Annotated in this window: 104 protein-coding genes and 6 tRNA genes (2 of these 110 running past the window's edge); 26 read left to right on the plus strand and 84 right to left on the minus strand. The window is 70.7% G+C overall.

The window, feature by feature from the left end; all coding sequences use genetic code 11:
• From INTCA_RS09250 to INTCA_RS09275, 6 genes are all read right to left on the minus strand, one after another.
• A protein-coding gene (locus INTCA_RS09250; protein WP_013492653.1) for an MFS transporter crosses the window boundary here: on the minus strand, positions 1-214 show its beginning. The gene continues 959 nt to the left of window position 1, outside the view; only the first 214 of its 1,173 coding nucleotides appear in the window; it begins with the start codon at positions 212-214; its stop codon lies off the left edge, out of view.
• 83 nt (positions 215-297) lie between these two features.
• The gene (locus INTCA_RS09255) at positions 298-1,197 is read right to left on the minus strand and encodes a hydroxymethylglutaryl-CoA lyase (RefSeq protein WP_013492654.1); all 900 of its coding nucleotides are present in this window, start codon (positions 1,195-1,197) and stop codon (positions 298-300) included.
• On the minus strand, positions 1,194-1,814 hold the full coding sequence (locus INTCA_RS09260) for an isochorismatase family protein (RefSeq protein ID WP_013492655.1): 621 nt from the start codon (positions 1,812-1,814) through the stop codon (positions 1,194-1,196). The genes INTCA_RS09255 and INTCA_RS09260 overlap by 4 nt, the downstream gene beginning before the upstream one ends.
• Entirely contained in the window at positions 1,811-3,682 is a 1,872-nt protein-coding gene (locus INTCA_RS09265; protein WP_013492656.1) for a hydantoinase B/oxoprolinase family protein, read from the minus strand. The genes INTCA_RS09260 and INTCA_RS09265 overlap by 4 nt, the downstream gene beginning before the upstream one ends.
• 3 nt (positions 3,683-3,685) lie before the next feature.
• Entirely contained in the window at positions 3,686-5,761 is a 2,076-nt protein-coding gene (locus INTCA_RS09270) for a hydantoinase/oxoprolinase family protein (protein ID WP_013492657.1), read from the minus strand.
• 9 nt (positions 5,762-5,770) lie between these two features.
• Positions 5,771-6,973, minus strand: coding sequence for a CaiB/BaiF CoA transferase family protein (locus tag INTCA_RS09275; protein WP_013492658.1), 1,203 nt, complete (start codon positions 6,971-6,973; stop codon positions 5,771-5,773).
• Positions 6,974-7,129: 156 nt separating this feature from the next.
• Here INTCA_RS09275 and INTCA_RS09280 point away from each other — a divergent pair, with 156 nt between their 5' ends.
• The gene (locus tag INTCA_RS09280; protein ID WP_013492659.1) at positions 7,130-7,807 is read left to right on the plus strand and encodes a GntR family transcriptional regulator; all 678 of its coding nucleotides are present in this window, start codon (positions 7,130-7,132) and stop codon (positions 7,805-7,807) included.
• 491 nt (positions 7,808-8,298) lie between these two features.
• On the opposite strand, the gene INTCA_RS09285 is transcribed toward INTCA_RS09280, so the two are convergent.
• From INTCA_RS09285 to ald, 11 genes are all read right to left on the minus strand, one after another.
• Positions 8,299-8,372 (minus strand) — tRNA-Pro (locus tag INTCA_RS09285).
• 140 nt (positions 8,373-8,512) lie between these two features.
• On the minus strand, positions 8,513-9,997 hold the full coding sequence (gene der / locus INTCA_RS09290) for a ribosome biogenesis GTPase Der (protein ID WP_013492660.1): 1,485 nt from the start codon (positions 9,995-9,997) through the stop codon (positions 8,513-8,515).
• Between the two features lie 72 nt (positions 9,998-10,069).
• Positions 10,070-10,735: a lysophospholipid acyltransferase family protein gene (locus INTCA_RS09295; protein ID WP_013492661.1), complete on the minus strand. Its 666-nt coding sequence runs from the start codon at positions 10,733-10,735 to the stop codon at positions 10,070-10,072.
• Positions 10,732-11,466 carry a (d)CMP kinase gene (cmk, locus tag INTCA_RS09300; protein ID WP_013492662.1) on the minus strand — a complete coding sequence of 245 codons (735 nt, stop codon included), beginning with the start codon at positions 11,464-11,466 and terminating at the stop codon, positions 10,732-10,734. Before cmk ends, INTCA_RS09295 begins: the two co-directional genes overlap by 4 nt.
• A gap of 130 nt (positions 11,467-11,596) precedes the next feature.
• On the minus strand, positions 11,597-12,685 hold the full coding sequence (locus tag INTCA_RS09305) for a prephenate dehydrogenase (RefSeq protein ID WP_013492663.1): 1,089 nt from the start codon (positions 12,683-12,685) through the stop codon (positions 11,597-11,599).
• 4 nt (positions 12,686-12,689) lie between these two features.
• Positions 12,690-13,694 (minus strand): pseudouridine synthase, encoded by a 1,005-nt coding sequence (locus tag INTCA_RS09310; protein WP_013492664.1) that lies wholly within the window; start codon positions 13,692-13,694, stop codon positions 12,690-12,692.
• Complete coding sequence (scpB, locus tag INTCA_RS09315) at positions 13,691-14,380, minus strand: SMC-Scp complex subunit ScpB (protein ID WP_199921683.1); 690 nt, start codon at positions 14,378-14,380, stop codon at positions 13,691-13,693. The genes INTCA_RS09310 and scpB overlap by 4 nt, the downstream gene beginning before the upstream one ends.
• A complete protein-coding gene (locus tag INTCA_RS09320; RefSeq protein WP_013492666.1) occupies positions 14,373-15,344 on the minus strand; it encodes a segregation and condensation protein A in 972 nt (323 codons plus the stop codon). The genes scpB and INTCA_RS09320 overlap by 8 nt, the downstream gene beginning before the upstream one ends.
• 13 nt (positions 15,345-15,357) lie before the next feature.
• The gene (locus INTCA_RS09325) at positions 15,358-16,341 is read right to left on the minus strand and encodes a ParA family protein (RefSeq protein WP_013492667.1); all 984 of its coding nucleotides are present in this window, start codon (positions 16,339-16,341) and stop codon (positions 15,358-15,360) included.
• A gap of 75 nt (positions 16,342-16,416) precedes the next feature.
• Positions 16,417-17,352, minus strand: coding sequence for a site-specific tyrosine recombinase XerD (gene xerD, locus INTCA_RS09330; RefSeq protein ID WP_013492668.1), 936 nt, complete (start codon positions 17,350-17,352; stop codon positions 16,417-16,419).
• A gap of 74 nt (positions 17,353-17,426) precedes the next feature.
• A complete protein-coding gene (gene ald / locus INTCA_RS09335; protein ID WP_013492669.1) occupies positions 17,427-18,542 on the minus strand; it encodes an alanine dehydrogenase in 1,116 nt (371 codons plus the stop codon).
• Positions 18,543-18,701: 159 nt separating this feature from the next.
• Here ald and INTCA_RS09340 point away from each other — a divergent pair, with 159 nt between their 5' ends.
• Positions 18,702-18,998 (plus strand): hypothetical protein, encoded by a 297-nt coding sequence (locus INTCA_RS09340; protein WP_013492670.1) that lies wholly within the window; start codon positions 18,702-18,704, stop codon positions 18,996-18,998.
• An 82-nt stretch (positions 18,999-19,080) separates the two neighbouring features.
• On the plus strand, positions 19,081-19,692 hold the full coding sequence (locus tag INTCA_RS09345) for a hypothetical protein (RefSeq protein ID WP_013492671.1): 612 nt from the start codon (positions 19,081-19,083) through the stop codon (positions 19,690-19,692).
• A 20-nt stretch (positions 19,693-19,712) separates the two neighbouring features.
• On the opposite strand, the gene hisS is transcribed toward INTCA_RS09345, so the two are convergent.
• The gene (gene hisS / locus INTCA_RS09350; RefSeq protein WP_013492672.1) at positions 19,713-21,071 is read right to left on the minus strand and encodes a histidine--tRNA ligase; all 1,359 of its coding nucleotides are present in this window, start codon (positions 21,069-21,071) and stop codon (positions 19,713-19,715) included.
• Positions 21,068-21,769 carry an MBL fold metallo-hydrolase gene (locus tag INTCA_RS09355; protein WP_013492673.1) on the minus strand — a complete coding sequence of 234 codons (702 nt, stop codon included), beginning with the start codon at positions 21,767-21,769 and terminating at the stop codon, positions 21,068-21,070. The genes hisS and INTCA_RS09355 overlap by 4 nt, the downstream gene beginning before the upstream one ends.
• Positions 21,770-21,949: 180 nt before the next feature.
• On the opposite strand from INTCA_RS09355, the gene INTCA_RS09360 reads away from it, so the two are divergent.
• Both INTCA_RS09360 and INTCA_RS09365 read left to right on the plus strand, forming a co-directional pair.
• On the plus strand, positions 21,950-22,798 hold the full coding sequence (locus INTCA_RS09360) for a peptidylprolyl isomerase (RefSeq protein WP_013492674.1): 849 nt from the start codon (positions 21,950-21,952) through the stop codon (positions 22,796-22,798).
• Between the two features lie 393 nt (positions 22,799-23,191).
• On the plus strand, positions 23,192-24,421 hold the full coding sequence (locus INTCA_RS09365; RefSeq protein ID WP_244859813.1) for a DUF349 domain-containing protein: 1,230 nt from the start codon (positions 23,192-23,194) through the stop codon (positions 24,419-24,421).
• Positions 24,422-24,587: 166 nt separating this feature from the next.
• Here INTCA_RS09365 and INTCA_RS09370 read toward each other — a convergent pair whose 3' ends face one another.
• The 10 genes from INTCA_RS09370 to pdxT form a co-directional block, all read right to left on the minus strand.
• Positions 24,588-26,870: a RelA/SpoT family protein gene (locus INTCA_RS09370; RefSeq protein WP_013492677.1), complete on the minus strand. Its 2,283-nt coding sequence runs from the start codon at positions 26,868-26,870 to the stop codon at positions 24,588-24,590.
• A 26-nt stretch (positions 26,871-26,896) separates the two neighbouring features.
• Positions 26,897-27,454 (minus strand): adenine phosphoribosyltransferase, encoded by a 558-nt coding sequence (locus INTCA_RS09375; RefSeq protein WP_013492678.1) that lies wholly within the window; start codon positions 27,452-27,454, stop codon positions 26,897-26,899.
• 5 nt (positions 27,455-27,459) lie between these two features.
• The gene (gene secF / locus INTCA_RS09380; protein WP_013492679.1) at positions 27,460-28,623 is read right to left on the minus strand and encodes a protein translocase subunit SecF; all 1,164 of its coding nucleotides are present in this window, start codon (positions 28,621-28,623) and stop codon (positions 27,460-27,462) included.
• On the minus strand, positions 28,620-30,500 hold the full coding sequence (gene secD / locus INTCA_RS09385; protein WP_013492680.1) for a protein translocase subunit SecD: 1,881 nt from the start codon (positions 30,498-30,500) through the stop codon (positions 28,620-28,622). Before secD ends, secF begins: the two co-directional genes overlap by 4 nt.
• Positions 30,501-30,509: 9 nt before the next feature.
• Positions 30,510-30,833 carry a preprotein translocase subunit YajC gene (gene yajC / locus INTCA_RS09390; RefSeq protein ID WP_013492681.1) on the minus strand — a complete coding sequence of 108 codons (324 nt, stop codon included), beginning with the start codon at positions 30,831-30,833 and terminating at the stop codon, positions 30,510-30,512.
• Positions 30,834-31,042: 209 nt separating this feature from the next.
• Complete coding sequence (ruvB, locus tag INTCA_RS09395) at positions 31,043-32,146, minus strand: Holliday junction branch migration DNA helicase RuvB (protein ID WP_013492682.1); 1,104 nt, start codon at positions 32,144-32,146, stop codon at positions 31,043-31,045.
• Complete coding sequence (gene ruvA, locus INTCA_RS09400) at positions 32,143-32,748, minus strand: Holliday junction branch migration protein RuvA (RefSeq protein WP_013492683.1); 606 nt, start codon at positions 32,746-32,748, stop codon at positions 32,143-32,145. Before ruvA ends, ruvB begins: the two co-directional genes overlap by 4 nt.
• Positions 32,745-33,323 (minus strand): crossover junction endodeoxyribonuclease RuvC, encoded by a 579-nt coding sequence (gene ruvC / locus INTCA_RS09405; RefSeq protein ID WP_013492684.1) that lies wholly within the window; start codon positions 33,321-33,323, stop codon positions 32,745-32,747. The genes ruvA and ruvC overlap by 4 nt, the downstream gene beginning before the upstream one ends.
• A 164-nt stretch (positions 33,324-33,487) precedes the next feature.
• The gene (locus INTCA_RS09410) at positions 33,488-34,258 is read right to left on the minus strand and encodes a YebC/PmpR family DNA-binding transcriptional regulator (protein WP_013492685.1); all 771 of its coding nucleotides are present in this window, start codon (positions 34,256-34,258) and stop codon (positions 33,488-33,490) included.
• 46 nt (positions 34,259-34,304) lie between these two features.
• Entirely contained in the window at positions 34,305-34,904 is a 600-nt protein-coding gene (gene pdxT, locus INTCA_RS09415; protein ID WP_013492686.1) for a pyridoxal 5'-phosphate synthase glutaminase subunit PdxT, read from the minus strand.
• 171 nt (positions 34,905-35,075) lie between these two features.
• Here pdxT and INTCA_RS19980 point away from each other — a divergent pair, with 171 nt between their 5' ends.
• The 3 genes from INTCA_RS19980 to INTCA_RS09425 all read left to right on the plus strand — a co-directional run bounded on the left by INTCA_RS19980 (position 35,076) and on the right by INTCA_RS09425 (position 36,366).
• Positions 35,076-35,348, plus strand: coding sequence for a hypothetical protein (locus tag INTCA_RS19980; protein WP_052337995.1), 273 nt, complete (start codon positions 35,076-35,078; stop codon positions 35,346-35,348).
• A 33-nt stretch (positions 35,349-35,381) separates the two neighbouring features.
• Positions 35,382-35,810, plus strand: a complete 429-nt coding sequence (locus tag INTCA_RS19985; protein WP_174411513.1) for a kynureninase/PvdN C-terminal domain-containing protein — start codon at positions 35,382-35,384, stop codon at positions 35,808-35,810.
• 85 nt (positions 35,811-35,895) lie between these two features.
• Positions 35,896-36,366 carry an RsbRD N-terminal domain-containing protein gene (locus INTCA_RS09425; protein WP_013492687.1) on the plus strand — a complete coding sequence of 157 codons (471 nt, stop codon included), beginning with the start codon at positions 35,896-35,898 and terminating at the stop codon, positions 36,364-36,366.
• A gap of 172 nt (positions 36,367-36,538) precedes the next feature.
• Here INTCA_RS09425 and pdxS read toward each other — a convergent pair whose 3' ends face one another.
• The 19 genes from pdxS to INTCA_RS09520 form a co-directional block, all read right to left on the minus strand.
• Positions 36,539-37,459: a pyridoxal 5'-phosphate synthase lyase subunit PdxS gene (gene pdxS / locus INTCA_RS09430; protein WP_013492688.1), complete on the minus strand. Its 921-nt coding sequence runs from the start codon at positions 37,457-37,459 to the stop codon at positions 36,539-36,541.
• Positions 37,460-37,919: 460 nt separating this feature from the next.
• On the minus strand, positions 37,920-38,471 hold the full coding sequence (locus INTCA_RS09435) for a hypothetical protein (protein ID WP_013492689.1): 552 nt from the start codon (positions 38,469-38,471) through the stop codon (positions 37,920-37,922).
• Complete coding sequence (locus INTCA_RS09440; protein ID WP_013492690.1) at positions 38,468-39,640, minus strand: glycosyltransferase family 4 protein; 1,173 nt, start codon at positions 39,638-39,640, stop codon at positions 38,468-38,470. The genes INTCA_RS09435 and INTCA_RS09440 overlap by 4 nt, the downstream gene beginning before the upstream one ends.
• Positions 39,637-40,632 carry a phosphatidylinositol mannoside acyltransferase gene (locus INTCA_RS09445; RefSeq protein ID WP_013492691.1) on the minus strand — a complete coding sequence of 332 codons (996 nt, stop codon included), beginning with the start codon at positions 40,630-40,632 and terminating at the stop codon, positions 39,637-39,639. The genes INTCA_RS09440 and INTCA_RS09445 overlap by 4 nt, the downstream gene beginning before the upstream one ends.
• Positions 40,633-40,688: 56 nt before the next feature.
• On the minus strand, positions 40,689-41,312 hold the full coding sequence (gene pgsA / locus INTCA_RS09450) for a phosphatidylinositol phosphate synthase (protein WP_013492692.1): 624 nt from the start codon (positions 41,310-41,312) through the stop codon (positions 40,689-40,691).
• A 73-nt stretch (positions 41,313-41,385) separates the two neighbouring features.
• Positions 41,386-41,979: an HIT family protein gene (locus INTCA_RS09455; protein WP_013492693.1), complete on the minus strand. Its 594-nt coding sequence runs from the start codon at positions 41,977-41,979 to the stop codon at positions 41,386-41,388.
• A gap of 496 nt (positions 41,980-42,475) precedes the next feature.
• The gene (locus tag INTCA_RS09460) at positions 42,476-43,921 is read right to left on the minus strand and encodes an ammonia-forming cytochrome c nitrite reductase subunit c552 (RefSeq protein WP_013492694.1); all 1,446 of its coding nucleotides are present in this window, start codon (positions 43,919-43,921) and stop codon (positions 42,476-42,478) included.
• A 7-nt stretch (positions 43,922-43,928) separates the two neighbouring features.
• On the minus strand, positions 43,929-44,420 hold the full coding sequence (gene nrfH, locus INTCA_RS09465) for a cytochrome c nitrite reductase small subunit (protein WP_013492695.1): 492 nt from the start codon (positions 44,418-44,420) through the stop codon (positions 43,929-43,931).
• 183 nt (positions 44,421-44,603) lie between these two features.
• Positions 44,604-45,278, minus strand: coding sequence for a MerR family transcriptional regulator (locus INTCA_RS19845; protein ID WP_013492696.1), 675 nt, complete (start codon positions 45,276-45,278; stop codon positions 44,604-44,606).
• A 2-nt stretch (positions 45,279-45,280) separates the two neighbouring features.
• The gene (locus tag INTCA_RS09475) at positions 45,281-46,990 is read right to left on the minus strand and encodes a cytochrome c3 family protein (protein WP_013492697.1); all 1,710 of its coding nucleotides are present in this window, start codon (positions 46,988-46,990) and stop codon (positions 45,281-45,283) included.
• Complete coding sequence (locus INTCA_RS09480) at positions 46,987-47,868, minus strand: TlpA family protein disulfide reductase (RefSeq protein ID WP_013492698.1); 882 nt, start codon at positions 47,866-47,868, stop codon at positions 46,987-46,989. Before INTCA_RS09480 ends, INTCA_RS09475 begins: the two co-directional genes overlap by 4 nt.
• 72 nt (positions 47,869-47,940) lie before the next feature.
• Positions 47,941-48,879, minus strand: a complete 939-nt coding sequence (gene ccsB / locus INTCA_RS09485; RefSeq protein ID WP_013492699.1) for a c-type cytochrome biogenesis protein CcsB — start codon at positions 48,877-48,879, stop codon at positions 47,941-47,943.
• Positions 48,880-48,910: 31 nt separating this feature from the next.
• Complete coding sequence (locus INTCA_RS09490; RefSeq protein ID WP_013492700.1) at positions 48,911-50,455, minus strand: cytochrome c biogenesis ResB family protein; 1,545 nt, start codon at positions 50,453-50,455, stop codon at positions 48,911-48,913.
• A gap of 82 nt (positions 50,456-50,537) precedes the next feature.
• Complete coding sequence (locus INTCA_RS09495) at positions 50,538-51,275, minus strand: cytochrome c biogenesis CcdA family protein (protein ID WP_013492701.1); 738 nt, start codon at positions 51,273-51,275, stop codon at positions 50,538-50,540.
• 46 nt (positions 51,276-51,321) lie between these two features.
• Positions 51,322-52,191, minus strand: a complete 870-nt coding sequence (locus INTCA_RS09500) for a tetratricopeptide repeat protein (protein WP_013492702.1) — start codon at positions 52,189-52,191, stop codon at positions 51,322-51,324.
• A gap of 277 nt (positions 52,192-52,468) precedes the next feature.
• Positions 52,469-54,838: a cytochrome c3 family protein gene (locus tag INTCA_RS18680; RefSeq protein ID WP_013492703.1), complete on the minus strand. Its 2,370-nt coding sequence runs from the start codon at positions 54,836-54,838 to the stop codon at positions 52,469-52,471.
• A 130-nt stretch (positions 54,839-54,968) separates the two neighbouring features.
• Entirely contained in the window at positions 54,969-56,168 is a 1,200-nt protein-coding gene (locus INTCA_RS09510) for a cytochrome c3 family protein (RefSeq protein WP_013492704.1), read from the minus strand.
• Between the two features lie 142 nt (positions 56,169-56,310).
• Positions 56,311-57,396 carry an NHL repeat-containing protein gene (locus INTCA_RS09515; protein ID WP_013492705.1) on the minus strand — a complete coding sequence of 362 codons (1,086 nt, stop codon included), beginning with the start codon at positions 57,394-57,396 and terminating at the stop codon, positions 56,311-56,313.
• Between the two features lie 11 nt (positions 57,397-57,407).
• Positions 57,408-58,322, minus strand: coding sequence for a tetratricopeptide repeat protein (locus tag INTCA_RS09520; RefSeq protein ID WP_013492706.1), 915 nt, complete (start codon positions 58,320-58,322; stop codon positions 57,408-57,410).
• A 438-nt stretch (positions 58,323-58,760) separates the two neighbouring features.
• Between INTCA_RS09520 and INTCA_RS18685 the strand changes: the two genes are divergently transcribed.
• The 3 genes from INTCA_RS18685 to INTCA_RS09540 all read left to right on the plus strand — a co-directional run bounded on the left by INTCA_RS18685 (position 58,761) and on the right by INTCA_RS09540 (position 61,641).
• A complete protein-coding gene (locus tag INTCA_RS18685; RefSeq protein ID WP_148236550.1) occupies positions 58,761-60,491 on the plus strand; it encodes a sensor histidine kinase in 1,731 nt (576 codons plus the stop codon).
• Positions 60,488-61,174: a response regulator gene (locus INTCA_RS09535; protein ID WP_013492708.1), complete on the plus strand. Its 687-nt coding sequence runs from the start codon at positions 60,488-60,490 to the stop codon at positions 61,172-61,174. Before INTCA_RS18685 ends, INTCA_RS09535 begins: the two co-directional genes overlap by 4 nt.
• Before the next feature lie 134 nt (positions 61,175-61,308).
• The gene (locus INTCA_RS09540; RefSeq protein ID WP_013492709.1) at positions 61,309-61,641 is read left to right on the plus strand and encodes an ANTAR domain-containing protein; all 333 of its coding nucleotides are present in this window, start codon (positions 61,309-61,311) and stop codon (positions 61,639-61,641) included.
• Here the strand turns inward: INTCA_RS09540 and INTCA_RS09545 are convergent.
• Entirely contained in the window at positions 61,613-62,110 is a 498-nt protein-coding gene (locus tag INTCA_RS09545) for a hypothetical protein (protein WP_013492710.1), read from the minus strand. The genes INTCA_RS09540 and INTCA_RS09545 overlap by 29 nt on opposite strands.
• A gap of 15 nt (positions 62,111-62,125) precedes the next feature.
• The gene (gene thrS / locus INTCA_RS09550) at positions 62,126-64,120 is read right to left on the minus strand and encodes a threonine--tRNA ligase (RefSeq protein ID WP_013492711.1); all 1,995 of its coding nucleotides are present in this window, start codon (positions 64,118-64,120) and stop codon (positions 62,126-62,128) included.
• Between the two features lie 191 nt (positions 64,121-64,311).
• Here thrS and INTCA_RS09555 point away from each other — a divergent pair, with 191 nt between their 5' ends.
• The gene (locus INTCA_RS09555) at positions 64,312-65,157 is read left to right on the plus strand and encodes a GNAT family N-acetyltransferase (protein ID WP_148236552.1); all 846 of its coding nucleotides are present in this window, start codon (positions 64,312-64,314) and stop codon (positions 65,155-65,157) included.
• On the opposite strand, the gene INTCA_RS09560 is transcribed toward INTCA_RS09555, so the two are convergent.
• From INTCA_RS09560 to INTCA_RS09575, 4 genes are all read right to left on the minus strand, one after another.
• Positions 65,154-66,200 carry a zinc-dependent alcohol dehydrogenase family protein gene (locus tag INTCA_RS09560; RefSeq protein ID WP_013492713.1) on the minus strand — a complete coding sequence of 349 codons (1,047 nt, stop codon included), beginning with the start codon at positions 66,198-66,200 and terminating at the stop codon, positions 65,154-65,156. The genes INTCA_RS09555 and INTCA_RS09560 overlap by 4 nt on opposite strands.
• 369 nt (positions 66,201-66,569) lie before the next feature.
• On the minus strand, positions 66,570-67,451 hold the full coding sequence (locus tag INTCA_RS09565; protein ID WP_013492714.1) for a MaoC/PaaZ C-terminal domain-containing protein: 882 nt from the start codon (positions 67,449-67,451) through the stop codon (positions 66,570-66,572).
• Positions 67,448-68,779, minus strand: coding sequence for a 3-oxoacyl-ACP reductase (locus tag INTCA_RS09570; protein WP_013492715.1), 1,332 nt, complete (start codon positions 68,777-68,779; stop codon positions 67,448-67,450). The genes INTCA_RS09565 and INTCA_RS09570 overlap by 4 nt, the downstream gene beginning before the upstream one ends.
• 3 nt (positions 68,780-68,782) lie before the next feature.
• The gene (locus INTCA_RS09575) at positions 68,783-70,102 is read right to left on the minus strand and encodes an acetyl-CoA C-acetyltransferase (RefSeq protein WP_013492716.1); all 1,320 of its coding nucleotides are present in this window, start codon (positions 70,100-70,102) and stop codon (positions 68,783-68,785) included.
• Between the two features lie 105 nt (positions 70,103-70,207).
• On the opposite strand from INTCA_RS09575, the gene INTCA_RS09580 reads away from it, so the two are divergent.
• Positions 70,208-70,897, plus strand: a complete 690-nt coding sequence (locus INTCA_RS09580) for a TetR/AcrR family transcriptional regulator (RefSeq protein WP_013492717.1) — start codon at positions 70,208-70,210, stop codon at positions 70,895-70,897.
• Positions 70,898-70,925: 28 nt separating this feature from the next.
• Here the strand turns inward: INTCA_RS09580 and INTCA_RS09585 are convergent, their stop codons facing one another.
• From INTCA_RS09585 to ligD, 8 genes are all read right to left on the minus strand, one after another.
• Complete coding sequence (locus INTCA_RS09585; protein WP_013492718.1) at positions 70,926-71,441, minus strand: flavin reductase family protein; 516 nt, start codon at positions 71,439-71,441, stop codon at positions 70,926-70,928.
• Complete coding sequence (locus tag INTCA_RS09590) at positions 71,438-71,776, minus strand: MOSC domain-containing protein (RefSeq protein WP_148236553.1); 339 nt, start codon at positions 71,774-71,776, stop codon at positions 71,438-71,440. Before INTCA_RS09590 ends, INTCA_RS09585 begins: the two co-directional genes overlap by 4 nt.
• Before the next feature lie 190 nt (positions 71,777-71,966).
• A tRNA-Val gene (locus INTCA_RS09595) sits at positions 71,967-72,043 on the minus strand.
• A 41-nt stretch (positions 72,044-72,084) separates the two neighbouring features.
• Entirely contained in the window at positions 72,085-72,597 is a 513-nt protein-coding gene (locus tag INTCA_RS09600; protein WP_013492720.1) for a PGPGW domain-containing protein, read from the minus strand.
• On the minus strand, positions 72,594-73,439 hold the full coding sequence (locus tag INTCA_RS09605; RefSeq protein ID WP_013492721.1) for an aminotransferase class IV: 846 nt from the start codon (positions 73,437-73,439) through the stop codon (positions 72,594-72,596). The genes INTCA_RS09600 and INTCA_RS09605 overlap by 4 nt, the downstream gene beginning before the upstream one ends.
• Before the next feature lie 4 nt (positions 73,440-73,443).
• Positions 73,444-74,478 (minus strand): chorismate-binding protein, encoded by a 1,035-nt coding sequence (locus INTCA_RS09610; RefSeq protein ID WP_013492722.1) that lies wholly within the window; start codon positions 74,476-74,478, stop codon positions 73,444-73,446.
• A gap of 34 nt (positions 74,479-74,512) precedes the next feature.
• Complete coding sequence (locus INTCA_RS09615; RefSeq protein WP_013492723.1) at positions 74,513-74,995, minus strand: glutathione peroxidase; 483 nt, start codon at positions 74,993-74,995, stop codon at positions 74,513-74,515.
• 100 nt (positions 74,996-75,095) lie between these two features.
• Entirely contained in the window at positions 75,096-76,064 is a 969-nt protein-coding gene (gene ligD, locus INTCA_RS09620) for a non-homologous end-joining DNA ligase (protein ID WP_013492724.1), read from the minus strand.
• A 167-nt stretch (positions 76,065-76,231) separates the two neighbouring features.
• Here ligD and INTCA_RS09625 point away from each other — a divergent pair, with 167 nt between their 5' ends.
• Positions 76,232-76,762: a hypothetical protein gene (locus INTCA_RS09625; RefSeq protein ID WP_013492725.1), complete on the plus strand. Its 531-nt coding sequence runs from the start codon at positions 76,232-76,234 to the stop codon at positions 76,760-76,762.
• Between the two features lie 81 nt (positions 76,763-76,843).
• On the opposite strand, the gene INTCA_RS09630 is transcribed toward INTCA_RS09625, so the two are convergent.
• The 5 genes from INTCA_RS09630 to INTCA_RS09650 form a co-directional block, all read right to left on the minus strand.
• Positions 76,844-76,916, minus strand: a tRNA-Gly gene (locus tag INTCA_RS09630).
• Positions 76,917-76,976: 60 nt separating this feature from the next.
• A tRNA-Val gene (locus tag INTCA_RS09635) sits at positions 76,977-77,051 on the minus strand.
• Between the two features lie 19 nt (positions 77,052-77,070).
• Positions 77,071-77,141 (minus strand) — tRNA-Cys (locus INTCA_RS09640).
• A 27-nt stretch (positions 77,142-77,168) separates the two neighbouring features.
• Positions 77,169-77,241 (minus strand) — tRNA-Gly (locus INTCA_RS09645).
• 78 nt (positions 77,242-77,319) lie between these two features.
• On the minus strand, positions 77,320-78,423 hold the full coding sequence (locus INTCA_RS09650) for a YihY/virulence factor BrkB family protein (RefSeq protein ID WP_114609900.1): 1,104 nt from the start codon (positions 78,421-78,423) through the stop codon (positions 77,320-77,322).
• A gap of 98 nt (positions 78,424-78,521) precedes the next feature.
• Between INTCA_RS09650 and INTCA_RS09655 the strand changes: the two genes are divergently transcribed.
• Positions 78,522-80,159, plus strand: a complete 1,638-nt coding sequence (locus INTCA_RS09655; protein WP_013492727.1) for an acyl-CoA dehydrogenase family protein — start codon at positions 78,522-78,524, stop codon at positions 80,157-80,159.
• A 6-nt stretch (positions 80,160-80,165) separates the two neighbouring features.
• Here the strand turns inward: INTCA_RS09655 and INTCA_RS09660 are convergent, their stop codons facing one another.
• Entirely contained in the window at positions 80,166-81,167 is a 1,002-nt protein-coding gene (locus INTCA_RS09660; RefSeq protein WP_013492728.1) for a PPK2 family polyphosphate kinase, read from the minus strand.
• Positions 81,168-81,230: 63 nt separating this feature from the next.
• Here INTCA_RS09660 and INTCA_RS09665 point away from each other — a divergent pair, with 63 nt between their 5' ends.
• Positions 81,231-81,995 carry a dihydrofolate reductase family protein gene (locus INTCA_RS09665; RefSeq protein ID WP_013492729.1) on the plus strand — a complete coding sequence of 255 codons (765 nt, stop codon included), beginning with the start codon at positions 81,231-81,233 and terminating at the stop codon, positions 81,993-81,995.
• On the opposite strand, the gene INTCA_RS09670 is transcribed toward INTCA_RS09665, so the two are convergent.
• Complete coding sequence (locus INTCA_RS09670; protein ID WP_013492730.1) at positions 81,897-83,210, minus strand: alpha/beta hydrolase family protein; 1,314 nt, start codon at positions 83,208-83,210, stop codon at positions 81,897-81,899. The genes INTCA_RS09665 and INTCA_RS09670 overlap by 99 nt on opposite strands.
• A gap of 125 nt (positions 83,211-83,335) precedes the next feature.
• Between INTCA_RS09670 and msrB the strand changes: the two genes are divergently transcribed.
• On the plus strand, positions 83,336-83,755 hold the full coding sequence (gene msrB, locus INTCA_RS09675; RefSeq protein ID WP_013492731.1) for a peptide-methionine (R)-S-oxide reductase MsrB: 420 nt from the start codon (positions 83,336-83,338) through the stop codon (positions 83,753-83,755).
• Between the two features lie 72 nt (positions 83,756-83,827).
• Here the strand turns inward: msrB and hemQ are convergent, their stop codons facing one another.
• Both hemQ and hemG read right to left on the minus strand, forming a co-directional pair.
• The gene (hemQ, locus tag INTCA_RS09680) at positions 83,828-84,529 is read right to left on the minus strand and encodes a hydrogen peroxide-dependent heme synthase (RefSeq protein WP_041308600.1); all 702 of its coding nucleotides are present in this window, start codon (positions 84,527-84,529) and stop codon (positions 83,828-83,830) included.
• Between the two features lie 8 nt (positions 84,530-84,537).
• Positions 84,538-85,947, minus strand: coding sequence for a protoporphyrinogen oxidase (gene hemG / locus INTCA_RS09685; protein ID WP_041308601.1), 1,410 nt, complete (start codon positions 85,945-85,947; stop codon positions 84,538-84,540).
• Positions 85,948-86,062: 115 nt separating this feature from the next.
• Here hemG and INTCA_RS18690 point away from each other — a divergent pair, with 115 nt between their 5' ends.
• A complete protein-coding gene (locus INTCA_RS18690) occupies positions 86,063-87,103 on the plus strand; it encodes a DUF4349 domain-containing protein (protein WP_013492734.1) in 1,041 nt (346 codons plus the stop codon).
• 106 nt (positions 87,104-87,209) lie between these two features.
• Here INTCA_RS18690 and murJ read toward each other — a convergent pair whose 3' ends face one another.
• Together murJ and hemE are read right to left on the minus strand one after the other, a co-directional pair.
• Positions 87,210-88,877 (minus strand): murein biosynthesis integral membrane protein MurJ, encoded by a 1,668-nt coding sequence (gene murJ, locus INTCA_RS09695; RefSeq protein WP_013492735.1) that lies wholly within the window; start codon positions 88,875-88,877, stop codon positions 87,210-87,212.
• The gene (gene hemE, locus INTCA_RS09700; protein ID WP_013492736.1) at positions 88,877-89,953 is read right to left on the minus strand and encodes a uroporphyrinogen decarboxylase; all 1,077 of its coding nucleotides are present in this window, start codon (positions 89,951-89,953) and stop codon (positions 88,877-88,879) included. The genes murJ and hemE overlap by 1 nt, the downstream gene beginning before the upstream one ends.
• 92 nt (positions 89,954-90,045) lie before the next feature.
• On the opposite strand from hemE, the gene INTCA_RS09705 reads away from it, so the two are divergent.
• The 8 genes from INTCA_RS09705 to INTCA_RS09740 all read left to right on the plus strand — a co-directional run bounded on the left by INTCA_RS09705 (position 90,046) and on the right by INTCA_RS09740 (position 100,985).
• Positions 90,046-90,630 carry a DUF3000 domain-containing protein gene (locus tag INTCA_RS09705; RefSeq protein WP_041307508.1) on the plus strand — a complete coding sequence of 195 codons (585 nt, stop codon included), beginning with the start codon at positions 90,046-90,048 and terminating at the stop codon, positions 90,628-90,630.
• Entirely contained in the window at positions 90,627-91,883 is a 1,257-nt protein-coding gene (locus INTCA_RS09710) for an HRDC domain-containing protein (RefSeq protein ID WP_013492738.1), read from the plus strand. Before INTCA_RS09705 ends, INTCA_RS09710 begins: the two co-directional genes overlap by 4 nt.
• A 206-nt stretch (positions 91,884-92,089) precedes the next feature.
• The gene (locus INTCA_RS09715) at positions 92,090-93,334 is read left to right on the plus strand and encodes a thiolase family protein (protein ID WP_013492739.1); all 1,245 of its coding nucleotides are present in this window, start codon (positions 92,090-92,092) and stop codon (positions 93,332-93,334) included.
• Positions 93,331-95,466 carry a 3-hydroxyacyl-CoA dehydrogenase NAD-binding domain-containing protein gene (locus tag INTCA_RS09720; RefSeq protein WP_013492740.1) on the plus strand — a complete coding sequence of 712 codons (2,136 nt, stop codon included), beginning with the start codon at positions 93,331-93,333 and terminating at the stop codon, positions 95,464-95,466. Before INTCA_RS09715 ends, INTCA_RS09720 begins: the two co-directional genes overlap by 4 nt.
• A 176-nt stretch (positions 95,467-95,642) precedes the next feature.
• Entirely contained in the window at positions 95,643-96,569 is a 927-nt protein-coding gene (locus INTCA_RS09725) for an SDR family oxidoreductase (RefSeq protein WP_244859901.1), read from the plus strand.
• Positions 96,570-96,594: 25 nt separating this feature from the next.
• Entirely contained in the window at positions 96,595-98,124 is a 1,530-nt protein-coding gene (locus tag INTCA_RS09730; protein ID WP_013492742.1) for a helix-turn-helix domain-containing protein, read from the plus strand.
• 123 nt (positions 98,125-98,247) lie between these two features.
• Positions 98,248-99,081, plus strand: coding sequence for a 3-hydroxybutyrate dehydrogenase (locus INTCA_RS09735; protein WP_013492743.1), 834 nt, complete (start codon positions 98,248-98,250; stop codon positions 99,079-99,081).
• Between the two features lie 44 nt (positions 99,082-99,125).
• Positions 99,126-100,985 carry a helix-turn-helix domain-containing protein gene (locus tag INTCA_RS09740; protein WP_234423992.1) on the plus strand — a complete coding sequence of 620 codons (1,860 nt, stop codon included), beginning with the start codon at positions 99,126-99,128 and terminating at the stop codon, positions 100,983-100,985.
• A gap of 11 nt (positions 100,986-100,996) precedes the next feature.
• On the opposite strand, the gene INTCA_RS09745 is transcribed toward INTCA_RS09740, so the two are convergent.
• The 11 genes from INTCA_RS09745 to INTCA_RS09795 all read right to left on the minus strand — a co-directional run.
• Complete coding sequence (locus INTCA_RS09745) at positions 100,997-101,932, minus strand: alpha/beta hydrolase (RefSeq protein WP_013492745.1); 936 nt, start codon at positions 101,930-101,932, stop codon at positions 100,997-100,999.
• On the minus strand, positions 101,929-102,966 hold the full coding sequence (locus tag INTCA_RS09750; protein WP_013492746.1) for a branched-chain amino acid ABC transporter permease: 1,038 nt from the start codon (positions 102,964-102,966) through the stop codon (positions 101,929-101,931). Before INTCA_RS09750 ends, INTCA_RS09745 begins: the two co-directional genes overlap by 4 nt.
• Positions 102,963-103,847, minus strand: coding sequence for a branched-chain amino acid ABC transporter permease (locus INTCA_RS09755; RefSeq protein ID WP_013492747.1), 885 nt, complete (start codon positions 103,845-103,847; stop codon positions 102,963-102,965). Before INTCA_RS09755 ends, INTCA_RS09750 begins: the two co-directional genes overlap by 4 nt.
• Complete coding sequence (locus INTCA_RS09760) at positions 103,844-104,608, minus strand: ABC transporter ATP-binding protein (RefSeq protein WP_013492748.1); 765 nt, start codon at positions 104,606-104,608, stop codon at positions 103,844-103,846. The genes INTCA_RS09755 and INTCA_RS09760 overlap by 4 nt, the downstream gene beginning before the upstream one ends.
• Positions 104,605-105,363, minus strand: coding sequence for an ABC transporter ATP-binding protein (locus INTCA_RS09765; protein ID WP_013492749.1), 759 nt, complete (start codon positions 105,361-105,363; stop codon positions 104,605-104,607). The genes INTCA_RS09760 and INTCA_RS09765 overlap by 4 nt, the downstream gene beginning before the upstream one ends.
• On the minus strand, positions 105,360-106,580 hold the full coding sequence (locus INTCA_RS09770) for a substrate-binding domain-containing protein (RefSeq protein WP_013492750.1): 1,221 nt from the start codon (positions 106,578-106,580) through the stop codon (positions 105,360-105,362). Before INTCA_RS09770 ends, INTCA_RS09765 begins: the two co-directional genes overlap by 4 nt.
• 226 nt (positions 106,581-106,806) lie before the next feature.
• Positions 106,807-108,675 (minus strand): 1-deoxy-D-xylulose-5-phosphate synthase, encoded by a 1,869-nt coding sequence (gene dxs, locus INTCA_RS09775; RefSeq protein WP_013492751.1) that lies wholly within the window; start codon positions 108,673-108,675, stop codon positions 106,807-106,809.
• 194 nt (positions 108,676-108,869) lie between these two features.
• Positions 108,870-109,238, minus strand: a complete 369-nt coding sequence (locus tag INTCA_RS09780; RefSeq protein ID WP_052338001.1) for a hypothetical protein — start codon at positions 109,236-109,238, stop codon at positions 108,870-108,872.
• 175 nt (positions 109,239-109,413) lie between these two features.
• The gene (gene acnA / locus INTCA_RS09785; protein WP_013492753.1) at positions 109,414-112,218 is read right to left on the minus strand and encodes an aconitate hydratase AcnA; all 2,805 of its coding nucleotides are present in this window, start codon (positions 112,216-112,218) and stop codon (positions 109,414-109,416) included.
• A 197-nt stretch (positions 112,219-112,415) separates the two neighbouring features.
• Entirely contained in the window at positions 112,416-113,672 is a 1,257-nt protein-coding gene (locus tag INTCA_RS09790) for a class I SAM-dependent RNA methyltransferase (protein ID WP_013492754.1), read from the minus strand.
• Positions 113,669-114,268, minus strand: the final stretch of a protein-coding gene (locus tag INTCA_RS09795; protein ID WP_052338107.1) for an APC family permease. It continues 1,365 nt past the right edge of the window; the window shows 600 of its 1,965 coding nt (coding positions 1,366-1,965); the start codon falls outside the window, past its right edge — the gene reads right to left on this strand; the stop codon is at positions 113,669-113,671. The genes INTCA_RS09790 and INTCA_RS09795 overlap by 4 nt, the downstream gene beginning before the upstream one ends.

A 114,268-nucleotide genomic window follows, 5' to 3' on the forward strand; every position in this document is an offset into this window, starting at 1 on the left:
GAGTGGAGGCACGGGAGCTCATCCGGTCGACAAGCCCTCCACAGGTCAGGGAGACGACGGCCGCGACTCCGAAGAAGGCACCTGCCGCGAGACCGAGTCGGGCGTCGTCGACCCTGAGGTCATCCCGGATGAGAACGGCCTGCGCGCCGACCAGGAAGACCGGCAGCGTGCCCAGGGTTGCGAGCCCGCCGGCCGCGCCAGCGTTGCGCAGCATGTGCTGGGTGGCTGCGGTGTTCGGCCCAGCCGTCGACCGGTACCCAACCCTGCCGCTGCGTGCCCTCGACACGGTGACCGCAGTCAGCCCGGAAAGCTGCCGGCTCGCAGCAAGGCCCCTGGTAGTGGTCGTCCCAACCGGTGTTCCAGCCACGCAGCCGTCGCCGTGACCGAGGCCAGGTCGAGGCCATGGGTGACACCCATCCGGTCGAAGAGGTAGACCAGGTCCTCGGTGGCGACGTTGCCGGTCGCGTTGGGGGCGAACGGGCACCCGCCGGCGCCTCCGATGCTCGCGTCGAGGGTGCGGACGCCGGCCTCGACGGCGGCGACCGCGTTGGCGACGCCGGTGTGTCGGGTGTCGTGAAGGTGCAGGCGCAGCGGCATGTCCGGGCCGGCCAACCCTCGAGCGAGCCCCAGGCGAGCCTTCACGTCGGTCGGCACGGCGACCCCGATGGTGTCAGCGAGGGCCAGTTCGTCCGGTCCCGCGTCGACGACTCGCTGGACGACCTCGCGGAGTCGGTCGGTCGTCACCTCGCCCTCGAAGGGGCAGCCGAACGACGCGCCGACCGTGATCGTCGAGAAGACCCCGGCCGCGCGCGCCTCCTCCACGAGGGCGGCGGCCGTGTCGCAGGCCTCGGCCGTGCTCATCCCCTGGTTCCGTTGGCAGAAGGTGTCCGTCGCGACCACGACGACGTCGATCTCGTCGACGTTGCCGGCCAGTGCACGGTCGAGGCCACGGCGGTTCATGACGAGCCCGGCGTACTTCAGACCCTCACGACGCGGCAGTGCCGCCATCACGTCGTCCGCGTCGGCCATCTGCGGCACGCGCGACGGGTTCACGAAGCTGGTCACCTCGATCCGCCGCGCGCCGGCGCCCACGGCCCGCTCGACGAGCTCGATCTTGTCCTCGGTGGACAGAATCGTCTTCTCGTTCTGCAGGCCGTCACGGGGAGAGACCTCGAGGATCTCGACCTCGGCGTTCACCGCTCCTGCTCCAGGTAGGTCACCGCTGTCCTCTCGTCGACAACCTCGGCGTACTTCGCCTGGAGGTCGAACAGGTTCGCATCATGCGTCTCCGGCGTCCGGTCGCCGACCGCGTCTCGCACGACGAGCGGGAGGAAGCCGTGTTGCACGGCGTCCACGCCGGACGCGCGGACGCAGCCGCTGGTGCTCACGCCCACGATTACGACCGTGTCGGCACCTCGGGCGACCAGCGTCGAGGCGAGGGAGGTGCCGAAGAACGCGCTGGCGTACTGCTTGGTGACCACCAGCTCATCCTCGACGGGGGCCACCTCTGGCATCAACTCGCTCATCGGGCCGCCACCGAACAGGTGCTTGAGCGCGGGCACCTTGCGGACGAAGACGCCCCCGTCACGGCCGTCGGGGGCGTACGCCACCCGCGTGTGGATCACGGGCACGCCGTTGTTCCGGGCGGCGGCCAGCACCCGTGCCGCCGACGCGAGGCAGTCTCGCGACGGCAGGCACAGGGGGCTGGCCGGGTCGAAATACGCGCGCATGAGGTCGATCGCCAGCACCGCCGGGCGCCTTCCTGGACGGAGCGTGCCGGCGAAGCCCGCGTCGAAGTTCGGCACCTCGGTCATCGTGCGATCGGTGGCTTCGGCGCGGGCAGCCCGGTCTCCTCCTCGCACCGGGCCAGGATCTCCGCCAGCGGCGGGCCCATGTTGAAGGTCGGCAGTGGGTCGGGACGCCCGTCCTTGAGTTCGTCGCGCAGCTGCCCCGTTGCGTCGACGTCGACCTGGCCCTGCTCGTCGCACACGACGCCGTACCGGCGCGCGCCCTCGACGGTCACCAGCCCGCGTCGTACCTCCAGGCCGACGAGCTCGGGGTCACGTGCGAGCGGGTCGCCCCACCCGCCGCCGCCCCAGGTGACGAAGTGGAGCAAGTCGCCGACGTTGACCGGGAAGTCGTGGATCTTGCTGGGCAGCACATGGCTGGTGCCGTCCGCTCGCTCGACCCACTTCCTGCCCCGGGCGCCCGGCTCGCCGCCGTTGACACCCCAGGGGTAGGTGAGCCAGCGGTCGTCGTGGATCGCGATCGTGCCCGGCTCGAGGAAGCGGTAGGCGACGTCGACGCCGTTGCCGCCCCGGTGCACCCCCGCACCGCCGGTGTCCGCGACGGTCTCCCAGCGCTCGATACGCAGCGGGTAGTAGGACTCCAGGTACTCGCATGGGATGTTCACGAAGGACGGCCACAGCGAGTGCCCGTCCGGACCGTCGCCGATCGGCCGGCCGGGGATGCCGCCGAAGCCGATCGAGTACAGCTGGAACCATTCGCCCTTGCGGTCGCCGGAGCTGTAGTTGCCGGAGTACATGAAGTGCGGCGATGACGAGAAGCCCGCGGCGTTGAGCAGGTCCGGGTTGGTCTGGCCGAGCAGCCCGCCGAACAGGTCGAAGACCCTGCCGATCCCGTGGTTGCGGGCGTTGAGCGCGGCCGGGTACTTCGGCTTCCAGAACGACTCCTCGGGGATCTCCACGTCCACCAGCGGGTAGAACCCGTCGTTCCACAGGATCTGCGGGTCGGCGACGGTGATCATGTAGATCCCGAAGAACATCCGGACCAGGTTCTCGTTGATGAAGTAGTTGATCGGCCCCTGCGCCTGTGGACTGCTGCCGGTGAAGTCCAGCAGGACCTTGTCGCCGGTTCGGGTGAGACTCAGCTTGAGCTCGTAGGGGCCGTAGCCGACGCCGTCGTCGCAGATGTAGTCGGTGAACGAGAGCGTCTTGCCCTCCTCGAACACCATCGCGAGCAGCGTCTTCATCGCCCGGTAGTTGCGGTCGAGCAGCGCGTCGAGCGCCGAGGTGTAGGTGTCCACGCCGAAGCGCGCGCACATCTCCTGCACCCGTCGCGAGGCCGTGCGACATGCGGCCACGATGCCGTTGAGGTCGGCCCGGTTCCAGTCGGGCTTTCGGACCTGGTTGAGGATGATCCGCAGCGCGTCGTCGTCCAGGACACCCTTCTTGTAGAGCTTGAAGGGTGGGATGATCACGCCCTCCTCGAAGATCGTCTTCGCGTCGGTCGGCATCGAGGCGGGGCTCTTGCCGCCGACGTCGGACATGTGCCCGAACATCGACGACCAGCCGACGATGCGCCCCTCGAAGTAGATCGGCATGACGACCAGCCAGTCGTTCGCGTGGCTGATCGCCGCTCCGCACGAGTACGGGTCGGAGGTGAGGAGGACGTCCCCCTCCTCGATGTCGCCCTCGAAGTTCTCCAGGAAGTCGGGGATCGACAGGCCGAACTGGCCGACGACCATCTTTCCCTCCGGGTCCCCGATCAGCGGGAACTCGTCGTGCTGCTCGCGGATACCCGGCGACAGCGCGGTCCGGAAGAGCACCTCGTCCATCTCGTAGCGGGCGTTGCGAAGCGCGTTCTCGACCAGGTCCAACGTCACCACGTCGACGTCGACGGTGCGCAGGGGCTCGGTCGCGGTCTCGATGAGGTGTGCCATGGCTCAGTGCTCCGTGTTCGAGTCGAGGGGACGGATGAGGAGGCTGCCGCCCGGGTGCACCGTCGCGGAATGCCCGGGAAGGATCAGTGTGGTGGAGTCCATCTCCGTGACGATGGCGGGACCGCGCACGACGTTGCCGGCCTTGAGCTGGGCGCGATCGTAGACGTTGGCCTCCACCTCGCCGCCATCGACCCAGATCGGGTGCGTGGTCCGCAGCGAAGCCGCCGGGTCCTCGTCACCCTTCTCGAGCTCGATCGACGTCACGTCCGGGCGCGGGCCGTTGGCCGTGGCCCGGACCGTGACGAGCTCGTGCTCGGCGTCGAGGACGAACGAGAACAGCTGGTTGTGCTCGGCGTCGAACGCTTTGCGCAGGCTCTCGATACCGCCGCCGCTGCCGTCGAAGGCATCGATGTCGATTGTCACCGGGATCTCAAAGCCCTGGCCGTGGTAGCGCAGGTCGGCGGAGTAGACCATCCGCTGCTGGTCCTCGGGAACGCCTTCACTGGTGAGCGTCGCCTTCGCGTCGTCGGCGAGCTCGGTGAGGATCTCCTTGAGCGAGTCGTCGTCGAGCTCGCTGAACCGTCGCACCAGCGTGCGGACTGCCTCGTCACGCATCACGGTGGTGGCGTCGCCGTACGCATTGAGCACGCCGGGTGACGGCGGGATGATCACGGGCCAAGCCCCGGTGAGCTTCCCCAGCGCGTTGGCGTGCAGCGGGCCGGCGCCCCCGAACGCGACGAGTGCGAAGTCGCGCGGGTCGAAGCCCTGCTGCACCGAGACCAGGCGCAGCGCGCCAAGCATGTTCTCGTTGACGATGTCGATGATCCCGGCGGCCGCGGCCTCCACCGACTCCAGGCCCGTGGCGTCGGCGATCGACTTGACCGCCGCGTGCGCCGCGTCGCGGTCGAGGGTGATCTCGCCACCCGCGAGCTGCGTGGGCAGGTAGCCGAGGACGACGTTGGCGTCGGTGACCGTCGGCTCGGTGCCGCCCGCAGCGTACGACGCGGGTCCCGGGGCTGCACCTGCGGACTGCGGCCCGACGCGAAGCGCCTGGGTCAGCTGGGGGACGTGCGCGATCGATCCACCGCCGGCGCCGACGGTGCGCACGTCGACGGAGGTGGCCCTCACCTTGAGGTCGCCGACCGTCGTCTCCCGGCCGATCCGCGGCTTGAGGCCCTGCACCAGCGCCACGTCCGTCGACGTTCCGCCCATGTCGAAGGTGAGGAAGTCGTCGAAGCCTGCCTGTTCGGCGGCCCAGGTCGCCCCGGTCACCCCGCCGGCAGGTCCGGACATGAGCATGTTGACCGGGTGCGCGGCCGCCACGCCCGCGGAGACCAGGCCGCCGTCGCTGCGAAGGATGCACAGCTTGCCGTGGATCCCGGCGGTGGTCAGCTTGGAGTCCAAGTTGGCGACGTAGCGCGCCACGTGAGGCTGCACGGCTGCGTTGACGACGGTGGTGATCGTGCGTTCGTACTCCCGCAGCTCGGGAAGCACCGAGGATGAGAGGGACACCGGGATGTCGGGCAGCTCCTCGGCCGCGATCTCCCCGACCCGGCGCTCGTGGTCCGGGTTGGCGTAGGCGTTGATGAGGCTGATGCTCAAGGCCTCGATGCCCTGCTGCGACAGGTGACGCAGCTTGGCGCGGACGTCGTCCTCGTCGAGCTCGGTGACGACCGACCCGTCGGCGGCAATGCGTCCCCGGACCTCTACGGTGTCCTCGAGCGCGGCCAGCGGCTCGGGCTTGGGCCAGATGATCCAACCTGCGAGGCCACCCGGAACGAAGGACCGGGCGATCTGCAGCACCTGCCGGAACCCCTCGGTGGTGACGAGTCCAACGCGCGCTCCCTTGCCCTCCAGGATCGCGTTCGTGGCGACAGTCGTGCCGTGGAACACCTCGTCGATGTCCCCGAGCGTGATACCCGCGGTCTCACAGGCACGTTCGATGCCGCGCAGGACGCCGACGGACTGGTCCTCGGGTGTGGAGGAGGTCTTGGCGCGATAGGTCGCGCCGGACTCCTCGTCGATGAGCAGGATGTCGGTGAAGGTGCCACCGACGTCTACGCCCAACCGGTAAGCCATGTTTCCTCCTCAGATGACGCCGGCGGAACGCAGCGCCGACATCGCGTCGTCGTCGAGTCCCAGCAGGCCCTGGTAGATCTCTTCGTTGTGCTCACCGAGCTCGGGGCCCACATGACGGACCCGCCCCGGGGTGTCGGAGAGCTTCGGCGCCACGTTGTGCATGGCGAACTCCCCCAGATCGGGGTGGGCGAGCTTGACGATCGCCTCCCGCGCTGCGAAGTGCGGGTCGGCGAACATGTCCTTCGCGCGGAAGATCCGCCCGGCGGGGACCCCGTCGCCATGGAGCAGCTCGAGCAGGTCGTCGGCTTTGATGGTCGAGCTCCACTCGGCGATCGTGCCGTCGAGCTCCTCCATGTACTGGCCGCGCGCACTGTGGGTCGCGTAGCGCTGGTCCGTCGCCAGGTCCGGCCGCCCCATCACCTCGGCCAGGCGACGGAAGACTGTGTCCTGGTTGGCCGCGATGAGCACCATCTCCCCGTCCGCGGTCGGGTACACGTTGCTCGGCGAGACGTTCGGCAGCGTCGTGCCCGTGCGCTCGCGCTGGTAGCCGGCGATCTGCCATTCGGGCAGCAGCGACTCCATCATCGCGAGCACCGCCTCGTAGATCGCGGAGTCGACGATCTGCCCGCGGCCTGTCCGTCCGCGCTGGTGCAGCGCGACGAGGGTGCCCAGCGCGGCGAACGTGGCCGCGAGGGAGTCGCCCAGCGAGATCCCGGCCCGGGCAGGGGCCCGGTCCGGGTCTCCTGTCACGTACCGGATACCACCCATGGCCTCGCCGATCGAGCCGTAGCCGGCCCGTGAGGCGTACGGGCCGGTCTGGCCGAACCCGGTGACCCGCGTGACGATGAGGCCGGGGTTGATCTCCCAGAGCCGTGCGGGCGACAGCCCCCAACGCTCGAGGGTGCCGGGGCGGAAGTTCTCGATCAGGACGTCGGCCTGGGCGATGATGCGGCGGACCAGATCCTGGCCATCCTCGGTGCGGAGGTTGGCGGTCACCGACTTCTTGTTGCGGGCCACGACGGGCCACCACAACGACTTGCCGTAGGGCTTCTCCCTGCCCCACTGCCGCATAGGGTCACCGGTTGCGGGGTCCTCCACCTTGATCACCTCGGCACCGAAGTCGCCCAGCAGCTGTCCGCAGAAGGGTCCCGCCAGCAACTGGCCGAGCTCCACAACGCGAACGTCGTCCAACGGCAGTGGGGTGGTGTCCATGAGTTCCCTTCAACTTCGGATTTGCATACCAAATCGTGCGGTCATCGTGATCCACGCAACAGCGTTGCCGCGAACTTAGGCTTGGAAGGCGAAACTGTCAATGACTTGACCAAGGGATTGCATACAACTTTTCCTATTGCTAGGTTTGCCCACACCATGAGCGATTCGCCACCCGCGGTCGAGCACGACCCCAGCCACGCGTCGGACCACGCGTATCGGCTGATCCGCGCGCAGATCCTCTCCGGCGAGAGACAGGGTGGGGACTGGCTACGCGAGGGTGACCTGGCCGAGTCGGTCGGAGTCAGCCGCACACCGGTGCGGGAGGCACTGCGACGGCTCACCGCCGAAGGCCTGGTGAGCTACGAGCGCAACCGCGGGGTGCAGGTAGCCGCCTGGACCGCCGAGGACCTCAACGAGATCTTCAGCCTCCGCTCCCTGCTCGAGCCGTGGGCCTGCCGATTGGCGGCGACGGCGGCGACGGTGGACCTCGACGAGCTGGACCGCTTGGCGCACGACATGGACGCTGCGGCCAGGGGCTCTGTCGCGGACGTCGACCGGATCACCGAGCTGAACAACCGCTTCCACCGACTGATCCTCGAGGGCTCGAACAACCGGCGGCTCGGCAGCGTCGTCTCGTCGGTGGTGCAGGTCCCGCTCGTGTGGCAGACCTTCTCCCATTACAGCGACACAGACCTGCGCCGCAGTCTCGCGCACCACCACGAGCTCGTCTCTGCGCTCGCCGCAGCCGACGGGGACTGGGCAGAGTCCGTGATGCGAAGCCACGTCAGGGCGGCGTGGAACTCGCTGCACACCGAGGACGACTCCAAGAGCTGATCCCGCTCCTGCGTTGTTTCACCCGACCGGCCGCGACGGTCACCCGGCTTGGCGACGAGCCCTACGGCGGCGCGCTCAGCCCAGCCCGATGGGGACGCCCGCTGCGTTCGTGTACGACCTGCACGAGGACAGGCTGTGAAGGAGAGGCTCTGGCACTCCTCGGAGCAGCCGGCGTGCGTCCGTACGATCGGATCACCCTCCCGAGGGGGGAAGCGGTGATGTTGTGATGGGTGGAGCGCGAACAGGGACAGGGCAGACGGTCGTCGTTCTTGGCGGAGGCGTCGGCGGGGTGGTCGTCGCCAAAAGTCACCAGGCCGCTCGAATCGAGGCGAGGAGCGTCCGCGTCACTGTGCCCCACCACTCGGGCGGTTCCTGCGCAGTCACCGTTGCCCTTTCCCACATCAGATCGCCGTTGCTGTCACGGTTGCTGTCAACCAAGCAGAAAGGCGGCCCCGGACTTCTCCGGGACCGCCTCTGATGCGGATTCAACGTCGGGCTGACAGGATTTGAACCTGCGACCCCTTGACCCCCAGTCAAGTGCGCTACCAAGCTGCGCCACAGCCCGCTGCCCCGTGGGGCGAACGAAACCTTAGCGCACGACCGTCCTCTGGTCCGAATCGGGGTCGGAGGGTCGAGGTCTCGAGCGCGTCGTGCCCGCCAGCCCCGCGCGCCCGAACTCTGACCCGGGCGAGCTGCCGGAACGGGTCAGCGACGACGCTTCTCGCGAACCCGGACAGAGACCTCGATCGGGGTGCCCTCGAAGCCGAACTGCTCACGCAGTCGACGCTCCAGGAAGCGCCGGTAGCCGGCCTCGATGAAACCGGACGCGAAGATGACGAAACGTGGGGGTCGCGTCGCGGCCTGCGTCGCGAAGAGGATCCGGGGCTGCTTCCCACCGCGAACCGGGTGCGGGTGGCCCGCGACGACCTCGCCGAGGAAGGCGTTGAGGCGGCCCGTCGGGATGCGGGTGTCCCAAGACTCCAGCGCCTTCTCCAGCGCCGGCACGAGACGGTCGAGGTGACGGCCGGTCTTGGCGGAGATGTTGACCCGGGCCGCCCAGGGCACCTGGACGAGCTCCTTCTCGATCTCGCGCTCGAGGTAGTAGCGCCGCTCCTCGTCGAGGGTGTCCCACTTGTTGTAGGCGACGACGAGCGCCCTGCCCGCGTCGATGACCTGCTGGACGACCCGGACGTCCTGTTCGGCGATGGGCTCCTCGGCGTCGATGAGCACGACCGCGACCTCGGCCTTCTCGAGGGCGGTCTGAGTGCGCAGGGACGCGTAGAAGTCAGCGCCGCGGGTCTGGTGGACCCTCCGGCGGATGCCGGCCGTGTCGACGAAACGCCACGTCGTGCCGGCGAGCTCGATCAGCTCGTCAACCGGGTCCCGCGTCGTGCCGGCGACGCTGTCGACGACGACCCGTTCGGATCCGGCGAGCTTGTTGAGCAGGCTCGACTTGCCCACGTTGGGACGGCCGACGAGGGCCACGCGACGAGGTCCGCCCTGGGCGTACGCCCCGTGGGCGGACACCTGCGGCAGCACCTCGAGGACGGCGTCGAGGGCGTCACCGCTCCCCCGGCCGTGCAGGGCGGACACCGGCCAGGGCTGGCCGAGCCCGAGGTTCCACAGCGCCGCCGCGTCAGCCTCGCCACGCTGGTCGTCGACCTTGTTGGCGATGAGGACGACGGGCTTTCCGGACCGGCGGAGCAGCCGCACGACGGACTCGTCGTCGTCGGTGGCTCCCACCGTGGCGTCGACGACGAACATGACGACGTCGGCGAGGTCGATGGCGATCTCGGCCTGCTCGGCGACTCGGAGGTGGATCCCGGTGACGTCCGACTCCCACCCGCCGGTGTCGACGACGGTGAAGCGGCGCCCGGCCCACTCCCCCTCGTAGGACACGCGGTCTCGGGTGACCCCGGGCACGTCCTCGACGACCGCCTCGCGGCGGCGCAGGATGCGGTTGACGAGGCTCGACTTGCCGACATTGGGTCGGCCGATCACTGCGACGACCGGCAGCGGCCCGCGCTCGGCGGCACCGGCGAGCAGCTCGTCCTGGGTCTCCAGGAGGGCTTGGTCCTCGGGGCTCAGCTCGAAGTCGTCCAGGCCGGCCCGGAGCGCTCGCTCGACCGAACGGTCGTCCGCCGAGATCGGGGCGCCCTCGTCCACGGGGCGGGCGGTCTCGTCAGTCACGGTGTCCTCGAATCAGTGGTGCGGGGGTCGGTGGCGCGCCCCGAGCTCGGGCCCTGACGGGCCCCGACACGGTCAGGACGACGTCCCATTGTCCACCCGCGCGCGACGAACATGCGACGCGAGCGCCTCCTGGAGGCTGCGGCTGGCGCGACGTAGCCGCTCACGGCCCGGTACAGCGAGGTCCGGCTGCAGGGTGAACGGCTCACCGAAGTCCACTGTGAGCACAGACCGAGGTCCGGGCCAGTCGTCAGCGGTGCCGCCCCGAACCCGCGTGCCCAGCACGGCGACGGGCACGATCGGAGCTCCGGAGCGCAGGGCGATCCAGGCGGCCCCCCGGCTGACGTCGTCGACGTCCCCGGCTCGTCGGGTGCCCTCGGGAAAGATGCCGACGGCATCACCGCGTTCGAGCACGGCGAGAGCGGTCGAGAGTGCCACCCGGTCACCGGTCGTGCGGTCGATGGGGATCTGGCCGACAGTGCGCACGACGAACCCGAGAGGACCGGCGAAGGCCTCCTGCTTGACCAGGAAGGTCACGGGCCGCGGGGCGAGGGAGAAGACCAGGGGCCCGTCCAGGAAGGCGGCGTGGTTGGCGGCGAGGATGACCGGACCCGAGGCGGGCACGTTCCCCGGGTGTACGGCCACGCCGCGGTAGATCGTGCGGAAGATGACCTGGCCGACCTTGCGGCCGCCAGCCGCCCGCCGTCGGTCCGGGGCGAGAACCGCCGGCCCGGGACTCATGCGCGCGCGGCGGCGACGATGTGGAGGACGGCGCGAACCGAGCCGTCGAAGTCGAGCTCGGACGTGTCGACCGTCGTGACCCCGTCGGCCGCCACGGTGAACACCGAGACGGTCGAGTCGAGTCGGTCACGGTCGACGATCTGCGCGCGCGTCGCACTCACCGAGGTCTCGTCGGCGTCGCCGTGCAGCTCCCTTGACCGTCGCGCCAGGCGGGCTTCCTCCGAGGCCGTGAGAAGGATGCGCACCGACGCGTCCGGTGCCACCACCGTCGTGATGTCGCGTCCCTCGACGACGACCCCGCCCCGCGCCGCGCCGGCCTTCGAGATGAGCTGCCGCTGCAGGAGACGGAGCAGCTCGCGCACCGGGATCACCGTGGCGACCTTGGACACCGAGGTCGAGATGCGGGTCTCACGGATGGCTTCGGCCACGTCCGCGCCCCCGACCAGCACGTGCGGCGCGTCGGGGTCGGTGCCGATGTCGAGCGGGAAGTCCTCGGCAGCCGCAGCGACCGCTGCGGGGTCGTCCAGGTCGACGTGGCGGTCGAGGCACCACCAGGTGAGCGCCCGGTACATCGCGCCCGTGTCGAGGTAGGCATACCCGAGCGTCCTGGCCACCTGCTTCGACACGCTCGACTTGCCCGACCCCGACGGCCCGTCGATGGCGACGACGAACCCGGAGAGGGGGTGGTCGGTGGGTTCGGACACGGCGGAGCTGACCGGGGTTTGCGGCATGGGCGGCAGCCTAGTGGCCCGACGAGGTCGTCCCGCCCAGCCCGCCGACCCGGAACCCGGTCGTATGCCGCTGAGCCGGCTCAGCGGCATACGACCGGGTGGGGTGCGTGGTCGGGCAGGTGGCGACGCCTCAGTCGTGCAGCCGCCAACCGAGCCCGGTGAGGGTCTCGGCGAGCGGCTCCGCGGAGGCGGGGACGACGGAGATGTAGGCGACGCCGAACGGCTGGCCGAGTCCGTGCTCGAGGTGCATGTCCTCGAGGTTGATCCCCGCGTCCCCCATGTCGGTGAGCAGCCGAGCCAAGGATCCGGGCACGTCGGGGACGAGGACCGAGACCACGGCGTACGCGGTGGGGGCCGCCCCGTGCTTGCCGGGGATCCGCGCCTGCCCGAGGTTGCCCGCCTCGAGGAGACGGCTCAACGTGCCCAAGGCACCCTCTGCCTCACCGGCGCTGAGGGAGGCGAGCGCGTCGACGACCTCGTCGAGCTGCGCCCGGACGTTGACGAGCACCTCCCGGACCGCGGCGGCGTTGCCGGCGAGGATCTGGGTCCACAGCCGCGAGTCGCTCGCGGCGATGCGCGTCACGTCACGCAGGCCCTGCCCGGCCAGGCCGACGGCCGGCTCGGGGAGGTCGCGAAGGCACGCGGCGACGACGCTCGCGGCGACCTGCGGCACGTGGGACACGGCGGCGACCGCCTCGTCGTGCTCGCGGGCCGGCATGACCCGGACGGCTGACCCGACGACCACGGCGATCTCGCGAACCGCCCGGACCGCCTCCTCGCTGGACTGTGCGTGGGGCACGATGACCCAGGCCCGCCCGTCGAACAGGTCCCGTCGCGCTGCCGCGGCGCCGGATCGCTCCCGCCCCGCCATGGGGTGCGAGCCGACGTAGCGAGCGGCGTCGAGACCCGATGCGAGCACGGAGTCGAGGATCGTCTGTTTGACGGAGGCCACATCGGTGACAACCGCCGTCGGCCAGCGGCGGAGGGAGTCGACGACGACGGCGCCGACCACGTCCGGTGGCGCCGCGACGACGACGAGCTGGGGGTCGTCCCCCGGCGCGAGCTGCGTCGCCAACATGCCGGCGCCCAGGTCGCGCGCGAGCCGACACGCGGTCGGCGACGGGTCGTCGAGGGAGACGCGGAACCCGGCCGCGGTGAGCGCCATCCCGAGGCTCGCACCGATCAGACCGGTGCCGACGATGCGGACGTGGCTGGTCACGCCGTCACAGACCTGCAGCTTGGTAGAGCGCGCCGATCTCGGCCTTGTTGAGTCGGCGCATCCGCCCCGAGCGCAGGTCGCCCAGGCGGATCGGGCCGACCTCCGTCCGGACCAGCTCGAGCACGGGGTGCCCCACCAACTCGAGCATCCGCCGCACGACGTGCTTGCGGCCCTCGTGGAGCACGACCTCGATGAGGGCCTTGCCGGGCTGCGAGTCGACCACCTTGAAGGAGTCGACCGTCACCGGCCCGTCCTCCAGCTCGACGCCTTCGCGCAGCTGCTTGCCGACGTCCCTGCCGACCGGCCCGCGCACCGTGGCCAGGTAGGTCTTGAGCACGCCATAGGCCGGGTGCTGGAGGCGGTGGGCCAGGTCACCGTCGTTGGTCAGCAGCAGGAGCCCCTCGGTGTCGGCGTCGAGCCGCCCGACGTGGAAGAGCCGCTGCTCGCGGTTGCCCACGTAGTCGGCCAGGCTGATCCGACCGAGCTCGTCGTGCATCGTCGTGACGACGCCCTTGGGCTTGTTGAAGGCGAGGTAGACCCGTTCCTCGTCGAGGTTGACGCGCACCCCGTCGACGTGGACCACCTGGGACTGCGGGTTGATGCGAACGCCGAGCTCGGTGATGACCTGCCCGTCCACCTCGACCCGGCCCTGCTCGATGAGGTTCTCGCAGACCCTGCGTGAGCCCACCCCCGCGGCCGCCATCAGCTTCTGCAGGCGGACGCCGTCTGGATCGTGGACGTCCACCGACGGAGCGGTTTCGCGGCTGGGCAGGCGGGTGGGCTGGCTCGGTTTCGTCGAACCGGCGAAACGGGGCCCGGCAGTCCGTTTTCCGCCGCCGCTCGAGGTGCGTCCCGAGGAGCCCCCCGAGCCCTTCGGGGCAGCACCGCGCGTGCCCTTCGGGGCGCCGCCCGTGCCCTTCGCGGCGCCGCCCCGCGTGCCCTTCGGGGCGCCGCCCGGCGCCGAACCACGGTTGCGTGGTTGGCGTGGGGACCTGCTGTGCTCGCTCATGAGTGACCTTCCTCGATCAGCTCGTCGATGACATCTGCATCGGGTAGGTAGGGGGCCAGCGGCGGCAGCTCATCCAGGGAGGACAGGCCCATCCGCTGGAGGAAGTAGGTCGTCGTCCGGTAGAGGATCGCCCCGCTCTCCCCGGTGTCCTCGACCTCCTCGATCAGGCCCCGGGACAGCAGGGTGCGGACGACGCCGTCGACGTTGACCCCTCGGACCGCGCTGACCCTCGACCTCGACACCGGCTGGCGGTAGGCGATCACGGCGAGCGTCTCGAGGGACGCCTGGGTCATCTTGGCCTGTTGGCCATCGAGAATGAACTTCTCGACCACCGGAGCGTAGTCGGGCCGGCTGTACATGCGCCAGCCACCGGCGACGTTGCGCAGGGTGAACCCGCGCTGGGCGGCGGCGTAGTCCTCCTCGAGGGCAACCAGATGCCCGCGAACGTCCTCCACGGGCAGCTCGAGGGCCGACGCGAGGTCCATCTCGGTCACCGGCTCCTCCACCACCATCAGGACCGCCTCGAGGGCTGACCGGGCACCGCCCGGGAAGTCGTTGATGTCGAAGGCGATCTGCTCGTCGCCGAGGCTCGCCAGGTCCTCCCCCACGTCCGCACCCACGTCCGCACCCGCTTCCGTCTGCGTCCCCATCTGAGCAGCCGGGGCCGCTTGGTCCTGCTCACTCATCGTCCGCTCCGTCATCTCGGTTGTCAGCCCCATCCCCGCCGCTGTCCGGCACGCCGTCCGGCACGCTGTCCGGGCTGCTGTCCGGGCTGCTGCCCGCGTCGGTGTCCTCGTCGAACTCGTCGTCGATCGCCACGTCGCCCTCCTCGCTCCCCGTCCAACGGATGTCGAGCTCACCGAGTGCCTCGGCCTGCTCGAAGGCGATGACGGCCTCCTTGAAGAGCTCGAGGAGGGCGAGGAAGCGCGCGACGATCACGAGGGTGCTGTCCGCGTCAGCGACGAGGCTGCGGAAGGAGACCTGGCCGCGGGATCGGAGCCGCGACACGATGATCGACGCCTGCTCCCGGACGCTGACCTGCGGCGCGTGCAGGTGGTCGAGCCCCACCGTCGGAGGCTCCTTCGGGATCATCGCCCGCGCGGCGATCATGGCCAGCTGGTCGGGAGTCACGGTCATGATCAGCTCGGGCAGCAGACTGGCGAAGCGCGACTCGAGGCCGGCCTGCCGCGCGGTGATCCGGCCCGCCGTGGCCATCCGTTCCCGGATCGTCTGCGCGATCTGCTTGTAGGCGCGGTACTGCAGGAGGCGGGCGAAGAGCAGGTCGCGCGCCTCGATGAGTGCGAGGTCCTCGTCGTCCTGCGGACCGGACTGGGGCAGGAGACGGGCTGCCTTGAGGTCGAGCAGCGTCGCGGCGATGAGGAGGAACTCGGAGGCCTGGCTGAGGTCCCAGTCGTTGTCGATGGCCTGCGCCGCCTTGATGTGCGCGATGAACTCGTCCGTGACGGTGGCGAGGGAGACCTCGGTGATGTCGAGCTTGTGCTTGCTGATCAGTCCGAGGAGCAGGTCGAAGGGGCCGGAGAAGACGTCGAGGTGCACCTCGAACGGGGTGGCGGCGCGTCGGGTGATGATGCCGCCGGGAACGGCGTGTTCCTCGACCGGGTGGCGGTCGAGCGGGTCGGGCTCGGACATCGTCCCCGCCGGCTCAGGCGGCGCCGCCCCGGGCGATGAGCTCCCGGGCGAGCTGCCGGTAGGCGGCGGCCCCGGAGTGGTCGGAGGAGTAGGACGTGATCGGCTCCGCGGCGAGCGTGGCGTCCGGGAACTTCACGGTGCGGCTGATGACCGTGTGGAAGACCTGTTCGCCGAAGTGGTTGACGACAGACGAGACGACCTCCCTGCTGTGCAGGGTGCGTGCGTCGTACATCGTGGCCAGGATCCCGTCGACCTGCAGCCGCGGGTTGAGGCGGTCCGTGATCTTGTCGATGGTGTCGATGAGGAGCGCGACTCCGCGCATCGCGAAGTACTCGCACTCGAGGGGGATGATCACCCCGTGGGCCGCGGTGAGGGCGTTGACGGTGAGCAGCCCGAGCGAGGGCTGGCAGTCGATGAGGATGAGGTCGTAGTCGTCGAGCACGGGACGCAGGACCCGGGCGAGGACCTGCTCCCGGGCCACCTCGCCGACGAGCTGCACCTCGGCGGCCGACAGATCGATGTTGGCCGGCACGAGGTCGAGGTTGGCCGTCTGGGTGGGGAGGATGACGTCGCGCACGTCATGGCCGTGTTCGACGAGCAGGTTGTAGATCGTGACGTCGAGCTCCTGGGCGTTGACCCCGACCCCGACGGACAGGGCTCCTTGGGGGTCGAAGTCCACGACGAGGACCTTGCGGCCCAGCTCGGCGAGCGCGGCGCCCAGGTTGATGGTGGTCGTCGTCTTGCCGACGCCGCCCTTCTGGTTGCACATCGCGATGATGCGGGCCGGCCCGTGGCTGCTCAGGGACGGCGGCTCGGGGAAGTCCGGCAGCGGTCGTCCCGTGGGTCCGAGCTCCCGGCCAGCGGCGGGCGGCGCACCGGGGCGGTGGTTGGCGGAGCCGGGACCACGGTCGACTGGGACGGTGCCGTCCGAACCCCTCGTAGCTCCGGCACGGTCGACCCGCTCGTCCTGCATGGTCTCGTGTGACTCGTCGTTCACCGGGTGTTCCACTCCGCTCGGTTGTGCCCTCGGCCGCGCGCTCGGTCAGCTTCTCGCTGATCAGTTGCGACCATATCAGCGTGCACGCGGGTGAGCCCCGGCATAGACCTCCCGCAACCGGTGTGGCGAGACCAAGGTGTAGATCTGGGTCGTCGTCACCGAGGCGTGCCCGAGCAGCTCCTGGACGACGCGGACGTCCGCGCCGCCGTCTAGCAGGTGGGTGGCGAACGAGTGACGCAGCGTGTGCGGGGACACGTGCTCGGTGAGGCCGGCCCGCTCGGCGGCGCGCTGCACCACCGACCAGGCGCTCTGCCGCGACAGCCGACGACCCCGCTGGTTGAGGAACAGGGCCGGCCCACCTTGACCGCGCTGCGCCAGCGCGGGGCGGCCGCGCACGAGATAGGCGTCGACCGCCTCGACGGCGAACCGCCCGACGGGGACGATCCGCTCCTTGCTGCCCTTGCCGAGCAGGCGGACGAGTCCCACCTCCCCGGCCACTCCGGTGTCCAGGTCGTCGACATCGAGGTCGATGGCCTCGCTGATCCGGGCCCCGACACCGTAGAGCACCTCGAGCAGGGCACGGTCCCGCAGCGACTCCGGCGTGTCGCCGACGGAGGAGGCGGCCAGGAGGCGCTCCACCGCCTCGATGGGGATGGCCTTCGGCAGGCGGCTGGGCGGCGTCGGCGGGGCGACGTTGCCGGCGGGGTCCCCTGCCACCTCGCCCTCGAGCGCCAGGAAGCGGTGGAAGCCACGGACCGCCACGAGCGTCCTGGCCGCGGAGGACGCCGCCAGGCCGCGCTCGCGCAGCGAGGCCAGGAAGTCGGTGACGTCGCGCTCCGACACCGCGGCGGCACGCTCGATCCCCCGGTGGTGGAGGTGCTCGCGGTACTTGCGCAGGTCCCTCTCGTAGGACTTGAGGGTGTTGTCCGAGGCGCCCTTCTCGATCCGGACGTGGTCGAGCCAGCCGCGGACCTCCCGGTCGAGCTGGGTGGTCCGCGGCTTGGGCGCCACGGGTGACGCTCCAAGTGGCCCGGGCGGCTCAGACCCGGTGAGTTCGTCGGGCATGTCGGAGGAGGCCGACCGGGTCAGGACAGCGCCTCGTCGAGCGTGATCGAGGACATCCCGTGCGCCTCCGCGACCGGGGCGTAGGTCACGGCTCCGTCGTGCGTGTTGAGACCGAGCCCGAGGGCGTGGTCCGCGCGGAGGGCGTCCCGCCAGCCCCGGTTCGCCAGCTCGACGGCGTAGGGCAGGGTGACGTTGGTCAGCGCGTAGGTGCTCGTGTGGGGAACGGCGCCGGGCATGTTCGCGACGCAGTAGAAGACCGAGTCGTGCACCGTGTAGGTCGGGTCGTCGTGCGTCGTCGGCCTCGAGTCCTCGAAGCACCCTCCCTGGTCGATGGCGATGTCGACGAGGACCGAGCCGGGCTTCATCCGGGAGACCTGCTCGTTGGTGACCAGGCGCGGGGCCCGGGCGCCCGGGACGAGGACGGCGCCGATGACCATGTCGGCGTCGGAGATGGCCCGCTCGATCTCGTAGGCGTTGGAGGCGACCGTCTGGCAGTGGCCCTGGTAGACGAAGTCGGCGTGCCGCAGGCGGGTGATGTCCCGGTCGAGCAGGAGCACCTCGGCCTGCATCCCCAGGGCGATCGCCGCGGCGTTCATCCCGGACACGCCGGCGCCGATGACGACGACCTTGGCGGCGTAGACCCCGGACACACCTCCCATGAGCACGCCGCGCCCACCTTGGGCGCGCATCAGCGCGTGGGCGCCGACCTGTGGGGCGAGCCGTCCGGCCACCTCCGACATGGGGGCGAGCAGCGGCAGGCTGTGGTCGGGCAGCTCGACGGTCTCGTAGGCGATGCCGGTCACCTTGCGCGCGACGAGCTCCTCGGTCAGCGCCTTGTCAGCGGCGAGGTGGAGGTAGGTGAACAGGGCCTGCCCCTCCCGCATTCGCGGGTACTCCTGCGCGACGGGCTCCTTCACCTTGAGGATGAGGTCCGCCGTGCCCCAGACGTCGTCTGCCGTGTCGAGGATGGTCGCCCCGGCTGCCTCGTAGTCCTCGTTGAGGATCGACGAGCCGCGCCCGGCATCGCGCTCCACGAAGACGTCGTGGCCGTTGCGGACGAGCTCGTGCACGCCCGAGGGGGTGATGGCCACGCGGTACTCGTGGTTCTTCACCTCGCGTGGAATGCCAACCTTCATGTGGGGTCTGATCCTTCCGATCACGGGGTGGCCGCGGCCTCCTTGCCGCTGCCCAGCCGACGGGTCACATCGGCGCGTTCCCACTGTAGTCACGTGAAAGTCAGGCGAGACGCGGACCTGTCGCTCACGTGCTGCCGCGGGATGTGCCATCGTGCAGCCATGAACCCGCCAGCCCTCCCGCCGGCCCCTCACTGGCGTCCGACGACCATCGGCGCCCTGGTCGCCGGCGGGATGATCGTCCTGTCCTTCCTCGTCGGGGCGACGCTGGGGCACGGTGGCTTCCCGGCCCTGCTCGTCGTGGGCCTGCCCAGTGTGCTGGGTGCGGTCGTGGCGTTCAGCCGGCCTCCGCTGCGCCCTTACGCCGCAGGTTTCCTCGTCGCGTGGTTCGCGACCTTGGTCATCGTCGTCGTCGCCTACGTGGTCCTGGTCGCGGCCCTCTCCGAGCCGGGCGCCTGAGACACCCCATGCCGTATGCCGCTGGGCTCGCTGTCGCCCCCACGTGCAGTCCCGCTCCCCCCGCCTTCCGAGGAGGTCGTCGATGAAGCTCTATGCAGACACCACCGCCCGACGGACCCGGCAGCTCCTGTCGGACGTTCTCGCCCTCGCCTGGGTCGCGGCCTGGCTCTGGGTCGGTCGCCAGGTGCACGACACCATCCTCCAGCTCCGCGCTCCCGCGGACTCGCTGACGAGCGCCGGCGACTCGGTGCACGGTGCACTCACGGGGGCCGGCGACCAGGCTGGTCGCCTCCCCGTCGTGGGCGACGACCTCGAGACCTGGCTCGACCGGGCCGCCGGCTCGGGCACGACGTTGCGCAACGCGGGCGCCGAGATGGCCGCCACCGTCGAGAACGTCGCGAACTGGCTCGGCGTGCTCACCGCGCTCTTCCCCATCCTCACCGTGGGCGGCCTCTGGCTGTGGGTGCGAGTGCGTTTCGTCCGGCGCGCCACCACGGCTCAGCGCTTCATCGACTCGGCAGACGACCTCGACCTGTTCGCGCTCCGTGCGCTCGCCAACCAGCCGGTGACGGCCCTGGCGCGCATCACGCCCGATCCTGCGGGCGCGTGGCGTCGCCGGGACCCGGAGGCCATCCGCGCCCTGGCCGTCCTGGAGCTGCGGGACCAGGGCCTGCGCCCGCCATCCGGCCACTGATCCGGCCGGTGGCCGCGCGGTCAGTCCGCGCGTGCGACCCTTGGGACCAGGTCCTCCCCCGGCGGGAGCCACGCGTCGGCCCCGGCGGGCACCTGCTCGCCGGTGCGGATGTCCTTGACCTCGTCGCCGGACTCTCCCGCACCGGGGAACCACACGTAAGGGATCCCACGGCGCTCTGCGTAGCGGATCTGCTTGCCGAACCGCGCTGCCGCCGGGGCGACCTCGCACGACACTCCCCTCGCGCGGAGTGCGGCCGCGACCGCCACGGAGCGGTCGCGCGACTCGTCGTCGGTCAGGGCGACGAGGACTGCGGCCGGGGTGGAGCGGGAGGCCGTGACCAGCCCCTGTCCGACGAGCAGCCCGAGGATGCGCGAGACCCCGATGGAGATGCCGACCCCCGGGTACGTGTTTCGGCCATCGGAGGCCAGGGCGTCGTAGCGACCACCCGAGCAGAACGACCCCCACTCCTCGTGGCCGATGAACTGGGTCTCGTAGACCGTGCCGGTGTAGTAGTCGAGGCCGCGGGCGATCCGCAGGTCGGCCACGACCTTCCCCGGTGCGTGCGCCATGGCGGTCCGGATGACGGTGCTCAGGGACTCGAGCCCCTCGTCGAGGAGCGGGTGCGTGACGCCCAGCTCGCGGACCCGGTCGACGAAGCCGAGGTCCTCCGTGCGGATGGCGGCCAGCGCGAGACAGAGGTCGGCCTGCTGGGGCGTGGCGCCGGACTCGACGAGCAGCTCGGCAACCTTGGTCGGCCCGATCTTGTCGAGCTTGTCGACGATCCGCAGCGTCGTCGGCACGTCGGTCAGACCGATCCCCTGGTAGAAGCCGTTGGGGATCTTCCGGTTGTTGACCTGGATGACGAAGTCGCCGACGGGGAACCTGCTGAACACGTCGGCGATGACGAGGGGCATCTCCGCCTCGAAGTGCGGTGACAGCTGCCCGACGTCGACGACGTCGATGTCCGCCTGCGTGAACTCGCGGTAGCGGCCCTCCTGGGGGCGCTCCCCACGCCAGGCCTTCTGGATCTGGTAGCGGCGGAACGGGAAGGAGAGCTTTCCGGCGTTCTCGAGGACATAGCGCGCAAAGGGCACGGTCAGATCGAAGTGCAGTCCCCACTTCGCTCCCTCGGCCTCGTCGCCGGCGAGCCGGGAGACGCCGTAGATCTCCTTGTCCGTGTCTCCGCCCTTGCCGAGCAGCCGGTCGACCGGCTCGATGGCGCGCGTCTCGATGGAGGAGAAGCCGTGCAGCTCGAACGTCTCCCGGATGACGTCGAGAAAGCGCTGCTCGACGATCCGCTCGGCGGGAAGGTACTCGGGGAAGCCGCTGATCGGGGTGACCTTGGTCGCGGACGCCGTGGCGGGCTGCGGGTTGCTCACGCGGGCAAGTCTCTCAGGTAGGGGTTGGTGGCGCGTTCGTGGGCCATCGTCGTGGCGTGGTAGTGCCCAGGCAGCACGAGGGTGGTGTCCGACAGGGGCAGGACGACGTCCCGGAGGCTGCGCACCATCGCCTCGGGGTCTCCCCCGGGCAGGTCCGTCCGGCCGATCGAGCCGGCGAAGAGCACGTCACCACTCACGACCGTCCGGTCCACGTCGACCTGGTCGGTGATCCCGTCCGGCACACCGTCTGTCAGGAACATCACGGAGCCCTCGGTGTGCCCCGGGGCGTGCAGGACCTCGACGTCGAGCCCGGCGAGCCTCAGGTGCGCCCGGTCGCGGATCTCGACGACGTTGTTCGGCTCGGCCCAGGTGGCCCGCGCGCCGAACTGCTGCTCCAGCATCGCGACGAGGCCTGCGTTGCTCTGCCCCAGCGGGTCGACGAGCCGGTACCGGTCGTCGGCGTGGATGTAGGCGGCCGTGTCCGCACCACAGACTGGCGTGACCGACCACACGTGGTCGACGTGCCCGTGGGTCAGCAGTACTGCGGCCGGCCGGAGCCGATGCGTCGTCAGGACCTCCCGGAGGGTCTCCTCGACGCCGATTCCCGGGTCGACGATGACGCACTCCTCGCCGGCGGCCGGGGCGAGGACGTAGCAGTTCGTGTCGAACGCGAGCGCAGGGAAGGCGATGGTCAGCACGCTGGGAGCCTAACGGCGCCACGAAAGCCGGCCCAGCGGCATACGGCAGGAGGGGTGGGCTGTGAAAGGGTGGAGGTCGTCACGCAGTCGTGACCCGTTGAGCACGACCAGCGCGACAACGGTCCCTAAAATGACCGAACGCCCGGGGTGATCCCGGCAGATGCCGTCCGAGGAGAGTTTGTGACGAAAGAGCAGGAACGCGCCCGCGCGCGCCGCCGCCACGAAGAAGTGCAGAAGACCCAGAAGCCGGTCGTCGGTGACGCGACCCGCGACAAGCAGGTCTTCGGTGTCATTCTCGCGGTCATCGTCATTCTTGCGGCGGTTCTCGTCGTGCCCCAGCTCATCCCTGACCGGACGGACGCGAACCCGGGCGCTCAAGGGACCAACGCCGCCACGACACCGGCTGACGGCGCCACTGGTGGACTGGTCGCCGGACAGAAGCTCGCCGCCGGGTGCACCGAGCCCCCGGCCCTGCAGGCGGCACCGAAGTCCTTCACTGACCTGCCGGACCAGGCCGCTGCCGCGGGCAAGACGTGGATCGCCACCCTGGACACGACGTGCGGTGACATCACGCTCGAGCTCGACGGCACCAAGGCACCCCAGACCGTCGCCTCCTTCCTGAACCTCGCGAAGGAGGGGTACTGGGCGCCGAGCCCCTGCCACCGGATCACGACGGAGGGCATCTTCGTCCTCCAGTGCGGTGACCCGACCGGCACCGGCTCGGGAGGCCCGGGCTACACCTTCGGAATCGAGAACGCACCCGCCGACGGCACCTACCCCACAGGCTCGCTCGCCATGGCGCGCACCCAGGACCCGAACAGCAACGGCGGGCAGTTCTTCATCACGTACAAGGAGTCCCAGCTGCCCACCGAGGGTGGCGGCTACACGATCTTCGGGAAGGTCACCGAGGGTCTCGACATCGTTGAGAAGATCGCGGCGAACAAAGCGCTCGACCCGAGCCCCGCTGACGGCACCCCGGTGTCGCCGATCAGCATCCTCAGCGTGAAGGTCACGGAGAAGAAGGCATGACGGAAAGCACCCAGCCCGAGCCGACCCCGGCCGAGCCCACCCCAACTGTCGCAGAGACCGATACCACCGAGGTCGAGCCCACAGAAGTCGAGCAGACCGACGAGCCGGTCTCGACCCAGCCCGCCGAGGCCACCGAAGCTGCGGAGCCGGCCGAACCCGCTGCCGTCGACACGGGGATGGAAACGGTCGACGAGCCGGTCTCGACCCAACCCGCCGAGGCCACCGAAGCTGCGGAGCCGGCCGAACCCGCTGCGCCGACTCCGGCTTCGATTCCCAAGCCCAGCGCCATCCCCACGCCCGCTGCCCTCGCCAAGGCGGCACCGCACCCGGTTGGCTCCCCCCGCCGTTCCGGCCATCACCACCGACCACTCCGCGTCCGCGGCCTTTGGTCGCGTGGACGAGAACGGAACGGTGTTCGTGCGCACCAAGGAGGGCGAGAAGGAGGTCGGTTCCTACCCCGGTGCCACCCCGGAAGAGGCCCTGACCTACTTCGCGCGCAAGTATGACGAGCTGTTCGCCTCAGCCGTCCTCCTCGAGCAGCGTCTGTCCCAGCCGGAGGTCCCCTCCAAGGACGTCGCCGAGGCGCTCAAGGTGCTCAACGGCCAGGTGAACGAGGCTGCCGTGGTGGGCGATCTGGAGGCCCTGGCCACCAAGCTCGACGAGATCCAGTCCAACGTCGCGGCCAAGCGGACCGTCGAGCAGCAGCACCGGGCCGAGGCGCGCGTGGCGGCCACCGCGGAACGCGAGCGGCTCGTCGCCGAGGCGGAGTCCATCGCCGACCAGCCCGAGAGCCGGATCCAGTGGAAGCAGAGTGGCGCTCGGATGCGCGAGCTGCTCGACGAGTGGAAGGCGCACCAGCGCTCGGCCACCCGGCTCGACCGCGACACGGAGACGAAGCTGTGGCAGCGCTTCAGCGCCGCGCGCAACCGGTTCGACAAGGCACGGAGGACGCACTTCGCGGGTCTCGACGCGGCCCACGCCGACGCCAAGGGCGCCAAGCAGCGACTGGTCGCGGAGGCGGAGAAGCTCGCGACGAGCACCGACTGGGCTGCCACGGCCAGCGCGTTCAAGCGCCTCATGGATGACTGGCGACGGGCCGGTCGGGCCAGCCGCACCGACGACGATCAGCTGTGGGCTCGCTTCAAGGCTGCCCAGGACTCCTTCTTTGCAGCGAAGGACGCCGTGGTGGCCGCGGAGGAGGAGCAGTACCGCGGCAACCTGGCAGTCAAGGAAGAGCTTCTCGTCGAGGCCGAAGCGCTGTTGCCCGTGACCGACCTCGAGCGGGCCAAGGCGCAGCTGCGCGCGATCCAGGACAAGTGGGACGCCGCCGGCAAGGTGCCCCGGGCCGACATGGACCGGATCGAGAAGGCCATGCGACGGGTCGAGCAGACCGTCCGGGACGCCGAGGAGCGCAAGTGGCGGTCGACGAACCCCGAAGCGGCTGCCCGGGCCCAGGGCATGGTCGAGCAGCTGGAGCGTGCGGTGGCCGACCTCAGGGACGACCTGGCGAAGGCTGAGGCCACGGGCAACGCGGCCAAGGTCAGGAAGGCCAAGGATGCCCTCGAAGCCCGGCAGGCGTGGCTCGACCAGGCCCGCGCCGGCGTTCGCGAGTTCGGCGGATAGCCGATCGAAAGAGCAGTTTGTCCCCCTCTGCGCGCGGCGGACGTCGCGCGGTGGGGGGACGAACTGCTCTTTCGATCGAGAGGGGCGGGACGAACTGCTCTTTCGATCGAGAGGGGCGGGACGAACTGTTCTCTCGACTGTCCCAGCGGGAGAGCGGACGCCGCGGTCACGCCGTCGACTTGCCCCCGTTGACGCGGTAGACGTCGAAGACGCCGTCGATCCGACGGACCGCCTTGATGACGTGCTCCAGGTGGGCTGGGTCACCCATCTCGAAGGTGAACCGCGAGATCGCCACCCGGTCCCGTGAGGTCTGCACGGACGCCGACAGGATGTTGACGTGCTGGTCCGAGAGCACTCGGGTCACGTCGCTGAGCAGCCGGTTGCGGTCGAGCGCCTCGACCTGGAGCTGGACAAGGAAGACGCTGGCCGATGACGGCGCCCACTCCACGTCGATGAGCCGCTCCGGGTTGGCGGTGAGCTGCGAGGCGTTGGTGCAGTCGACCCGGTGCACGGAGACGCCGCTCCCCCGCGTGACGAACCCCAGGATCGGGTCCCCGGGGACCGGGGTGCAGCACTTGGCCAGCTTGACCCACACGTCCGCCGTGCCCACGACGACGACGCCCGGGTCGCCGCCCTGGCGCCTGCGGGAAGAGCGAGTGGGGACGGTGGCCTCGGCCAGGTCCTCGGTGGCGCCCTCGACGCCCCCCATGGACGCGACGATCTTGCCGACGACGTGTTGGGCCGAGACATGCCCCTCCCCGACCGCCGCGTAGAGCGCCTCGATGTCCTGGTAGCGCAGGTCGGTCGCGACCGCCGTCATCGACTCGTGGCTCATCAGCCGCTGGAGCGGCAGGTTCTGCTTGCGCATCGCCTTGGCAATGCTCTCCTTGCCCGCGTCGATGGCCTCCTCGCGGCGCTCCTTGGAGAACCAGGCCTTGATCTTGTTGCGGGCCCGCGCGCTCTTGACGAAGCCGAGCCAGTCCCGGCTCGGGCCGGCGCCGTCAGCCTTGGACGTGAGCACTTCGACGACGTCGCCGTTCTCGAGGGTCGACTCGAGCGGGACGAGACGACCGTTGACCCGCGCGCCGATGCAGTGGTGGCCGACCTCGGTGTGGACGGCGTAGGCGAAGTCGACCGGGGTGCCGCCCACCGGGAGTGCGACGACCGAGCCCTTCGGGGTGAAGACGTAGACCTCGCTCGACCCCATCTCGAACCGCAAGGCGTCGAGGAACTCCCCCGGGTCCTCCGTCTCCCGCTGCCAGTCGAGCAGCTGGCGCAGCCAGGCCATGTCGTTCTGCGGAATGCCGTCACCGGGCTGGGCGGCTCCGCCGACCGTCTGGTCCTTGTACTTCCAGTGCGCGGCCACGCCGTACTCGGCCCGCCGGTGCATTGTGTGCGTGCGAATCTGGATCTCGACCGGCTTGCCCTGCGGACCGATGACCGTCGTGTGCAACGACTGGTACATGTTGAACTTCGGCATCGCGATGTAGTCCTTGAAGCGGCCGGGCACCGGATTCCAGCGCGCGTGCAGCGCGCCGAGCGCCGCGTAGCAGTCGCGGACCGTGTCGACGAGGACTCGCACCGCGACGAGGTCGTAGATGTCCTCGAAGTCGCGGCCGCGGACGATCATCTTCTGGTAGACGGAGTAGTAGTGCTTGGGCCGCCCGGTGACGACCGCCTTGATCTTGGCCGCGGCGAGGTCCTCGGACACCTGCGCCCGCACTCCCGCGAGGTACTCCTCACGCGCCGGTGCGCGCTCGGCGACGAGCCGCACGATCTCGTCGTACACCTTCGGGTAGAGCGTCGCGAAGGACAGGTCCTCGAGCTCCCACTTGATGGTGTTCATCCCGAGCCGGTGCGCGAGCGGGGCGTAGATCTCGAGTGTCTCGTTCGCCTTGCGCTTGGCCGACTCGGCGCTCACGTAGCGCCAGGTCCGGGCGTTGTGGAGGCGGTCGGCGAGCTTGATGACGAGGACGCGGATGTCTCGGGCCATGGCGATGACCATCTTGCGCACCGTCTCGGCCTGGGCCGCCTCGCCATAGGTGACCTTGTCGAGCTTGGTGACCCCGTCGACGAGCATCGCGATCTCGTCACCGAAGTCCCGGCGCAGCTCGTCGAGGCCGTACGACGTGTCCTCGACGGTGTCGTGGAGCAGCGCCGCGGCCAACGTGGGGGGTGTCATCCCCAGCTCGGCGAGGATGGTGGTCACGGCGAGCGGGTGGGTGATGTACGCGTCACCGCTCTTGCGCATCTGGCCCTCGTGGGCCCTCTCTGCGACCGCGTAGGCCCGCTCGATGACCGACAGGTCAGCCTTGGGGTGGTTCTGTCGAACCGCCGTCATCAGCGGCTCGAGGACCGGGTTCCCGGAGGGCCGGCTCGCCCCGAACCGGGCAAAGCGAGCCCGCACCCGCGATGGGGCACTCAGCTCGCTCCGGACCTCCTCGCTCATGAACCGAGTCTAGGGGGCCGCGCAAATCAGACCGTGAGGATGGCGTTGACGTCCCGCCCGCCGAGACGTCGACGGCCACCCAGGAACGCCAGCTCGAGGACGACCTCGATGGCCGTCACGTGGGCGCCGGCCCGCTCGACGAGGGCTGCGGTCGCCTCCGCCGTCCCACCGGTCGCGAGGACGTCGTCGATGATGAGGACGCGTTGCCCCGGCTCGAAGGCGTCGGTGTGCACCTCGATCTCGGCGTGACCGTACTCGAGGGAGTACGACTCCTTGAGGGTCTGCCCGGGCAGCTTCCCGGCCTTGCGGATCGGCACCATGCCGAGTCCGAGCTCGTACGCCACGGCCGCCCCGAGGATGAAGCCGCGCGCCTCGATCCCGACGACGACGTCGACCCGGCCGGCGTAGCGTCCCGCGATGTCCATGACCAGCGTCTTCATCGCGGGGCCGTCGGCGATGAGGGGGGTGAAGTCCTTGAATACGACCCCCGGCGTGGGGAAGTCGGGAATGTCACGCAGGTGGGTGCGCACGACCTCCGCGACGTCGGCGCGCGAACCGTCGGTCGAGGCTTTCGCCCCCGGCACGACCGTCACCTCTTGGACTTGGGCGGGCGCCGCGGCTGGTTGCGCGGACCGGCTTGGACGTACTTGTGCACGGGACGGGCCGCGCTGGGCACCGGGCCGGGGGCCACCGGCTCGCCGACCCCGTCGGCACCGACGCTGACCGGCTCCCCGGCCGGCAGGACACCCGGTGCACTCCGCTCGTCCACGGCGCCCCGCTTGGCGGTGTGGCGGGCCACGTAGCGTTCGAGGTCGACGACGGCCGGCTCCTTCTGACGCAGCTGCACGAGCATCGGGGTGGCGATGAAGATCGAGGAGTAGGCGCCGACGCCGATGCCGATGAACAGGGCGAGCGAGAGGTCGAGCAGGGTGCCCGGGCCGAGCATGGTGAAGCCGACGAAGAGGATCGCTGCGATGGGCAGCAGTGCGACGACGGTCGTGTTGATCGAGCGGACCAGGGTCTGGTTGACGGCCAGGTTGGCGGCCTGGTTGTACGTCATCCGCTTGGTCCGGAAGGCCTCGGCGGTGTTCTCGCGGACCTTGTCGAACACGACGACGGTGTCGTACAGCGAGTAGCCGAGGATCGTCAGGAAGCCGATCATCGACGAGGGCGTGATCTCGAAGCCGAACAGCGAGTAGATGCCGACCGTGATGAGGAGGTCGTGCAGCAGTGCGGTGAGCCCCGCGAGCGCCATCTTCCAGGTCCGGAAGTAGAGCGCCATGACGAGGGTGACGAGGACGAGGAAGACGATGAGCCCGCGGAGCGCCTGCTCACTGACGGCGGCGCCCCAGCTGGGGCCGATGAGGGTGGAGCTGACCGTCTCGCGTCCGACGTCGAAGGTCTTGGCCAGGGTCGTCCGAGCCGCGTCGGTCTTGTCCTGGGCCGTCTCGGTCTGGACTCGCACCGTGTTGGCCCCGACGACGGTCGCGGTCACCGTGCCGGGGATCCCGGCCTCACCGATCGCCTCCTGTGCCTTGGCCTCGTAGTTCTGGGTGTTCGTGACGCCGAGGACGCGGAACTCCATGCCACCACGGAACTCGATGCCGAAGTTGAGCCCGTTGAGCAGGATCCCAGCGAGGGCGATGGCGATGAGCACGGCGGAGAACCCGTACCACGTCTTGCGACGCTGCACGAAGTCGATCGACCGACGCCCGGTGTAGAGGTCGTTGCCGAACTGGGCGAAGTTGATCATGAGTGGGCCTTCCCCTCGGCGAGCTGCGTCGCGCGGGTGACGGTCGGGGCGCTGGCCGGCCGGAACTGGCCGCGGCCGCGGTAGCGCGGAGACTCCTTGGCGCCGAGCCGTTCCGGGTCGAGTCCGGACCACTTGTGCCCGTTGCCGAAGAACTCGGTGCGGGCGAGCAGCTGGACCATCGGGTGGGTGAAGAGCATGACGACGGCGAGGTCGATCAACGTCGTCAGACCCAGTGTGAAGGCGAAGCCGCGCACGTTGGCGGAGGCGAGCACGTAGAGGACCACGGCCGCCAGCAGGTTGACCGCGTCGGCGGCGATGATGGTGCGGCGGGCGCGTTTCCAGCCGGTCTCGACGGCGGCGACGAGCGGCCGCCCCTCGCGCACCTCGTCTCGGATGCGTTCGAAGTAGACGATGAAGCTGTCTGCGGTCACACCGATGGCGACGATCGCGCCGGTGACGCCCGCCATGGTCAGGCGGAAGCCGTGCGTCGTGCCGAGCACGACGAGGGCCAGGTAGGTCAGGGTGGCCGCGACGACGAGCGAGATGACCGTCACCATGCCGAGGGCGCGGTACTGGAACATCGAATAGACGACGACGAGGATGAGGCCGATCAGGCCCGCGAGCAGGCCGAGGCGGAGCTGCTCCTCACCGAGCTGGGGGGTGATGGTGTCGTTGGTCTGGAGGGCGAACGACATCGGCAGGGCACCGAACTTCAGCTGCTCGGCGAGTCGTTGGGCCGAGTCGATCGTGAACGACCCGGTGATCGAGGCTCGACCGTCGCTGATGACGGCCTTGGCCTGCGGGGCGGTGATGACCCGCTTGTCGAGGACGACCGCGAACTGGTCGAGCGGCGGCTGGCCCTGCAGGCCGACGAGGCGCTTGGTCACCTCGGCGAACGTGGCGCGGCCGGAGTCCTTGAACGACAGGCGGACCTCGACGATGGAGGTCGGCTGACCGGTCGGGCCGGGCTGGTAACCGCTCGTGGCGTCGCCGATCTCGCTGCCGTCGATCTCGACGGGGCCGAGGACGTACTTGGACACGCCGTCCTCGCCGCAGGTCGCCATCGGGGCGTCCTTGAGGTCGGTCGCGCGGTCGACGGCACCCGGCTCGAGACAGTTGAGGCCGACGTACTCCTTGGCGACCTTCGCGGCGGCCTGGTCGGCTTTGGCCTGCTCCCAGCCGAGGGTCAGCAGGCCTCGGCTCGTCTGGGCGGCGATGGCAGCCTCGAGCTCGGCCCCGGTCGGGGCGGGCGGCGCCTCGGTCGAGGCGGGGGTCGTCGCCGTGCTCGCCGGCGACCCCGTGGCCGAGGTGGTGGGAGCCGTCGTGGCCGCCCGCAGCCCCTCGGGGATGACGCCGCTGGCTGCCGTGGTGCTGGCGGAGGGGGTCGGGGTGCCGGTCGTCGTGGCGGTACCCGACGAGGTGCCGGTGGTCGCGGTGCCGGACGGCGTTCCCTCGGGGGTGGCCTGGGGAGCGGCCCGCTCGAAGTCCTGGACGAAGACGGCCCGGAAGCGCAGCTGGGACGGCTTGCGGATCGCGTCGAGCTGCTCCTCGGAGGGGGTTCCCGGGATGGCGACGACGATGTTGCGGCCGCCCTGGGTGGAGATCTCGCTCTCGGCGACGCCGTTGGCGTCGATGCGCTGGCGGATGATCTCGACGGCGCGGTCGAGCTGGCCGGGGTTGACCGCGGAGCCGTCCTCGATGACCGGGGCGAGCACCATCTCCGTGCCGCCCTCGAGGTCGAGGCCGAGCCGTGGGGTCAGCTGGCCGCCGGCCCACTGGAACAGTCCCCCGGCCAGCACGGCGAGGCCGACGGTCAGGGCGAGCAGGACAGCGAGGCTCCGCAGAGCTGCCTTCTTCGTCGTGATGCTACGAGCCACGGGTGGGCCTCACTGACCGGGTTCGGAGGAGTCGTCCGACTGCGGCCGGGCGGGTTGCGGGGCGGTCACGTCGGCCTGCTTCATGGCCACCGCCCTGCGGTCGAAGCGCATGATCAGGCCGTCGGCCACCTCGAGGTGGGCGCTGATGTCGTCGAGGTGCCGGATCGTGCCGAAGATGCCCGACGAGGTGACGACCTGGTCACCCACGTTGAGGGAGGAGTTGAACTGGCGCATCTGCTTCGTGCGCCGGTTGGCACTCCAGAACATCCAGCCCAGCAGCAGCAGCGGCAGGGCCAGGATGATCAACGAGTTGGCCCCGTTGCCGTTATCCATATCAGGCTCAATCCTTCGACTTCTCGTTCCGGGCAGCACGCGGCCCAGCATGGGGTGGGCTCCACGTCAACGTCCGGAGGCACTTGATGGTGCCACGGCGACGGCGGAGGCGCCCGCAGGAGTCTACGTCCGGCGTGCGGGTTTGTCAGACCGAGATGAGGCCGTATGCCGTTGGGCTCGGTCACGTTTTGGCCGCGGTCGCGCCGTGGTCACGTCTCGAACCGTCCGTTTGTCCCCTCCTCGAGCGGCAGGGTGGCCCCCCACAGTCCCTGCGCGTCGAGCGGTGCGGTCAGCCCGAGGTGCTGCCAGGCCAGCGCGGACGCGGCCCGCCCGCGCGGGGTGCGCACCATGAAGCCCTCCCTGACGAGGAACGGCTCGGCGACGGTCTCGACCGTGTCGGGCTCCTCCCCCACGGCGACGGCCAGCGTGGACAGCCCCACCGGACCGCCGCCGAAACGTCGGCAGAGCGCGTCGAGGACGGCGCGGTCGAGCCGGTCGAGGCCTCGCTCGTCGACGTCGAAGAGCTCGAGTGCCTGGCGGGCGGCAGCCTGCGTGACCCGGTCCTCGCCGTGGACCTGCGCCCAGTCGCGCACCCGGCGGAGGAGCCGGTTCGCGATCCGGGGCGTTCCCCGCGAGCGCACGGAGATCTCGACGATGCCGTCCTCGTCCGCGTCGAGGCCGAGGAGGCGGGCGGAGCGGTGCAGGATCGTCACGAGGTCGCTCGGGTCGTAGAAGTCGAGGTGGCCGGTGAACCCGAAGCGGTCGCGCAGCGGGGCCGGCAGCAGCCCGGCCCGGGTCGTGGCGCCGACGACGGTGAAGGGCGGCAGCTCGAGCGGGATGGCCGTCGCGCCCGGGCCCTTGCCGATGATGACGTCGACGCGGAAGTCCTCCATCGCGAGGTAGAGCATCTCCTCCGCGGCGCGCGACATCCGGTGGATCTCGTCGAGGAAGAGGACCTCCCCCTCCGCGAGCGAGGAGAGGACGGAGGCGAGGTCGCCAGCGTGCTGGATCGCGGGCCCGGACGTGATCCGGATGGGCTGCTCCAGCTCGCTGGCCACGATCATCGCGAGGGTGGTCTTGCCGAGGCCCGGCGGGCCGGAGAGCAGCACGTGGTCCGGTGGCGTGCCGCGTCCCTTCGCCGCCCGAAGGACGAGCCCGAGCTGGTCGCGGACCCGGGTCTGCCCGGGAAAGTCGTCGAGTCGCCGCGGCCGGAGGGCTGCTTCGACCTGCCGGTCGTCGGGATCGCTGCGGGCGTCGACGATCCGGGCGGTCGCCTCGTAGGACTGGTCCCAGCCCTGCTCGTCGACGGTCATCGGCCCAGCTCGCGCAGCGCCGCCCGCAGCATCGCGGAGACGCTGGCCCCGTCGGCGGCCTGGGGGGCGACCCGGTCGAGGGCGTCGTCGGCCTGCCGCACCGTCCAGCCGAGGCCGACCAGGGCCTCGCGGACCTGCTCGCGCCACGGCTCGCCGTCCATGCGCTGGTGCCCGATGCTCGCGCCGTCGCTCGACCCGGCGAGCGCGCCGAGCTTGTCGCGCAGCTCGAGGACGAGCCGCTCGGCGCCCTTCTTGCCGATCCCCGGCACCTTGGTCAGGGCCGCGATGTCGCCCGAGCCCAGGGCCCGGCGCACGGACGTGGGGTCGTGCACTGCGAGCACCGCCAGGGCCAGGCGGGGCCCGACCCCGGAGACCGTCTGCACCGTCTCGAAGACGTGCTTCTCCTCCTCCGTCGCGAACCCGTAGAGCGTCAGGGAGTCCTCCCGCACCACGAGCGTCGTGGCGAGGTCGGCGGGCTGGCCGATCCGCAGCGCGGCGGCGGTGGCCGGTGTCGTGTGGACGAGCATGCCCACCCCACCCACGGCCACGACGACCGAGTCGAGGCCTGCCTTGAGGACGGTTCCGGACAGCGAGGCGATCATCTGCGGGGCGCTCCAGCGGTGGGGACGGGGTTGGGTCGGGTCGCCGTGCGGGCGGCGAGGGTCGTGGCGTGTGCCTCCGCGGCCGCGGCGAGGCGGTTCTGGGTGCCGCCGCGCCACACGTGGCAGATCGCCAGCGCGAGCGCGTCGGCGGCGTCGGCGGGGCGCGGCGCGTGGTCGAGCCCGAGCAGCCGGGTGACCATCGTCGTCACCTGGCGCTTGTCGGCCCGTCCGCTGCCGCTGACCGCTGCCTTGACCTCGGTCGGGGTGTGCAGCGTCACGGGGAGGCCGCGACGCTCGGCCAGCATCATGACGATGCCCGTGCACTGGGCTGTGCCCAGCACGGTCGAGAGGTTGGTGTCGGCGAAGACCCGCTCGATGGCGACGGCCTCGGGTCGGGTCCGCTCGAACCACTCGCGCAGCTCTTCCTCGAGGGCGACGAGCCGCTTCGGCGTGGCGTCGGTCGACGGAGTCCGGATGACGCCGACCTCGACGAGCGAGAGCCGGCGACCGGGCAGGCCGTCGATGACACCGACGCCGCACCGGGTGAGGCCCGGGTCCACCGCGAGGACGCGCACGACCCACCTCCAGACTTGATCAGCTGACCGAACACGTGTTCGGCTCCACCGTAACGGCACCCTCCCCCGGAGCGACGGAAGGCACGCCGCGCGCGGCGTGCCTTCGGCGCGGACCGAACCCAGCGGCATACGGCAGCACCGCCGCCCCGTGGCTCGGTCGGCCGTCACTCCTCGCTGTCGAGCTGCTCGAGGACGTCGTCGGGGATGTCGCCGTTGGCGTAGACGTTCTGGACGTCGTCGCTGTCCTCGAGGGCGTCGATGCAGCGGATCATCTTCTTCGCGCCGTCGAGGTCCAGCGGAACCTGGAGGTTGGGCACGAACGACGCCTCCGCCGAGTCGTAGTCGATCCCCGCCTGCTGCAGCGCGGTGCGCACCGCGACGAAGTCACTCGCCTCGGAGACGATCTCCCACGTCTCGCCGTTGTCGTTGACCTCCTCGGCGCCCGCGTCGAGGACGACCTCGAGGATCTGCTCCTCTGACAACTCGCCCGAGGTCGTGGCTTTGAGGACGATGACGACGCCCTTGCGGCTGAAGACGTAGGCGACCGAGCCGGGGTCGGCGAGCTGGCCGCCGTTGCGGGTCAAGGCGGTCCGGACCTCGGCCGCCGCTCGGTTTCGGTTGTCGGTGAGGCACTCGATCAGCAGGGCGACCCCGTTGGGGGCATAGCCCTCGTACATGATCGTCTGGTAGTCCGACCCGCCGGCCTCGGCGCCCGAGCCGCGCTTGAGGGCGCGGTCGATGTTGTCGTTGGGGACCGAGGTCTTCTTCGCCTTCTGGATCGCGTCGTAGAGCGTCGGGTTGCCTGCCGGGTCACCACCGCCCTGCCGCGCCGCCACCTCGATGTTCTTGATGAGCTTGGCGAAGAGCTTGCCGCGCTTGGCGTCCTTGGCCGCCTTCTGGTGCTTCGTGGTGGCCCATTTGGAGTGGCCGCTCATGCAGTTCCCTCGCGTTCCGTTTCTGATGCGTTCGCCCGCTGGCCGGTCAGCGGCACTGCTCGACGATCCTGACGAACTCGGCATGGATCCGGCGATCGTCACCGACTTCCGGGTGGAAGGAGGTCGCCATGAGGTTTCCCTGCCGAACCGCGACGATCCTACCGGCGGCGGCTCCGTGGCTCACGCGCGCAAGGACCTCGACCCCGTCGCCGACCGCCTCGACCCAAGGGGCGCGGATGAATACGGCGTGCACCGTCCCCGCGAGGCCCACGTAGTCGAGGTCGGTCTCGAAGGAGTCGACCTGCCGGCCGAAGGCGTTGCGCCGCACCGTCATGTCGATCCCGCCGAGCGTCTCCTGGTCGGGGCGCGCGTCGGCGATCCGGTCGGCGAGCATGATCATCCCGGCACACGACCCGTAGACCGGCATGCCGTTCGCGATCCGCTTCCGGAGGGGCTCCTGCAGCTCGAAGGCCCGGACGAGCTTGTCCATCACCGTCGACTCCCCGCCGGGGATGACGAGCGCGTCGACCGCGTCGACCTCGTGCGGCCGCCGGACCGTGACCGCAGCGACGCCGAGGTCGGTGAGGGCCGCGACGTGCTCGCGCACGTCGCCCTGGACGGCGAGGACGCCGATGGTGACTGTCACAAACCCCAGATCGTATGCCGCTGGGCTGGCTCAGCGTGAATCCGCGGTCCGAGCCCCCTGCGGCCCGAGGTACGTTCTGCGCATGCTCGACGCCGACGGCTTCCTCGACGACCTCCTCTCCCGCGCGGCCGACCTCGACGCCCACGCGCCACTGACCGGATCGGGCGCCTGGTGGGGGCAGCGGCGGGCCAGGTGGTCGTCACCGACGCGACCACGGTCAACCTGTTCAAGGCCGTCGTGGGGGCGGCGCGCCTGCGCCCGGGACGCACGGTCGTCCTGACCGACCCCGCGTCCTTCCCGACGGACCTCTACATCGCCGGGGCCGCCGCGCGGGTCGAAGGGCTTGACGTCCGCCGGGTGGCCCCGCCCGAGGCACCCCGGGCGATCGCCGAGCTCGGTGCCGCCTTCGACCAGCCACTCACGGGGTGGTTCGGTCACGCCTGACCGTTCGAGATGGCCCGGACCTACACACCTGCCGTGGGGATCGACCGGCTCCGGGTCGGCACTCCCCCGATGCTGTCCGTGCTCGCGCTGGAAGCGGCCCTCGAGGCGTTTGACGGCCTGACCATGCGGGACGTGCGCGCACAGTCGCTGTCGCTCACCTCGACCTTCCTCGACGCCTTGCACGCGCTCGCGGTTGACCTGCCCGTCGCGACGCCGCTCGCACCCGAGCGCCGCGGGTCGCAGCTGTCCCTGCGCCACCCGGACGCCTTCGCCGTGGTGCAGGCGCTCATCGCCCGCGGCGTCATCGGCGACTACCGCGAGCCCGACATCGTCCGGCTCGGGTTCGCGCCGCTGTACGTCACGCACGTCGATGCGGTCGCGGCGGCCGCGGACCTCCGGGCCGTGCTCGACGGGCACGAGTTCGAGCGGGCGGAGTTCGCGTGCCGCGGAGCCGTCACGTGACCCCGGCACACACCGTCCTGGTCACGTGGGGCCAGACTGGGGCCCGCGGGTTGAACGCCTGGACCCACCGACCAGAGGAGTACAGATGAAGCTGGAGACCGTGCTGCGGCAGTCCGAGTCGGACATACTCGACGAGGCGTTCAGCGCCCTGCAGCGCTCGCAGGTGGCCCACTACGAGAGGGCCGGAGAGACGTTCACCCGGGACCGACTGGCCAAGCTGTTCGGCCTCGTCGTCGACGCCATCGAGACGCGCAGCCTCATCCCGCTCTCCGCCTATGCGGACCGCATCGCGTCCGAGCGGTTCGAGGCTGGTTTCGACATCTCCGAGGTGCAGATGGCCTTCAACTCGCTCGAGGAGGCGATGTGGCGCCGGATCGTCAGCGCCGAGCCCCCCGACGCGCTCGCCGAGGCGATCGGACTGCTGAGCACCGTCCTCGGGTTCGGCAAGGACACCATGGCACGCAAGTACGTCTCCCTCGCCTCACGCAAGCACGTTCCGTCGCTCGACCTCACGGCGCTCTTCTCCGGGGTCGAGGAAGGCTCGCCCGAGGGCTGAGCGTGCCGTGCCGCCGACACACCCGGACAGCGCGGGTGGCCTCGCGCTGCAGGTGCGGTGAGCGCGCAGTCAGCGGGTGTGTCGCGAGGTACGAGACCCCGCCACAGGCAGACGTATGCCGCTGGGCTGAGTCAGCCCAGCGGCATACGGCGTGCTCGGGGTTGCGGCTACGTCACCAGCCGCGCTCGGCCAGCCGGTGCGGCTGGGGGATCTCGTCGACGTTGATGCCAACCATCGCCTCGCCGAGGCCACGGGAGACCTTGGCGATGACGTCGGGGTCGTCGTAGAAGGTCGTCGCCTTGACGATCGCCTCGGCGCGCTGGGCCGGGTTGCCGGACTTGAAGATGCCGGAGCCGACGAAGACACCCTCGGCGCCGAGCTGCATCATCATCGCCGCATCCGCCGGAGTGGCGATGCCGCCCGCGGTGAAGAGGACGACGGGCAGCTTGCCGGCCTTGGCGACCTCGGCGACGAGCGCGTAGGGCGCCTGCAGCTCCTTCGCGGCCACGTACAGCTCGTCCTCCGGGAGGTTGTGCAGGCGACGGAGCTCGGCGCGGATCTGGCGCATGTGCGTCGTCGCGTTGGACACGTCGCCGGTGCCGGCCTCGCCCTTGGAGCGGATCATCGCCGCGCCCTCGGTGATCCGGCGCAGGGCCTCCCCGAGGTTCGTGGCCCCGCAGACGAAGGGCACGGTGAACTGCCACTTGTCGATGTGGTTGGCGTAGTCGGCGGGGGTGAGGACCTCTGACTCGTCGATGTAGTCGACGCCCATGCTCTGGAGCACCTGGGCCTCGACGAAGTGACCGATGCGGGCCTTGGCCATGACGGGGATCGACACCGCGGAGATGATGCCGTCGATCATGTCGGGGTCGCTCATCCGGGACACGCCGCCCTGGGCGCGGATGTCGGCCGGAACGCGCTCGAGGGCCATGACCGCGACGGCGCCGGCGTCCTCCGCGATCTTGGCCTGCTCGGCGTTGACGACGTCCATGATGACGCCGCCCTTGAGCATCTCGGCCATCCCCCGCTTGACGGGTGACGTGCCGGTGGCGCTGTCGGGCTGGGGCTGAGACGGGGTCTCGGGTGTGCTCACGCTCGTCCTGCTTTCGTGCTCGGTTGTTCCACAAATCGTAGGCCCATCGCACCGATCCGCTTGACCGCCTCCGGTAGGCACGTGGCTCCGAACCGGTGGGCGGCCTGCTCGATCGCCCAGGCGACGTCGCGGACGGGGGTGGCGGGTGTCCCAGCCGCGGTAGGAGTTGAGCACGCGCGGGACGACGAGGTGGCGGTCGGGTCCTTATGGCGGAGGCATACCCGGATGCAGGTCGAGCGACTCGCGCAGTGATCCGTGTGGCGGGTCAGTGCGTGTGCGCGTTCGACCTGGATGCGTCGACCTCCCCTGGATGCGCCTCGCGGTCGGTCCTCTTGACCCGGATGCGTCGGCTTGAGGCGACGCATCCAGGTCATCGCGACCGAGGGCCGGGAGCCCCGGGGGGCACTCCGCCGCGAGCGGCCGGCGGGCCGCCAGCCCGTCCCGACGCCCGCCGACGGGGTCAGGCAGCCAGTCCCGCGGGCATCTCGTCGTCGAACTCGACGGTGCGCGGCAGGGGGGTGTGCCCGGCGAGACGGAAAAGGCGCACGGCCCACTTGCGGCGGACGCGGCGGACGTCGGTCACCGCGTCGTTGTGGAAGCGCCGGGCGAGCTGGACGCGGTTGCAGGCGGAGCGCAGCCGCCCGAGGTGGTCGACGGCGAGCGGTCCGTCGTCGCGGAGCGCCGCGCAGACCTCCCCGGTCAGCGAGACCTGGAGCGCCTCCGTGAGGTCGTTCTCGACGGCCTCTCGGATCTCGCCGTGCTCGCCCGGGTTCTCGAGGGACTCCGCCGCCGCGTTCGCGAGGATGAGTGACGTCGCTCCGTCGAGCAGACCGCTGTGGGCGAGCTCGAGCGAGGCCTCCGCACGGCGCACCAGCTGGGCGTCGAGCGCCGCCAGGGTGCCGGTGAGGCGCACGTGCAGCCGGTCGAGCCGTGCCGCGGTGTAGGTGAGGTACCAGGCGATGATGACGAGGACGAAGAGCGTCGCGAAGACCCACGACAGGACGTCGGTCATCGGGCACTCCCGCGCAGGAAGCGGTTCCACCGTGTGGAGGGCTCCGCCTGGGCAGCCAGGCTCCCCTCGATGACGGTCTCGTAGACGGCCCGGATCTGCTCGGCCACGACCGACCAGTCGAACAGGTGGGCCCGCGCCTGGCCGGCATCGGCGAGCACGCTGCGCCGCTGCGGGTCCTGCAGCAGGCCGGTCAGCTGCTCGGCGAGGTGGGCCGGGTCCTCGTTGCGGAACATCGCCCCCACGGCACCGCCATCGAGGACACGGGAGAAGGCCGCCAGGTCACTGACGAGGACGCACGCACGGGCGGCCATGGCCTCGATGAGGATGATCCCGAAGCTCTCACCGCCGGTGTTCGGAGCGACGTAGACGTCGGCCGACGCCAGGAGCGAGGCCTTGTCCGCGTCAGACACCGCGCCGAGGAACTCGGTCGCGCCACGCACCCGGTCCGGCCACCCCTCGCTTGCCTCGGCCGGGTCCCCGGGTCCGGCGACGAGCAGGCGCAGCCCGGGAACCTGGTCGAGGACAGCCGGCAGGGCAGCAGCGAGCACCGGCAGCCCCTTTCGGGACTCGTGCATCCGTCCGAGGAAGGCGACCGTGGGCCGGTCGGGGGTGCTCTGCCACTCCGGTCGCTGCGGCGCTGAGGCGAACCGCTCGACGTAGACGCCGTTGGGGATGACGACCGCGTCTCCGCCGATGTGCGTCGTCACGGTCCGCCGGGCGTCCTCGCTGACGGCGATACGGGCAGCCACCTTCTCCAGGGAGGGCCGGATGATCGGGTAGGCCGTCTGCATGGTGCGCGACCGGATCATCGAGGTGTGGAAGGTCGCGACGATCGGCCCGTCCGCCCCCATGAGGGCCAGGACGCTGACGCTCGGAGCCATCGGCTCGTGGATGTGGAGGACATCGAACCGGCCGTGGTCGAGCCAGCGGCCGACCTTGGCGGCGGTCACCGGACCGAAGCTCAGGCGGGCGACCGAGCCGTTGTAGCGCACCGCAGTGGCTCCGCCCGCGGAGACGACGTAGCCGGGCAGCGCGGTCTCGCTCTCGGCCGGCGCGAGGACCGAGACCTCCTCCCCCTCAGCGATGAAGTGCTCGGCGAGGTCGCGGACGTGGAACTGGACCCCTCCGGGCACGTCGAAGGAGTAGGGGCAGACGATCCCGATCCTCATCCGGTGCCCCGCTCCGAGTCGTGGTCAGAGTCGTGGTCAGAGTCGTGGTCTGGCCGCTGGTCGGGCCGCTGGTCGGGCGGCCGGTCCAGGTCGTCGACGAAGACCCGCTGCAGCATGTGCCAGCTCGAGGTGTGCTCGCGGATGGTCGGTGTCAGGTGGTCGGCGCACTGCTGGATGAGGTCCCGGGCCTTGGCGGCGGTGGGACCCTCCACCCGCGGCCGGAGACGCTCGCTGAACTCGACGACCGTTCGGTAGCCACCCAGCCCGGTGCCCTTCGGCGCCGGCTCGTAGTGGATCGAGGCGCAGTAGAGCGGGGCTCCGGTCAGGAGCGAGAGCACCGCCGGTCCCTTGGCCATCCGCACCGGGTGGCCGACGAGCTCGACCTCGACGCCGTTGCTCGTCAGGTCCCGGTCGCTCGCGAGCGCGATGACCCGTCCGCCGGCGCGGGCCACCCGCACCAGCGCCGTGAAGGGGTCCTCGCCCCCGGTCAACGGGATGATGTCCATGTCGATCGCGTTGCGGAAGGCGACGAACTCCTCGAAGACCGCTTCGGGCTCGAGCCGCTCGGCCACGGTGGTCACGGGCGCGAGCTGGGTTGCAGCCCAGGCAGCCCCGAGGTCGAAGTTGCCCAGGTGGCCGACGAAGACGACGACGGTCTCGCCCTTGGCGGCGAAGGCCCGCAGCTCCTCCTCGCCCCGGCTGACGACGGCCCCGTCGATCTGCGCTCGGCTGAGCGACGGCAGCCGGAAGGCCTCGCAGTAGTACCGCATGTAGGAGCGCATCCCGTCGCGGACGAGCGCGTCCAGAGCGGCGTCGTCGAGCTCGGGCCGGGCCCTTCGGTAGTTGGAACGGAGCCGCTCGATCCGCTTCCCGCCGCGGCGGACGCTGAGGTCGGCGATGCGGTCGAACAGCCCGTAGGCGACGGGCTCTGGCAGGACGCGAAGCGTCCGCCAGCCCAGCTTGAACCCGGCCACGGTCAGGCGGTCGGTCATTCGTCTGGTCAGCGGGGCGCGGGGCTCAGCGGTGGCCGACGGGCGGGGCGCGCCGGTCAATGGTTGACCTCTCCGGTGGCCAGTGCCTGCGAGCGGACCGTGAGGATGCGCTGCAGGACGGTGACCGCGCTCGCGACGGCGAGCAGGGCGAGGACGGCTCCGAGCAGGAGCGTCGAGTCGAAGAGGTCGGCGAAGAAGGCCGCAGCGAGGACCGCCACCAGCCGGTCGGCCCGTTCGGCGATCCCGACCGACGCGGTGAAGCCCAGCCCCTCGGCCCGGGCCCGGGCGTAGGAGACGACGCTGCCGAGGATGAGGCAGGCGAGGGCGAGCCCGGCCATGACGCTGTTGTCGCCCCGGGACGCGTAGTAGATGACGAGCCCGCCGAAGATGGCCGCGTCGCCGACCCGGTCGAGGGTCGAGTCGAGGTACGCGCCCCACTTGGTCGGCTGGCCGGACTGGCGGGCCATGATCCCGTCGATGGTGTCCGAGAAGACGAACGCGGTGATGACGAGGGCGCCGACCCAGAGCTCGCCGCGCGGGAAGAAGACGAGCGCCCCGGCGCTGACTCCGATGGTGCCGACGATGGTCACGACGTCAGGGCTGATGCCGAGCCGCAGGAAGAGATGGGCGACCGGACCGAGGATCTTCGTGACGACCGCACGCAGGAGTCTGTTGAGCATGGTGGCACCAGCCTACTGACCGGACCGACGAGCGCGGTCGCGCCCGGGACGACGCCGCGGTGACGATGGGATGTCAGTCGCGGGGCCAGGCGGCGACGACCCGCCGACGCGTGTCCTCGAGCAGGACCGGCAGCGCCTTGGTCTGTCCGACGATGGGAAGGAAGTTCGAGTCCCCACCCCACCGTGGCACGACGTGCTGGTGCAGATGCGCTGCGACTCCGGCGCCGGCGACCGCCCCTTGGTTCATGCCGAGGTTGAAGCCGTGGGGACCGGAGGCTGCCTCGAGCGCCCGGATCGCTGCTTTGGTCAGGCGCGTGAACTCGTCCGTCTCGTCGTCGGTGAGGTCGACGTAGAGCGACACGTGGCGGTAGGGACAGACGAGCAGGTGGCCGGGGTTGTAGGGAAAGAGGTTCAGAACGACGTAGCAGTGCGTGCCGCGGTGGACGATGAGGCCCTCGTCGTCGGCCTTGTCGGGGGCGGCGCAGAACGGGCAGCCGGCGCCGGCCTCGTCACCGGGCTTGTCGCCCACGATGTAGGCCATCCGGTGCGGCGTCCAGAGACGCTCGAACCCGTCGTCGACGTGCGCGAAGCTCGCGTGGTCCTCGAGTCCGGGGGCGCCAACCGACTGGGGTGCCTGAGCCGTCCTGTCGCCGGCCTGCTCGGTCATGGCCCGCATCCTATGTCGAGCCGGTTGCCCGTCGTCGGGCGTGTCGATTTGGGCGCAAGGGAGCGAGCCGGTTCAATGGGAGTGGCCCTGCGGTGTGTGAGATCGCAGGGCCACCATGCGTCCGGACCCGTTCAACCGTATGCCGCTGGGCTGGGTCCCAGGGTCACGGCGGGGTCATGGCGGGGTCATGGCGGGGTCATGGCGCGGCAAGGGCGGGGCAAGGGCGGGGCCCCGTGGGTGTGAGAGCCACGGGGCCGGAACCGTCCGCCTTCGAGCGGCGTCGCCTGGAAGGTGAAGGCCCGGGAAGTATGAGTTCCCGGGCCTTCGATCTTCGCCCACCGAAGTGAGGAAGATCCGATCCGCCGAAGCGGGTCGGTAGTTCCTTTCTAATCCCAACACCTGGCGTTGGCAAGGGGTTCGCGCAAAGTTTCTCGCCTGTTTCGAGGACTTCTCGGCGTGTCGCGCGGACACGCCGAGAAGTCGTCGGCCCTCGTCGTCAGGAGGTCGCGGGAGGCTGGAGGGCCGGCTTCGTCGTCGTCTCCGGCTCGACCCCGACGAGGGCGAGCTGCCCGAGCCGCGAGGCGTCGGTCGCGTCGTTGAGGACCCGCAGCGTGTACTGCGGTGCGTGGAAGCCGCGCGAGTTCTCGGACACGACGTAGTCCACGAAGAACTGCGCCTTCCGCTGGTACGACTGCGCCTTCTCGATGCGGTCCGCGGCCACACCGGTCTGGGCCGCCTTCTCGATGTCCTTGATGAGGGCGGTGAGGGCGTCGAAGGAGACGTTCTTGGCTGCCTCGTACCGGTCGTGGATCGTGTCTACCCGCGCCCGCATGTCGGCCTCGTCGGTCTTGTGGCAGGTCAGGCAGGCCTGGTTGATCGTCGCCTCGTTGGTCATCGGGCTGCGGACCTGGTGGTCGGTGATCTTCATCGCCCCTTCCCGCTTGTACGACATGTGGCAGTCCGCGCAGGTCACGCCGGCCGTGGCGTGGACGCCTTGACTGTAGGTCTCGTAGTCCGGGTGCTGGGCCTTGAGGACTCGGGCGCCGGTGAGCTTGTGGGTGAAGTCCGTGAAGCCCACCTCGTCGTAGTACTTGAGGGCGCCGTCCACGGTCAGGCCGTTCTCCCAGGGGAAGGTGAGTGTCTTCTCCTCGCCCTTGAAGTAGTACTCGACGTGGCACTGCGCACACACGAAGCTGCGCATCTCCTGGAAGCTCGCCTGCTTGTTGACGTCGTAGTTCTCGACGCCCTGTGAGGCCTTGAGCTCCTTGATGCCCTCGATGAAGGCCGGGCGGGTCACCCGCAGGGCCATGGTCTCGGGCTCGTGGCAGTCGATGCAGCCGACGGGGTGCGTGGCGAGCTTGGTCGCGTCGGTGTACGGCATCTTGTTCATCGCCGCCCAGCCGGCCGCCTCGTCACCGTTGCCGAGCGCCGTGGTGATCTCGGGGAGCGAGGCGTGGCAGTTGAGGCAGGCCCCCGGCTGCGGGCGCTCGAGCGTGCGGCGGGTGTGTCGCTGGTCGAGCAGCATGTAGGCGTGTCCCCGTGGCTCCCGGTAGTCGATCGCGAAGGCGTAGCCCTGCCACATGGTGACGAGCCGCGGGTCCTTCACGAGCTTCTGCTGCGCCACGATGGTCCGAGGGTCCTCCGGGGTGGCCGCACGCTTCTCGACGTCCTTCGGCTCCATCTCCTCGGTGGCCTGCCACCCCTCGTACTCGGCCGGGAAGTTCTGTCCCCAGACGGCGGGGTCGTAGGTCTTGTTCGTCAGCTCGGTGACCTTGACGAAGGTGGTCTTGTCCTCGGCTCGCCGCTCGATGATGTTGACGAGCAGGGCGGCGACCGCGAACGTCACGACCGCTCCCCCGACGAGGAACGCCAGGAGGAGGAACCGCCTCCGTCGACGGGGAGCGGTTGGTGCTCCGGTGGTTCTGGGTGTGTTGTCGCTCATGGCGCCCTTACCTCTCGTGACCGACTTCGCTGTGGCACTGCAGGCACGAGACCCCTTCGCCGTGCGGACGGCTCATCTCGGTCCTGCTGACGACTTCCTTGTGGCAGTAGAGGCACGCCTCCTGGACGACCTCCCGGTTCTTCTCGCGGATCTTGATGTTCTGGGGGTACGCCCCGAAGGTGAACTTCAGCGAGTGCCAGAACCCGTTGTCCGCTTCGTCCAGGGCCCACGCCACCGGGTCGTCGTGCGGCGCGTGGCAGTCCTGACAGGTGGCGACGTGGCGGTGCCCGCCGTTCGACCAGGCGGTGAACTGGTCGTTCATGGAGTGGCACTGGGCGCACGCCTGCGGGTCCTTGCCGAAGTAGGCCGACCCGTTGGCGTAGCCGAAGGTGAAGAACGACAGTCCCACGAGGACGCCGACGAGGACGCCGACGATCGGGAGGAACCATCGTCTGACCCGTCTGGCCAGTGTGGCTCGTGTGCTCAGGTTCGCGGCCATGTCCCCTTCTTCCGGCTCCTCGACTCCCCTTGATCGTTCCGAGAAACCCACCCACCCACAATGATCACAATCCCGCTTATGGTGTGAATCAGGCCACCCCGCAGAGCAATTCGCTCAAGACGACGAAAACCGCTCATCTCCGCCGACGGCGGGGATGAGCGGTTTCGCTCGTTCGGTGCCCCCTCAGGAGGAGCGGACGACGGGTCCCGGCGCAGCTGCATGTGCGTCCACCAGAGCGACGATGAGACGGTCGACGCCGTCGTTGGCCCGAGCCATCAGGCGCGTCGCGCGCGGCGTGTCCAGCCCGGCCAGGCAGGCGCGCGCGGCGAGGTCGTCCACCACGGCCCCGCGGATCCGGTGGAAGGTCTCGACCGTCTCTCCGAGGTCGCCGTGGTGGCGCGCCGCGATCCGTCCGTGCACAGCGGCGGCCTCGATGGCCGGCCGGATCGCCGCCTCGCACTCGGGGTCGGAGCGACCGTCGACGTACCCCAGCAGTCCGTGCACCATGGACCGCCCGGCCAGGCCGAGGATCTGGCGCTCGTCCGGGGTGGTCCGCTGGATCCACGACAGCACGCCGCACACCGGAGCCAGCTGCTCGTGGAGCAGCCAGGCGGCCCGGTCGACCGACTCACCCCACGCGGACCCGGACGCATCGGTCCCGGCCGCCCGACCGAGCAGCTGCCGGATCGTGGTCTCCGCGTAGCGCCGGTGCCCGCCGGGTGTGGTGAACGCCCGGACCTTGCCCGCCGCGCTCCACCTGCGGAGCGTCGCCGGGGAGACCCCGAGCATGTCGCTCGCCTCTTGGACGCCGAGCCAGACCTCGTGGTCCTCGACCACGTGATGGCGTGGAGTGCTCATCGCTACCCACTTCCCTTGCTCAGCTTGGCGTTGGACTGCACCAGGACGGGGTCCTTGTGGCACTGCGAGCAGTACGCCGGCTGGTGGCACACTGCACAGGCGTTCTTGCTCCCCGCGTCGAGGACCGACTGCGCGTGGTTGTAGAGCATCCCGTAGTGGTCCACCTTGACCGCGCCGCTGTCGTGGCAGTCCTGGCAGTACGAAGCCTCGTGGCAGGCGCCGCAGGAGCTGGCCGCGGGCTTGACTGCGCCTGCGACATTGCGGTGGCTGAAGACGAAGAGCGGGTCGGCGTGGTCGGCCGGCTCCTTGCCGATCGGCACGCTCACCGGCTCGGTCGACCCCTTGCCGATCGGCACGCTCGCCGGCGTCGAGACGCCCTGCGGGAACGTGTGGCAGGTGTTGCAGGTCGAGGGGATCGTCTCCTTGGTGACCTGCCCCTCGACGACCTTGTAGTGGGCCCCGTCGTGGCACCGGAAGCATCCGGGAGAGCTCTGGTGGCCCAGGTTGTCCGCGTAGGTGCCGCCGCGGGTGTTCATCTCGGAGGTGACGACGAGCTCATAGATCCCGGCGATGGCCTTGCTCGCCGCCGCGATCTCCTTCGCCTTGTCCTTCGCCACGGCCGGGTAGTCCGCGCTGTAGAGCTCGGCCAGGTTGCCGATGGCCGCCTCGCCGTCCTCGTCAGTGGCGTACGTGCGGTTCAGCAAGGTGATGGCGTTGCGCTTGATGTACGGCAGCGTCGGGCTGATGGCGCCGCTGGCCATGGCCTGGTCGACTGCCTTGTCCACGGACGGGATGTCGTGCCCGACGCGGTTGTGGCAGGCGAGACAGTCCATCGTCCGCGTCGACCCGGTCGCCTTGAGCCGGGCGATGTCGGCGTCCGCGTTGGCCGACTGCCGCACGGCGCCCTCGGCGATGTACTGGACGAGCTCGCCGGTCTTGGAGTCCCGGAACTCGACCGAGTCGATCGTCTGCTGGTGCTCCTCGGTCGACGTGTAGGTGACCTCTTGCAGCACGTGCCAGTGCATCGAGACCTCGTCGGCGGTGCCCGCCTGGGCCGGCCGGATGAGGACGGCCAGGTCGTTCCGGGTGTTCTTCTCGTCGCGGGAGAAGCTCGCCCGGGTGATCAGCTTGGTGGGCTGTCCGTCCTTGGCGATCTGCGAGAGCGGGTGGCACTTCTCGCAGGTCTGCTCCGTGGTCGGCAGCGCGTCGTGCTCGATGGCGGGGATCGGGGTCGGGTAGGTGTTGGTGACGAGCGCGTAGAGCTCACGCGTCCCGGCCAGCTTGGCCTTGACGAACCCCAGCACGCCTGGCTCGACGTGGCACTCCCCGCACGCGACGTCCTGGTGGACGCCGGCCTCGTAGGCCTTCTTCTGCGGCTCCATGGTGTGGCACGTCGTGCAGAAGCTCGCGCCCTCGGAGTAGTGCACGACCTCGACGCCGCCCAGCGTGCCGATCGCGCCGATGACGAGGACGCCACCGACGAGGGCGAGGACGCCGAGGGGCGTCTTGGGGACGGGGACAAGGCGCCGCAGCCTCCGCCGCCAGCGGGCCCAGAAGCCTTCCGATGGCGCAGAACCGGTCTCAGCCGAGCCCGCGTCAGCGGCCTCGGCACGGGGCGTCGGCCCCCCGGGGGTCGGCCCCCCGGGGGGGACGACCGGGTCGGGAGGCCGCGGTGGACCGGCCTGCTGCGGTCCGTCCGAGGATGGGGTCATGGTGCCACCAGTCCCTTCAAGGAGGCCTCGATGCTGGTCTCGGAGACACTCCCCTGCCAGATCTGCCTGAGGACGCCGTCCTTGTCGATGAAGAAGTGGGCCGGGATCGCCGAGACGCGGTAGGCGTCGGCGACCGCCGACTCGGGGTCGGCCGCGACGGGGAAGGTGATGCCGACCCGCTTCGCGTAGTCGCGCACCGTCGGGGTGTCCTCGGTGATGTTGACGCCGAGGATCTCCAGGCCCTTCGGCGCGAACTTCCGGTAGGCCGCCTCGATGTCCGGGACCTCGGCCTGGCACGGGGCGCACCAGCTGGCGCCGAAGACGACCCAGACCGCCTTGCCCTTGTAGTCGCTCAGGGAGACCTGGTCCCCGTCGATCGTCGTGACCGTGAAGTCGTGCGCCGGTGACCCGACCTTCGGCGGCGGGACGGTCGACTTGCCGGGGATGCTCACCGCGGTCGCCCCGTTGGGCAGGGTCTCCCCGCCCGGGCTGCGGCCGTCGACGAGCCACATCCCGCCGGCCACCAGGCCGGCGGTCACGAGGAGCACGACGAGCGTGCCGTAACGGCTCGACCGGATCCGCTCGCGAAGGCTACGGCGGCCCCCGGAACCGAGCCCAGCGGCATCCTCCTCGACTTCGGGCTCCGCCAGCCCGTCGACCGCCCCCGCGGATGGCACGGGACGGGGAGCCGGCGTGGCCACCACACTCGACGCCGGTTCCCCGTCCGCGCGGTCCTCCTCCCCGTTCAGCTCGGCCTCGAGGATGTCCTCCACGTCGAAGTCCTCGTCGTCCTGGTGGTCGACCAGGTCGACCTCGTCGAGGAACTCGTCCTCTGGGAGCCGCTTGGCGGCTGCGTCCCGGAGAGCCCGATCGGACATCTCGATCGCTTCCTTTCAGTGTTCGCTGGCTGCGATGCGCCTGGAGCGGGCGCAGCTGGGGCGGGGAGTGGGTCAGGCGTAGCTGTGCAGGCCGCCGAAGAAGGCGTTGCCGACGAACGTCAGCACGACGCTGGCGAAACCGATGACGAGCAGCCAGGCCGCGCGCTTGCCGGTCCAGCCACGGGCGACGCGGGCGTGCAGGTAGCCGCCGTAGATGAGCCACGTGACGAGCGAGGCCGTCTCCTTCGGGTCCCAGCTCCAGTAGCTGCCCCAGGCGATCTCGGCCCAGACCGCACCGAGGACGAGGACCATCGTGTCGAGCGGGAAGGCGATGACGACGGCGCGGTAGCCGAGCCGGTCCAGGACCTCCGGCTTGGGGATGAGGTGACGCCACTTCTGCGGGGTCCACAGGTCGAGGGCCGCAGCGGCGAAGCTCACCGCGAAGGCGCCGTAGGCGAAGACCGCGACGATGATGTGGAGCGTCAGGAGCAGGCTGTTCTGCAGGGCCGGGACGAGCGGGTCCACCTCGGTCGGCTGGGTGCCGGCGTAGGCGAGCGCCACGACGGCGAGCGGCATCACGAAGAGTGCCAGGGTCCGCGCGCGGTACTTCCACTCGAAGTACGCGTAGGAGACGAGGATGCCCCACGCCATCGACGTCGCGAACTCGTACTGCGTCACGAAGGGGCCGTTGCCCGTGGCGGCCATCCGCATCGCGAGGCACGCGGTGAGGAAGGCGATGGCGAGCCAGGTGAGGCGGGTGCCGATGCGGGCCAACGTGGTGGCCGACATGGTCGAGTAGGCCGGCGCAGCGGGCTCGTTCAGCGGGGCACCGGGGCCGTCGAGGTCGTCCAGGAGGTCGTCTCCGGCCTCGCCGACGAGGACTCGCTGGCGTCGGGGTGCACGCTGCGACACGGCGCGGTGTCCGGCAGCCATGGCCCAGAAGTAGGCGAAGGTCGCGAGGACGGCCGTGATGAGCGCTGCGACGAACGCGAACTGTGAGTAGGTGAGCATCTCAGTGGCTCCTTGGTGGTGGTGGGCCGACTCAGGCGTCGGACGTCTTGATGGTGGAGACGATGTTCTTGAACACCGGCTCGAAGGCGGGGTCCCGCTTGAGCGGGGCGCCGACCATGACGCGGCTCGTGCCGTCGCCGTTGGACCGGATGCGAGCCCAGATCCTGCGGTGCGCCATGAAGAACACGAGGTAGCTGCCGATGATGAGCAGGGCCGAGCCGAGCCAGACGAGCCAGGACCCCTTGTCCTGCTTCACGGTGAGGCCGGTGTACGGGCGGTTGCGCTCGAAGGTGTAGGTGAGTCCGTCGACGTCGGCGGACTTGCCCTGGTCGATGACTGGCCAGCCGAGCGGGTTCTCGACGCCGTCCTTGTGGACCTCGAACTGGGCGGTGCCGGCGGGGAGCTCCTTGAGGACCTGGCCGGAGGCGGCCTGGATGACGTAGACGCTGACGCCCTTGCCGGGGATCTCGAACTGGCCGATGCTCTGCTGGCCGTCGTTCGACTGCCACTTGAGCGGGACCATCTGGCGGAAGATCTCCTTGCCCTGCTCCTTGACGGTGACGTCGACGCCGATCCCGAAGAAGGCCTGGTGGAACCACACGCCCTCGTAGATGAGCGGGGTGTTGACGCGAACCTCTTGGCGGGCGACCTGCTTGCCGTCCTTGGTGAGGACGACGTCCGAGACGTAGTCCTTCGGCGATCCGTTCTCGTAGTAGGTGTCGGTGAACGAGAGGGCCTTGGCCGTCAGGCCGGTGCCGTGGCCGACCGGCACGTCCACCCCGACGGGCGCGATGAAGTCGGTGTCCTTGAAGCCGGTCGTCGCCGAGACGACGAAGCCGAGCATGATGACGATGATGCTGAGGTGGGCGACGACGGTGCCGAACGGGCCCCAGCGGAAGCGGTCACCGTAGACGTCCGCGCCGGTCGTCGTCGTGCCATCGATGACCCGGAAGTGCTTGCCGTGCAAGGCGTCCCGGACCTGCTGGGCTGCGGTCTCGACGTCGCCGGGCAGGTCGACCGTGGCGCGGAGCGGCGCGTGGGTGAAGAACACCTCGCGCATCGAGGTCCGCGGATGGGTTGCGACCCGCCACAGCTTGGGGGCCCGGTTGATCGAGCAGGCGAGGATGCTCATGCTGAGCAGGACGAAGAGGCCCTGGAAGTACCACGTCGAGAAGACGTGGAAGAGGCCGAGCTTGTCGAGGATGCCGACCCAGCCGCCGTAGCGCTCGGAGGGGGTGCCGGCGAGCCACTGCGCGTAGGTCTGCTCGTCCGCGCGGGCTTCGGGCGTGGCCTGCATGAGCAGGGTGCCGAAGAGGGTGAGGATGCCGAGCAGCAGGATGATCCACAGACCCGTGCGCATCGAGATGAGGAAGAGCCAGACGCGCCTGAGCGGGTGCTGGTTGCGGTGGTGCGGGTGGTTCGCGTCCTGCTTCTGGAGGCCGTCGAGGACGTCGACGCCGTGCTCGACGTGCCCGAGGTCGTCGTCGACGCTGTCGACATGGCCAGGCACGTGGGCCGTGACGCGCGTCGCGACGCGCGAGCTGGCCTCCTGGCGGTTCCTGACGCTGGTGGTCATCTCGATGCCTCTTTCAGCTGGCGGTGGTGGTGGCGGGTGCTGCTGCAGGTCGTGGTGGAGGCGGGCTCCGGGCCGAGGCGGCTCATATCGTGAACCCGGGGACGTACTGGGAGAGACGGACGAAGAGGTTGGTCATCATCAGGAAGCCGACGATGACGAGCATCGATCCGGTGACCATCGAGACGGCGGCCTCGTGGCGGACGAACCAGTTGAGGCGGTTGCCCAGGGCGCTCACCCCGAGCGCGACGAAGATGAAGGGCAGACCGAGCCCGACGGCATACGCGACGAGGAGCGCAGCTCCCTCACCGACGCTCGAGCGGAGCGAGGCGAGGCCGATGATGCCGCTGAGGATCGGGCCGACGCACGGCGTCCAGCCGGCGGCGAAGACGACCCCGAAGAGGACCGACCGGCCGACGTGCGGGCTCTGCTGCTCGACGGTGCCGTCGGCCCGGCGGCGGAGCAGGCTGCCCATGGACAGCCCGCTCTGCCGGGTGAGGAAGGGGAGGGAGATGAGGCCAGCGACGTGCAGGCCCATCAGGATGAGCACCACTCCCCCGACCTTGCGCAGCACGTCGACCTGGTCGCGGAGCAGGTAGCCGACGAGCCCGATGGAGGCCCAGAGGGCGACGAAGACGACGGTGAAGCCGATGACGAACGCCACTGCCTGCTGGAGGGTGGTGCGCCGCGTGGGCCGGACCTCCGCCCCAGTGCCGCCGACGATGTAGCTGACGTAGGCCGGCACCATCGGCAGGCAGCACGGCGAGGCGAAGGAGACGATGCCTGCCAGGAACGCCACTGCGAGGGTGATGTTGCCGGTCATGTCAGTCTGCTCCGTGGTCCGCGTCGTCCGCTGGGTGGCTGGTCGGTTACTTGGTGGTGGTGGGCTGGCCGGACGGCTTCGTGACGTCGCCGACCTGGGACTGGACGGTCTTGGCGAGCTCGCTGTTCGGGTCGATCTCGACGACCTTCTTCCACTCGGACTGCATGAGATCGGAGCGGCCGGTCGTCATGTAGAGGAAGCCGAGGTCGTAGTGCAGCTCGGCGTTGTCCGGGTGAGCGGCGACGCCGGCCTTCCAGGTCTTCTCGGCGGTGGCGTTGTCGCCGGAGTTGTAGGCGGCCGCGCCGAGGCTGATGAGCGCCTGCGCGTTCTTCGGGTCGATGTCGAGCGCCTTCTGCGAGAACGCCTTCGCGTTGGCCCAGTCGTTGGCGCCGAAGTAGAGGTCGGCGATGCCCTGGAGGGAGGCGATGTCCTTGGGGTTCGCCTCGACCTTCTTGGTCAGCTCGGCGAGCTTGGCGGGGTCGACGGCGGCGGCCGTCTGCGTCTGGCTGGTGTCCTGCGCCGTGGTCATCTCGGGGACGTCGGGCTTGCCCATCCAGTAGACGCCGAGGACGACGCCGATGGTGACGAGGACGGCGATGATGCCGACGAGCATCCGGTTGGTCCGGTTCGGCTCGGTGGTCTCGGCCGCCGCACCTGCTCCGCTCGGCCGGGCGAGGGCCCGCAGCTCGGACTCGGGTCCGGTCAGCAGGGCGAAGACGCGGTCGACCTCCTGCTGCCGGCGGTCGGCCCACCCGCGGATGTCGGTCGGGGCCCCCTCGAGGTACTCGACGATCTGGTCGTGGGTGGCCTCCACCTCCTGGTCGTCCGCCCCCGCGTCGAGCCCGAGCCGGGCCAGGAGGTCGGACTTGACGCGCGTGGGGCTCGTCGTGGTGGTGGCGCCCTTGGCTCGGGACATGGGTCTCACTCCTGGGTCAGAAGACAGTGGTCGGTGGTGAAGGTTGGTGAATCCAGTGTGCTTTTGAGCGATTTGCTGAACTATCCGCCGCAAGGCACATGTCAGATAGAGATCCGGTCCATGCCCGTCCATGCCCGTCCATGCCCCGTCCAGGTGGTCCCCCGGGTCACGGAGACCTGGCTCACATCCGGTGGCCGGCAGGCCATGTCGTATGCCGCCGGGCCCGCTTCCGGGGTCACCGACGTCGCGTGGTGGTCGGGTGCGGACGGGACGGCCATCAGTTGCTGTAGGTCGCGCCCTGGTGGTCCTTGCCGTGGCAGGTCAGGGTGCAGGTGCCGCCGGTGGCCGTCTTCTTGAAGGTCGGGACGCCTCCCATCGCCTTGCTCGGCAGGACGTTCGGCGGGAAGCCGATGAGGCGGTCCCCCGCGACCTGCTGGCCGTCGGGCAGCTGGGTCGTGCCATGGCTGCTGAAGTGGCACTCGGCGCAGCGGGCGTTGCCCTGCCCAGCGCCCGGGGTGTCGATGTCGAGCCCGCCGCTGCCCTTGGTCGTGATGCCGGAGACGTGCAGGCCGTGGAAGACGAAGTTCGTGCCCTCGGCAGCGGCCGGCCGGACGCGGTTCAGGTACGGGGTCTCCATGTGGCAGGCAAGGCACAGGGCGAAGCCCTTGGCGTCGTAGTACTGGCCGGCCTTGGACAGGACGCGGTTCTCGTAGGGCCGGATGAGGATGCCGCGGTTCGTCGAGGCGTGGACCGTGAGGGTCGCGTCGGGCCCGTTCTCCGCCGGGTCGGCGGAGGTGCCGGTCGTGTTGCTCGCGTGGCAGCTGACGCAGCGGACGGTGTCGTTCGTCGTGAAGTTCCACAGCTTGTAGGGCGAGGGCCCGGCGAGGCTGTCGGCGAGCTTCTGGGTCTGGTTGCGGCCCGGGGCCTCGATCGGGTGATAGGAGCCGTTGGCCGGGTTGAAGTCCACGGCGAGGTCGGTGAAGCTCTGCGACGGCTTGCCTGCCACGTCCTCGGGGAGCGTCGTGAAGCCCGAGTGGCACTTGAGGCACAGCTGGTACTCGGCCGTGACGGGCTGGACCATGCCGTCGAGCCAGGTGTACGTCGGCGCGGTGCCGGCAGCCCCGTTGGTCACGGCGACACCGCCCACCTTGGTGAACCCGCCGGGGGCGGTCCAGCCGGTGGCGGTCATCGTCGACTTCGACGTCGTCGCGCCGTGCGGGTCGTGGCAGTCGCTGCACTGGCTGTGGCGGCTCAGCGCGCCCGCGAACTCGTTCTTGGAGTCGAGCGTGTGGTCCCCCGGGTCGGTGGTGTCGTGCGACCAGTAGGAGCGCGTCGTGGGGTCGTTCGCAGGCTGGCCGAGGGCGTACTGCGCCTGGACGTCCGCCCCTCCGGTTCCACCGGCGTGGCAGGTGTAGCACTGGTCGGTCTCGGACGACTTCTTCACGAGGTTCTGCGACTTCGCCGAGTGCGTCTGGTGGCACACGCCGCACTGGCCGCTCGTCGTGGAGGCTCCCGGGTTGTGGATCGTGCCCGGCCCGTTGGGGCCGACCGTGATGACCGCGTCGGTCGCCACGTCGGGGCCGGCGAGCGCGGTGTAGAGGGGGTAGCTCGTCTTCGTCGCGTCAGCCTCTGGCGCGCCGACGAGGGCGTAGGCGGTGGCCTGGGCCTCCGGGAGCCCGGAGACCTGCTCGCCGTCCTGCTGGCCGGGACTGGCGAGGGTCGCCGGCGCGGCTCCGACGGTGACGGTCGCCGGCTCGAGGAGCGGGATCGCTGACCCGTCGTCCGTGACGCGCAGCTCGTAGCTCGTCCCGTAGCCGGCGTCGATGGACAGCGTGACGGTGAACTCCTGCTCGGTGGCGGTGCCCGGCGGGAGGAAGTAGGGGGTGACCGGGTTGATCCCGCTGGAGCGCTGGCCGGCCACTGCGGTGAGGCCGTCGGGAATCGTCACGTGCAGCGAGTCGGCCGGGATCGGAGTCGATCTCGGCGCCGGCGCGGAGCCGGTCTCGGTGGCGACCCACTCCTCGGCGGAGTGGAGCGGCACGCCCGGCGTGGCGGCCTCGGGGACGACCTGGAAGTCGCCGGTCCCGGCGACCCGGAACTCGAGCTGGGGCGTCACCGTCACGGGGTCGGGCCCGCCGTTGAGCAGCGGGGCGACGAGACGGACGGACTGGAATGGGCCGAGGCCTGCGGCGGGCGCGCCTGCCGGCAGGTACCGCGGCGTCACGCCGGGGTCACCCAGCAGCGCGAGGGCGGCGGCTCCGCCGCTCAGGCCCGGGACCGGCAGTGAGAGCAGGTCGGTCGAGGCGGCGGTCAGGTCGGTCGATGACGTGGCGCTCGGTTCGGTCGACGGATCAGTGGCCGGGGCGGTCGTTGCCGCCGCTTCGGTGCCAGGGGTCGTCCCGGAGGTCGTCGGTGACGGCTCTGCGGTCGGCGGCGCCGTCGGCGTCTCGGTCGCCGAGCTCGTCGGAGTGGGGGTGGGCGACGGGCTGCTGGTCGTCGTCGCGGTCGGCGTGGGAAGGTCCTCGGCCGCCAGGCCGACGGCCGGCGTCGCCGTGAGCGCGAGGGCGAGGAGAGGCACCATGGCCACCGCAGCAGGCCATCCACCGAGCCGGGTGTGGCGCGGTGGGGTGGTCCGGTTGCGTGTCATCGGTGCCTGTCCTCCATTTGTCGGAGAGTGAGGATGGGGGTGTGGGGCTGCGGGCGACCTGGGTGAGAAGCCACCCGCAGCCTCACGGTGATCTGGTCAGACTCGGCTGTTGTGTCTCAGCTGGGCCGGATCAGACGTTGTGGCACATCACGCAGATGCCCCGGTCGTCGACTCGGAGGAGTCGGCTGTCCGAGCTGGGCGTGGTGCCGTCCGGCCACTCCACGCTCGAGTTCGGCATGACCGCGTTGGAGCCGTGCGCGACGTGGCACTGGATGCAGTTCCGGCTCCTGGCGTCCCTGTCACCGCTGACGTTGTCACCGGTGTGCCGGTAGGTGAAGACCGCGTCACCAGAGTCGGTCTTGTACGACTGCGACGGGGCGAGGTAGCGCGTGTGGCAGGTCGTGCACCACGCCGCGACGTTCGCCATGTACGGGCTCACCGCCACGGACGAGGTCTTGATCTTCGGCGTCGGGTCCACAATGGACGTTGCGCCGAGAATCGTCGTGGTCAACTCCTCTGCCGGAACGTTCGTGTCGCCGACGCTCCAGTAGTTGTCCGTCGTGTAGACCTTGTTCGTCGTGTCCGGGATGAGGATGCCGTCGGGGAAAGCCGTGGCGCTGAAGCCCGAATCACTCGGAACGGGCCGGAGGATGCGGTACTGCTTGTTCCCATGCGGGTCGTGGCAGGACGTGCACTCCAGCTTGGGGCTGCTCATGACCTTGCCCGTGTTGGGCGTGGCCGAGAGGGCCCCGTTGCCCCACATGACGTTGACGCCACCGAGGTGGCTCGACGTCGTGGCCTCCTGCGTGGGGGCCGGTGGGATGAGCTGGTTCACTGAAGTCCAGCCGTGCGCCCCTAGGACGCCCATGTCCTTGGTGGCCTCGCTCGAACCGAGCATGGCCTTCTCGAAGCCGCCGCCTCGAAGCGGCAGGACCTGGGTGGAACCACGGACTACCGTTTGCACGGTCGTGCCGTCAGGATAGGTAGTGGACGAAGCGGTGTCATACCCGACGCCGCCCTGCACGTCCGTCGTTGCGCCCGTGCCGCCCGTGCCGTGGCAGGAGAAGCAGAGTGCCTCCTCGGATGTTGCGTTGAGAAGGTACGGCGCCTTGGCCGTGTGGGCCCGGTGGCACGAGGCACATCGGCCCTGACCGGCGTCGCTGATCTTGACACCGTTTGTGGGTTGGCCATCGACGAACGTCGTGTTGTTCGTGGCCGTGGAAACGTGCGGACCGTTGTCGGCTTGCGCCGGCGTGGCCCCCATGAACAGCGCGGCGGAGGCGGCCGCCACGAGGACGACCCTCCGCATCACTTTTCGGTCTGTTCTCATGATCGTTGAGTCCAATCTGAGGTGTGAATTTGTGTATTCAGTTGTGTTGTGCCGTGAACCAGACCGTCCGCCTCGCCGTAGTGCCGGCGTGCCTCCGTCGGGCCACTCCTGCGGGGGTCCGGTGCGTGGACTACACAGGTCATCAGTAGCCCCACACCTGGATCCGGTTGTTCTCGCGGTCGGCGACGTAGACCCGACCGCGCGTATCGGTGGCGACACCGTTCGGGAAGAGGAAGGTGGCGTCCTCCCGACCTTGGTCGCCGAACGACCCGACATATGTCGGATGATCGGTCGGCTTGGCCGCGGCCGTGAAGACGCGCACCTGCTGGTCGGTGGTGTCGACGACGAACAGCCGCCCTTGGTCGTCGAGCGCCAGGCCACGGGGCAGGCCGAGGTCACCGTCACCGATCCCCCGCGAGAGGAGCGGGGTCATGGTTCCGCTGGCCTCGAAGACGACGACTCGGCCGTTGTTGCTGTCGGTCACGTAGATCTCGCCCTGCGGACCCGGCACGATGGCGTTCGGGTAGTTGAGCTCGCCCTTGCCGAGCGTCTTGACCAGCCTGCCGTCCCCGGCGAGGACGAGGATCCGGTGGTCCTTCGGCTCTGAGCTGGAGGCGTCGGCGACGTAGAGCGTGCCGTCCCCGGACACCCCGATCCCGAGCGGTGAGAACGTCAGCTTCTTGTCCTTGGGCGTGAAGGTCGAGCGGTAGGCGCCGGCACCGCTATACACGTAAACCTTGCCCGCGGCGCGGTCGCCGACGTAGACCTCCCCGGTCGTCGGGTTCACAGCCACATACACAGGAACGTGAGGCCCTTTGTCGGTGGCCGGCGGCCTGAGTTCCCCAAGTCTCTTGCCGTCCCGGTCGTAGACGAAGGCAGCCCCCTCCGTGCCGGACTGGGTGACGTAGATGCGCGAGCCATCCGGGGAGACGGCGACACCGAGGGGCTTGTCGACCCCGTAGAACGCCGTCTTGTAGGTGGGGACCTTGCCGGTCTGGAGACCGGGCAGCTCAGTGAGCGGCTTGCGGTTCATCAGGTACCAGGCGGCCAGGCCACCGAAGAGCACGAGCGCCACGACGAGCAGCCAGGCGATGATCTTGCGCCGCCGCCTGCGGCTGGGGTCGTCGACGCCTGCCGGAGGCGTGGCCGGAGGCCCACCGAGGTCGTCGAGCTCCTCGAGGAGGGCGTCGTCCGACGCGGGTGCCGGGCGGGTCTGGGTGTCACTCATGTCCGCTGTCCTCACTTCTTCGCCGTCGACGCCGGCGTCTCGCCGAGCGCCGAGAGCGACGACATCGCCGAGACGTTCGTCGGGTCCTTGGCCAGCGCCTTCTGGTACCAGGCGACCGCGCCCTTGGTGTCGCTCTCCGTCTCGGCGATGAGGCCGAGGCCGAGCAGGGCGTCGACTGCGGCGGGGCCCTTCGTCAAGGCGGCGAGCTGGGTCTTCGCCTCGTCGACGTGCTTGCCGCAGAAGGCGACCATCGCGGCGGCGTAGGACGCGAGCTCCGGCTTCTTCATTGTTGTGTAGGCCGTCTGCAGCTGCTGGTAGGGCTCGCACCAGCCGGTCGGCACGAAGCGGAGCGCGTTCTTGAAGGTCGCGACGGCCTTCTCCGGCTTGCCCTGCTGCAGCTGGGCCAGGCCGACCTGGTACATCGCGTCCGAGTCGGTGGGAGCGATGTTGAGCGAGTGGCTCAGCTGTTCGATCGCCAGCTCCGGCTTCTGCTGCTTGATGGCAATGACACCGAGGTAGTAGTAGGCCGCTCCGAGGAGCGAGTCCGAGCTGGCGAACTCGCCCTTGCGGCTCGCCTTGATGACCTTGGTCAGCGGTGCCGTGGCTCCCGCCAGGTCGCCCTTCTCGAGGAGGGCATAGCCCTTGGCCACGAGGGCGTCCTTGCTGTCGGGTGCCACCTTGAGCACCTGCTCGAACTGCGCCACGGCGTCCTCGTAGCGCTTGGCCTGCTGGTAGACGAGGCCGAGCTGGAGTCGCGCGTCGACGTTGTTGGGGCTCTTTCGGACGGCCGCCTCCGTCAGGTTGATCTGCTGCTGCAGCATCGACGGGGCCGGGGTGACGTACTGGTCCTTGTAGTAGAGGAATCCCACGGCAACGAGCCCGACGACGAGCACCGCCACCCCCAGCCGCAGGAAAAGGGTCAACATCCGGTCGGACGAACCGACCGCGAGTCGGTGCTCGCTTCGTGCATGTGCCACTGGTACCTCACCCGTCCTTTGTGGCGGTTCTGCCGGCATGCCTGCCGCTCGGAGGCGAAATCCTCCGTGTTCATCGTGTGCGCACCGGGCCCCGGGGCCTATCCGCCGCAGGGTAGAGATCGGATAGAGGCACCGGCGGGACTCGTCCCTACCCGCTCAAACCCATGGATCCCGTCACGTTTCGCTCCCAGCGCGATTCCGGGTCCGCAGATCGCCCTACACTCTCCTTGACGCAACAGTCACCCGGTCCGGCGAAGGAGCAGGTCGATCGCCACCAAGTCCGCCACCACAGCAGGGCACGCCGAGAGCCCGAGTGCCGTGATCCACTCCCCCTCCGGGGAGCCTTCCTCCGACGGCCCACCCCCACCGCAGCCGCGCACGCCGCTCGTGAGCCGGCGGCTCCGGCTGGTCGGCATCGTCCTACCCGTGGCCGGGGCGGTCATCCTCGAGCTGGCGCGCTATGTCCTCGAGTCCCGGGGCTACTGGTCGCCGGGGCTCATGGAGACCTGGCACGTGGCGATGGTCATGCTCGTCATCGGCGGCATCGTCGTCTTCGCCCTGTTCATGTTCCGCCTCATCGACGACTCCGAGCGGCAGATCATCAGCCAGAACCGCGACCTCACCACCGCGAACGCCGTGGCCGGGGCCATCCAGGGCCAGTCGACGGTGTCGAGCATCATCGACGGGACCCTCGACGCGATCGTGCGGTCGGCCGGAGCTGTTCAGGCGAGGATCCGGATCTTCGACACGCCGGGCGCGGCCGACTCCGAGACCTCGACGTACACCCTCGTGGCGACCCCCGGGCTCGAGTCGTCCGAGCACCCCAGCCTCGATGTGCCCCTCACCCACGGGGCGGTCACCGTCGGACGCCTCGCGATGTGGTACCCGGACGGGGTCGACCCGACCGAGCGGGTCGGGAGCTCGGCCCTGTCGAGTCTGACCACCCAGGTGGCCTGCGCGATCCAGCTCGCCGAGGCCGTCGCGGACCTCAACCGGCGCAAGATCGAGGGACATGCGCTCTACGACATCCTCCTGAGGGTCTCCAACCAGGACCCGACGACCCCCGTTCTCGACGCCGTCGCTCGGCACGCCATGGTCCGGCTGCACGCGGACGGCGCCGCCATCACGCTCAACCCAGAGACCGCCAGCTCGGTGCGGTTCGAGGCCGGCCCGGAAGCCCCGACCCTGCGCCCCGACGGAACCGCCGTGATGGCCTGCGGGACCCCCGTCGATGCGCGGAGCAGCAACCGCGGCCGCAACGGACGGACCAAGGAGCCGGCACCTCAGCACACCGCGAGCAAGGTCGTGTCCGGACCGGCCGGCCCGCTCGGCGAGATCACCGTGGCGCGGGTCGCCGGCTCGGCCTTCTCAGAGCGGGACTGCGGGTTCCTGTCCACGCTGGCGAGCCTCGTCGGCATCGCCCTCACCGGCGCCCAGATGCGAGAGCTGTCCCGCCAGCGGGCCATCCTCAACGAGCGCACCCGGATCGCCCGGGAGATGCACGACAGCCTCGCGCAGGTGCTCGGCGCCGTGCACCTGCGGCTGCGCGCCCTGGGGGCGACCTACGCCAGCCTGCCCCAGGACCAGGTCGCTGAGGAGATCGACTCCCTGGCCGAGGTGTGCGCCGAGTCCTACCGCGACGTCCGCGAGACGATCCTCGGCCTGCGCGACTCCCACCAGCACGCCGAGCGCAGTCTCGAGGACAACCTCCGGGCCTACCTGACGAAGTACTCCTCCCAGTCCGGAATCGCCGCCACCCTCATCAACGAGGTCGGGCACGAGGTGAGCCTCTCGCCCCGCGCCGAGGTCCACCTCATCCGCGTCGTGCAGGAGGCGCTGACCAACGTGCGCAAGCATGCCCACGCGTCGTCGGTCACGGTGAGCGTCAACGGCACCGACACGTCGACGAGCTTCGCCATCGAGGACGACGGGGTGGGCTTCGACCCGGTCCACACGGCGAGCGCGCAGGACGGCTACGGCCTCTTCACGATGCGGGACCGCGCGGCCCTGCTGGGCGGCACGGTCGACATCGACTCCGTCCTCGGCCGCGGCACTCGCATCATGGTGACGGTGCCGGAGCGCCCGTTCGCCCCTCGTGCCGTCGGGAGCACCCGGTGAGCGAGCCGATCCGCATCCTGCTCGTCGACGACCAACCGCTCTTCCGGGGCGCCATCGCGGCGCTGCTCGCGCGCCAGCCGGACATGGAGGTCGTCGGTGAGGCCGAGAACGGGCTCGCCGGGGTGGAGCAGGCCCGGGCCCTGCGCCCTGACCTCGTCATCCTCGATGTCGAGATGCCGGTCATGAACGGCGTCGAGGCGGTGCGGCTCATCCGTGAGCAGGTCATGGACGTCAAGGTCATCATGCTGACCGTGTCCGACGTCGAGGACCACGTGCTCGAGGCCCTGCGCAACGGCGCCCACGGTTACCTGCTCAAGGACCTGCGCCCGGAGCAGCTGTACGACATGGTCCGGTCGGTGATGCGCAACGAGACGCCGATCTCCCCCGGTGTCGCCGGTCGCCTGCTGCGGGAGATCCGTCAGGCGGGCAAGCCGCGCGTGACGTCGCCGGCCGCCACGACCGAGCAGTCGGTGACCCGTCGCGAGCTCGAGATCCTGCGGCTCGTGGCGGAGGGGCTGAGCAACAAGGAGATCGCCAAGCGCCTCGTCATCACCGAGGGCACGGTCAAGAACCACGTCCACAACGCCCTCGAGAAGCTCCACATGGACAACCGGATCCAGGCGGCCGCCTACGTGATCCGGCAGGGGCTGGGCGCCCCGGGCAGCGAGCCCGCCGGCCGTTGACGGCCGGCTCCGTTCGCCGCACCGGGTATAGGCCGACCCGTGCCGTTCCTGTAACCAGAGCCGGATGGCTGCGCGTCCCTCCGCGCACTTATCCTGAACGCGGAACGGCCGGATCCGCAGAGGAGAGTGACGGGGTGGAGCACGAGACGTCGGTGCTCGTCATCTGCGAGCACGAGCTCCTCGGCGAGGGTCTGGCTGCTCGGTTGCAGATGATGGGCGTCCAGGCGCTCGTCGCGGCCGCCCACAACGACCACGCGGTCGTCCTGGCCTTGCGGGCACACCCGGACGTCGTCGTCATCGAGACCCCGGACCCCGCCTGCCTCGACCGGGTCATGACGTTGAGCCCCTCCTCCCGCATCGTCGACGCGACGAGGTCGATCGGCCGGGGGTTCCCGACCGAGACGATGCGCTTCGACGCGATCCTGGAGGCGCTGCCGGTCAACCAGCGGCCGGAGGCCCTGGCTTGACGTAGGCGGCTCGCAGGTGCCGCGAGTTGAGCAGCGTCGCCACGACGAGCAGGATCACGGCCAGCACGACCTGCTCGATGATCATCCACGTCGGGTACAGCCCTGGGATGAAGCAGCTCGCGACGGCGACGACGGGGAAGACGACCGAGAAGAGGCGCAGCCTGGAGTAGGCCCACCACCAGCCCCGTTGGGCCCGCCAGACGAAGTAGTACAGCGACGCCGTGAGCAGCGAGATCATCACCAGCCGGGTCCAGACGATCCAGCTCATCGACGCACCCATCTCGGTGCGCACGACCGCGAGGAGCACGGCCGCGACGTCGAGGGAGAAGGCAGCCGTGATCCCCATCGCGACATCGGCGAGGATGCGGCGGCTCTCGGGGTGCTCGGTGTGCTCGGGCGGCACGCGCAACCGGGCCTTGCGCCCGCCACCGATGCGGTCCAGCACCCGGGCGACGACCTCGACGTCCATGGTCTTCCCCGCCGCCTAGACCTGGGCCCGCGACGCGATCGCCGCCAGGACCTCAGCGATGGCGTCGTCGATCGGGACGCCGTTCTTCTGGGACCCGTCCCGGAACCGGAACGAGACCGCGTCGGCGGCCCGGTCGTCCTCGCCGGCGATGAGGACGAAGGGGACCTTGGCCTTGGAGGCGTTGCGGATCTTCTTCGGGAAGCGGTCGTCGCTCGCGTCGAGCTCGACCCGGACCCCCTTGCGGCGCAGTCGGTCGAGGACCCCGCCGAGATAGTCGGCGTACTCGTCGGCGACGGGCACCCCCAGCACCTGGACCGGTGAGAGCCAGACGGGGAAGGCGCCGGCGTAGTGCTCGACGAGCACCCCGAGGAACCGCTCGATCGACCCGAACTTCGCCGAGTGGATCATGACCGGCTGCTGCCGCGTCCCGTCCGCCGCCTGGTACTCCAGGCCGAACCGCTCGGGCTGGTTGAAGTCGTACTGGATCGTCGACATCTGCCAGGTGCGGCCGATGGCGTCGCGGGCCTGCACGGAGATCTTCGGGCCGTAGAACGCGGCGCCGCCCGGGTCCGCGACGAGCTCGAGGCCGGATGCCGTCGCGACGTCCTCGAGGACCTTCGTGGCGACCTCCCACTGCTCGTCCGAGCCGATGAACTTCGCGGACTTCTCGCCCTCCGTGTCGCGCGTCGACAGCTCGAGGTAGAAGTCGTCGAGTCCGAAGTCCCGAAGGAGGGACAGGACGAAGTCGAGCAGGTGCTTGATCTCCGCCGGCGCCTGCTCGGGCGTGACGTAGGAGTGCGAGTCGTCCTGCGTCATCCCCCGGACCCGGGTCAACCCGTGGACGACGCCGGACTTCTCGTAGCGGTAGACGGAGCCGAACTCGAAGAACCGGAGCGGCAGCTCACGGTAGGAGCGCCCGCGCGACTGGTAGATGAGGTTGTGCATCGGGCAGTTCATCGCCTTGAGCTGGTACTTCGCACCCTCGAGCTCCATCGGGGGGAACATCGTGTCTGCGTAGTACGGCAGGTGCCCGGACGTGTGGAAGAGCCCGTCCTTGGTGATGTGGGGCGTCCCGACGTAGTCGAAGCCCTCCTCGATGTGCCGCCGGCGGACGTAGTCCTCCATCTCGCGCTTGATGACCCCGCCCTTGGGGTGGAAGACGGGCAGTCCCGAGCCGAGCTCGTCGGGGAAGCTGAAGAGGTCGAGCTCCGCCCCCAGCCTGCGGTGGTCGCGGCGCTCGGCCTCGGCGAGCCGGTCGAGGTAGGCCTTCAGCTCGTCCTTGGTCGGCCACGCCGTGCCGTAGATCCGCTGCAGCTGCGGGTTCTTCTCGGAGCCGCGCCAGTAGGCCGCGGCCGAGCGCATCAGCTTGAAGGCGTTGCCGATGAGCTTCGTGCTGGGGATGTGCGGCCCGCGGCAGAGGTCGCCCCAGGCGCGGGTGCCGTCGCGTCGGACGTTGTCGTAGATCGTCAGCTCCCCCGCGCCGACCTCGACGCCGGCCCCCTCGGCGGCGTCGCCGGCGCCGCCCTTGAGCCCGACGAGCTCGCACTTGTAGGGCTCGTGGGCGAGCTCCTCGAGCGCGTCCGCATCGGTGACGACGCGGCGCTCGAAGGTCTGGCCCTCGTTGATGATCTTCTGCATGGCCTTCTCGAGGGCCTTGAGGTCATCAGGGTGGAACGGGGTCTCGACGTCGAAGTCGTAGTAGAAGCCGTCGCGGATCGGCGGGCCGATGCCGAGCTTGGCCGTCGGGTCGAGCGACTGCACGGCCTGGGCGAGGACGTGGGCGGTGGAGTGGCGCAGGACGGCGAGCCCGTCCGCGCTGTCGACGGTCACCGGCTCGACGACGTCGCCGTCCGCGACGAGGTGGAAGAGGTCGCGCAGCTCGCCGTTGACGCGGGCCACGACGACGTCGCGCCCCCCGGCGCCGGCCTGGTCGAGGAGCTCCCCGGCCGTCGTCTGCGCGTCGACCGATCGCTCGCTCCCGGCGACGGTGACGGTGATCGGTGCAGACAAGGTGGCGCTCCTTCTTAGACCGGCCGATGCTCGGCCGAACCAGGTCGTATGCCGCTGGGCGCGGCTTCGCTCAAGGGTATCGACTGCACGGGGTTCGTCGCGAAACCGTTCCCCGACGCATGGACTCCCAGCCTCCTCTCAGGTTGGCCCATTCGTCGGACAGCAGCATCACAGGGCTCGACACTGGGCTCATGACCGACGTGTCGAGCCTGACGGCAGCAGAGGCGACGCAGCTCGCGGAGAGTGCCGAGGCGGAGTTCATGTTCGCCCTCGAGTCGGCAGCCCCGCCGGAGGCGCAACGGGCGCTGCGGATGAGCCAGGCCCGGCTCGGCGGCGGAGTCGTGCTCGTCATGGGCGAGGACCCCACCGGCGGCTACTGGAACAAGGCGCTCGGGTTCGGGGTGACCGAACCGGTGACCGAGGACCTCGTTGCCGACGTGGTGGGACGCTTCCGGACCGCGGGTCCCCCGGCCGGAGTGCTGCAGGTCGCACCGTCGGCCCTCCCGGAGGCGTGGCCGGACCTGTGCGCCCGGCACGGCATCACCGCGGGCCAGGTCTGGGCGAAGCTGCTGCGCCCGGCGGGACTCGACCCGGAGCGGGCCACGACCGATCTCGCCGTCGGTGCCGTGGGTCCGTCGGACGCCGATGCGTACGCCCGCGTCTATGCGCGCGGGTTCGGCATGCCCGAGGACCCGCACCTGCTGACGATGTTCGCCGCCGCGGCCGTCGGGGCGGGCGGGTTCACCGCCTACGGGGCCTGGGACGGCGACCGACTGGTGGCAGCAGCGCAGCTGCACGTCGCGGGTCCGGTGGCGGCCTTCTGCGGCGCTGCCACCCTCGAGGAGGCCCGCCGTCGCGGGGCCCAGTCGGCCTTCATGCAGCGTCGGGTGGGGGACGCTCGGGCGGCGGGCTGCGCGTGGCTGAGCGCGGAGACCTGGCAGGAGGGCGGGGAGGAGCACAACCCGTCGCTGCACAACATGAGACGAGCTGGGTTCGTCGAGGTCTACGACCGGGTCAACTGGGTCTGGCGTCCCTAGGCCAGCCCCGGGCCCCGGGTGAGGACGGCCACGCCGGCGAACCGGCCCTCGGCGAGGTCGTCGAGGGCGCGGTCAGCCGCGTCAAAGGGATACGTCGTGACCGTCGACCGGATCCCGAGCCGCGCGGCGAGGGCGAGCAGCTCCTCACCGTCCTGCCGCGTGTTCGCGGTCACCGACGTGAGGGTGCGCTCCCGGAAGAGATGGGCCTCGTACCGCAGGGGTGGCAGGTCGCTCACGTGGATGCCGGCGAGGGCCAGCGTGCCGCCCCGGTCGAGGCCCGCCAGCGCCACGGGGACGAGCTCCCCCGCTGGGGCGAAGAGGATCGAGGCGTCGAGCGGCACCGGCGGCAGGGCGTCGGCGGGGCCGGCGGAGGCGGCGCCGAGCTCGAGGGCCAGCCGACGGGCGTCATCGCCCCTCGTCAGGACATGGACCTCGGCTCCCTGGGCGATCGCGAGCTGGGCGGTGAGGTGGGCACTGGCCCCGAACCCGTAGATCCCGAGCCGGCCGCCCGGCGGCAGGGCCGCCCTACGGAGGGCCCGGTAGCCGATGATGCCGGCGCAGAGGAGGGGGGCGGCCTGCTCGGCGGCGAGCGGCTCGGGAATGCGGTAGGCGTACGCCTCGGGGACGGCCGTGAGCTGGGCGTACCCACCGTCCTCGTCCCACCCGGTGAACTGTGCTGCGGGACAGAGGTTCTCCCGACCGGACCGGCACCAGCGACAGGCCCCGCACGTGCTGCGGAGCCAGGCGACGCCGACCCGGTCCCCCACGGCCAGCCGGGACGTCCTCTCGCCGAGCGCGACCACGTGCCCGACGACCTCGTGCCCGGGCACGACGTTCGGGCGGTGCTCCGGCAGGTCACCGTCGGTGACGTGGAGGTCGGTGCGGCAGACGCCGCAGGCCTCGACCTCCACCAGGGCCTCGTCAACGCGAGGCCGCGGCACCGGACGCTCGACCCTCCGGACGCGCTCCGGCCCGGCCGCTCCGACCGTCTCCCACGCCGTCATCGACTCGGGAAGGCTGCGCCTGCTGTGCCCATGCCCCATGGTGACCAGCCTCCCCCCGCGGGGCGCCGGCTGTCCCCAGTTCCTCCTCGACGAGACGCATCGCACCACCGACAGCACCGCCCAGGGCGCTGACGAGGACGAACAGCAGGAGGGTCCGCTCCCCCGCGCCGGCGGTCGCAGCGCCCCAGCCCCCGGGGCCGGTCCGCGGCGAGTGGAGGCGAGTGGAGGCGAGTGGACGGACCGGGTGTGCTCATGCACCCAGCGTCCCGTCCAGGACAGGGCTTGCGCGTCACCCACGAGTCGCGACGTCCTCCCCCTCAGGAGGGGGGCAGCTCCGCCCTGCGACCGAGCCCGGCACCTGCTGCACGGGCAGCGGCACCGGGCTCAGCGGCATACGGAAAGGGCTGTCTACCAGGTGTGCTCGACGACCGCGTGCTCCACGTCGCCCTTCGCCGCAGCGAGGAGGGAGATCACGCTGCTGGACGTGAAGCTGCTGCGCAACCGCACCGTCGACGGCAGGCGCAGCGGCTTGCGGAACCAGACACGGCTCGTCACGCCGGCCTCCGGGATCCGCGGCCCCAGGGCTGCCAGGCCCCGGGCGTAGCTGAACATGCCGTGCGCGATCGCCGTGGGGAAACCCAGCGGTCGCGCGGTGAGGGCGTGCAGGTGGATCGGGTTCCAGTCCCCCGAGACCCGGGCGTACCGCCGCCCGACGCCCTCGTCGAAGCGCCACGTCGGGCCCGCAACGACCCGCCGCACCGGGTCGAGCGAGGGCGGCTCGGACGACTCGGCGTCGGGATGGTCGTCGCCCTTGGAGAGGTAGGTGCTGACCCCCCTCCAGGCCGGCTCCCCTGCCACCGTCGCCTCGGACACGAGGTCGACCTGCCGCCCCCGCCGGTGCGGGCGGAGGTTCTCGGCCCACACCGAGAGGTCGAAGCTCTCGTCGACGCCGATGGGACGGGAGGAGGTGATGACGTTCTCGACGTGGACCGCCCCGGACAGCGCCAGCGGGAACTCTCGCTCGCTCATGAGCGCCATCTGCAGGGGGAACGAGAGGACGTGCGGGTAGGTCAGCGGCAGCGCCGGGCCGACCCTGAACCCGCAGAGGCCCGCGTAGTCCGCGAGGTGGTCGAGGTCGGCGCGCACCGCACCACGCACGGCACGGACGGCCGGCAGCGGCCCGGTCGTGGCCCGTCCCGTGATGAGGGTCGTCGCATAGATCCGGCGGAGGTCCGGTGCTCGGTCGAAGCGCAGCTCGCGGGGCTGCTCCGTCGAGGAGGCCACGTTCATGCCCCGAGCAGGCTCTGGCCGCAGACGCGGAGCACCTGGCCGTTGACCGCCGCTGCGCCGGGCTGGGCCAGCCAGGCGATCGTCTCGGCGACGTCCCGGGGCAGCCCGCCCTGCTGGAGCGAGTTCGACCTTCGCCCCACCTCGCGTGTCGCGAAGGGAACGGACCTGGTCATCTCCGTCTCGATGAAGCCGGGGGCGACGGCGTTGACGGTGATGCCGCGGTCGGCCACCTGCGTCGCCCCGGCCTGGACGACACCGATCAGCCCGGCCTTGCTCGCTGCGTAGTTGGTCTGGCCCCGGTTCCCGGCGATGCCGGCGATCGACGACAGGCAGACGATCCGACCTCCGTCGCCCAACCCGCCGTCGCCGAGGAACGCCTCGTTCATCCGGATGATCGAGCGCAGGTTGACGTCGAGCACGGCAGCCCACTTGTCCGCGGACATGTTGACGAAGAGCTTGTCCCGCAGGATGCCTGCGTTGTGCACGACGATGTCGAGGGAGCCGTGCCGGGACACGGCGTGCTCGAGGATCCGGCGCCCCGCGTCCTCCGCGGTGACGTCGAGCTGCAGGGCCGTGCCGCGGACCTCGTTGGCGACCGCCGCCAGGCTGTCGCCGGCCTGCGGCACGTCCACCGCGACGACGGTGGCACCGTCGCGGGCGAGCACCCTGGCGATCTCGGCACCGATCCCCCGGGCCGCCCCGGTGACGACGGCCACCTTCCCGACCAGGGGGCGCAGCGCGTCGGCCTCCGGGGTCGGCGTGGCGCCGACCCGCACGACCTGGCCGTCGACGTAGGCCGACCGGCCGGAGAGGAAGAACTCCACCGCAGACCACACTCCCCCTTCCGCGTCGGCCGGCGCCGGCGCGGAGGCGAGGACGTGGTTGGCCGTGGCGCCGAGACGCAGCTCCTTGCCGAGCGATCGGGTGAAGCCCTCCAACGCGCGCTGAGCCGCGATCTGCGCCACGTCGGTGAGGGTCGCCGGGTCGGTGCCGATGACGACGACCCGGGAGTTCGTGGCCAGCTGCTTGACCGCCGGGGCGCCGAGGGCGTGGAGCGCGGTGAGCTCGGCCGGGTCGAGGGCGGCGGACAGGTCGAGGACGAGGGCTCCGAGGCGCCCGTCGAGCTCCTCGAGGCTGGTCCCGACGTTCAGGCCGGTCTGTTCGAGCCGGGCCACCAGGGACTTCTCGAAGTGGCCGCCGCCGGCAACGAGCACCGGTCCCTCGACGAGGGGGTCCCCAAGCGTGTGGCGGCGCAACATGGTCGGCTGGGGAACCCCCACCTTCCTGGCCAGGGGCGAGGTGACGATCGTCGTGAACAGGTCAGCCATGGCTCACGCCTCCAGGATGGCGACGACGCCCTGCCCGCCGGCAGCGCAGATGGAGACGAGCCCGCGCACGGGCTGCCCGGTCTCGTCGCGCTTCTGCCGGAGCTGCTTGGCGAGCGAGGCGACGATCCGGCCACCGGTCGCGGCGAAGGGGTGACCCGCCGCCAGCGAGGAGCCGTTGACGTTGAGCCGGGTGCGGTCGATCGACCCCAGTGGCGCCTCCAGGCCGAGTCGCTCGATGCAGAACTCCTCGTCCTCCCAGGCCTTGAGGTGGGTGAGCACCGTCGAGGCGAAGGCCTCGTGGATCTCGTAGAAGTCGAAGTCCTGCAGGGTGAGTCCGTTGCGGGCGAGCAGCCGGGGCACGGCATAGGCCGGTGCCATGAGGAGCCCCTCCTCGCCGTGGACGTAGTCGACCGCGGCGGCCTCCCCGTCGACGAACCAGGCGAGCGGGGTCAGGTGGTGCGCCTCGGCCCACTCCTCACTCGCGAGGAGCACGGCTGAGGCGCCGTCGGTCAGCGGTGTGGAGTTCCCGGCGGTCATCGTCGCGTTCTCGCCCCTGCCGAACACCGGCTTCAGCTTGGCGAGAGCCTCGCCACTCGAGTCGGGGCGGAGGTTGTTGTCACGCGTGAGGCCGAGGTAGGGCGTGACGAGGTCGTCGAAGAAGCCCCGGTCGTAGGCGGCGGCGAGGTTGCGGTGGCTCGCGGCGGCGAGCTCGTCCTGGGCCGCACGGGAGATGCCCCACTGGTCGGCGGTGACGGCCATGTGCTCCCCCATCGACATCCCCGTCCGGGGCTCGCCGTTCTGGGGGATGGAGGGTGCCAGGTGGCTCGGGCGGAGGCCCGCGACGGCCTTGAGCTTGTCAGCCGGCGACGTCGCGCGGTTGACGGCCAGGAGGATCTTGCGCAGGTCCTCACTGACGGCGATCGGGGCGTCGCTGGCCGTGTCGGTCCCACCGGCGATGCCGGCCTCGACCTGGCCGAGGGCGATCTTGTTCGCGACGAGGATGGCTGCCTCGAGACCGGTGCCACACGCCTGCTGGATGTCGTAGGCCGGGGTGCTGGGGTCGAGGCGGGTGCCGAGGACGGCCTCGCGGGTGAGGTTGAAGTCGCGGGAGTGCTTGAGGACGGCACCGGCGACGACCTCGCCGAGCCGCTCGCCCGCGAGTCCGTAGCGGGCGATGAGACCATCAAGGGCCGCCGTCAGGAGGTCCTGGTTCGAGGCGCGTGCGTAGGCGCCGTGGGCGCGGGCGAACGGGATGCGGTTGCCGCCGAGCACGGCGACGCGGCGCGCCTCGCGGGTCGGCCGCTTTCGGGTCTGGGGGGACATGGAGCTCTCCTGCGTGGTCCGGGTGGGGCCAACTGGCCCAGCTCAGATCAAGATAACCGAAACTTCTGGTAGTCGATACAGCGAGTACCTGTTAGTTTGCGGGACATGATGAACCCGGACCGCGACGAGGCCCCCGCCACGGACGGCCGGACGGTGCGCTGGGCGCGGCACCGCGAGGAGCGTCGCAGGAGCCTCGTGGACGCGACCATCCGCGCCATCCGACGCCACGGCGCCACCGTCGGCATGGACGACATCGCCGCAGAGGCGGGAACGAGCAAGACCGTCATCTACCGGCACTTCGAGGACCGGGCCGGCCTCTACCGGGCCGTGGCCCAGCGGGTCGACGCGCGGGTCGTCGGGGGCATCGCCGCCGCCCTCGAGCGGTCGAGCGCCGCGGGCAAGGACCCGCGCGAGCTCATCTCGTCCACGGTCGATGCCTACCTCGAGCTCGTCGAGTCGGACACCGAGCTGTACCGCTTCGTGGTCAACCGTCCGATCGTCGACCGACCGCTGCCGGACGACCCGGTGGGTGAGCTCGTGGGCCACGTCACGGACCAGCTCAGCCGACTGCTCGACGGACGTCTTGGCGGGGAGCCCCGGCACGCTCCTGACCCCGCGACGACCCGGGTCTGGGCGGTGGCGCTCGTCGGCTCCGTCCAGGCGGTCGCCGACGACTGGCTGGCCGCTCCCGGCACCTCCTCCCGACCCACGCGGCGCGACCTCGTCGAGTCACTGAGCGAGCTGGCGTGGAACGGACTGTCCCCCATCCTCTCCGACCGGCGGTCCGACCGATGACGACCACCACCCCCGGGCCGACGGCACGTCAGAGACGGACGTAGCGCCCTCGCCGGTGCAGGAGCGGCTCCAGGTCCTCCCCCACCTCGACGTGCTCGACCACCGCTTCGAGCAGGACCGACCAGCCGACGTCCCGGCGCGACCCCGGGTCGACCCGTACACCGAGCCAGGATGTCGTCGACACGAGGCGTGGACCCCAGTCGGTCTGCTCCCACGCGTCCCGCCGGAACGGGCCGCCCGGCGCCGGGAACTGGCCCGCGAACACCTCCGCGAGGTCGCGGTGCCGCCAGGACAACAGTGCGACCACCGCCGCCGAGGTCTCCTCCATCCGGTCGAGCAGGTCGGCGTCGGGGTGCACGAGCACGACGACCCGCGGCGGCTCCCCGGCCGCGACGAGGAAGGAGGTCACGGTCAGACCGGCCCGTCCCGCCCCCGCACCGGCCGTCCAGAGGGAGACGGACCCGCCCACGCGCCCGCGGAACCGTCGGATCGGGTCCCGTTCGGCGTCGTCCGGCTCGAACGGGTGGCTCGAGTGGATCGTCACTCGGGACCCGCGGCGAGCAGCACGTCCTCGACGGCCACCTCACCTGCCTCCACGACGTCTGCGTAGACGCCCGGGCAGTTCGAGGGGCGTTTCGTGACGGTCAGGGTGCAGCCGCCGATGCGGATGACCGACCCGACGAGCGAGATGAGGGCCTCCGGCTCGATGTCGAGGACGATGTTCGCCTTCGGATGGGTGTCGACGTACTCCTCAGCCGAGACGAGGTGCACGGCGTGCTTCTTGGCCCGGTTGCCCTTCGGCCCCGTGGGCGTCACCTCGACCGAGTCGATCTCCTGCCCCGGCGAGTCCGACTCGGGGTAGATGAAAAGGCTGCTCACCTTCGCCGGCATGTCCACCAACCGCTTTCCGCCGCCAGATCGGGAGCGCGCGTCCGCGCGGACCCAGCCCAGCGGCATAGGGCCACGTCTGGTGACCTTGGAACCGCTTCTGGCGTGAGTGTATGACGGATCCGGCTGCCACGGTGAGACCTCGCCGGCGGAGCCGGGGTCGGCTGCGGACCGGGAGGAGTGGTGGACGTGAAGGGACTCGAACCCCTGGCCTCTCGCGTGTGAAGCGAACGCTCTAACCAACTGAGCTACACGTCCTGGCGGTGCGGGAAAACAATAGCGGGTGGGCGTCCGCGCCCCTAATCGAGCCCAGGCAGCCGGGCCAGCTGCTGGGCGGCCCAGTCCGGTGTCCACCCAGGGAGCCCGAACAGGACGAAGGTGAGCCAGAGGGCCCCCCACACGAGCAGCAGCGCGGCGAACCCGATGGCACACCGGAGCCACAACGGCTGGGTCATCACCCACCGGTTCCACCGGTGGACGTAGCCCTTGACGAAGTCGAGCCAGCGCTGCGCGAACTCGAACTCGCTGGCGAGGATGACCAGCCCCAGGATGACCACGGCCCAACCCGGCCCCGGGGCGGGCACCATGATGAGTCCGCCCACGGTGACGACCGACCCGACCACGCCGACTGCGCTGCGCCAGGCCAGGTGGGTGGCCGGGTGACGGCGCAGCCGGGCACGCCACGCCCAGCGGTCCTCGTGTGCGCCCAGGGTCACGTCGGGGTCCGAGTAGTCGACGCCGCCGGTTTCCCCCTCACCTGCGACGGGCCGCGGGGCTGCCACGGTGTCGGCGCTGCTCGCGGCCTCGTTCACGGGTCGAGGTCCTGCCCGGCTCGGGTCCGGAACACGTCGCGCAACCGGGTCGTCACCGGTCCCACGGGGAGCTGCCGGTCGTCGACCGCGTGGATCGGGAGGACGTCCTTGGTGGAGCTGGTGATGAAGACCTCGTCCGCGGTGTCCAGGATGCCGAGCGGCAGCGGGGTCTCGCGGATCGTGACGCCAGCGTCCACCGCCCACTCGAGGACGAGCTCGCGGGTGATACCGGCCAACAGGCCGGAGTCGGCGGGCGGGGTGAGGACCTCCCCGTCGAGGACGACGAAGACGTTGCTGCCGGTGCACTCGCACAGCTCACCGCGGGTGTTGCCGAAGACCGCCTCGATCGCGCCGACCTGCTTGGCCCGGGCGAGCGCGACGACGTTCTCGGCGTAGGAGGTGGTCTTGAGCCCGGCGACGGGCGAACGCTCGTTGCGCGTCCAGGGGACGACGGTCAGGGCGCCGGAGGCCGGGGGCCGCGCCTGCGGCCCGGCGAGCACGACGTAGGTCAGGTCCGCCTCGCCGCGGTCGGAGCCGAGCGGACCGACGCCTCCGGTGACGCTGTAGCGCAGCCGCCCGAAGTCGATCGGCTCCCCCTCGAGCACCGCGTCGATGCCCTTGGCCACGAACGCGAGGTCCACCGGTGGCAGCCCGAGGCCCGCCGCCGAGCGTTGCAGCCGGGCGTGGTGCCGGGAGAGCGCGAACGGCTGCCCACGGTCGATCTTGGCCGTCTCGAAGACCCCGTCACCAACGGTGACGGCGTGGTCGAGGGCCGAGATGGACGGGCCGGTCGGGTCGACGAGATCGCCACCCACCCAGACCCGAGGAAGGCTGCCGGTCATGTCGTCATGGTGCCACAGTGCCGGCTGCGAGACCGACGAGCCGGGCCGCCTTGAGCTCGGTCTCGGCCCACTCCCCAGCGGGATCGGAGTGCCACGTGATCCCGGCGCCGGTGCCGAACCGCAGCCACCGCGTGCCCCCCTCGTCCCGCTCCGCCCAGAAGGTCCGGATCCCGACGGCGAGCTCGGCCTCCCCGGCATCCGCGTCGACCCAGCCGACCGCGCCGCAGTAGGGCCCGCGCGGTGCCGCCTCGAGGTCGGCGATCGCCCTCAGCGCACTCGACTTCGGCGCCCCCGAGACCGACCCTGGCGGGTAGGCCGCGCCGAAGATGTCGGGCCAGGTGACCCCCACCCGGAGGCGGCCGCTCACCGTCGACACGAGGTGCACGAGGCCCGGGTGCGGCTCGAGCGCGCACAGCTCGTCGACCGACACCGTCCCCGGCTCACACACCCCCGACAGGTCGTTGCGCATGAGGTCGACGATCATGACGTTCTCGGCGTGGTCCTTGGGGAGCATCTGCTCCGCAGTCGGGGCGGTGCCCTTGATCGGCCTGGTCACGAGGCGCCCGGCCCGCCGCGCGAGGAACAGCTCCGGCGAGGCGCTGACCACGTCGACCCCCGCCGCCACACAGCGGATGCGCGCCGCGTGCGGTGCCGGGTTCCCCTGCCGCAGCAGCTGGTCGAGCCCGTCGAGGTCGGCATCGACAGCCAGCCGGTGGCTGAGGACGCGACAGAGGTTCACCTGGTAGACGGTGCCGTCGGCGATCCGCCGCCGGACCTCCTCCACCCCCGCGACGTATGCCGCTGAGCTGAGTGAGCTGTGCCAGCGACGGTCGAGGGGGGCCCAGCCCACGGCCCGTCGGGCGGGCCCGGTCGGGTCGCCGCGGCGCACGTCGCCGAAGCGGATCGCCGTGACTGCACCCTCGAAGGTCGCGACGACGGCCCAGAACCCCGCCCCGGAGATGGCCTCGAGGGCGTCGCCACCCCGCCGCACGTCGATGACCTCGCGCGCCTGGCGGTCCCGGAATCGAGCGTGGTCCACCCGCAGATCCTAGGGGTCCGGGGCCCCGGCCCCGTCAGGCCGCGAGGGCCTTCTCGATGTCGGCGGCCAGCCCGGCCGGCTCGGCCTGCGGCGTGTACCGGCTGATCACGTGGCCGTCGCGGCCGACGAGGAACTTGGTGAAGTTCCACTTGATCCGGTCCCCGAGCAGACCGCCCTTCTCCGACTTGAGCCAGGCCCAGAGGGGGTGCGTGTCGGCGCCGTTGACGTCGACCTTCGCCATCATCGGGAAGGTGACGCCGTAGTTCTTCTGGCAGAAGGCGCCGATCTCCTCCTCCGAGCCGGGCTCCTGCTCGCCGAACTGGTTGCACGGGAAGCCGATCACGGTCAGACCACGGTCGCGGTAGGTCTCCCAGAGCTGCTGCAGGCCGGCGAGCTGCGGGGTGAAGCCGCACTCGCTCGCGGTGTTCACGACGAGGATCACCTGGCCGGAGAAGTCGGACAGGGACTGCTCCTGCCCGTCGATCGTCGTTGCGCGGAAGTCGCCGAGCTCGGCCACCGGTACTCCTTGGGTCAGAGGGCTTCGGGCTTTCAGGGGTGAGCGAGGACGCGACACGGGTGTGCGCCCTGCATCGGGAGCAAGCCCAGCGGCATACGGCTTATTCCTCCGGCTCGGGAGGGGTGTCCTGACCCGCCCTCTCGTCCCGCTCCGCCCACTCGAGCAGCGGCGCGAGGTCGAAGACGGCGTCGTCGATGCCCGCGTGGAGGTCACCGAGCCGGGCGAACCGGTCCGGCATCGTCGCGATGGTGAAGTCGTCCGGGACGGCGTCGTCGATCTCGTCCCACGTCACGGGAGCCGACACCGTCCCCCGGCTGTTGCCCCGCACGCTGTAGGCCGCGGCGATGGTGTGGTCGCGGGCGTTCTGGTTGTAGTCGACGAAGAGGTCGTCCGGCGCGCGGTCGCGGCGCCACCAGGCCGTCGTCACGTCGTCGGGGAGGCGCCGCTCGACCTCCCGCGCGAAGGCCAGCGCAGCCCGGCGGACGTCCTGGAAGCCGTGCACCGGCGCGATCCGGACGTAGATGTGCAGGCCCCGGCCACCCGAGGTCTTGGGCCACCCGACCGCCCCCAGCTCGCCCAGGATCTCGCGGCTCACGTGGGCGGCCCGCCGTACCGTGTCGTAGCCGCACCTGGGCATGGGGTCGAGGTCGATCCGCCACTCGTCGGGCTTCTCGGTGTCCGCGCGGCGGGAGTTCCACGGATGGAACTCGACGGTGGACATCTGAACGGCCCAGATGACATCGGCGAGGCGCTGGACGCACAGCTCGTCGGCGTGCAGGCCGAAGCGGGGGAAGTGCAGCCGCACCGTCTCCACCCACGGCGGCGCACCCGCCGGCAGCCGCTTCTGGTGCACCTTGGGACCCTCCACGCCCTTGGGGAAGCGGTGGAGCATGCACGGGCGGTCGCGGAGGGCGTTGACGATCCCCGGCCCGACCGACAGGTAGTAGTTCGCGAGGTCGAGCTTGGTCTGGCCGCCCTCGGAGAAGTACACCCGGTCGGGGTTGGTCAGGCGGACGTCGTAGCCGTCGACGTCGAGGACGAGGGCTGGGGTCTGCTTCGCCGCGGCCATGGGCTCACCCTACGGCCGGTCCTGGACGCGACGAGGGCGACGGACATTTCGGGCTGCCGATCCCGGCTGGGAGCCGTAGTGTCGAGGCACGCGGCACTCCCGTACCACACCACACCGCGCGAACCGACCAAGACACGACGACCACCACACTTGCAGGAGCCTCCACCATGAAGTCCCTCCACCACGTGATCAGCACGCTCGTGGCTCTCCTCGTCGCCGTGCTGCTCGCGGCGATCGTCCCGACCAGTGCGTCAGCCGCGACGCCCCTGACTGCCCCCTCCGGGACGGCCGCGACCGCGCCCGACCTGACGAGCACCGACGCCGACGGGGCGAGCGTCAACTGCTCCAGCACGCGAGAGCTCGGCACCAGCAAGGTGGTGCGCGACAAGGGCATGAACGCGTTCACCGTCCGGCAGTACATCGGCTGGTGCTGGGACTCGCGTGGCTCCGCCTGGATGAACTTCGCGTCCGTCTACGTGTGGGCGCAGTACCACAACCTCGGCTTCGGCTACCGGGCCCAGGCCGGCATCGTCGTCGGTGGCAGCGGCGACACCGTGGGCTACACCGTCGGTGGCAACCGGCAGCGGCTCGTCTACTCGACGCCGGTCCGGACGACCAGCTCCTGCACGCAGGGGTGGGGCAAGCTGCTCCGGGGCGGCTCGGAGAGCGCCCAGGGGCTGACCTCGCTCGTCTGCTGACATCACCCCCGCGCCCGCTGACATCACCCCCGCGCCCGACGGCGAAGGCCCCCGACCATCAGGATCGGGGGCCGTCAACGGAGCGGACGACCGGGCTCGAACCGGCGACCTCAACCTTGGCAAGGTTGCGCTCTACCAACTGAGCTACGTCCGCGGGTGAACCGAGAGCAACGGCGTCCGGCCCGCTCTCGCGGGCCGGACGCCGTGTCCCGGGTGGTGGGCGATACTGGGTTTGAACCAGTGACCTCTTCCGTGTCAAGGAAGCGCGCTACCACTGCGCCAATCGCCCTTGTGCTGGTCTTGCACCGAGGTGGAGACGGGATTTGAACCCGTGTAAACGGCTTTGCAGGCCGCTGCCTCGCCTCTCGGCCACTCCACCATGAAGGCAAGTTGCCTTTTGCCTCCGAGCGGACGACCGGGCTCGAACCGGCGACCTCAACCTTGGCAAGGTTGCGCTCTACCAACTGAGCTACGTCCGCGGGAACACCAGCGGTGTAACTTCCCCGCTCGTGCTTGGTAGACAGTAGCGGATCGATCCAGCAGATACAAAACCGTCCTCAGCCCCCCGGTTTGCCGTCGGCCCGGGGCCGCGCGACCCCCTCCACGAGCTCCCGGTCGATGGCCTCGGCGAGGTGCGAGAGCTCCCGCTTGGTGAACTGCTGGTCGCGGCTCCGCTGGTTGCCGAGCGCCGGATCGACCCTCACGGGAGCCCGGACCAGGGGCCTGCGGGAGACGAGAGCGCCGGCCCAGCTGGCCAGCCTGGTGCCGGCCCCGTCGCGCAGCTCGACGGGCCACAGCACGCGGGTCGCGGCGTTGAGGCCGGCACCGATGAGGATGGCGATCGCGAGGACGTACAGCCAGATGAGCAGCACGATCGGGGTGCTGAGCGGCCCGTAGATCGACGAGCCCCCGAGGGAGGCCTCGAGCGCGCTGCGGACGACGAGGGAGGCGAGCAGCCAGATCGCGAGCGCCAGGAGAGCTCCGGGGACGTTGCGCCACCACCGGCCCCTGCGGGGCGTGGCAATGTGGAACAGCGTCGTGAGCAGGGCGATGGACAGGACGAGGACGAGGGGCCAGTAGGCGCTGGTGAGGAGCTTGAGCCGGTCCGGCAGCCATCCCTCGATGATGGCCGGGCCGAGGAGGACCAGGGGCAGCAGGACGACGGCGACGACGATGCCGACCGTGTAGAGGCCGAAGGTGAGGAAGCGCTGGCGCAGGATCCCTCGACTGTCCCCCTGCCCGTACATGATCGAGATCGTGTCGACGAAGACGTTCAGGGCCCGGGACCCCGACCACAGGGCGAGGAGGAACCCGACGGAGATGAGGTCCGGGCGGCCGTCACGGAGCACGTCGCGGACCGTCGGGAGGAGCAGCTCCTCGATGCTCCCCTGAGTGAGGAAGCCGGACGCGTAGTCGGTGATCACCGCGAGGAGCCGTTCGACGCTGTCGGCGCCGAGGATGTTGCCGAGGTAGCCCACGCCACCGAAGAGGCCGAGGACGAAGGGCGGGAGCGAGAGGAGCAGGAAGAAGCCTCCCTCGGCGGCGAGGCCCGTGACGCGATAGTTGAGGCAGACGCGAATGGTCTCGAGGGTCAGTCTGGCGAGAGGCACCGCCCCCGGGATCCTCTCGAGGGTGCGCCGCACCGCCGCCTTGACCATCATCGCCCTTGAGGCTAGCCGTCCGGCCGGGGCTGCCCCTGGTGACGCGCGCGACACGAGGCGGGAAGGGTCCCCGCCGGCGGTCGTCCTAGTCTGCAGGGATGAGCACGCACGAGGTGACCAACCAGGTCGAGCCCTTCGTCGACCGGGACTTCCTTTCCGAGGACCGGGCCCTGGCGGAGGCGGTGGGCCGGTGGGTGGCCGCGGAGGAGGTCGCGCCGCTGGGCGAGCTCGGTCGGCTGGCCGGGTCGCCCGAGGCCCAGGACCACGGCCGCCTCGCGGACGCGAACCGGCCGGTGCTGCGGACCCACGACGCCCGTGGCAACCGGATCGACGAGGTGGAGTTCCATCCGTCGTGGCACTGGCTCATGGCGCGCGCCGTCGGTGCGGGGCTCACCGCGGAGCCGTGGACGGCGCCGGTGGGGCGCGGCGCTCACGCGCGCCGGGCGGCCGGCTTCATGATCTGGTCACGCGTGGAGGCCGGGCACGGCTGCCCGATCTCGATGTCGTATGCCGCTGGGCCGGCGCTGCGACACGACGCCGAGCTCGCGTCGCGCTGGCTTCCCAAGCTGGCCAGTCGGACGTACGACTTCGGCATCCGGCCGCTCGCCGAGAAGGCCGGCGTCATCGCGGGGATGGGGATGACCGAGAAGCAGGGCGGCTCCGACGTCCGGGCCAACGCGACGACGGCGACCCTGACGCCGGGCGGTCCGCTGCCCGGGGAGACGTACCGCCTGACCGGCCACAAGTGGTTCCTGTCGGCGCCGATGAGCGACGTCTTTCTGGTGCTCGCCCAGGCCCCGGCCGGCTTGACGTGCCTCGTCGTGCCTCGGGCGCTCGAGGACGGGACCCGCAACCCCTTCGCCCTCCAGCGGCTCAAGGACAAGCTGGGGAACCACTCCAACGCCTCGAGCGAGGTCGAGTTCGACGGCACGTGGGGGTCCCGCCTGGGCGACGAGGGCCGTGGGGTGCGGACCATCATCGAGATGGTCGGCGCCACCCGGCTGGACACCGTCCTCGGGTCGACGGCGACGATGCGGGACGCCGTCACCCGTGCCGTGCACCATGCCCGCCAGAGGACCGCGTTCGGGCGACTGCTGGTCGACCAGCCCCTGATGCGCAACGTCCTCGCCGACCTGGCGCTCGAGGCGGAGGCCGCGACCGTCCTCGCGATGCGACTTGCTCACGCCTTCGACGCGGGTGAGGCCGATTTCGCGCGGATCGGGGTGGCGGTGGGCAAGTACTGGGTGTGCAAGCGGACGGCGCCCATGGTGGCCGAGGCGCTCGAGTGCCTCGGGGGCAACGGCTACGTCGAGGAGAACGTGCTGGCCCGGCTCTACCGCGAGGCGCCGCTCAACTCGATCTGGGAGGGCTCGGGCAACGTCAACGCCCTCGACGTGATCCGGGCCATCAGTCGGGAGCCTGCGAGCCTCGAGGCGCTCACGAAGGAGCTCCACCGGGTCCGAGGGGTCAGTCGAGCGCTCGACGACCACATGGATGACGCCGTCCAGCAGGCGCACTCCCTGCGACCGGACTCCCCCGAGGCCGCGTTCACCGCCCGGTCCGCGGTCGAGGGGCTCGCCGTGGCGCTGCAGGCGGCCCTCCTCCTCGAGCACTCGCCCACCGTGGCCGAGGCCTTCATCGCGAGCCGGATCCAGGGCGGCCACGGTCACACCTTCGGCACCCTGCCGGTGGACCTGGCGGGCTCGGTGGGCCCGGTCCTCGACCGCATCGGCTGACCCGAGTCAGCTGGCGGCCAGCCGCTTCTTCTCCGTCTCGACGTCGAAGTCCGCCTCGGGCCACTGGAGGTCCATCTCGCGGAGCGCCTCGAGCAGGAGCTGCTGGACGGCGAGCCGGGCGTACCACTTGCGGTCGGCGGGGACGACGTGCCATGGCGCGCCGACCGTCGAGGTCTTGTCGAAGACCGCCTGGTAGGCCTCCATGTACTCGAGCCAGTGGCTCCGCTCGTCCACGTCGCCGGGGTTGAACTTGTAGAACTTGTCGGGGCGCTCCAGCCGGCGCATGAGGCGGGACTTCTGCTCCTCCTTGCTGATGTGCGTCATCACCTTGACGACCTTCGTCCCGCCCGCGGCGAGCTCGCGCTCGAAGGCGTTGATCCGGGCGTACCGCTTGGACCACACGTCCTGCGGGACGAGCTCGTGAACCCGCACGATGAGGACGTCCTCGTAGTGCGACCGGTCGAAGACCCCGAGCTGGCCGGGACCGGGAACCGCCTTCTCGATGCGCCAGAGGAAGTCGTGTGCGAGCTCCTCCTCGGTCGGCGCCTTGAACGCGGTCGCCCGCACGCCTTGCGGGTTGACCGAGATGACGTGGCGCATGATGCCGCCCTTGCCCGAGGTGTCCATCCCCTGCACGACGAGAAGCAGCGCGCGCTTGGAGCCGGCGGTCGACTCGGCCCAGAGTCGCTCGAGCAGGTCGGTCAGCTCCTCCTCGGCTGACGCCATAGCGGCCTTGCCGGCGAGCTTGTCGCCGTCGAAGGCGGGCGTCGAGGACGGGTCGAGGTCCGCGAGCGCGAAGTCCTTGTCGACCCGCAGCGCATCCGCGAAGCCACCCATGGGGTGGAGCCCGTCGGCCACGAACTGGTCGGCCAGGTCGGCGACCGCCCGCTCCTCGTCAGCCTTCTTCTTCGACTCGAGCGCGTCGGCGTCCGTCCGCGCGCCGGACGCGTCGCCCTTACGTGCCTTTGCGTCGGCTTTGCCCTTGTCATCGCTCTTGCCTTTGCCCATGGCGCCATCCTGCCGGACACGGCAGCCGTTGGACCGGAGGCACGGCCACCTAGGGTTTGTCCCATGCGCCTGCTCCTACCCGCCGGCGGCGACCTCACGCCGGCCGCCGACCTCGACCTCGCGGACCTCGCGGCCGTCTATGCGGCGCCGAGCGACCCCTGGCTGCGCTGCAACATGGTGACGACGGTCGACGGTGGAGCCACCGGCCCGGACGGCCGGTCGGGATCGATCAACACCGCGGCGGACCACATCGTCTTCGAGCTGCTCCGGGGTCTGAGCCACGCGGTGATCGTCGGCGCCGGCACGATCCGGGCCGAGGGCTACACCGGACTCACGGTGTCGCCGGACGTCCTGCCGCTCCGTCGAGACCTCGGGATCGACGAACCCCTTCCCCTCATCGCCGTGAGCCGCTCGGGCCGGCTCCCGGAGAGTGCGCAGGGCGCGGCCGGCGGCCCGGCGCTCCTTGCCACGTGCGCCCGCGCGCCCGGCCTGGCCGAGGCGCAGTCGATCCTCGGCCGGGAGCACGTCCTCGTCTGCGGCGAGGACGAGGTGGACCTCCCGCTGCTCGTCGCCCGGCTGCACGAGCGCGGCTGGACCCGGCTGCTCTGCGAGGGAGGCCCGCACCTCACCGGCTCCTTCCTGGCGGTCCGCCTCGTCGACGAGCTGTGCTTCACGATCGCACCCAGAGTCGTCGGGGGGATGCACCCGAGACCGGTGGGACCGGCCGCATCACCCCTCGAGCTCGAGCTCGGCAGCCTCGTCGAGGCGGACGGCACCCTCATGGGTCGCTGGTTCACCCCGCGGCGCCCCAGCGGCTCGGGCGACTGATGGTCGGCCGTCCAGCTCGCCCGAAGCCGGCGACAGACCGGTGACGAACGAGGACACGACGGACTCCCACCGCTCCGGGTCGTAGTTCCACTCTCGGCAGTGCCGGGCCCGGTGCCAGGGCTCGAACCGCACGATGTCGGGTCGACGCTCGGCCAGGGCAGCAGCAGGGGCGAAGGGGACGACCGTGTCCCCGGTCGAGTGGATGAGCAGAATCGGCACGTCGAGCTCGTCGGCGCGGGCGACCCAGTCGGTGTGAGCCAGGTCGATCGGCTCGATCAGACCGACCAGGGACCGCCCCCGCGGCGAGCCCATGAGGCCGCGCGCCACCCGCACCAAGGGGCTCGGCAGGTGGTTGAGACGCCCGTGGTGCCGGAGCACGGCGTCCCAGTCGATGACGGCCGAGTCCAGGCACACCCCGACGATGCGGTCGGCGTAGCGCGACCGGTGCAGGGTCTGCAGCACGATCGCACCGCCCATCGACCACCCGAAGAGGACGATCCGCTCGGCGCCTCGTGCCACTGCCGTCGAGATGGCCACCTCCACGTCCCGCCACTCCGACAGACCGAGGTTGTAGCGTCCGTCCGGCCCCCGTGGGGCGTCGCGGTCGTTGCGGTAGGCCGCGACGAGGCAGGTCCACCCGGCATCGCGCAGCACTGGCACCGCGCGCAGCGCCTCCTCCTTGCGGGCGCCGCGGCCGTGGACGAGAACCGCCCAGTTCTCTCCGCCAGCAGGGTCGGCCGGCCGCACGATCCAGGCGGGCAGCGCCCCGACGTCCGAGCTGACGACGACGTCCTCGTCCGGCAGGCCCAGGCTCACGCTCGGCCGGTCCCAGTAGTAGTACTGGTTCCACCGGGCCGGCCCCACCCCGAGCGACCCGCGGTCGACGGCGACGAGCGCCCGTCGGACGGTCCCGGCCACCTCGTCGCGGTCGAGGATCTGCCCGACACGCGCATGACCTGCTCCCCCGTCGAGCCAGACGCCATACCGTCCGGGGACGTCCGGATCGGGCCCCGAGGCGAAGGTCACCGACTCGTCGTCGTACGCCACGATCGCGACGTCGTCGGGCTGCAGCTCGTCCGGGGTGAGGACGCGGCGGGCGAACCAGGCGGCCGCTGCGACGGATCCGGCGGCGGCACCCACCGCGGACCCCCCGCCGGCGGCACCTGCGATGAGGACCGGGCGGGTCACCAGCTGACGAAGCTTCACGCGGCCCATCGTGCCAAACCCGAGTCACCGGGGCCGCCGACACACGCAGCATCGCTGCCGGGCGGTGCTGCGAGGCCAGGCCCGGCATCACCCCCGGCGGGCACAAACGGGCCGCCGCGAACGTTCGAGGGAACATGAGCAGCGACAAGACCTATGCCGTCCAGCGCAGCGATGACGAGTGGCGCGAGCAGCTGACCCCCGCCGAGTTCAACGTCTTGCGCCGAGCCGGCACGGAGGCGCCGTTCCGCGGCGAGTACACCGACACGAGGACCCGAGGGGTCTACTCCTGCCGCGCGTGTGGCGCCGAGCTGTTCCGCAGCGACACGAAGTTCGACTCCCACTGCGGGTGGCCGTCGTTCTATGCCCCCTTGGCCGGCGACCGGGTCGAGTACATCGAGGACAGCAGCATGGGGATGCGACGCGTCGAGGTCCGGTGCGCGAGCTGTGGCTCCCACCTCGGCCACGTCTTCGAGGGTGAGGGCTACGGCACCCCCACGGACCAGCGCTACTGCATCAACTCGATCAGCCTCCGCCTGGCCGCCGACGACGAGTGAGCCGGGTGTCGCTGGGCCCGGTGGGACCCTCTGGCCGGTGGGTGTGCGGTCGGGCGGAGAGTTCCACGGTGCTCAGCGCAGGTTCGCCACCAGCTCGCGCGCCTCGACCTTGGGGCCGGTGAAGAACGGGATCTCCTCGCGCACGTGGTTGCGGGCGCGGGAGGCGCGCAGCTCACGCATGAGGTCGACGATCCGGAACAGCTCGTCGGCCTCGAAGGCGAGCAGCCACTCGTAGTCCCCCAGCGCGAACGAGGCGATCGTGTTGGCCCGCACGTCCGGGTAGTCACGGGCCATCTGGCCGTGCTCTCGGAGCATGTCACGGCGGTCCTGCTCGTCGAGCAGGTACCAGTCGTAGGAACGGACGAAGGGGTAGACGCAGACGTACTTTCGGGCGACCTCGTCCGCCATGAAGGCGGGGATGTGGCTCTTGTTGAACTCGGCTGGACGGTGCAGGGCGGCGGAGGACCAGACCGGCTCGAGGTGCGCGCCGAGCTCCGAGCGAAGCAGTCGGTGGTAGGCGGACTGGAGCTGCTCGATGGTGGCCGCGTGCCACCAGATCATGAAGTCCGCGTCGCCGCGGAGGCCGGCGACGTCATAGATGCCGCGCACGACGACGCCCTCGGCGGCCAAGGTCACGAGGAAGGACTCGAGCTCGTCGGAAAGGGACTCCCGGTCGTCGCCGAGCGGGGTGACGCTGCTGAACACCGACCACATCGAGTAGCGGATGGTCTCGTTGATCTCGCGCATCTGGGCCGGTGTCAGCTTCTCACTCATGGCGCCCATCATCCCAAGCCGGCCGCACCCTCCTGCACTCGGGTCAGGATGACCTCCGCTGCCCGGCGACCCGACGCGATGCAGGCCGGGATGCCGACGCCGCTCAGGGCGGCACCGGCCAGGGCGACGTCCGCAGCCGGCTCGACCAGCCCGGACACCAGCTCGCGGTGTCCCACGGCGTACTGCGGCAGGCCGCCGCCCCAGCGCTGCACGTGCACGGCCAACGGGGTCGGGAGCGAACGCCCGAGCACGGTGGTCAGGTCGGCGAGCGAGACCTCGACGAGCTCGTCGTCGGACCGGTGCAGGGTGGCCTCCTCGCGGTGGCGGCCGAGCGAGGCCCGCAGGACGGTGCGGTCCGGGTGTGCGGCCGCGAGCCACGGCCACTTGACGGTGCTGAACGTCGATGCCTTGATCGTCAGACGCTCCGTCGGTGGGACCAGGAAGCCGCTGCCGTCGAGGACGTCCGGCGGCGGCCCGTCGAGGACGAGCGTGACGATCGCCATCGACGCCGACTCGATCCGGGCCAGCCTCGAGGCAGCATCCGGTGCCAGCTCCTGGAGCAGACGCGCCGTGGGGGCGGCGGGTGTGGCGAGGACCACCGCGTCGAAGACGTCCTGGTGCACGTCGGTCGTCGGACCGCTCGAGACGACGAGACGGCCACCCCGCCGCTCGAGGCCCCGCACCACGGCGCCGGTGCGCACCTCGACACCGAGGCCGACGAGGCGGTCGGCGAGGAAGGCGGGCAGGGTGCCCAGCCCGCCGATGACGGTGGCGAAGACTGGTGGTCGGTCGCTGTCCTTCCCCGAGCGGTCGGCCGGCACGAGCGAGCGGCTCAGCGCGAGGACCGAGGTGCCCTCCCGTGCGGCCTTGGCCAGCTGGGGCACCGCCATCCCCAGCGACAGGTTGCGCGAGTCCCCCGCATAGACCCCGGCGAGCAGCGGCTCGACGAGCTTGTCCGTCACCGCGGAGCCGAGCCGGGCGTCGATGAACGTGCCCACCGCGATGTCGCCCTCCACCGGTGGCGTCAACACCTCGGCCCGGAGTCGCTCCAGCTCGGTCTCGGTCAGCAGGCCGCGCACCGTCTCCGGGTCGGAGGGCACGCCCATGAGGGTGCCCCGCGGCATGGGGCGGCGCGTCCCGTCGATGACGACAGAGGCCGGGACCCGAGCCGGGTGGGCGACCTGGTCGGCGAGACCGATCTCGTCCATGAGCTGGAGTCCCTCGGGGCGGAACGTGAGGAACGCCTCGGCGCCGACGTCGAGAGTGAGCCCTCCGACGTCCTCGACGCGCAGCTTGCCGCCGACGCGGGAGCTCCCCTCCAGGATCGTCACGTGGAGGTCCGGCTCCGACCGGACGAGGTGCCACGCCGCCGCGAGCCCTGCGATGCCTGCGCCTACCACACCCACGTGAGCCGTCATGGACGACACTCTTCCATCCTGGGGCTCAACGTTTCGCCCCTGTCGTGTGTCCTCATGAACAGAGGGATGGCACTCGGAGCCGGCACGGCCCGAGGCCCCCGCCGAGGAGGACACCATGGTCAGGTTCGATCGTCTCCGGCCCAGCGGGCCTCGTCAGCAGCGCGCGTGGCTCGTCATCGGCCTGGTCCTCCTGGTCCTTGCCCTCGCTGTTCCGCTGGGGCTCAAGGTCCTGCAGCCGTCCGGGTCGGGGGATGAGAGTGCGCCGATGCCGGCCAGCGGGGGCCTGACCGAGCCGCAGGGCTCCCGGGACCTGGCGCCGCTCACCCCGGACACCGCCGGAGGCTCGTCAGGGTCGGGGTCGAGCTCCGACGGAGCGGTGCCGGGCGCGGTGGCGTCGTCGGTCGGGACCAAGCTGGCGCGCACGGCCTGGCTAGGGATCAAGGTGGACGACGTCGCGGTCGCCGGTGCCAGGGTCCGAGCCATCGCTGAGGCAGCGGGCGGGCAGATCCTCTCGGAGAGCATCGTGACGGCACCCGACCCCACGGGTTCGCTGGGATCCGTGACCGAAGGTGGGGGGATGCCGAAGGAGGACATCGTCCCACCGGTGGGGATGAACGAGGCCCGGATCACCCTCGGCGTCCCGGCTGACCGGCTCGACCAGGTGCTCGCAGACCTCTCGTCGGCCAGGGTCGGCACCGTGTCGTACCGGTCGTCCCAAGCCGAGAACGTGACCGAGGCCTACGTCGACACGCAGGCCCGGCTCCAGCCGGCCAAGGAGTCCATCGCCCGGGTCCGCGCACTCATGGTCAAGGCGACCACCCTCGACCAGATCGTCCTGCTCGAGGGAGAGCTGGCACGGCGGCAGGCCGACCTCGACTCTCTCGAGCAGCGGCTGGCGGAGCTCGAGCGCCGGACCAGCACCTCGACCGTCTCGGTGACACTGTGGACGGACTCGACCGCGTCCCCCGAGCCGGAGGAGAACGGGTTCGTCCAGAGCCTGCGCAAGGCGTGGGGGGCCTTCCTCGACTCGGTCATGGTCGTGGTGACCGGTCTCGCCGTCCTCCTGCCCTGGTTGCTCCTGGCGCTGGTCGTCGCGTGGTTCGTCCGGCGGTGGCTGCGTCATCGCAGCCGCGGAGCCTCGAGCGCAACCGACTGAGCGCCCCCTCGAGTGTGCACTTCGTGCCAGCCCACCCCCGGCCGGAACTGCACACTCGACCAGCGACGCGACCGCGACTGCACACTCGACTGCGTGGGCGAGCTGGTCAGGCGAGCCGGCGACGCACCATGTCCGCCACGTCACGGACCTCGCGGACGTGCAGCGCATGGGCCAGGGCCAGGTAGACGACGGCGAAGAGCAGGCCCGCGAAGCCGAGCACGATCCCACTCGTGAAGATCCGGTCCACGGCGCTCGAGGGCGCAGTCGGGTCGCCGAGTATCGGCGAGAGGACCGTCATCGTGCCCCACGCCAGCAACCCCGCCCCCGCGGCCGCGACACCGATGCGAGCGGTCGAGTTGACGATCTCGGCGAGCCCGAGCAGACCGAGCTTGCGGCGGAGGAGCAGGATGCCGGTGGTGGAGCTCGCGACGTTGCCGAGGGTCTGTGCGGTGGCGACGACGGCGATGGCCCACTTCGGGTCGAGGGCGAGGGTGATGATGCCCCCGGTCAGGGAGACCGTCGTCAGGACAGCCTGCATCAGCAGGGGCGACCGGCCGTCCTCGAGCGCGAAGAAGACCCGGTAGCAGAGCAGGTCGACGCCGAACGGGACGATCCCGAGGATCATGACGACGAGCACGATGCCTGCGAGCTCGATGGACGGTCCGTCGATACCGGGCGTGAGCAGGGCGACGATCGGCGTGGCGGCCACCATGACGAAGACCATGACGGGGACATTGGCGACCAGCGGCAGCAGCATGCCCCTGCGGAAGTCGGCCTTGAAGCCGGCGACGTCCTGGTCGGCGGCCGCCTTCGACAACCGCGGGAAGAGCGCCGTGATGATCGAGACCGCGATGAAGGCGTGCGGAAGCATGAAGATCGTGAAGGCCACCGCGTAGACCGACGTGGCGCGGAGGGGGTCGTCCGGGGGGCGGCCGGACCGGTGCGCCGCCGTGTTGAGCACCCACTGGGTGATGAAGAAGCCGACCTGCGAGACGGCGAGCCCGACGAAGGCCCAGACCGCGAGTCGGCTGACGCCGCCCAGACCGACGCCCCGGAGGCCCCACCGGGGGCGGTAGCGGAACCCCGTGCGGAAGAGGGCCGGCAGCAGAAAGGCGGCCTGCGCGATGACCGACACCGTCGCCGAGCCGGCGAACAGCCAGATCATCGGTGTGGTCCACTGCTCGGGGCCCCGAGGCAGCGGCTGCCCCTGGGCAGTCACGACCTGGGGTGCCGGGTAGACGACGATGAAGATGACGAGCCCGATGACCGCCACGACGTTGGCGATGAAGGGAGCCCAGGCGAAGGCCCCGAACCGGTTCCTGGCGTTGAGGATCTGCCCGAAGAGCGCGAACGCGCCGTAGAAGAAGATCTGCGGGAGGCAGATGTAGGCGAACGCGAGCGCCAGCCCCTCGACGTCAGCTCGCCCACCGGACAGGAACGAGACGAAGGCGCCGGCGCCGACGAGGACCAGGACGGTGATTCCGGCCATGGCCACCAGGGCGATGGTGATGACGCGGTCGGTGAACTCCTTGCCGCCGTCCTCGAGCTTCATCGCGCGGCTCAGGGACGGGATCAGGACGGCGTTGAGGATCCCGCCCGCGGCGAGCAGGTAGAAGACGTTGGGCAGGGTGTTCGCGAGGTTGAACGCGTCGCCGGCAGCCCGGGTGCCGATGATCGCCGTCAGGAGGGCCGCGCGCACCACGCCGAGGGCGCGGGACGCGAAGGACCCGCCCACCATGACGAGGCTCGACCGGGCGAGCGACCCCTGCGTCATCAGCGCGCCGACACCTCGTGGACCAGGGCGGTCACCCTGGTCAGCACGTCGGGGTCGACGCTGGGCAGGACGCCGTGCCCGAGGTTGAAGATGTGACCCGGCGCGTGCCGGCCCTCCTCCACGATCTCGCGGACCCGTCGCTCGAGCGCGTCCCACGGTGCGAAGAGCAGCGCCGGGTCGAGGTTGCCCTGAACGGCGTAGTCAGGGCCGAGCCGCTCGACCGCGTCGGTCAGCCCGACCCGGTAGTCGACACCGACGACCTCGGCACCGGCCTCCCCCATGAGGCGGAGCAGCTCACCCGTGCCGACGCCGAAGTGGATCCGTGGGACCTCGAGGTCCGCCACGGCCGCCAGCGCCGAGGCCGAGTGGCGCTGGACGTGACGGGTGTAGTCGGCCCGCGACAGCGCGCCGACCCAGGAGTCGAAGAGCTGCACGGCGCTGGCCCCGGCCCCGGCCTGGACGCGCAGGAACGCACCCGAGATCTGGGCCAGCCGGGCACAGAGGGCGTCCCAGAGGTCAGGGTCGCCGTGCATCAGCGCCTTGGTGTGCTCGTGGTTCTTCGACGGGCCGCCCTCGACGAGGTAGGACGCGAGGGTGAACGGGGCCCCCGCGAACCCGATGAGCGGGGTGGCGCCGAGCTCGGACACCAGCTGCTGGACGGCCTCGGTGATGTAGGGGACGTGCTCCGGGGTGAGGTCGACGAGCTGCTCGAGGTCCTTGGCCCGCCGGATCGGCCGCGCGACGACGGGGCCGACCCCGGGGACGATGTCCAGGTCGATCCCGATGGCCTTGAGCGGCACCACGATGTCACTGAAGAAGATCGCGGCGTCCACCCCGTGGCGGCGCACCGGCTGCAGCGTGATCTCGGTGATCAGCTCGGGTCGCATGCACGACTCGAGCATCGGGATGCCCTCGCGCACGGCTCGGTACTCGGGCAGCGACCGACCTGCTTGGCGCATGAACCACACGGGGGTCCGGGAGACGGGTTGACGGCGGGCTGCACGGACGAGATCGCTGTCTCGGGGGCTGCCCGGCTCCGCCGGGGCGGAGGCAGGGAGCGAGGCTGGGGTCGGCACCGCTCAATCCTGCCACGCGAGCAGGCATGACCCGGTCACGCGTCCCGGCGTGCCCTGCGGACAAAACCACCCCGGCGGCATACCCTCATCGGGTGCACACGAGAACGTTGCCGGGCAACCACGGCGCGGACTTCGCGAAGGTGCTCACCGCCCTTCGCGACGTCCGGGTGCGCTCCGAAGTGCGCCTCACCGAGGTACCTGCCCCCACCCGGATCGCGCCCTTCGCCGCGGCGCTCACCGCTGACGTCATCGACCCGGCCGACCCGGACGCGGAGCTCGCGACCGGACGCTTCGTCGTCCTGCACGACCCTTCGGGCCCCGAGACGTGGGACGGCACCTGGCGCATCGTGACGTTCGCGCGGGCCGAGCTCGAGCCGGAGCTGGCGAGCGACCCCATGCTCGGGGCCGTGGGCTGGTCCTGGCTCACGGACTCGCTCCGCGGCCGTGGCGTCGGCTGGACCGCGCAGGCCGGCACCGTGACCCGCGTGCTGAGCGAGAGCTTCGGCGGGCTCGCCGACCGCGACCCGAGCGTCGAGATGGAGATCCGGGCGTCGTGGACTCCCCTGGGCGGCGAGCTGACCGAGCACCTCCGCGCCTGGGCGGACCTGCTGTGCACCATCGGCGGGATCCCCCCGCTGCCCGACGGGGTCGTGCCGCTGCCCGGACAGCGCCGGTGAGTGCCGAGCCGAGCTCGCCGGCGACGCCCGAGCCCACCAGGCCGCTGACGCCACTGACCATGCCGAGTGACGGGGTCCCTGAGGTCGTCACCGACGAGCGTGCGCTGCTCCGTGCGGCCGCGGCCATCGCCGCGGGCTCCGGCCCGATCGGGGTGGATGCCGAGCGAGCCTCGGGTTACCGCTACGGCCAGCGCGCCTACCTGGTCCAGGTCCGCCGGCAGGGAGCGGGAACCGTCCTCCTCGACCCGGTCGCCGTGCCGGACCTCAGCCCGCTCGACCGCGCCATCGGTGACGCCGAGTGGATCCTCCACGCCGCCACCCATGACCTCGTGTGCCTCGCCGAGGTCGGGCTGCAGCCCCGGGTCCTCTTCGACACCGAGCTGGGGGGCCGGCTCGCCGGGCTGCCCCGCGTCGGCCTGGGGGCCATGGTCGAGCACTACCTGGGCCTGCAGCTCGCCAAGGAGCACTCCGCCGTCGACTGGTCGATCCGGCCGCTGCCCGAGCCCTGGCTTCGCTATGCGGCTCTCGACGTCGAGGTCCTCGTCGACCTGCGGCACGCGGTGCACGCGGACCTCGAGCGGCAGGGCAAGGCCGGGTGGGCCGCGGAGGAGTTCCAGTCCCTGCTGCAGTTCACCGGACCCGAGCCGCGGGTCGACCCGTGGCGACGCACCTCGGGGATCCACCGCATCCGGGCCCGCCGCGGCACGGCCATCGTCCGGGAGCTCTGGGTCTGGCGGGACGAGCTCGCCCGACAGCGCGATGTGTCACCCGGGCGGATCGTGCCCGACGCCGCCATCGCCGAGATCGCCATCGCGCACCAGCGCGCGGAGCGTCCACCCCGGACCCTCACCTCGTCGGACCCTCGCCTCGCCCGCTCCATCCGCCGACACCAGGAGGCGCTGATCGACGTGGTCGGCGCGGCGCTCGCGCTGCCGGAGGAGGACCTGCCGCCCCTGGCCCTCCCCTCGACCGGCCCTCCCCCGCCGCGCACCTGGGCCGATCGAGACCCTGTGGCCGCCGCCCGCCTGGCGCGGGCCCGGGAGCTGCTCGCCGGTCTGTCCGAAGAGCTCGTCATCCCGGTCGAGAACGTCCTGACCCCCGACCTGCTCCGTCGCTACCTCTGGGAAGGGCCGGCGGCCCCGACCACGGCAGCGGTCGCCGAGGAACTGGCGGCGATGGGCGCTCGCACGTGGCAGACGAGGCTGGCCGCCCCACTGATCGCCCTGGCCTGCGCCGAGCACCCCCGCGCCTGATCGTCCCGCTGCGGCACCCATCTGGTCACGTGGCTCCGGCAAGAGGCAGGGAGGAAGCCCTCGGGAGCTGGACCGGACCCGCCGAGCGAGCCCAGCGGCATCCGGCCTCGTCGTCGCCCGTGAGGACCGTCACTGGACCACCCGTTGGCGACAAAGTTACTGAGCAGTAGGATCAGCGGGAACGTTCCCTCTCCCTAGGAGGCTCCGTGCCCCGCCAGCTCAATGAGGTCGTCTTCGTCGACGGCGTCCGAACCCCGTTCGGCAAGGCGGGTGACAAGGGCATCTACGCCCAGACCCGCGCCGACGACCTCGTCATCCGCTGCATCCGGGAGCTGCTCACCCGCAACCCGGCCCTCCCCACCCACCGCGTCGGCGAGGTTGCCATCGCCGCGACGACCCAGATCGGCGACCAGGGCCTGACCATCGGTCGCACCGCCGCCCTCCTCGCCGGGCTCCCGACCTCCACTCCCGGGTACTCGATCGACCGGATGTGCGCCGGCGCCATGACCGCCGTGACGAGCACCGCGAGCGCCATCGCCTTCGGCGCCTACGACATCGCCATCGCCGGCGGCGTGGAGCACATGGGCCGCCACCCGATGGGCGAGGGCGTCGACCCCAACCCGCGCATCGTCGCCGAGCGGCTCGTCGACCCCGACGCCCTCGTCATGGGCAAGACCGCCGAGAACCTCCACGACCGGTTCCCGCAGCTGACGAAGGAGCGGGCCGACACGTTCGCCGTCGGAAGCCAGGACAAGCTCGCCAAGGCGTACGCCAACCACAAGATCCAACCCGACCTCGTCCCCGTCGCCGTCCGTCACGCGGAGCTCGGCTGGGGCCTGGCGACCGAGGACGAGCCCCCTCGGCCCGGCACCACACTCGCTGACCTGGCCGCCCTCAAGACCCCGTTCCGTCCGCACGGCAACGTCACCGCCGGCAACGCGGCCGGACTCAACGACGGCGCGACGGCGTGCCTGCTCGCCTCCGAGGCGGCCGCCACCGAGCTCGGCCTGCCGGTGCGGATGCGGCTCGTGTCCTACGCCTTCGTCGGTGTCGAACCCGAGGTGATGGGCGTGGGCCCCGTCCCGGCCACCGAGCAGGCGCTCACCAAGGCGGGCCTCACCATCGCCGACATCGGCCTCTTCGAGCTGAACGAGGCGTTCGCGGTCCAGGTCCTCGCATTCCTCGACCACTTCGGCATCGCCGACGACGACCCTCGCGTCAACGAGTACGGCGGGGCCATCGCGGTCGGCCACCCGCTCGCCAGCTCCGGAGTCCGCCTCATGACCCAGCTGGCGCGCCAGTTCGAGGGGCACCCGGACGTCCGCTACGGGCTGACCTCGATGTGCATCGGCCTCGGCATGGGCGGCACCGTCATCTGGGAGAACCCCCACCACCCGGACTACCAGAGCGACACCGTCGCTTCCGCCACCACCACGGAGGACGCCCAGTGACTGCCACGACGACGCCAGCAGCCGCGACGCCGAGCCTGCAGTTCGGCGAGGAGGTCGTGACCCACGCCCACGTCCGCGACGTCACCCTCCCGGGCGGCGCGGGCGCCCTCGCCCTGATCACCATCGACAACGGGCTCGACCACACGCGCCCCACGACGTTCGGCCCCCAGTCGATCGCGGAGCTCCACGCCGCCGTCGATGCCCTCCGGACCCGGGCCGAGGACGGCCAGATCGCGGCCGTGGCCGTCACGGGGAAGCCGTTCATCTTCGCGGTCGGCGCCGACCTGACCGGGATCCCCCTCCTCACAGAGCGGGACCAGGCACTCGCCGTCGCCCGGGCCGGCCACGCAGCCTTCGCCGCCCTGGCCGACCTGCCGGTGCCGACGTTCGCGTTCGTCAACGGCGCGGCCATGGGTGGCGGGGTCGAGCTGGCCCTGTCGGCGACCTACCGCACGATCAGCTCGGGCGTCCCCGCCGTCGCGCTCCCCGAGGTCTTCCTCGGAATCGTCCCCGGCTGGGGCGGCTGCTGGCTGCTGCCCAACCTCGTCGGCGTCGAGAAGGCCCTCAAGGTCATCGTCGACAACCCGCTGTCCCAGAACCGGATGCTCCGCGGCCCGGAGGCGTTCTCCCTGGGGATCGCGGACGCGATCTTCGAGCCGGCCGACTTCCTCGAGCGTTCGATCGCGTGGGCCGGCGGCGTCCTGACCGGCGCGGTGACCGTCGACCGGCCCCCGGTCGACCGGGACGAGGCGAGCTGGACCGCCGCGGTCAGCACGGCCAGGCGCCTCGCCGACGTCAAGACGGGCCGCCACGCGAAGTCGCCCTACGCCGCGCTGGACCTCGTGGCGGCCGCGCGCGCCACCACCCGTGACGAGGGCTTCGCGGCCGAGGACGAGGCACTGGCCGACCTCATCATGAGTGACGAGCTGCGCGCCGGGCTCTACGCGTTCGAGCTCGTCCAGAAGCGGGCCAAGCGCCCCGCCGGCGCCCCCGACAAGGCGCTCGCGCGCACCGTGACCAAGGTCGGGATCGTGGGTGCCGGGTTGATGGCGAGCCAGCTCGCCCTCCTGTTCGTCCAGCGCCTCCAGGTCCCGGTCGTGCTCACCGACATCGATGACGACCGGGTCGCCAAGGGCGTCGGCTACGTGCACGCCGAGCTCGACAGGCTCGCGGCCAAGGGCCGGATCAGCCGGGACCGTCTGACCCGCTACCGGTCTCTCGTCAGCGGCTCGACGAGCAAGGCCGGCTTCGCTGATGCCGACTTCGTCATCGAGGCGGTCTTCGAGGAGATGTCGGTCAAGAAGCAGGTCTTCGCCGAGCTGGAGCAGGTCACCGGTGCCGAGTGCGTCTTCGCGACGAACACGTCGAGCCTCTCGATCACCGAGATGGCCGCCGATCTCCAGCACCCGGAGCGGGTGGTGGGCTTCCACTTCTTCAACCCGGTCGCCGTGATGCCGCTTCTCGAGATCATCCCCGGCGCGCAGACCGACGACGCGACGCTGGCGACCGCCTTCGCGGTCGGCAAGGACCTGAAGAAGACGTGCATCCGCGCCGCCGACCGGCCGTCGTTCATCGTCAACCGGCTGCTCGGCCGGTTCATGGGAGAGGCGGCCCGGATCGTCGACGAGGGCACCCCGATCGAGGTGGTCGACCGGGCGTTCGCCGGGCTGGCCCCGATGCCCCCGTTCGTCCTCATCGGCCTCGTGGGACCGGCGATCGCCCTGCACAACGGCGAGACGCTGGTCCGGGCCTTCCCGGACCGGTTCTACGCGTCGCCGACGCTTCAGCGTCTCGTCGCGGCGAAGCTGCCCGGCTTCTACGACCTCAGCTCGGGCCGGCCGGTCCTCACCCCAGAGGCGGCCGAGCTCATCGAGAGGCCGGCCGACCCGGTCGTGCTCGACGTGGACCAGGTGCGCGAACGGGTGCTCACCGTGCTCGCCGACGAGGCGCGCCGGATGCTCGACGAGGAGGTCGCCCAGTCCCCCATGGACATCGACCTCGCGATGATCACCGGGGCCGGCTTCCAGTTCTGGAACGGTGGCATCACGCCGCTCCTCGACCGCACCGGCGTCGCGGAGCGCGTCACCGGCCACCGCTTCCTGCCGGCGGGCGTGTCCACGCTTCCTTCCTGAGGCACCGACGACGAGGCTGTATGCCGCTGGGCTCGGTCCCTCGCCGCCCGCTCAGCTCGAGCGCGGGGCGGGGACCCGGCCCAGCGGCATACGGCTGCTTCCGTCTCGCGACGGGGGGCCGCTGACGGGACGGGACGTTCGACCCTGCCGGCGCGGCCCGCGGAGGGTCACCCTTGGTGGATCCGCCGGCGACGCGGGCGGACCGACCTGAGGTGGAGGGGAGCACGATGATCGTCGTCGTCGGCGGGACGGGCCGGTTGGGCGGGCGCGTCGTCAGTGATCTGGTGGAGCGGGGCGAGACCGTGCGGGTGGTGGCCAGACACGCCCCGGTGGGCGGGCCGGGAGGCGGGCCGGGGGCCTTCGTCGCAGCCGACGTCCGGGAGCCGGACACGCTCGAGCAGGCCCTCGACGGCGCCACGGTGGTCGTCTCGGCGGTGCACGGGATGGATCCGGCGTCGGGAGAGTCGCCGGCGGTTGTCGACCGGGACGGGAATCGCAACCTCATCTCGGCGGCACGCCGTGCCGGGGCCCGGATCGTGCTCGTCTCAGTCGTCGGAGCGGACCGGGACCATCCGATGGAGCTCTTCCGGATGAAGTCCGACGCGGAGCGGTTCCTCCGGAACGGACCGATGGACTGGACCGTCGTGCGCGCCTCGGCGTTCGCCGAGACCTGGGCCGACGTCATCCGCAGCACGACGAACCGCAAGGGCGTCCCCAAGGTCTTCGGACGCGGGCAGAACCCGATCAACTTCGTCACCGTGGACGACGTCGCCGCTGCCGTGACCCGGGCCGCCGCCGACCCCGACCTGCGTGGTGAGGTGATCGAGGTCGGAGGTCCCGACAACCTCACGATGGAGCAGTTCGCCCGGCTCGTCACCGGCCAGCCTGCCGTGGGTCACATCCCCCGGGCCGCCCTGCGCGTCATGGGGATCGCCCTCGCGCCGTTCCGCCCCGGACCGGCCCGGCTGATCCGGACCGCGCTCGTCCAGGACGGAGTCGACCTCACCTTCGACCCCCGGGGCAGCCGAGCACGCCACCCGTGGCTGCCGTGCACGCCCGTCGGCGCGGTGCTGGGGTCCTCCCCCATGCCCGAGTTGCAGTAACTCATATATGAGTTAGCCTCGATCCGTGTCTGAAAGCTACCTCACCCGAATCGGCGGCCTCATCCGCGACGCCCGCCGCCACAAGGCGATGACCCAGGCGGAGCTCGCCGAGCTCCTGGGGACCTCGCAAGGTGCCGTCACACGGATCGAGGCCGGCAAGCAGAACCTCAGCCTCGACATGCTGGCCAAGATCGGTGATGCCCTCGACTCCGAGTTCGTCTCCGTCGGGCACTCCGGGCCACAGCACCTGCGCATCGTCGGGGGCAAGCAGCTCTCCGGCTCCATCGACGTCAAGACCTCGAAGAACGCGGCCGTCGCCCTGCTCTGCGGCTCCCTGCTCAACCGGGGCCGGACGACCCTGCGGAGCCTCGCCCGGATCGAGGAGGTCAACCGGATCCTCGAGGTGCTCTCCTCGATCGGCGTCCGGACCCGCTGGCTGCCCGACAGCAACGACCTGGAGATCATCCCCCCGGCGCAGCTGCACCTCGAGGACATCGATGTCGCCGCCGCGCGGCGCACCCGCACGGTCATCATGTTCCTCGGGCCGCTGCTGCACGAGCACCCGAACTTCCAGCTCCCCTACGCCGGTGGCTGCGACCTCGGCACCCGCACGGTCGAGCCCCACCTCGCGGCGCTTCGGCACTTCGGCCTCGAGGTGACCGCGACGCACGGCTTCTACGAGGCGCGGTCCGACCGCTCGGTCAACCCGAGCCGAGCCATCGTGCTGACGGAGCGGGGCGACACGGTCACCGAGAACGTCCTCATGGCCGCCGCCCGCCATGACGGACGCACCGTGATCCGCAACGCGTCCCCCAACTACATGGTCCAGGACCTGTGCTTCTTCCTCGAGAAGCTCGGGGTCCGGATCGAGGGCATCGGCTCGACCACGTTGGTCGTCCACGGCAGGTCGCAGATCGACGTCGACGTCGACTACTCGCCCAGCGAGGACCCCATCGAGGCGATGAGCCTGCTCGCGGCCGCCGTCGTCACGGACTCGCGCATCACCATCCGCCGCGTGCCGATCGAGTTCCTCGAGATCGAGCTGGCGACCCTCGAGGAGATGGGGATGAAGTACGACCTCAGCTCCGAGTACACCTCCGCGAACGGCAAGACGCGGCTCGTGGACCTGACCACGATCCCGGGTCCCCTGAGGGCGCCGACCGACAAGATCCACCCGATGCCCTTCCCGGGGCTCAACATCGACAACCTGCCCTTCTTCGCGCTCATCGGCGCCGTGGCTGAGGGCAGCACCATGATCCACGACTGGGTCTACGAGAACCGGGCAATCTACCTGACCGAGCTGACCAAGGTCGGCGCGCGGGTGCAGCTGCTCGACCCGCACCGCGTCATGATCGAGGGCCCGACCCGGTGGCGGGCTGCCGAGGTCGTCTGCCCGCCGGCACTGCGCCCCGGTGTCGTCGTCCTCCTCGCCATGCTCGCCGCACCCGGCACGTCCGTCCTGCGCAATGTGTACGTCATCAACCGCGGCTACGAGGACCTCGCGGAGCGCCTCAACGCGCTCGGCGCGACGATCGAGGTGTTCCGCGACATCTGACCGCCATCTGACCGCCATCTGACCGCACCTCCTCGCGGGGCCAGCGGCGGACCACACCCTCGTCCCCGATTTGTGGCGGCAAGGCACATGATCGGGCTGTCGGCCGGTTCATAGTCTTCCCGCATGCCAGACGCCCGCAACGATGCCCGCGACGACGAGTCCGGGCCCCGCCCCGCACGCGGGACCACGGACGACGCGGTGGCGACCAACCCGGTGGACCTCACCGGCCGTACGGCGCTCGTCACGGGGGCCGCGAGCGGGATCGGGGCAGCCATCGCCCGAGCCCTGAGCCGGGCCGGCGCGACCGTCCATGCCGTCGACCGCGACGACGCCGGGCTCACCGCCCTCGCGGAGGAGGCGACGCTGACGACGGTCGTCGCGGACCTGGCCGACCTCGACGCCCTGGCCGACCTGCCGACGGACGTGGACATCCTCGTCAACAACGCGGGCATCCAGCACGTGAGCCCGATCGAGGAGTTCCCGCTCGACCGGTTCGACTTCATCCTCGACCTCATGCTCGTGTCACCCTTCCGCCTCATCCGCCAGTCGCTGCCGCACATGTATGCCGGCGGTTGGGGACGGGTCATCAACATCTCGAGCGTGCACGGCCTCCGGGCGAGCCCCTTCAAGTCGGCCTACGTCACCGCCAAGCACGGGCTGGAGGGACTCTCGAAGGTGGTCGCCCTGGAAGGCGCACCGCACGGGGTGACGTCCGTGTGCATCAACCCGGCCTATGTGCGCACCCCTCTCGTCGAGACCCAGATCGCCGACCAGGCCCGCACCCACGGCATCCCCGAGAGCGAGGTCATCGAGAAGATCATGCTCTCGCCGGTCGCTGTCAAGCGGCTCGTCGAGCCGGCCGAGGTCGCCGCCCTCGCCCTGTTCCTCTGCGGCCCCGCCGCCGCGTCGGTCACCGGGACGTCCTTCGTCATGGACGGCGGCTGGACTGCCCACTGAGGGGCCCGTCCGCTGCCCCACGGATCCTGCCTATGATCGGCCACGTGACGACGTCCGCGGACACGGTGACCGAGCAGGTGCTCCACCTGCTCGAGCTGCTGGCCTCCGGAGCCACCGTCGCCGACATCGCCGCCACCACGGCCCCACCCGCCGCCCGGGACCTGGCGCTGCGCATCGCTCACACCCGCGACGTCCACCAGCACCGGGAGGCCGGGCTCACCGCCCTCCTCGACACCTCCCGCGAGCTCGCCACCGAGCACGATCCGGCGCAGGTCCTCGAGGCGATCGTCCGCCGGGCCCGGCACCTGCTCCAGACCGACCTCGCCTACCTCACGCTCTACGACGCAGAGGCCGACGACATCTTCATGCGGGCCACTTCTGGATCGGTCTCGGCCGCGTTCCAGTCGGTCCGGCTGGCCCTCGGCGACGGCCTCGGAGGGCTGGTCGCCTCGACCCGCAAGCCCTACTGGACCGCCGACTACTGGTCAGACGACCGGTTCCAGCACACCGGGACCATTGACGGAGCCGTGGGCGAGGAGGGCATCGTCTCCATCTGCGGCACGCCGCTCATCGTCGAGTCCGACTTCGTCGGGGTGCTGTTCGCGGCGAACCGTACCGCCCGGCCCTTCACCCGGGAGGACGTGGCGCTGCTGACCAACCTCGCGACCCTCGCTGCCGTGACCCTCGTCCAGACCCGCGCCCTCGCGGACGCAGAGCACGCCGTGCAGGCGCTCAAGGAGGCGCACGAGACGGTTCGCCAGTACGCCGCGGGAATCGAGAAGGCGGCCGCGGCCCACGACCGCTTCGCCAATCTGGTCCTCGGTGGGGGCGGGGTCGAGGGCATCACCCACGCGGTGGCCGAGCTCCTCGGCGGCTGGGCGGTGCTGCTCGACGAGAACGGCGCGGTCCGCTCGTCCACCGGTCCGGCGCCGGACCTCGTTCGCAGCCCCGAGGCCCAGCTGCTGCAGGACCGGGCCGCGACGGCGGGCGGCCGACTCGTCCACGAGGGCGGGACCTACGCCGTGATGATCAACGCCGCGCACGAGCGCCTCGGCACCCTCCTCCTCGGGGAGGTCGGCTCCCTTCACGATGCGGACGCGCGGACCGTCGAGCGCGCCGGGATGGTGACCTCGCTCGTGCTGCTCTTCGAGCGCAACGCGGCCGACGCGCGACAGGCCGAGCGCAACCGGGTGCTGTCAGACCTCGTCGCCGGCCGGGGCACGGAGGCCGAGCGGGTCCAGCTCGCCCGCGGGGCCGGCTTCGACCCGGTGGTCGTGCCGTTCTGCCTGCTCGTCATGCTTGGCGAGGACACCGCGACGACCCGTGCGCTCATCATGTCGGCGAGCACGGCCGCGGGCGAAGGCTCGCTCGTCGGAGCCGATGACGACCACATCGTGGCTCTCGTGCCGGCCAGCGACGCCGATGCGCTGGCCAAGTCCATCGCTGCGCGTGTCGGCCGCAGGTCTCCGGTGACCGTGGCTGGGGTCGGACCCGTCGCCGGGATCGGCGGCATCCCCGCGGCCCATGAGGAGGGAGCCCGGACCGCCCGGGCCCTCATCGCGCTCGGTCGCCGTGGCCAGGGCGCGGCCGCCACCCAGCTCGGCTTCGCCGGCCTCATCGTCGGCTCGGACCCCGACGTCGCCGACTACGTCAACCGCATCCTGGCCCCGGTGCTGGACTATGACGAACGGCGGGGGACCGACCTCCTCGGCACCCTCGAGGCCTACTTCGCGGCGGGGTCGAGCCCACGGCACGCGGCCGCCGGCCTGCACGTCCACGTCAACACCGTGTCGCAACGACTGGAGCGCATCGGGGCCCTGCTCGGTCCCTCGTGGCAGCACCCGGAGGAGGCGCTCGAGCTGCAGCTCGCCCTGCGCCTCCGTCGGCTCCTCGTCGCGACCTGACGAGGCGATCGTCAGCCCGACCTCCCCAGGTGCCGGTCGATCGCGTCCACCACCGCGGTGACCCCCGGCTCGTCGAGGATGACGTCGTAGTGGTTGGCGTCGACGGCCGTGACGCGAACGCCGGGCGGCAGGTCGAGCGCGGCGAGTCGCCCCTCGTCGTACAGGCCCTGTGGCTCGTTCAGCAGGCCCCGGTGGGCCCAGACGAGCTCGACCGGCCTGCCGAGGTCGTCCGCACGCCGGACGGCTCCGTGGGTCACCGGGTCGGCGAGGACGTCCGCGCCGTCGACCCGGACGGCCTCCAGCACGCACGAGCTGCGCCACCGGCCGGAGCCAGCCTCGTCCTCGACGAGGTCGTGGCTGAGGTACTCACGGACCGCATCGCCGGCCGCGCCACGCAACGCCGGGCCGAGACTCGGATGGTGCTCCCAGAAGGCGAGGTAGTCCTCGAGGCCGTCGAAGCGCATGGCGAGCCGGTCCATGGCCGGCCCGATCACCGCCGTCAGCGCTGCGTCGATGTCGAGGTCCGGGGGGGCCGGGAAGGCCAGGCCTCCGTCGACCAGGACCGCTGCGGAGAACCGCTCGGGATGGGTCGCCAGCGCCAAGGCAGCGACGAACGCTCCCATCGAGTGCCCGACGAGGAGCGGAGCCGCCCCGAAGACGGACGCGATGGACGTCAGGTCCTTCACGTGAGCAGCCAGACCGTAGGGCGCCGGCACACGGCGACTGCCGCCACGGCCACGCAGGTCGGGTGCGAGGAAGCGGATCGATCCGGGGCCATGGCGACGCCCGACCTCGTCGGCCACCCTGCGCCACGACAGACCGTTCGCGGTGATCCCGTGGACGGCCACGATGACCGGGGCGTCCTCGCGGGCGACCCCCAGGGTCAGGTCGTGGATCGCGAGACTGCCGACCGGCTGCTCGATGACGAATGCAGGCGCGATGCTCATGTTGCGCGACCTCTCCTGACGAGCCGGCCCCCGAGTCCGGTCAGGCCGGCCGGAGCGAAGTAGACGATGACGATGAAGAAGAGCCCGAGCACGAAGAGCGGCTCGGCGAGGACCTGCTGGGCGACGTCGGGCAGCGCGTCGGCGAAGCCGGCCCCGCTGAGCTCGACGAGACGCGCATCCGCGTAGGTGTAGAGGAAGCCGCCGAGCAGTGCCCCCCAGGTGCTCCCGGCTCCTCCGAGGACGACCATGATCAACAGCGCCAGCGTGAACTCGGTGGTCGTGACATGCGGGCTGGAGCCGCCGAGGACGAGGGCGTGGACGACGCCCCCGAGCCCCCCGAGAAAGGCGCCGACCACGATCGCCAGGAGCTTGACGCGGTAGGTGTCGAAGCCGAGGACCGCGGCGCGGGCCTCGTTCTCCCGGATGGCCGCCATCGCGTGTCCCGCCCTGGAGCGGACGAGCAGGGTCACCGCGACGAAGGACACGACGACGAAGCCGAGGGCGAGCCAGTACCGGTATGGCGCGTGGGCCACCCCGACGAGGAGGTCCGGCACGGCGCTGCGGTTGAGGGACTTGCCCTCCTCGCCCCCGGTCACTCCGCCCGGGTTGCGCATGACGATGATGGACGCCGCCTGGGCGAACGCGAGGGTGACCATGGCGAAGGCGATCCCACTTACCCGCAGGGCGATTCCCCCGACCACGAGAGCGAGCAACGTCGTCGTCGCGAGCGAGACGACGATCGCCACCGGCAGCGGCAGGGACCAGTCCGCGAGGGAGATCGTCAGGAGGTAGCTGCCGGCCGCGACGAAGAGGGCGTGCCCGAAGCTGAGCAGGCCGGTCCGTCCGAAGAGGACGTCGTAGCTGAGTGCGACGCCCGCGATGACGAGGCACGTTGCGAGCAGCTGCAGGCTTCCCGGACCGTTCACCCGCCCCGGGAGGACCCCGGGCAGCTCGATGGGCAGGTAGGGCAGGTAGACGAGCACGGCGACGACGAGCGCGGCCGGGAGGACCTTGACCAGCGAGGCGGGCCTCATGCGGGGGCTCCCTTCAGGGACGTCGGACGCAGCAGCAGGACCAGGGCCAACAAGAGGACGACGGACAGGTCACCGACCCCGCTGGCCGCATAGAAGTTGGCGAGCTGCTGGACGAGACCCACGGCCACGGCAGCCACCGCCGTCCCCACCAGCGAACCCATGCCACCGATGACCACGACGATGAAGGCGTAGATGAGCAGTGAGCCGCCCTGAGCGGGCGAGACCGTGCCGGCGTACTGGGAGTAGAGCAACCCGGCGAGCGCCGCCGCCGCCCCACCGAGGGCGAAGACGACGGTGAAGGTGCGGTGCACGTTGATCCCGAGCGCCTCCACCATGGTCCGGTTCTCCACCCCCGCCCGGATGATGAGCCCGAGCCGCGTGTAGTGGAGCAGCGCGAGCAGCCCGAGGAAGACGGCGACTGCGACGAGGATGAAGAGGAACCGGTCGTTCGGCAACCGCGCGCCGAGAACCAGGGTCGTTCCGCCCATCCACTCGGGCTTCTCGACGGTGCGTGGGTCGGCGCCCCAGATGCCCTGCGCCGCCGCCACGCTCGCCAGGGCCAGGCCGACCGTGACCAGAACCTGCTGGATGTGGTGCCGGTAGAGGGGCCGGATGAGGACCACCTCCACGAGAAGGCCGATGACGGCCCCGACGGCCAGGGCCACGACGACCGCGACCAGCAGGCGGGTCGCGACGGACCAGCTGCCGGGGAGGGCCCCCATGGTCAGCCACCCGGCGTAGGAGCCGGCCATCATGAACGCGCCGTGGGCGAAGTTCAGCACGCCCATCAGCCCGTAGATGATGCTGAGGCCACTGGCCGCGAGGAAGTACAGCGCGCCGAGTCCGACGCCGGTGACCATGATGAGGACGAAGTCGGTCATGCCACTCCCTCGCGTCGCATCGAGACGCCGAGCAGCTCACGCGTGAGGTCTGCGTCCGCGACGAGCTCGGCCGCTCCCCCGCGATGGACGACCTGGCCTGCGTCGAGGACCACCACGGTGTCGGCGATCCGCCGCACCAGCGGCAGGTTCTGCTCGACCAGCAGGATCGGGGTGGTGCGGGCCACCTCGGCCAGCACGTCGGCGACCTCGGTGACGAGCTTGGGCGCGAGACCCTTCGTGGGCTCGTCGACGAGCAGGACCGACGTGGTCCGCAGCAGGACCCGAGCCAGCGAGACCATCTGCTGCTGGCCCCCGGACAGGGTCCCCGCTCGTTGCTTGCCGCGGGCGACGAGGTCGGGAAACAGTCGACCGACGATCGGCGCGTCCACGCCGAGGTCAGGGTCGACGAGGCGCAGGTTCTCGTCGACGGTGAGACCCCCGAACACCTCGCGGTCCTCGGGGACGTACCCGATGCCGGCACGGATGATCCGCGGTGTCGGCTCGTCCTGGATCTCCTTTCCCCGCAAGACGATTCGTCCGCTGCGGGGGGCGAGTCCGATGATCGCCTTGAGTGTGGTGGTCTTTCCCACGCCGTTTCGTCCGAGCAGGGCCGTCACGCCGGTCGCCGGCACGTCGAACGAGACGCCCTGCAGGACGTGGGAGCCCCCGTACCGGACGTGGAGGTCCGCGACGGTGAGGACCGGGCCGACCTCCGAGGGGGACGGCGACCTGGGGTCGCGAGCGGTGGGCTGTTCAGTCACAGGGCTTCTCCCAGGTAGGCCTGTTGGACGCGTTCGTCATGCGTGACCGCGCGGGGCGAACCGGTGGCGAGGAGCTGCCCGTGGTGCAGCACGGCCACGCGGTCCGCGAGGCCGAGGACGACGTGCATGTGGTGCTCCACCATCGCGACGGCGACACCCGAGTCGCGGACCTCGCCGATGATCTCCGTCAGCCCGTCGACGTCTTCGGCGGAGACCCCGGCCATCGGCTCGTCGAGGAGCAGCGCCTTGGGGTTCGACGCCAGCGCCATGGCCAGCTCCAGCTTGCGCCGGTCCCCGTGGGACAGGTCCCGAGCCAGCGTGGCGCCCCGTCCGCGGATCCGCACTCGGTGCAGCAGTGCCTCGACCCCCTCACCGGCATCGGGAGTCCGCCGCGGTCGGGCCGTGCGGAACGGCGAGAACGGCGCCGAACCACTCGCCTGGACGGCGAGGTGGACGTTCTCCCCCGCCGTGAGGCCGTCGAAGAGGGCGGAGGTCTGGAACGACCGTGACAGACCGAGGCGGGCCCGACGGGTTGCGGACCGCCTCGTCACGTCATCGCCGGCGAGGTGCACGGTGCCGGTCGTCGGGCGGGTGACACCGCTCAGGATGTTGACGAGCGAGGACTTGCCCGCCCCGTTGGGGCCGATGATGCCGAGCAGCTCACCGGCCCCGACGTCGAGCGTTACGTCATCGAGGATCTGGGCGCCACCGACCCGCCAGCCGATGGCGCGCCCACTGATGACGGCTGCGGTCACTTGAACGGGGTGACCGGAGGAGCCACGGTTGCCGCGTCGAGGGTCTCGCCGAGGACCGGCACGATGGTGCTGCCCTCCTGCTTGAGCGTGGCCGTGAACATCGGCTGCAGCACGGCGTGGTCCTCGGGCCGGATCTGGATCTGGCCCTTGGGGCCCTCGAACGACCACCCCTCCAGGGCAGCGACCATGGCATCCACGTCGGTGTCGCTCGCCTCGATGGCGTGGACGATCATCTGCGCCGCGACGAATCCGTCGTTGGTGAACAGGTCGACGGTCGCGCCCTGGTCGGAGAGTCCCTTCTCGAGGGCCTGGTAGGCCGCATTGTCGGCCGCCCCATCGAAGAAGTGGGACAGGAAGTTGATCTGCGTCGACGCCTTGCCGAAGATCGCGTGCGTCGGCTTGATGTCGAGCCCGGTCACCACCTTGGTCGACTCGAAGACGCCCTGCTGCTCGAGGGTCGACCACATCGACGCAGCGTTGGCCCCGGCCCACGCGACGAAGAGCAGGTCTGGGGAAGCGCCCTTGATCTTCGTGGCGAACGGGGTCACGTCGGTGGCCGCCGCCGGCACCTCCACGGAGTCGACCGTGGCACCCTTGCCTCCGAGGACGGCCGTGACGGCCGCGACGTTGGCCTTGCCGAAGGCGCTGTCCTGGGCGAGCACGGTGACCTTCTTGCCGGACACGTCACCGAGCATCGAGCCCGCGGTGGCGACGTCCTGGTAGGTCTGCCGACCGGAACGGAACGTGTACTTGTTGGCGCCCGTGACCGCGTCGGCGGCGGCCGGCCCGGAGATGAACAGGACCTTGTTGTCGTTCGCGATCGGGGCGACCTGGAGCGCGACCCCGGACGACGTCGAGCCGGCGATGATCTGGTTGCCCTGCCCGATGAGGTCGGTCGCTGCGGCGACCGCCTTCGCCGGGTCGCCGGCGTCGTCCTGCTCCGTGATCTCGACCTTGTGCCCGTTGACCTCGCCGGTCCCCTGGGTGGCGTACCCCAGGCCGGCCTCGAAGCCCTGCCGGTACTGTTCGCCGTAGGTGGCCAGCGGGCCGGACTTCGAGTAGACCAGACCGACCTTCACCGGCGCTGCCGACGTGCCCCCGCCCGCACCTGGGGTGCCCTGCTCGGCAGGCGCGCCCGGCTCTCCCGGCGTGCCACATGCTGCCACGGACATGCTGAGCAGCGCTCCCGCCAGCACGACACTCCAACGCTTGGACACCTTTGTCCTCCACCTCTGGTGGGCGCTCGCTCCTGGTCGTCGCGAGATCCGTTGTCACCCAGCCGTCTCGGCGAAGGTAGTTGAGCCGTCAGCGCCGCTCCGTGGGGTCACCGCCCACAATGAGCCCGATTCCATGTGCGCTCTCGACAGCAGCCGCCATCTCGCGAACCGCGCGGACGAGCCCGACCGAGCCCAGCGGCATACGGCCGAGTGCCGCTCCGACGGCTCAGGTCAGCCGCGCGGTCAGCCCGGCGACGACGGTGTCAGGGGTCAGCCCGACCTCCTCGAGGACCTGGCCTCGCGAGGCGTGGGTGAGGAAGCGCTTGGGGATGCCGAAGCAGTGCACCGGCACGTCCAGGCCCGCGTCGCGCAGGGCGAGCGTGACGGCTGCGCCGACGCCCCCGCTCACGAGGTTGTCCTCGACGACCGCGACCGCGCCGGCCGAGCGGGCCAGCTCGACGACCGCCGGGTCGACCGGGAGCACCCAGCGCGGGTCGACGACCCGGACCGAGTGGCCGTGGGCGGCGAGCTTCTCGCCCACGTCGACGGACATCCCGGCGAACGCCCCCACCCCGACGACGAGGACGTCGACCGCGTCCGGCCCGCTCTCGTGGAGGACGTCGACGCCACCGACGGAGCGGAGCGCCGCGACCGGCTCGGCGACGTCGCCCTTGGGGAAGCGCAGCACGGTCGGACCGTCGGACACGTCGAGCGCCTCGCGCAGCTGCAGCTTGACCTGCTCGCCGTCGCGCGGCGCAGCGAGGCGCAGCCCGGGGACGATCGAGGTCAACGTCATGTCCCACATGCCGTTGTGGGAGGCGCCGTCGCTCCCCGTGATCCCCGCCCGGTCGAGGACGAACGTGACCCCGGCCCGGTGGAGCGCACAGTCCATGAGGACCTGGTCGAAGGCGCGGTTGAGGAACGTCGCGTAGACCGCGACCACGGGGTGCAGCCCGCTGAAGGCGAGACCCGAGGCCATGGTGACGGCGTGCTGCTCGGCGATGCCGACGTCGAAGACCCGGTCGGGGTAGGCGGCGGCGAAGCCGTCGAGCCCCACGGGGATGAGCATCGCGGCGGTGATCGCCACGACATCCGGACGCTCGGCCCCGATGCGCACCATCTCGTCGTTGAACTCGTCGGTCCAGATCCGCCCCGAGACCTCGAAGGGCAGTCCCGTCTCAGGGTTGATCTTGCCGATGCCGTGCATGTGGTCGGCGACGTCGTCGATGGCCGGCTGGTAGCCACGGCCCTTCTGGGTGATGACGTGGACGATGACCGGTCCGCCGAAGTCCTTCGCCTGCCGCAGCGCCTTCTCGACGGCCTGCTCGTCATGGCCGTCGACGGGCCCGTAGTACTTCAGGCCGAGGTCCTCGAACATCCCCTGCGGGGCAACGATGTCCTTGATCCCCTTCTTGACCCCGTGGAGCGTCTCGAACATGGCGCCACCGACGACGGGCGTCCGGGCGAGCGATCGCTTCCCCCAGTCGAGGAACCGCTCGTAGCCCTGGGTCGTGCGCAGCGTCGCGAGGTGCTCGGCGAGGCCGCCGATGGTCGGCGCGTAGGAGCGCTCGTTGTCGTTGACGACGATGACGAGCGGCAGGTCCTTGTCGACGGCGATGTTGTTGATCGCCTCCCATGCCATGCCCCCCGTGAGGGCTCCGTCCCCGATGACCGCCACCGTGTGGCGTCCCATCTCCCCCCGCAGCCGGCGGCCCTTGGCGATGCCGTCGGCCCACGAGAGCGCGGTGGAGGCGTGCGAGTTCTCGACGACGTCGTGCTCGGACTCGGCGCGGCACGGGTAGCCGGAGAGGCCGCCCTGCTTCTTGAGCCTGCTGAAGTCGTGCCGGCCGGTGAGCAGCTTGTGGACGTAGGACTGGTGCCCGGTGTCGAAGACGATCGTGTCGCGCGGCGAGTCGAAGACCCGGTGCAGGGCGATGGTCAGCTCGACGACGCCGAGGTTGGGGCCGAGGTGTCCCCCGGTCTGGCTGACCTCGGTGACGAGGAAGGAGCGGATCTCCTCGGCGAGCGTCGGCAGGTCGGCTGCCGGGAGCGCCTTGAGGTCCGCTGGGCTCTCGATCTGGTCGAGCAGGCTCACGCTGGCCGGGTCCTCTCGTTCGGGGGTCGATCGAGTCTACGGCGTGTCGGCTCCGGCTCCCGAACCCGCGGGGCTGGGCCGCGCGCTTTCGTCACCAACCTCACACCACCCCCCCCACCACCCGATGGCCGTATGCCGCTGAGCTGGGTCCACGACAGGGCGCGCTCGGCGTCCTTCCGTCCTTCGGGGGCGGGTCACAGCCGCGGCGCGAAGACCTTGCCCTGGAGAGCCTCGTGGAGGAGGCGGGCGGAGCGGGACGCGGCGAGCAGCCGGATCCCCTCGGCCTCGATCTGGCCGAGGATCTCGTCGAGGGCGTCTGCGGGGACGTGCGGGCCGATCTCGACGCGGGCCTCGCGCCACGCCTGGCGCATCGCGCCGACCTGTCCCTCGAGGTGCCGGCCAGTGAGCCAGGCGAGGGCGATCGGGTGCTTGCGCCACCCGGTATAGGCACGGTAGTCGGGCGGGCACTGGTCGAGCAGCCACAGCACCGCGCGGTCCTGCCAGCCGGGCGTGTGGGCCGGGGGGACTCCCTCCGGCCAGCCGGGTGGGGTGACCGCTGCCATGCGCCCATTGTCCCCGCCTCGGACCCAGGTGGCCAAAGCGGGCGCTCCTACCTGGCGGCAAGGACCCGGCAGCACACCAACACCCGGCAGCACACGGCAACACACCCGGAAACCGAGCGCCTACCCCTGATGCTTCAGGGGCCGGCACTCGGTTTCCGGGTGTGTTGCGGGTGGGTCAGCTCGCGACGAGCGAGCGGAGCACGTACTGGAGGATGCCCCCGTTGCGGTAGTAGTCCGCCTCACCGGGCGTGTCGATGCGGACGACCGCGTCGAACTCCGTGGTCGTGCCGTCCTCGGCCGTGGCGACGACGTGAACCGTCTTCGGCGTCCGGCCCTCGTTGAGCTCGGTGATGCCGCTGAACGCGAAGGTCTCGGTTCCGGTCAGGCCGAGCGAGTCGGCGTTCTGACCCTGCGGGAACTGGAGCGGGATGACGCCCATGCCGATGAGGTTGGAGCGGTGGATCCGCTCGTAGCTCTCGGCGATGACCGCCTTGACGCCGAGCAGGCTGGTGCCCTTCGCCGCCCAGTCGCGCGAGGAGCCCGAGCCGTACTCCTTGCCCGCGAGGATGACGAGCGGTGTGCCGGCCGCGGCGTAGTTCTGGGCCGCGTCGTAGATGAAGGACTGCTCGCCGCCGCGCGTGAAGTCACGCGTGAAGCCGCCCTCGACGCCGTCGAGGAGCAGGTTCTTCAGCCGGATGTTGGCGAACGTCCCGCGGATCATCACCTCGTGGTTGCCACGCCGCGAGCCGTAGGAGTTGAAGTCCTTGCGCTCGATCCCGTGCTCCTGGAGGTACCGGCCAGCGGGGCTGTCGGCCTTGATGGAGCCGGCCGGGCTGATGTGGTCGGTCGTCACCGAGTCACCGAGCTTGGCGAGGACGCGCGCGCCCTCGATGTCGGCGACCGGAGCCGGCTCGGCCGCCATGCCGTCGAAGTACGGCGGCTTGCGGACGTAGGTGGACTCGCTGTCCCACTCGAAGGTGTCGCCCGCAGGCGTCGGCAGCGACTGCCAGCGCTCGTCACCCGCGAAGACGTCGGCGTAGTCCGCGGTGAACATCTCGGTGTTGATGCTCGTGGCGATGGTGCGCTCGACGTCCTCGGGCGAAGGCCAGATGTCCTTGAGGAAGACGTCGTTGCCCTCGCTGTCCTGACCGAGCGGCTCGGCCTCGAAGTCGAAGTCCATCGACCCGGCGAGCGCATAGGCGATGACGAGGGGCGGGCTCGCGAGGTAGTTCATCTTGACGTCAGGGTTGATCCGGCCCTCGAAGTTGCGGTTGCCCGAGAGCACCGCGGTCACCGCGAGGTCGTTCTCGTTGATGGCCGCGGAGATCTCCTCGTTGAGCGGTCCCGAGTTGCCGATGCAGGTCGTGCAGCCGTAGCCGACGAGGTGGAAGCCGAGCTTCTCCAGGTAGGGCCACATGCCGGCCTTGTCGTAGTAGCCCGTGACGACCTTGGAGCCCGGCGCCATCGACGTCTTGACCCACGGAGCCACCGCGAGGCCCTTCTCGACAGCGTTCTTGGCGAGCATGGCCGCCGCCATCATGACGGAAGGGTTGGACGTGTTGGTGCAGCTGGTGATCGAGGCGATCGACACGATGCCGTGGTCGATCTCGAACTCGCGGCCGTCGGCTTCCTTGACGAGCACCTTGCGGGAGGGTCGGCCGTCACCGTCGCCCTCGTCGGCCGGCTTGTCGCCACCGTTGAGGCCCTCGTCGGACCCCTGCGGGGTCGGGTCGCTCGCCGGGAAGCTCGTGGCGTGCCCGGGGTCGCCCTCGTGGTGCGACACGTAGGTGGGGAGCACCTTCCGGAAGGCGTCCTTGGCGTCGGTGAGGGCGATCCGGTCCTGCGGGCGCTTCGGCCCGGCGATCGAGGGCACGACGGTCGACAGGTCGAGCTCGAGGTACTCGCTGTAGCGCGCCTCGGGCTGGTCGGGGCCGGCGTTCAGCCAGAGGCCCTGCTCCTTGGCGTAGGCCTCGACGAGCGCCACCGACTCGGCGGAGCGGCCGGTGAGGCGCAGGTACTGGAGCGTGACGTCGTCGATCGGGAAGATCGCGCAGGTGGACCCGAACTCGGGGCTCATGTTGCCGATGGTGGCGCGGTTGGCCAGCGGCACCTGGGAGACACCCTCGCCGTAGAACTCGACGAACTTGCCGACGACGCCGTGCTGGCGCAGCATCTCGGTGATCGTGAGGACGACGTCGGTGGCCGTCGCCCCGGGCGGGATGGACCCGGAGAGCTTGAAGCCGACGACGCGAGGGATGAGCATCGACACGGGCTGGCCGAGCATGGCCGCCTCGGCCTCGATGCCGCCGACGCCCCAGCCGAGGACCCCGAGGCCGTTGACCATCGTCGTGTGCGAGTCGGTGCCGACGCAGGTGTCGGGGTAGGCCACCCGCTCACCATCGATGTCGCGGACCATGACGGTCCGGGCCAGGTGCTCGATGTTGACCTGGTGGACGATGCCGGTGCCCGGCGGGACGACCTTGAAGTCGTCGAAGGCGGTCTGGCCCCAGCGCAGGAACTGGTAGCGCTCGCGGTTGCGCTCGTACTCGATCTCGACGTTGCGCTCGAACGCGTCGGGGCGACCGAACACGTCGACGATCACCGAGTGGTCGATGACGAGCTCAGCGGGTGCGAGCGGGTTGATCTTGGCCGGGTCGCCGCCGAGGTCGGCGACGGCCTCGCGCATCGTGGCGAGGTCGACGACGCACGGCACGCCGGTGAAGTCCTGCATGATGACGCGGGCCGGGGTGAACTGGATCTCTGTGTCGGGCTGGGCGTTCGCGTCCCATCCGGCGAGCGCGCGGATGTGGTCGGCTGTGATGTTCGCGCCGTCCTCGGTGCGCAGCAGGTTCTCGAGGAGGACCTTGAGGCTGTACGGGAGGGTCTCGTGACCCTCGACCGAAGCCAGGCGGTAGACCTCGTAGGACTGGGCGCCCACCTCGAGGGTCCCCTTGGCCTTGAAGCTGTCAACACTGCCCACAGCGGGCTCCTTCCAGCAACTGAAGTTGGATGTCGTGCTCGTCAATTTATCTTGATATCAAGATATCTAACCACACGCCGCGACCATTGTCAGCCTGTGCCGTCCCCGTGCCAAGGGATGGACGCGGATGCCGCTGAGCTCGCTCCCAGCCCCTCGCGACGGCGTTTGACGTGGTCGACCCCCGCACCGGGTGACGCTCAGGGGCCGGGCTCGAGCACGGCGATGCACTCGACGTGATGGGTCATCGGGAAGGCGTCCCACGCCTCCACGTGCGCCAGCCGGTAGCCGTGTGCACCGGCCGCCTGGACGTCGCGGGCGAGCGCCGCAGGATCGCACGCGACGTAGACGACACGCCGGGGCTGCAGCGCTGCGAGGTCGGCCATCACTGCCGGTCCGGCACCGGTGCGGGGCGGGTCGAGGACGACGAGGTCGGCGCTGATGCCCTGGGCCACGAGGGAGGCGAGCTCGCGCTCGACCCGGTTGGTCCGCCACTCGACGTTCTCGAGATGCTCGGTGTTGAGCGCGCCGTTCGCCACCGCGGCCCGGTCACCCTCCACGCCGAGGACGAAGCCATCCGGCGCGACGAGCTCCCCGAGCCGCATGGTGAACAGCCCTGAGCCGGCGTACAGGTCGATCACCCGGTCACCCGGCGCGGGCTCCAGGAGCGAGACGACTCGCGAGAGGAAGGTCGAGGCGGCACCGGGGTGCACCTGCCAGAAGCCGCGAGCGGCGACGACGTACTCCCCCGCCCATTCCCCGTCGACGACGCGCTCGCCGACGAGGCCCCCGCCGGCGTCGAGGCCCTTGGCCAGTGGGAGCGGGACGAGCACCGGCTCCTCGGGATGTGCCGCGTCCACCACGTCGACCGCGGTGCAGCCTGACCAGTCCGTGTCCAGGACGCCGGATCCGACCACACCCCGCGTCGCGATGAGGCAGTCGTCGACGGGGACGATGTGGCGCGACCGGTGACCCCGCAGTCCGGCCCGCCCCGAGCGGTTCACGGCGAACTCGACGCGGGTGCGCCAGCGCAGGCCGTCCTCGTCGCCCGGCACCGGCTGGACCTCCGGGTCCACGTCGAGGCCGGCTAGCCGGGCCAGCTGCTCACGGACCACGGCCGCCTTGAGCTCGCGCTGGTACGGCAGGGTGGCGTGCTGGAAGTCGCAGCCGCCGCAGACTCGCGCCGCGGCATAGGGGCAGGGTGGCACCACGCGGTGCGGCGAGGCGGTGAGGACCTCGACGGCGTCAGCGCGCACGAACCGGTCCCCGATCCGGCCCTCGGTCACCCGTGCGACGACCCTTTCCCCCGGCAGGGCATGGCGCACGAAGATGACCTGCCCCTCGTGCCGGGCGACGCAGTGGCCGCCGTGGGCGACGGGTCCGACGTCGACGGTCCACTCGACCCCGGCCAGGCTCGGCCGGCCCGCCGGACGCTCGCGTGGGCGACGAGCGTTCACACGCCGCCGCCGCGGACGGAACCTGGGATGGGCGGCTCGTCGATCCACTCGCGCTCGGCGCCCTCGGCCGAGACGAGCTGCCAGGGCACGCTGACCACCATGACGCCGGGGGTGAAGAGCAGGCGGGCCTTGAGGCGCAGCGCGCTGTGGTTGTGCAGCAGCTGCTCCCACCAGTGGCCCACGACGTACTCGGGCAGGTAGACGGTCACGACGTCGCGAGGGTTGCCGCTGCGGATCGACCGCACGTAGTCGAGGATGGGCCGGGTGATCTGGCGGTACGGCGAGGAGAGGACCTTGAGGGTGACCGGGATCTCGCGCCGCTCCCACTCGGCGATGAGCGCCTTCGTGTCGTCGGGGTCGACGTCCACCGTGATGGCCTCGAGCACCGAGGGCCGGCTCGCTCGGGCGTAGGCGAGGGCGCGCATCGTCGGCTTGTGCACCTTGGAGATGCAGACGATCGCGTGCACGTGGCTGGGCAGCACCGGCTTGTCGGTCTCCCAGTCGATGGCCAGCTCGCGGCTCACCCGGCCGTAGTGGCGCTTGATCGCGAGCATCAGCAGGAAGAGGACGCCCATGGCCAGGATCGCATAGCGCGC

This window comes from Intrasporangium calvum DSM 43043 (genome assembly GCF_000184685.1).
In the GTDB taxonomy this organism is placed as follows: Bacteria; Actinomycetota; Actinomycetes; order Actinomycetales; family Dermatophilaceae; genus Intrasporangium; species Intrasporangium calvum.

Bases quoted from the DNA above. Each gene is read 5' to 3' on its own strand.
- INTCA_RS09425 (WP_013492687.1), top strand. From the start codon at position 35,896: ATGAAGCTGGAGACCGTGCTGCGGCAGTCCGAGTCGGACATACTCGAC.
- INTCA_RS09650 (WP_114609900.1), bottom strand. From the start codon at position 78,423: ATGATGGTCAAGGCGGCGGTGCGGCGCACCCTCGAGAGGATCCCGGGG.
- INTCA_RS09495 (WP_013492701.1), bottom strand. From the start codon at position 51,275: ATGACCGGCAACATCACCCTCGCAGTGGCGTTCCTGGCAGGCATCGTC.
- INTCA_RS09345 (WP_013492671.1), top strand. From the start codon at position 19,081: ATGAAGCTCTATGCAGACACCACCGCCCGACGGACCCGGCAGCTCCTG.
- ruvB (WP_013492682.1), bottom strand. From the start codon at position 32,146: ATGACCGTCGACGAGCAGGGCTGGGACCAGTCCTACGAGGCGACCGCC.
- INTCA_RS09270 (WP_013492657.1), bottom strand. From the start codon at position 5,761: ATGGCTTACCGGTTGGGCGTAGACGTCGGTGGCACCTTCACCGACATC.
- INTCA_RS09435 (WP_013492689.1), bottom strand. From the start codon at position 38,471: ATGACCGACGTCCTGTCGTGGGTCTTCGCGACGCTCTTCGTCCTCGTC.
- ald (WP_013492669.1), bottom strand. From the start codon at position 18,542: ATGAAGGTTGGCATTCCACGCGAGGTGAAGAACCACGAGTACCGCGTG.
- INTCA_RS09580 (WP_013492717.1), top strand. From the start codon at position 70,208: ATGATGAACCCGGACCGCGACGAGGCCCCCGCCACGGACGGCCGGACG.
- INTCA_RS09475 (WP_013492697.1), bottom strand. From the start codon at position 46,990: ATGACCCCATCCTCGGACGGACCGCAGCAGGCCGGTCCACCGCGGCCT.
- INTCA_RS09745 (WP_013492745.1), bottom strand. From the start codon at position 101,932: ATGAGCATCGCGCCTGCATTCGTCATCGAGCAGCCGGTCGGCAGTCTC.
- INTCA_RS09480 (WP_013492698.1), bottom strand. From the start codon at position 47,868: ATGTCCGATCGGGCTCTCCGGGACGCAGCCGCCAAGCGGCTCCCAGAG.
- yajC (WP_013492681.1), bottom strand. From the start codon at position 30,833: ATGGATAACGGCAACGGGGCCAACTCGTTGATCATCCTGGCCCTGCCG.
- INTCA_RS18680 (WP_013492703.1), bottom strand. From the start codon at position 54,838: ATGACACGCAACCGGACCACCCCACCGCGCCACACCCGGCTCGGTGGA.
- INTCA_RS09670 (WP_013492730.1), bottom strand. From the start codon at position 83,210: ATGGGCCGCGTGAAGCTTCGTCAGCTGGTGACCCGCCCGGTCCTCATC.
- INTCA_RS09260 (WP_013492655.1), bottom strand. From the start codon at position 1,814: ATGACCGAGGTGCCGAACTTCGACGCGGGCTTCGCCGGCACGCTCCGT.
- INTCA_RS09665 (WP_013492729.1), top strand. From the start codon at position 81,231: ATGCGCCTGCTCCTACCCGCCGGCGGCGACCTCACGCCGGCCGCCGAC.
- murJ (WP_013492735.1), bottom strand. From the start codon at position 88,877: ATGACGCAGGGGTCGCTCGCCCGGTCGAGCCTCGTCATGGTGGGCGGG.
- INTCA_RS09320 (WP_013492666.1), bottom strand. From the start codon at position 15,344: ATGTCCGAGCCCGACCCGCTCGACCGCCACCCGGTCGAGGAACACGCC.
- nrfH (WP_013492695.1), bottom strand. From the start codon at position 44,420: ATGGCCGCGAACCTGAGCACACGAGCCACACTGGCCAGACGGGTCAGA.
- ligD (WP_013492724.1), bottom strand. From the start codon at position 76,064: ATGGCCGCGGCGAAGCAGACCCCAGCCCTCGTCCTCGACGTCGACGGC.
- INTCA_RS09575 (WP_013492716.1), bottom strand. From the start codon at position 70,102: ATGTCCCCCCAGACCCGAAAGCGGCCGACCCGCGAGGCGCGCCGCGTC.
- ruvA (WP_013492683.1), bottom strand. From the start codon at position 32,748: ATGATCGCCTCGCTGTCCGGAACCGTCCTCAAGGCAGGCCTCGACTCG.
- INTCA_RS09500 (WP_013492702.1), bottom strand. From the start codon at position 52,191: ATGTCCCGAGCCAAGGGCGCCACCACCACGACGAGCCCCACGCGCGTC.
- INTCA_RS09570 (WP_013492715.1), bottom strand. From the start codon at position 68,779: ATGGCTGACCTGTTCACGACGATCGTCACCTCGCCCCTGGCCAGGAAG.
- INTCA_RS09280 (WP_013492659.1), top strand. From the start codon at position 7,130: ATGAGCGATTCGCCACCCGCGGTCGAGCACGACCCCAGCCACGCGTCG.
- INTCA_RS09445 (WP_013492691.1), bottom strand. From the start codon at position 40,632: ATGACCGACCGCCTGACCGTGGCCGGGTTCAAGCTGGGCTGGCGGACG.
- INTCA_RS09660 (WP_013492728.1), bottom strand. From the start codon at position 81,167: ATGGGCAAAGGCAAGAGCGATGACAAGGGCAAAGCCGACGCAAAGGCA.
- INTCA_RS09460 (WP_013492694.1), bottom strand. From the start codon at position 43,921: ATGAGCGACAACACACCCAGAACCACCGGAGCACCAACCGCTCCCCGT.
- INTCA_RS09735 (WP_013492743.1), top strand. From the start codon at position 98,248: ATGCCAGACGCCCGCAACGATGCCCGCGACGACGAGTCCGGGCCCCGC.
- INTCA_RS09370 (WP_013492677.1), bottom strand. From the start codon at position 26,870: ATGAGCGAGGAGGTCCGGAGCGAGCTGAGTGCCCCATCGCGGGTGCGG.
- INTCA_RS09295 (WP_013492661.1), bottom strand. From the start codon at position 10,735: ATGAGTCCCGGGCCGGCGGTTCTCGCCCCGGACCGACGGCGGGCGGCT.
- INTCA_RS09555 (WP_148236552.1), top strand. From the start codon at position 64,312: ATGACCGACGTGTCGAGCCTGACGGCAGCAGAGGCGACGCAGCTCGCG.
- INTCA_RS09750 (WP_013492746.1), bottom strand. From the start codon at position 102,966: ATGAGGCCCGCCTCGCTGGTCAAGGTCCTCCCGGCCGCGCTCGTCGTC.
- INTCA_RS09275 (WP_013492658.1), bottom strand. From the start codon at position 6,973: ATGGACACCACCCCACTGCCGTTGGACGACGTTCGCGTTGTGGAGCTC.
- INTCA_RS09545 (WP_013492710.1), bottom strand. From the start codon at position 62,110: ATGGACGTCGAGGTCGTCGCCCGGGTGCTGGACCGCATCGGTGGCGGG.
- hemQ (WP_041308600.1), bottom strand. From the start codon at position 84,529: ATGAGTGAGAAGCTGACACCGGCCCAGATGCGCGAGATCAACGAGACC.
- INTCA_RS09560 (WP_013492713.1), bottom strand. From the start codon at position 66,200: ATGGGGCATGGGCACAGCAGGCGCAGCCTTCCCGAGTCGATGACGGCG.
- INTCA_RS09605 (WP_013492721.1), bottom strand. From the start codon at position 73,439: ATGACCGGCAGCCTTCCTCGGGTCTGGGTGGGTGGCGATCTCGTCGAC.
- INTCA_RS09655 (WP_013492727.1), top strand. From the start codon at position 78,522: ATGAGCACGCACGAGGTGACCAACCAGGTCGAGCCCTTCGTCGACCGG.
- INTCA_RS18690 (WP_013492734.1), top strand. From the start codon at position 86,063: ATGGTCAGGTTCGATCGTCTCCGGCCCAGCGGGCCTCGTCAGCAGCGC.
- INTCA_RS09520 (WP_013492706.1), bottom strand. From the start codon at position 58,322: ATGTTGACCCTTTTCCTGCGGCTGGGGGTGGCGGTGCTCGTCGTCGGG.
- INTCA_RS09515 (WP_013492705.1), bottom strand. From the start codon at position 57,396: ATGAGTGACACCCAGACCCGCCCGGCACCCGCGTCGGACGACGCCCTC.
- INTCA_RS09780 (WP_052338001.1), bottom strand. From the start codon at position 109,238: ATGGCAGCGGTCACCCCACCCGGCTGGCCGGAGGGAGTCCCCCCGGCC.
- INTCA_RS09625 (WP_013492725.1), top strand. From the start codon at position 76,232: ATGAAGTCCCTCCACCACGTGATCAGCACGCTCGTGGCTCTCCTCGTC.
- INTCA_RS09510 (WP_013492704.1), bottom strand. From the start codon at position 56,168: ATGAGAACAGACCGAAAAGTGATGCGGAGGGTCGTCCTCGTGGCGGCC.
- INTCA_RS09310 (WP_013492664.1), bottom strand. From the start codon at position 13,694: ATGAGCGAGCACAGCAGGTCCCCACGCCAACCACGCAACCGTGGTTCG.
- hemG (WP_041308601.1), bottom strand. From the start codon at position 85,947: ATGACGGCTCACGTGGGTGTGGTAGGCGCAGGCATCGCAGGGCTCGCG.
- INTCA_RS09265 (WP_013492656.1), bottom strand. From the start codon at position 3,682: ATGGCACACCTCATCGAGACCGCGACCGAGCCCCTGCGCACCGTCGAC.
- INTCA_RS09565 (WP_013492714.1), bottom strand. From the start codon at position 67,451: ATGAACGTGGCCTCCTCGACGGAGCAGCCCCGCGAGCTGCGCTTCGAC.
- msrB (WP_013492731.1), top strand. From the start codon at position 83,336: ATGAGCAGCGACAAGACCTATGCCGTCCAGCGCAGCGATGACGAGTGG.
- secF (WP_013492679.1), bottom strand. From the start codon at position 28,623: ATGATCAACTTCGCCCAGTTCGGCAACGACCTCTACACCGGGCGTCGG.
- INTCA_RS09755 (WP_013492747.1), bottom strand. From the start codon at position 103,847: ATGACCGACTTCGTCCTCATCATGGTCACCGGCGTCGGACTCGGCGCG.
- INTCA_RS19845 (WP_013492696.1), bottom strand. From the start codon at position 45,278: ATGAGCACTCCACGCCATCACGTGGTCGAGGACCACGAGGTCTGGCTC.
- INTCA_RS09340 (WP_013492670.1), top strand. From the start codon at position 18,702: ATGAACCCGCCAGCCCTCCCGCCGGCCCCTCACTGGCGTCCGACGACC.
- INTCA_RS09410 (WP_013492685.1), bottom strand. From the start codon at position 34,258: ATGAGCGGCCACTCCAAATGGGCCACCACGAAGCACCAGAAGGCGGCC.
- cmk (WP_013492662.1), bottom strand. From the start codon at position 11,466: ATGCCGCAAACCCCGGTCAGCTCCGCCGTGTCCGAACCCACCGACCAC.
- pgsA (WP_013492692.1), bottom strand. From the start codon at position 41,312: ATGCTCAACAGACTCCTGCGTGCGGTCGTCACGAAGATCCTCGGTCCG.
- INTCA_RS09455 (WP_013492693.1), bottom strand. From the start codon at position 41,979: ATGACCGAGCAGGCCGGCGACAGGACGGCTCAGGCACCCCAGTCGGTT.
- scpB (WP_199921683.1), bottom strand. From the start codon at position 14,380: ATGAGTGAGCAGGACCAAGCGGCCCCGGCTGCTCAGATGGGGACGCAG.
- ccsB (WP_013492699.1), bottom strand. From the start codon at position 48,879: ATGCTCACCTACTCACAGTTCGCGTTCGTCGCAGCGCTCATCACGGCC.
- INTCA_RS09490 (WP_013492700.1), bottom strand. From the start codon at position 50,455: ATGACCACCAGCGTCAGGAACCGCCAGGAGGCCAGCTCGCGCGTCGCG.
- INTCA_RS09440 (WP_013492690.1), bottom strand. From the start codon at position 39,640: ATGAGGATCGGGATCGTCTGCCCCTACTCCTTCGACGTGCCCGGAGGG.